At 70.1% G+C, this 88287-nt stretch carries 81 protein-coding genes and 2 tRNA genes (1 of these 83 cut by a window edge); 43 read left to right on the top strand and 40 right to left on the bottom strand.

The genetic code is table 11. The features are described 5' to 3' along the window. Positions 1-324: 324 nt before the first annotated feature. The 3 genes from GI374_RS05405 to clpB all read right to left on the bottom strand — a co-directional run bounded on the left by GI374_RS05405 (position 325) and on the right by clpB (position 4608). Positions 325-954 carry a ferric reductase-like transmembrane domain-containing protein gene (locus GI374_RS05405; protein WP_154335980.1) on the bottom strand — a complete coding sequence of 210 codons (630 nt, stop codon included), beginning with the start codon at positions 952-954 and terminating at the stop codon, positions 325-327. Beyond that, positions 954-1850 (bottom strand): protein-methionine-sulfoxide reductase catalytic subunit MsrP, encoded by an 897-nt coding sequence (gene msrP, locus GI374_RS05400; protein WP_154335979.1) that lies wholly within the window; start codon positions 1848-1850, stop codon positions 954-956. Before msrP ends, GI374_RS05405 begins: the two co-directional genes overlap by 1 nt. A gap of 127 nt (positions 1851-1977) precedes the next feature. Then, positions 1978-4608, bottom strand: a complete 2631-nt coding sequence (gene clpB / locus GI374_RS05395; RefSeq protein ID WP_154335978.1) for an ATP-dependent chaperone ClpB — start codon at positions 4606-4608, stop codon at positions 1978-1980. Between the two features lie 158 nt (positions 4609-4766). Here clpB and pyrF point away from each other — a divergent pair, with 158 nt between their 5' ends. Continuing rightward, a complete protein-coding gene (pyrF, locus tag GI374_RS05390; protein WP_154335977.1) occupies positions 4767-5468 on the top strand; it encodes an orotidine-5'-phosphate decarboxylase in 702 nt (233 codons plus the stop codon). Here pyrF and GI374_RS05385 read toward each other — a convergent pair. Then, positions 5465-5899, bottom strand: coding sequence for an NUDIX domain-containing protein (locus GI374_RS05385; protein WP_154335976.1), 435 nt, complete (start codon positions 5897-5899; stop codon positions 5465-5467). The two genes, pyrF and GI374_RS05385, sit on opposite strands and share 4 nt — an antisense overlap. A gap of 60 nt (positions 5900-5959) precedes the next feature. After that, complete coding sequence (locus GI374_RS05380) at positions 5960-6817, bottom strand: N-formylglutamate amidohydrolase (RefSeq protein ID WP_154335975.1); 858 nt, start codon at positions 6815-6817, stop codon at positions 5960-5962. 152 nt (positions 6818-6969) lie between these two features. On the opposite strand from GI374_RS05380, the gene GI374_RS05375 reads away from it, so the two are divergent. Together GI374_RS05375 and ykgO are read left to right on the top strand one after the other, a co-directional pair. Next, a tRNA-Val gene (locus tag GI374_RS05375) sits at positions 6970-7044 on the top strand. A gap of 77 nt (positions 7045-7121) precedes the next feature. Next, positions 7122-7247, top strand: a complete 126-nt coding sequence (gene ykgO / locus GI374_RS05370) for a type B 50S ribosomal protein L36 (RefSeq protein WP_154335974.1) — start codon at positions 7122-7124, stop codon at positions 7245-7247. Between the two features lie 73 nt (positions 7248-7320). On the opposite strand, the gene GI374_RS05365 is transcribed toward ykgO, so the two are convergent. From GI374_RS05365 to GI374_RS05330, 8 genes are all read right to left on the bottom strand, one after another. Next, positions 7321-8769, bottom strand: a complete 1449-nt coding sequence (locus GI374_RS05365; RefSeq protein WP_195759836.1) for a peptidoglycan-binding domain-containing protein — start codon at positions 8767-8769, stop codon at positions 7321-7323. A 29-nt stretch (positions 8770-8798) separates the two neighbouring features. Beyond that, entirely contained in the window at positions 8799-10019 is a 1221-nt protein-coding gene (locus GI374_RS05360) for a phenylacetate--CoA ligase family protein (RefSeq protein ID WP_154335972.1), read from the bottom strand. A 23-nt stretch (positions 10020-10042) separates the two neighbouring features. Next, positions 10043-10891 carry an ABC transporter ATP-binding protein gene (locus tag GI374_RS05355; RefSeq protein ID WP_154335971.1) on the bottom strand — a complete coding sequence of 283 codons (849 nt, stop codon included), beginning with the start codon at positions 10889-10891 and terminating at the stop codon, positions 10043-10045. Between the two features lie 54 nt (positions 10892-10945). After that, positions 10946-12232 (bottom strand): ABC transporter substrate-binding protein, encoded by a 1287-nt coding sequence (locus GI374_RS05350; protein WP_154335970.1) that lies wholly within the window; start codon positions 12230-12232, stop codon positions 10946-10948. Between the two features lie 49 nt (positions 12233-12281). Then, positions 12282-13358, bottom strand: a complete 1077-nt coding sequence (locus GI374_RS05345) for a branched-chain amino acid ABC transporter permease (RefSeq protein WP_370515159.1) — start codon at positions 13356-13358, stop codon at positions 12282-12284. Between the two features lie 97 nt (positions 13359-13455). Continuing rightward, entirely contained in the window at positions 13456-14439 is a 984-nt protein-coding gene (locus tag GI374_RS05340) for a branched-chain amino acid ABC transporter permease (RefSeq protein WP_154335968.1), read from the bottom strand. A gap of 90 nt (positions 14440-14529) precedes the next feature. Continuing rightward, positions 14530-15363: an ABC transporter ATP-binding protein gene (locus tag GI374_RS05335; RefSeq protein WP_154335967.1), complete on the bottom strand. Its 834-nt coding sequence runs from the start codon at positions 15361-15363 to the stop codon at positions 14530-14532. Continuing rightward, a complete protein-coding gene (locus tag GI374_RS05330; protein WP_154335966.1) occupies positions 15360-17345 on the bottom strand; it encodes an AMP-binding protein in 1986 nt (661 codons plus the stop codon). Before GI374_RS05330 ends, GI374_RS05335 begins: the two co-directional genes overlap by 4 nt. 117 nt (positions 17346-17462) lie before the next feature. On the opposite strand from GI374_RS05330, the gene GI374_RS05325 reads away from it, so the two are divergent. Both GI374_RS05325 and GI374_RS05320 read left to right on the top strand, forming a co-directional pair. Then, positions 17463-19373 (top strand): PAS-domain containing protein, encoded by a 1911-nt coding sequence (locus GI374_RS05325; protein WP_229582621.1) that lies wholly within the window; start codon positions 17463-17465, stop codon positions 19371-19373. Continuing rightward, positions 19366-20082 carry a response regulator transcription factor gene (locus tag GI374_RS05320; protein WP_154335965.1) on the top strand — a complete coding sequence of 239 codons (717 nt, stop codon included), beginning with the start codon at positions 19366-19368 and terminating at the stop codon, positions 20080-20082. Before GI374_RS05325 ends, GI374_RS05320 begins: the two co-directional genes overlap by 8 nt. Positions 20083-20156: 74 nt before the next feature. On the opposite strand, the gene GI374_RS05315 is transcribed toward GI374_RS05320, so the two are convergent. Beyond that, the gene (locus tag GI374_RS05315; RefSeq protein WP_154335964.1) at positions 20157-21632 is read right to left on the bottom strand and encodes an aldehyde dehydrogenase family protein; all 1476 of its coding nucleotides are present in this window, start codon (positions 21630-21632) and stop codon (positions 20157-20159) included. Positions 21633-21815: 183 nt separating this feature from the next. On the opposite strand from GI374_RS05315, the gene GI374_RS05310 reads away from it, so the two are divergent. Together GI374_RS05310 and GI374_RS05305 are read left to right on the top strand one after the other, a co-directional pair. Further along, positions 21816-22478 carry a peroxiredoxin gene (locus GI374_RS05310; RefSeq protein WP_154335963.1) on the top strand — a complete coding sequence of 221 codons (663 nt, stop codon included), beginning with the start codon at positions 21816-21818 and terminating at the stop codon, positions 22476-22478. 5 nt (positions 22479-22483) lie between these two features. After that, positions 22484-23353, top strand: a complete 870-nt coding sequence (locus GI374_RS05305) for a glycosyl transferase (RefSeq protein ID WP_154335962.1) — start codon at positions 22484-22486, stop codon at positions 23351-23353. On the opposite strand, the gene GI374_RS05300 is transcribed toward GI374_RS05305, so the two are convergent. The 6 genes from GI374_RS05300 to rph form a co-directional block, all read right to left on the bottom strand. Next, positions 23332-24171 carry a glycosyltransferase family 25 protein gene (locus GI374_RS05300; RefSeq protein ID WP_154335961.1) on the bottom strand — a complete coding sequence of 280 codons (840 nt, stop codon included), beginning with the start codon at positions 24169-24171 and terminating at the stop codon, positions 23332-23334. The two genes, GI374_RS05305 and GI374_RS05300, sit on opposite strands and share 22 nt — an antisense overlap. Before the next feature lie 79 nt (positions 24172-24250). Next, a complete protein-coding gene (locus tag GI374_RS05295) occupies positions 24251-24607 on the bottom strand; it encodes a YbaN family protein (protein ID WP_195759835.1) in 357 nt (118 codons plus the stop codon). Between the two features lie 60 nt (positions 24608-24667). Then, positions 24668-25858, bottom strand: a complete 1191-nt coding sequence (hemW, locus tag GI374_RS05290) for a radical SAM family heme chaperone HemW (protein WP_229582618.1) — start codon at positions 25856-25858, stop codon at positions 24668-24670. Further along, positions 25855-26229, bottom strand: a complete 375-nt coding sequence (locus GI374_RS05285; protein WP_154335959.1) for a RidA family protein — start codon at positions 26227-26229, stop codon at positions 25855-25857. Before GI374_RS05285 ends, hemW begins: the two co-directional genes overlap by 4 nt. Next, positions 26222-26827 (bottom strand): RdgB/HAM1 family non-canonical purine NTP pyrophosphatase, encoded by a 606-nt coding sequence (gene rdgB / locus GI374_RS05280; RefSeq protein ID WP_154335958.1) that lies wholly within the window; start codon positions 26825-26827, stop codon positions 26222-26224. Before rdgB ends, GI374_RS05285 begins: the two co-directional genes overlap by 8 nt. Continuing rightward, positions 26824-27537, bottom strand: coding sequence for a ribonuclease PH (gene rph, locus GI374_RS05275; RefSeq protein WP_154335957.1), 714 nt, complete (start codon positions 27535-27537; stop codon positions 26824-26826). The genes rdgB and rph overlap by 4 nt, the downstream gene beginning before the upstream one ends. Positions 27538-27620: 83 nt before the next feature. Here rph and hrcA point away from each other — a divergent pair, with 83 nt between their 5' ends. The 4 genes from hrcA to GI374_RS05255 all read left to right on the top strand — a co-directional run bounded on the left by hrcA (position 27621) and on the right by GI374_RS05255 (position 31656). Then, positions 27621-28679 carry a heat-inducible transcriptional repressor HrcA gene (gene hrcA, locus GI374_RS05270; RefSeq protein ID WP_154335956.1) on the top strand — a complete coding sequence of 353 codons (1059 nt, stop codon included), beginning with the start codon at positions 27621-27623 and terminating at the stop codon, positions 28677-28679. 4 nt (positions 28680-28683) lie between these two features. Then, positions 28684-29223 carry a nucleotide exchange factor GrpE gene (locus tag GI374_RS05265; RefSeq protein WP_154335955.1) on the top strand — a complete coding sequence of 180 codons (540 nt, stop codon included), beginning with the start codon at positions 28684-28686 and terminating at the stop codon, positions 29221-29223. A gap of 116 nt (positions 29224-29339) precedes the next feature. Next, on the top strand, positions 29340-30896 hold the full coding sequence (locus GI374_RS05260; RefSeq protein WP_154335954.1) for an aldehyde dehydrogenase family protein: 1557 nt from the start codon (positions 29340-29342) through the stop codon (positions 30894-30896). A gap of 106 nt (positions 30897-31002) precedes the next feature. Then, positions 31003-31656: an ATP-dependent Clp protease proteolytic subunit gene (locus GI374_RS05255; protein WP_154335953.1), complete on the top strand. Its 654-nt coding sequence runs from the start codon at positions 31003-31005 to the stop codon at positions 31654-31656. An 86-nt stretch (positions 31657-31742) separates the two neighbouring features. On the opposite strand, the gene argC is transcribed toward GI374_RS05255, so the two are convergent. Then, complete coding sequence (argC, locus tag GI374_RS05250) at positions 31743-32654, bottom strand: N-acetyl-gamma-glutamyl-phosphate reductase (protein ID WP_154335952.1); 912 nt, start codon at positions 32652-32654, stop codon at positions 31743-31745. Positions 32655-32727: 73 nt separating this feature from the next. Between argC and GI374_RS05245 the strand changes: the two genes are divergently transcribed. The 4 genes from GI374_RS05245 to pnp all read left to right on the top strand — a co-directional run bounded on the left by GI374_RS05245 (position 32728) and on the right by pnp (position 37557). Then, entirely contained in the window at positions 32728-33837 is a 1110-nt protein-coding gene (locus GI374_RS05245) for an FAD-binding oxidoreductase (protein ID WP_154335951.1), read from the top strand. 75 nt (positions 33838-33912) lie between these two features. After that, complete coding sequence (locus GI374_RS19050; RefSeq protein WP_154335950.1) at positions 33913-34890, top strand: calcium-binding protein; 978 nt, start codon at positions 33913-33915, stop codon at positions 34888-34890. Positions 34891-35030: 140 nt separating this feature from the next. Further along, a complete protein-coding gene (gene rpsO, locus GI374_RS05235) occupies positions 35031-35300 on the top strand; it encodes a 30S ribosomal protein S15 (RefSeq protein WP_154335949.1) in 270 nt (89 codons plus the stop codon). 109 nt (positions 35301-35409) lie between these two features. Further along, on the top strand, positions 35410-37557 hold the full coding sequence (pnp, locus tag GI374_RS05230; RefSeq protein WP_154335948.1) for a polyribonucleotide nucleotidyltransferase: 2148 nt from the start codon (positions 35410-35412) through the stop codon (positions 37555-37557). Positions 37558-37631: 74 nt separating this feature from the next. Here the strand turns inward: pnp and GI374_RS05225 are convergent, their stop codons facing one another. From GI374_RS05225 to GI374_RS05195, 7 genes are all read right to left on the bottom strand, one after another. Beyond that, a complete protein-coding gene (locus tag GI374_RS05225; RefSeq protein WP_154335947.1) occupies positions 37632-38507 on the bottom strand; it encodes a ParB/RepB/Spo0J family partition protein in 876 nt (291 codons plus the stop codon). A 2-nt stretch (positions 38508-38509) separates the two neighbouring features. Beyond that, positions 38510-39292: a ParA family protein gene (locus tag GI374_RS05220; protein WP_154335946.1), complete on the bottom strand. Its 783-nt coding sequence runs from the start codon at positions 39290-39292 to the stop codon at positions 38510-38512. Continuing rightward, positions 39282-39866 carry a 16S rRNA (guanine(527)-N(7))-methyltransferase RsmG gene (gene rsmG / locus GI374_RS05215; protein ID WP_370515158.1) on the bottom strand — a complete coding sequence of 195 codons (585 nt, stop codon included), beginning with the start codon at positions 39864-39866 and terminating at the stop codon, positions 39282-39284. Before rsmG ends, GI374_RS05220 begins: the two co-directional genes overlap by 11 nt. After that, a complete protein-coding gene (gene mnmG / locus GI374_RS05210) occupies positions 39863-41704 on the bottom strand; it encodes a tRNA uridine-5-carboxymethylaminomethyl(34) synthesis enzyme MnmG (protein WP_370515157.1) in 1842 nt (613 codons plus the stop codon). The genes rsmG and mnmG overlap by 4 nt, the downstream gene beginning before the upstream one ends. 8 nt (positions 41705-41712) lie before the next feature. Beyond that, positions 41713-42975, bottom strand: a complete 1263-nt coding sequence (gene mnmE, locus GI374_RS05205) for a tRNA uridine-5-carboxymethylaminomethyl(34) synthesis GTPase MnmE (protein ID WP_154335944.1) — start codon at positions 42973-42975, stop codon at positions 41713-41715. 6 nt (positions 42976-42981) lie between these two features. Then, on the bottom strand, positions 42982-44256 hold the full coding sequence (gene rho / locus GI374_RS05200; protein WP_154335943.1) for a transcription termination factor Rho: 1275 nt from the start codon (positions 44254-44256) through the stop codon (positions 42982-42984). Positions 44257-44376: 120 nt separating this feature from the next. Continuing rightward, positions 44377-44823 (bottom strand): CopD family protein, encoded by a 447-nt coding sequence (locus GI374_RS05195; protein ID WP_154335942.1) that lies wholly within the window; start codon positions 44821-44823, stop codon positions 44377-44379. 368 nt (positions 44824-45191) lie between these two features. Between GI374_RS05195 and GI374_RS05190 the strand changes: the two genes are divergently transcribed. From GI374_RS05190 to GI374_RS05135, 12 genes are all read left to right on the top strand, one after another. After that, positions 45192-46058, top strand: a complete 867-nt coding sequence (locus GI374_RS05190) for a shikimate dehydrogenase (RefSeq protein WP_154335941.1) — start codon at positions 45192-45194, stop codon at positions 46056-46058. After that, positions 46055-46654 carry a dephospho-CoA kinase gene (coaE, locus tag GI374_RS05185; RefSeq protein ID WP_370515156.1) on the top strand — a complete coding sequence of 200 codons (600 nt, stop codon included), beginning with the start codon at positions 46055-46057 and terminating at the stop codon, positions 46652-46654. Before GI374_RS05190 ends, coaE begins: the two co-directional genes overlap by 4 nt. Continuing rightward, positions 46647-47348, top strand: coding sequence for a DNA polymerase III subunit epsilon (gene dnaQ, locus GI374_RS05180; protein WP_154335940.1), 702 nt, complete (start codon positions 46647-46649; stop codon positions 47346-47348). Before coaE ends, dnaQ begins: the two co-directional genes overlap by 8 nt. A gap of 72 nt (positions 47349-47420) precedes the next feature. Continuing rightward, entirely contained in the window at positions 47421-48314 is an 894-nt protein-coding gene (locus GI374_RS05175) for a YihY/virulence factor BrkB family protein (RefSeq protein WP_154335939.1), read from the top strand. Continuing rightward, positions 48311-49078, top strand: a complete 768-nt coding sequence (fdhD, locus tag GI374_RS05170) for a formate dehydrogenase accessory sulfurtransferase FdhD (protein WP_154335938.1) — start codon at positions 48311-48313, stop codon at positions 49076-49078. The genes GI374_RS05175 and fdhD overlap by 4 nt, the downstream gene beginning before the upstream one ends. Before the next feature lie 101 nt (positions 49079-49179). After that, on the top strand, positions 49180-52266 hold the full coding sequence (fdnG, locus tag GI374_RS05165) for a formate dehydrogenase-N subunit alpha (protein WP_154335937.1): 3087 nt from the start codon (positions 49180-49182) through the stop codon (positions 52264-52266). After that, positions 52263-53264: a formate dehydrogenase subunit beta gene (fdxH, locus tag GI374_RS05160; protein ID WP_154335936.1), complete on the top strand. Its 1002-nt coding sequence runs from the start codon at positions 52263-52265 to the stop codon at positions 53262-53264. Before fdnG ends, fdxH begins: the two co-directional genes overlap by 4 nt. Further along, entirely contained in the window at positions 53261-53953 is a 693-nt protein-coding gene (locus GI374_RS05155) for a formate dehydrogenase subunit gamma (protein ID WP_154335935.1), read from the top strand. Before fdxH ends, GI374_RS05155 begins: the two co-directional genes overlap by 4 nt. A gap of 58 nt (positions 53954-54011) precedes the next feature. Further along, on the top strand, positions 54012-54911 hold the full coding sequence (gene fdhE / locus GI374_RS05150; protein ID WP_154335934.1) for a formate dehydrogenase accessory protein FdhE: 900 nt from the start codon (positions 54012-54014) through the stop codon (positions 54909-54911). After that, complete coding sequence (gene selA, locus GI374_RS05145) at positions 54911-56302, top strand: L-seryl-tRNA(Sec) selenium transferase (RefSeq protein WP_154335933.1); 1392 nt, start codon at positions 54911-54913, stop codon at positions 56300-56302. Before fdhE ends, selA begins: the two co-directional genes overlap by 1 nt. Beyond that, positions 56299-58227 carry a selenocysteine-specific translation elongation factor gene (selB, locus tag GI374_RS05140; protein WP_370515155.1) on the top strand — a complete coding sequence of 643 codons (1929 nt, stop codon included), beginning with the start codon at positions 56299-56301 and terminating at the stop codon, positions 58225-58227. The genes selA and selB overlap by 4 nt, the downstream gene beginning before the upstream one ends. A gap of 1 nt (position 58228) precedes the next feature. Beyond that, positions 58229-58324 (top strand) — tRNA-Sec (locus GI374_RS05135). 34 nt (positions 58325-58358) lie between these two features. Here the strand turns inward: GI374_RS05135 and GI374_RS19040 are convergent. From GI374_RS19040 to GI374_RS05120, 3 genes are all read right to left on the bottom strand, one after another. Next, positions 58359-58859: a hypothetical protein gene (locus tag GI374_RS19040; protein ID WP_229582611.1), complete on the bottom strand. Its 501-nt coding sequence runs from the start codon at positions 58857-58859 to the stop codon at positions 58359-58361. An 82-nt stretch (positions 58860-58941) separates the two neighbouring features. Next, positions 58942-59985: a selenide, water dikinase SelD gene (gene selD / locus GI374_RS05125; RefSeq protein ID WP_154335932.1), complete on the bottom strand. Its 1044-nt coding sequence runs from the start codon at positions 59983-59985 to the stop codon at positions 58942-58944. 24 nt (positions 59986-60009) lie between these two features. Beyond that, positions 60010-60810 carry a response regulator gene (locus GI374_RS05120; RefSeq protein WP_154335931.1) on the bottom strand — a complete coding sequence of 267 codons (801 nt, stop codon included), beginning with the start codon at positions 60808-60810 and terminating at the stop codon, positions 60010-60012. An 89-nt stretch (positions 60811-60899) separates the two neighbouring features. Here GI374_RS05120 and GI374_RS05115 point away from each other — a divergent pair, with 89 nt between their 5' ends. The 9 genes from GI374_RS05115 (at position 60900) to hslV (ending at position 72807) form a co-directional block, all read left to right on the top strand. After that, positions 60900-61046: a NepR family anti-sigma factor gene (locus GI374_RS05115; protein ID WP_154335930.1), complete on the top strand. Its 147-nt coding sequence runs from the start codon at positions 60900-60902 to the stop codon at positions 61044-61046. 2 nt (positions 61047-61048) lie between these two features. Next, positions 61049-61633 carry an RNA polymerase sigma factor gene (locus GI374_RS05110; RefSeq protein WP_154335929.1) on the top strand — a complete coding sequence of 195 codons (585 nt, stop codon included), beginning with the start codon at positions 61049-61051 and terminating at the stop codon, positions 61631-61633. An 8-nt stretch (positions 61634-61641) separates the two neighbouring features. Beyond that, positions 61642-63426: a sensor histidine kinase gene (locus GI374_RS05105; RefSeq protein WP_370515154.1), complete on the top strand. Its 1785-nt coding sequence runs from the start codon at positions 61642-61644 to the stop codon at positions 63424-63426. 64 nt (positions 63427-63490) lie between these two features. Further along, entirely contained in the window at positions 63491-64924 is a 1434-nt protein-coding gene (locus tag GI374_RS05100; protein WP_154335927.1) for a bifunctional tRNA (adenosine(37)-N6)-threonylcarbamoyltransferase complex ATPase subunit type 1 TsaE/phosphotransferase, read from the top strand. Next, positions 64909-65583, top strand: coding sequence for a nucleotidyltransferase family protein (locus tag GI374_RS05095; RefSeq protein WP_154335926.1), 675 nt, complete (start codon positions 64909-64911; stop codon positions 65581-65583). Before GI374_RS05100 ends, GI374_RS05095 begins: the two co-directional genes overlap by 16 nt. After that, entirely contained in the window at positions 65580-68513 is a 2934-nt protein-coding gene (gene addB, locus GI374_RS05090; protein ID WP_154335925.1) for a double-strand break repair protein AddB, read from the top strand. Before GI374_RS05095 ends, addB begins: the two co-directional genes overlap by 4 nt. Continuing rightward, entirely contained in the window at positions 68507-71899 is a 3393-nt protein-coding gene (gene addA / locus GI374_RS05085; protein WP_154335924.1) for a double-strand break repair helicase AddA, read from the top strand. Before addB ends, addA begins: the two co-directional genes overlap by 7 nt. A gap of 33 nt (positions 71900-71932) precedes the next feature. Then, positions 71933-72253, top strand: a complete 321-nt coding sequence (gene trxA, locus GI374_RS05080; RefSeq protein ID WP_154335923.1) for a thioredoxin — start codon at positions 71933-71935, stop codon at positions 72251-72253. Then, complete coding sequence (gene hslV / locus GI374_RS05075; protein WP_154335922.1) at positions 72253-72807, top strand: ATP-dependent protease subunit HslV; 555 nt, start codon at positions 72253-72255, stop codon at positions 72805-72807. The genes trxA and hslV overlap by 1 nt, the downstream gene beginning before the upstream one ends. Before the next feature lie 6 nt (positions 72808-72813). Here the strand turns inward: hslV and GI374_RS05070 are convergent, their stop codons facing one another. Beyond that, positions 72814-73113 (bottom strand): BrnA antitoxin family protein, encoded by a 300-nt coding sequence (locus GI374_RS05070; RefSeq protein ID WP_154335921.1) that lies wholly within the window; start codon positions 73111-73113, stop codon positions 72814-72816. After that, positions 73076-73354, bottom strand: coding sequence for a BrnT family toxin (locus GI374_RS05065; protein WP_154335920.1), 279 nt, complete (start codon positions 73352-73354; stop codon positions 73076-73078). The genes GI374_RS05070 and GI374_RS05065 overlap by 38 nt, the downstream gene beginning before the upstream one ends. Before the next feature lie 88 nt (positions 73355-73442). Here GI374_RS05065 and hslU point away from each other — a divergent pair, with 88 nt between their 5' ends. Continuing rightward, the gene (gene hslU, locus GI374_RS05060; RefSeq protein ID WP_154335919.1) at positions 73443-74750 is read left to right on the top strand and encodes an ATP-dependent protease ATPase subunit HslU; all 1308 of its coding nucleotides are present in this window, start codon (positions 73443-73445) and stop codon (positions 74748-74750) included. A gap of 57 nt (positions 74751-74807) precedes the next feature. After that, positions 74808-75008, top strand: coding sequence for a PLD nuclease N-terminal domain-containing protein (locus GI374_RS05055; RefSeq protein ID WP_154335918.1), 201 nt, complete (start codon positions 74808-74810; stop codon positions 75006-75008). A gap of 6 nt (positions 75009-75014) precedes the next feature. Here GI374_RS05055 and GI374_RS05050 read toward each other — a convergent pair whose 3' ends face one another. Next, entirely contained in the window at positions 75015-75605 is a 591-nt protein-coding gene (locus GI374_RS05050) for a Smr/MutS family protein (protein ID WP_370515153.1), read from the bottom strand. Positions 75606-75608: 3 nt separating this feature from the next. Further along, positions 75609-76268, bottom strand: coding sequence for a Tim44/TimA family putative adaptor protein (locus GI374_RS05045; protein WP_154335917.1), 660 nt, complete (start codon positions 76266-76268; stop codon positions 75609-75611). 96 nt (positions 76269-76364) lie between these two features. On the opposite strand from GI374_RS05045, the gene GI374_RS05040 reads away from it, so the two are divergent. The 3 genes from GI374_RS05040 (at position 76365) to GI374_RS05030 (ending at position 78086) form a co-directional block, all read left to right on the top strand. Then, positions 76365-76874: an FxsA family protein gene (locus GI374_RS05040; protein ID WP_154335916.1), complete on the top strand. Its 510-nt coding sequence runs from the start codon at positions 76365-76367 to the stop codon at positions 76872-76874. 63 nt (positions 76875-76937) lie between these two features. Further along, positions 76938-77474 (top strand): protein-export chaperone SecB, encoded by a 537-nt coding sequence (gene secB, locus GI374_RS05035; protein ID WP_154335915.1) that lies wholly within the window; start codon positions 76938-76940, stop codon positions 77472-77474. A 9-nt stretch (positions 77475-77483) separates the two neighbouring features. Next, positions 77484-78086 (top strand): HD domain-containing protein, encoded by a 603-nt coding sequence (locus GI374_RS05030; protein ID WP_154335914.1) that lies wholly within the window; start codon positions 77484-77486, stop codon positions 78084-78086. A gap of 26 nt (positions 78087-78112) precedes the next feature. On the opposite strand, the gene GI374_RS05025 is transcribed toward GI374_RS05030, so the two are convergent. The 3 genes from GI374_RS05025 to GI374_RS05015 form a co-directional block, all read right to left on the bottom strand. Next, complete coding sequence (locus GI374_RS05025; protein WP_154335913.1) at positions 78113-78457, bottom strand: H-NS family nucleoid-associated regulatory protein; 345 nt, start codon at positions 78455-78457, stop codon at positions 78113-78115. 107 nt (positions 78458-78564) lie between these two features. Then, entirely contained in the window at positions 78565-79116 is a 552-nt protein-coding gene (locus tag GI374_RS05020) for an ActR/PrrA/RegA family redox response regulator transcription factor (RefSeq protein ID WP_154335912.1), read from the bottom strand. Positions 79117-79197: 81 nt separating this feature from the next. Then, positions 79198-79827, bottom strand: coding sequence for an SCO family protein (locus GI374_RS05015; protein ID WP_370515152.1), 630 nt, complete (start codon positions 79825-79827; stop codon positions 79198-79200). 86 nt (positions 79828-79913) lie between these two features. Here GI374_RS05015 and GI374_RS05010 point away from each other — a divergent pair, with 86 nt between their 5' ends. Then, on the top strand, positions 79914-81236 hold the full coding sequence (locus GI374_RS05010; protein WP_370515151.1) for an ActS/PrrB/RegB family redox-sensitive histidine kinase: 1323 nt from the start codon (positions 79914-79916) through the stop codon (positions 81234-81236). A 67-nt stretch (positions 81237-81303) separates the two neighbouring features. Next, the gene (locus GI374_RS05005) at positions 81304-82842 is read left to right on the top strand and encodes a PAS-domain containing protein (RefSeq protein ID WP_154335911.1); all 1539 of its coding nucleotides are present in this window, start codon (positions 81304-81306) and stop codon (positions 82840-82842) included. Positions 82843-82845: 3 nt separating this feature from the next. Here GI374_RS05005 and GI374_RS05000 read toward each other — a convergent pair whose 3' ends face one another. Both GI374_RS05000 and GI374_RS04995 read right to left on the bottom strand, forming a co-directional pair. After that, the gene (locus GI374_RS05000) at positions 82846-83385 is read right to left on the bottom strand and encodes a DUF421 domain-containing protein (protein ID WP_229582609.1); all 540 of its coding nucleotides are present in this window, start codon (positions 83383-83385) and stop codon (positions 82846-82848) included. Between the two features lie 23 nt (positions 83386-83408). Then, a protein-coding gene (locus GI374_RS04995; protein ID WP_154335910.1) for a translocation/assembly module TamB domain-containing protein crosses the window boundary here: on the bottom strand, positions 83409-88287 show its 3' portion. The gene runs 527 nt beyond the window's last position; 4879 of the gene's 5406 nt are visible here — the last part of the coding sequence; its start codon lies beyond the right edge, outside the window — the gene reads right to left on this strand; it ends in the stop codon at positions 83409-83411.

The following is an 88287-nucleotide window of genomic DNA, read 5'->3' as shown; positions in this document are numbered from 1 at the left end:
TGAAGCTGACACCCTCATCATCGGCCGAAGCCTAGAGGGCCGATATGCAGAAGTCCCAGTATCGCATCGCGCAACACCCAGAACCGCCCGCATATCCCTTCCAAAAAGATAGCAATGTCAAAAAGCACCAGACAGAAACAACCGGCTCTGCCCGCCCCGATCTCTCGGCGCGTCCTGAGCCGTTCGCGTCTCTCTCTGCCGCTGCGAAGCTCGCTGCCCCGCCGCGGTGAACGGGTATCTAGGCCCCCCACCCCGGACCCGCAAGCGGTTTCTTGGCCGGGAAGATGAGAATCTTGCCCGCTTTGCACTATGCCTCTGGTATCCTTAGCTTCTTTTTGTGGAGCTTTGATGACGCCCGGTGCCGTTCTGGGTGGTGGGCAGCCACCTCACCGCGGCCAGACCGAGAATCACGGTGAGCCAGGAGGCCGGGCGGGGCTCCCAGAGCTTGCCGACCCAGGCCCAATGCAGCGCAGCCAGTGCCGCGGCGGGATAGGCGAGCTGGTGCAACCGGGGCCACCATTTGCCCAAGGCCCGCCGGGCATAGCCGTTGGAGGTCAGCGCCAAGGGCAGGAGCAGCAGGGCCGATGCGGTTCCCATGATCAGGTAGGGGCGGTTCAACAGGTCGCGGGCGATCTGCGGCCAGTAGAAGCCGAGGTCGAGCGCCATCCACGCCGCAACATGCAGCGCCGCATAGGCGAAGCCCAAGAGACCCAGCACGCGGCGCATCCGGCCGATCTCGACCCCGGCGAATCGGGCGACCGGGGAGGCGACCAGCGCCGCGACCAGGAAGTAGAGGCCGGTGCGCCCGGTTCGATGCTCGACCGCCGCCACCGGGTCGGGGCCGGCCGCGCCCATGGCGAGATCGAAGATCAGCCACAGCAGCGGGATCGCCCCCAGCATCCAGCCCAGCCATTCGGGCAACCGCTTCAGCCACGCATTCAGCGCGGCGCGCATCAGTAGTCCTGCCGCAGGTCCTGCCCGGCGTAGAGATGCGCGACCTGATCGGCGTAGCCGTTGAAGGGCAGCGTCGGGCGGCGGCCGCCGAACAGCCCCTCGCCGATCCGCCGCTCGGTCGCCTGGCTCCAGCGGGGGTGGTCCACCTCGGGGTTCACGTTGGCATAGAAGCCGTATTCCTGCGGCTGGAGCAGGTTCCACGTCGTCGCCGGTTCGGTGTCGGTCAGCGTGATCCGCACCACGGATTTGATCGACTTGAAGCCATATTTCCACGGCACCACGAGGCGGATCGGCGCGCCGTTCTGGTTCGGCAGCGGCTGGTCATGGATGCCGGTGGCGAGGATCGCCAGCGGGTTCATGGCCTCGTCGAGGCGCAGCCCCTCCTGATAGGGAAAGCCGTAGACCGAGGCCGCGCCGGGCATCTCCTCCGGCCGCCAGAGTGTCTCGAAGGCGACGTATTTCGCGGCCGAGGTTGGCCCAGCGCGCTCCAGCACGGGCCCGAGCGGCACGCCCAGCCACGGGATCACCATCGACCAGCCCTCGACGCAGCGCAGCCGGTAGATGCGCTCCTCCACTGCGGATTCGGGCGCAAGATCCTCCACGCCGTAGCTGCCCGGACGCTCCACCAGCCCGTCGATGGCGACCGACCACGGATCGGTCGTCATCCTCCCCGCCAGCCGCGAGGGGGCGTCCTTGCTGCTGCCGAACTCGACGAAGTTGTTGTAGCTGGTGATGTCCTCGAGCGGCGTCAGGGTTTCGTCGGTGGAGAAGGGTGAGGGCTGCCCCGTCAACGCGAAGGCCGGGCGCGCGAGCAGCGCCGCGGCCCCGGCGCCGAGGAACGCACGCCGCCGCAGGCGCAGGGCGGGCGGGGTGACTTCGGACCAGGGGATTCGCATGCCGACCTCCTTCGCAACCGCAACCATCCTACGCCGCTTCGGTTTCGGGAAGGTTACGGAATCGGCGATGACGCAACACGATCCCGCGACAGAAAAGGCCCCGGCCCTGCCGCCGGGGCCCTCCTCGTCATTGCAGCGGCACGCCCTCGGGCCGGTCGCCGGCGCTGCCCAGCGGCGCAGTGCGGCCGACGCGGTTGCCGACGATCAGCCCCTCGCGGCCGGCCGTCACCTTGACCGCCTCGCCATCCAGCACCTCGCCCGAGAGCAGCATCTCGGCCAGCGGGTCCTGAAGGCTGCGCTGCAGCACGCGCTTCAGGGGACGCGCGCCGAACACAGGGTCATAGCCCTCGTCGGCCAGCCACTTCCGCGCCGCCTCGTCCAGTTCCAGCGTGATCTTGCGATCCGCCAGCCGCTTCTGGAGCCCCATGAGCTGGATCGTCACGATCCCGTCCATGTTCTCGCGCGTCAGCCGGTGGAAGATGATGATCTCGTCCAGGCGGTTCAGGAACTCGGGCCGGAAATGCGCCCGCACCGCGGCCATCACCTGCTCGCGCGCGTCCGAACTGTCGGCGCCCTCGGGCAGGTTCGACAGCGCCTGCGCCCCCAGGTTCGAGGTCAGAATGATCAGCGTGTTCTTGAAGTCCACCCGCCGGCCCTGCCCGTCGGTCAGCTGACCGTCGTCCAGCACCTGCAGGAGCACGTTGAACACGTCGGGATGCGCCTTCTCGACCTCGTCGAACAGCACCACCTGATAGGGCCGCCGCCGCACGGCCTCGGTCAACACGCCGCCCTCGTCATAGCCAACATAGCCCGGCGGGGCGCCGATCAGGCGGCTGACCGAGTGCTTCTCCATGAACTCCGACATGTCAACGCGGACCATCGCGTCGTCGTCGTCGAACATGTATTCGGCCAGCGCCTTGGTGAGCTCCGTCTTGCCGACGCCGGTGGGGCCGAGGAACAAGAAGCTGCCGAGCGGCCGGTTCGGGTCGTTCAGACCCGCCCGCGCGCGGCGCACGGCGTTGGCGACAGCCCTCACCGCATCCTCCTGCCCAATCACCCGGCGGCCGAGCTGCTCTTCCATCTTCAGCAGCTTCTCGCGCTCGCCTTCCAGCATCTTGCTGGTGGGGATGCCGGTCCAGCGTTCGACCACCTCGGCGATCTGCTCGGGACGCACGGCCTCCTCGACCATCGGGCCTTCGGTGTCGCCCTCGGCCTCGGCCAACTGCTTCTCCAGCCCCGGGATGATGCCGTAGCTGAGTTCACCCGCCCGCCCGAGGTTGCCCTCGCGCTTGGCCTGGTCCAGCTCCGCCCGCGCCCGGTCGAGCCGCTCCTTCAGCTCGCGCGCGCCTTCCAGCTTGTCGCGCTCGGCCTGCCAGCGCGCCGTCATCTCGGCGCTGCGGTCCTGCAGGGCGGAAAGGTCCTTCTCCAGCCGCTGCAACCGGTCGCGCGAGGCGGCGTCGTCCTCCTTCTTCAGCGCCTCGGCCTCGATCTGCAACTGCAGGATCTGGCGATCCAGCGCGTCGAGCTCCTCGGGCTTGCTGTCCACCTCCATCCGCAGCCGCGAGGCGGCCTCGTCCATGAGGTCGATCGCCTTGTCGGGCAGGAAGCGGTCGGTGATGTAGCGGTTGGAAAGCTGCGCCGCCGCCACCAGGGCCGCGTCGCTGATCCGCACCCCGTGGTGCAGCTCATACTTCTCCTTGATGCCGCGCAGGATCGAGATCGTGTCCTCGACCGTCGGCTCCTCGATCATCACCGGCTGGAAGCGCCGGGCGAGTGCCGCGTCCTTCTCGATATACTTGCGGTATTCGTCGAGCGTCGTCGCGCCGATGCAGTGCAGCTCGCCCCGCGCCAACGCCGGCTTGATGAGGTTCGCCGCATCCATCGCGCCATCGGTCTTGCCGGCGCCGACCAGCATGTGCAGCTCGTCGATGAAGAGGATGACCTCGCCCGCGGCGGTCTCGACCTCCTTCAGGACGGCCTTCAGCCGCTCCTCGAACTCGCCGCGGTACTTCGCCCCGGCGACCAGCGCCCCCATGTCGAGCGCCATCAGCTTCTTGTTGCGCAGGCTCTCGGGCACGTCGCCGTTGACGATCCGCAGCGCGAGGCCCTCGGCGATCGCGGTCTTGCCGACGCCCGGCTCGCCGATCAGCACCGGGTTGTTCTTGGTCCGGCGTGACAGCACCTGCATCGCGCGGCGGATTTCCTCGTCGCGGCCGATGATCGGGTCGATCTTGCCCTGCTCGGCGGCCTCGGTGAGGTCGCGCGCGTATTTGCTCAGCGCCTCCATCGTGTCCTCGGAGGAGGCGCTGTCGGCCGTGCGGCCCTTGCGGATGTCGTTGATCGCGGCGTTCAGCTTCTGCGCCGTGACCCCGCCCGCGTCGAGCGCATCCTTGGCCCGCGTGTTGACCATCGCCAGCGCCATCAGCATCCGCTCGACCGGCACATAGCTGTCGCCGGCCTTCTTGGCGATGCCCTCGGCCTCGTCGAGCACGCGCACGAGGCTGGTGTCCACATAGACCTGCCCCTCGCCACCCTTGACCTTGGGCTGCTTCTCGACCGCCGCGTCCACCGCCTCGGCGACGGCGCGCGCGTTGCCGCCCGAGCGGGTAATGAGGTTCGCGGCAAGCCCCTGGTCGTCATCCATCAGCGCCTTCAGCAGATGCTCGGGCACCACCCGCTGGTTGTCCTCGCGCATCGCGATCGTCTGCGCGGCCTGGATGAAGCCCCGCGAGCGCTCGGTGAATTTTTCCATGTTCATGAGAAAACGTCTCCTTTCAGCCCCCGCAGGGCAGACCGCCCGTCACGGCGCGGCCTTTTTCGCGGGTCTTTGTCAACCAGATGGGAGGCGCCGCGCGGCCTTTCAAGCGCGCGCTTTTCATGCCAGAAGCCCCCGGTTTCGCCAGTGGAGGCAAGAGGATGGACGAACGGCTGATCGTGGCGCTCGACGTGTCGGACGCGCTCTCGGGGCTGGAACTGGCGCGCGCCATCGGCGACGCCTGCGGCTTCTACAAGGTCGGCCTGGGGATGCTGACCGGCGGCGGCCTCGCACTCGCGCGCGAGCTGAAGGACGAGCACGGCAAGCGCGTGTTCCTCGACCTCAAGCTCTACGACATCGGCGCCACGATCGAGGCCGCGGTGCGCGGCCTCGCGCGCTTCGACCTCGACTTCCTCACCGTCCACGGCGACCCGAACGTGGTCCGCGCCGCCCGCGAGGGCGCGGGCGGGTCGGACCTGAAGATCCTCGCCGTCACGGTCCTCACCTCGCTGGACCGCGCCGACCTCGACGCCGCCATGCTGCGCGAGGGCGACCTCCACGACCTGACCGTCGAGCGCGCCGCCCGTGCCTTCGAGGCCGGGGCGCATGGCGTCATCGCCAGCCCGCGCGAGGCCGCCGCCATCCGCGGCCTGCCCAACGCCGGCCTGATCGTCACCCCCGGCATTCGTCCCGCGGGCAGCGCCGCGGGCGACCAGAAGCGCATCGAGACCCCCGCCGCCGCCATCGCCGCCGGGGCCGACCACATCGTCGTCGGCCGCCCGGTCTGGCAAGCCGCCGACCCCCGCGCCGCGGCGCAGGCGATCGTGGCGGGGTTGCCCGCCCCTGAGGGGACCCGCGGCTAGTCCAGCATCTCCCGCAGGATCTCCTTGAAGCCCGCGATGGCTTGCGCGTCGGCAAGGAACTCGGCCACCGGCATCAGGCGCAGCTCGCTCCCCTCGTCGCCGAGGCGCACGGAGGCGGCCTCGGCGGGCGTGATCTCGGCCACGAAATACCAGCCGATGCCACCCCGGCGGCTGACCGAGGGGCGGGCCTCGCCGCGCACCAGCCGCTCGGGTGCGAGCCTCAAGCCGGTTTCCTCTTCCAGCTCCCGCAGCACGCAACGCGCCGGGCTCTCGTCCCCGTCCCGCTTGCCCCCGGGCAGATCCCACTGGCCCGGCCACTGGATCGTCGGAATGTCGTCGCGCCGCATCACGAGGATCGCGTCGCCGCAGATGAGGATCACCTTCGCGCCGCGGAAATCCGCGCCGTCCCAGCCCTTCGCGTCAAGGGTCATCGTTGCTGTCGCTCGATCAGCGCCCCGCCCTGTCTCGTGCAGTTCTCCACGACCACTCCCTCACTCCGCCGCCAGCGCCTCCGACGGCCCCTGCATGGCGGCAAAGACGCGCCCGAGCGAGGCCGAAAGCGCGTCGAATCCTTCATGCGGAACGATCCGCGCCTCGTCCATGTAGAGCGAGCGGTCCAGCTCAAGCTGCACCACATGCCGCCCCGCGCCCGGGTTGCCATAGGCCTGCGCGATATAGGCGCCGGCAAAGGGCGCGTTCAGCCGCACCGTCAGCCCCTCGCGCTCGAGCGCCTCGGCCAGCTTCAGCCGCAGCCAGCCCCCGGCCGAGCGGCCGTGGCGGTCGCCCAGCACAGCATGGGGCCGCGGCGTCAGATGCGTCAGCGCCTCGCGTGGCATGGAATGCACGTCGATCAGCACCGCCTGCCCGAAGCGCGCCACCGCCTCGGCCATCAGGCCCGAGAGCGCGTCATGATACGGCTGCCACCAGGCGTCGAGCCGCCGCTCGGCCTCGGCCCGCGGGATCGGGCGGTCGTAGATTGCCCGCCCGTGCGCCACCACGCGCGGGATCACCCCCAGCCCCGCCAGGGTCCGCGCGTTCGCCGCGCCGGACGGCTGCACCCCCTCGACCGCCAGGGGATCGAGGTCGTCGCGGCCGCGGTTCAGGTCCACCACCGCCCGCGGGATGCGCGCGCTGAGGATCACCGCGCCGGCCCCGGGGGCGGAGGCGATCAGCCGGTCCACGAAGGCGTCCTCGGAGCTGCGGAGCTGCGCTTCCGGCAGGCGCGCCGCGGCGACCACCCCGGCCGGATAGTCCCGCCCCGAATGGGGCGAGGACAGGATCAGCCCTCCGCACCAGTGCTGCGGGCGGATCAGATCGAAGCTGGGATGCATCCGCCGTTGGCCCTCCATCGTCGCGAGGCATCATGGGCGGGCTTTGGCCCCGGTGCCAGACGCATCACAACCCGGCGGCGAGGCGCCGGTTTCACTCTTGAAAGGCCGCCAGACGCCTCTTATAGACTGCCGAACGGCGATTCCGGCCTTGGCTGGCATGTCGTCGTTGCGGGCGGTTAGCTCAGCGGTAGAGCACTACGTTGACATCGTAGTGGCCACTGGTTCGATCCCAGTACCGCCCACCATTTTCGCCGGCCCCCGATTTTCGGGGGCTTTCGGTTTCACGGCGCGGCCTCGTGCAGCGCAGAAAGGGAGAGATGCGATGAAGGTTCGCAACTCGCTGCGCTCGCTGAAGGAGCGCCACAAGGACTGTCAGGTGGTGCGCCGCAAGGGCCGCATCTACATCGTCAACAAGACCAATCCGCGCTTCAAGGCCCGTCAGGGCTGAGGCCGGTCCTCAAGCGTGACATGCGAGCGCCCGCAGCCTCTCCGGCCGCGGGCGTTCTGCATTTACGGCGCCGTCAGCCGCCGAAGATGCTGTCGGCCAGCATCCGCACCATCATCGTCTCGTCGAGATAGCCGGTGACCGGCAGGTTGCCGTCGCGCTGATACTGCCGGATCGCCCGGCGCGTATCGGCGTCGAAGGTCCCGTCCACGCGCCCCGGATCGAGGCCCATCTGCGCGAGCCGCTGCTCGACCATCTGGCGCACCGCTGCCGGAAGACCCAGCGCCGCCTCGGCCGCCGCGTCCCGCTGCGCCGCTTCGAGCGCGGCGAGCCGGCGCCGCGCCTCTGCGGCGTTCGGACTGTTGCCGTGGCGGTCGAGATAGGCCCGCCACTCGGCGATTGTGTTGGCGTTGAGCGCCCGCTGATAGGCCGCGGTGTCGGTCTGCGTCGTCGCCGCCCCGATCGCGCGCCGCGCCTCGGCCGCGTGGATACCGTTCGGGTAACGCTCGAGATAGGCGCGCATCCCCGCGACGCCGCCGGGCTGGGCCACGTCCTCCCAATAGGCCTGGTCGCGGGCCCGCTCGGGCGAGCGCGCCTCCGCCTGCGCCGCCGCATCGCGCAGCATCTGCAGCGTCCGTGCGTCGAGGTGGCCGGTCTCCGGCAGGCGGCTGTCGCGCTGCCAGCGGGTGATCGCCGCGCGGGTGCCGGAGCCGAAGACGCCGTCCACCCCGCGCGTGTCGTAGCCGAGGACCGTCAGCGCTCGCTGCACCTGCCCCCGCTCGGTGCGCGAGAGGTTCAGCTGCGCCTCGCGCAGCTGTGGCGTGCTGGTCACCGGCGCCTCGGGCGAAGGCGTCACGACCGCCGGACCGGGACTCGCGACCGCCGGACGCGCGGGCGGCCCGGCAAGCTGGCGCATCGAGGAGTGCACTGCCAGCGCCTCCGCGACCGTCGCGTTCGGGCGCAGCAGCACCTCGGCCGCGCGGGCGACCGCGGCGGGCGTGCCGGTGAGCACCGTGACCCGCTGCCCCGTCATGCCCAGCGGTCCGATGCCGTTCGCCAGCCTCAGGCCCGGCCGCAGCTGGCCGGAGGCATCGCCCAGCAGCAGCACATTCATCGGCCCGCCGTCCTGCATCAGGTCGATCACCTGCGACAGCGCCACACCCTGCTCCGCGGCCCGCGCAAGGCCGGGCGCGTCGGTCGCCGGCTGCATCAGGTAGCTGTCCTGCTGGCCCTTCATGAAGCGGCCGGTCAGCACCACGATCCGCTTGCCGGGCGCGGCGTCCGGCTGTTGCAGCGTCGCAAGCGCCCGGACCATGTCTTCGCGCGAGAGGCTGATGCCCGAGGCGGTGCCGTAGCCGGCATCGCGGAACCGCGCGAACAGCGCGTTGGCGTCGGGCGCTGCCGTGCTGGCGATGCCCTGATACTCGGCCTGCACGATCCCGACGGCCCGGTTCTCGGCCGAAGCCGCCCCTCCCAGCATCACGAGGGCCGCAAGACCCGATCCCAGCACCGCACGCATCCGCATCCCGCATCCCTCCATCCGAGGGCCCGCGGTCAGTCGTAGCTGCGCCGGTCCTCGATCACCTTGCCGTCATTCGGCAGCGATCCCGGCGCCACCAGTTCGACCCGGCCCCTCAGCTTCAGCGCTTCGAGGACCGACCCCTCGTATAGCGCCGGGTTTTCCCCTTTGGTTTCAAGTTGCACCACCATCACGTCCATTTCATCCCGGCGATCGGCGATGACACGGGCGCGCGAGACCTCCGGATGGCGCGCGACGAGGGCCGCGACCTGCTCGGGGCGGACGAACATGCCCTTGATCTTCGCGGTCTGGTCGGCGCGTCCCATCCAGCCCTTGATCCGCATGTTGGTGCGGCCGCAGGGCGAGATGCCGGGCATGACGGCCGAGAGGTCGCCGGTGGCGAAACGGATCAGCGGATAGTCGGGGTTGAGCGTGGTCACGACCACCTCGCCCACCTCGCCCTCGGGGACCGGATCGCCGGTGCCAGGGCGGACGATCTCGACGATCACGCCCTCGTCCACGATCATCCCCTCGCGCGCCTCGGATTCATAGGCGATGCTGCCGAGATCGGCGGTGGCGTAGCATTGCAGGGTGTCGATGCCGCGCTCGGCATAGAGGGCGCGCAGCGACGGAAACAGCGCACCGCCACCCACGACGGCGCGGGTGAGGGCGAGCGTCTCGCCCATCTCGTCGGCCTTCTCTATGATCACCTTCAGGAAGTCCGGCGTCCCGGCGTAGCAGGTGGTGCCGATGTCCACGGCGGCGCGGACCTGCATCTCGGTCTGACCGGTGCCGGCGGGCAGCACCGCGGCGCCCACGGCGCGCGCCGCGCTTTCGAACATCATCCCCGCGGGCGTCAGGTGATAGCCGAAGCAGTTGTGCAGGATGTCGCTCGACCCCACGCCGGCAGCGTAGAGGAAGCGGCCGAGCCGCCACCAGTCGTCGCCCAGCCGTCCCGGCTCGTAGATCGGGCCCGGCGACTGGAACACATGGTCGAACTCGTGCGGGTAGCGCGTGGCGTAGCCGCCGAAAGGCGGCTTCTTCTTCTGCGCCTCGCTCAACTCCGACTTTCGCATCACCGGCAGCCGGGCGAGATCCTCGCGCGAGCGGATGTCCTCGGGCTCGACGTCGCGCAGCGCCCGCGCCAGCGCCGGGGCGCGCTTGGCGTTGGCAAACGCCTCGCCGAGGTCGCGGGCAAGGTCGTCGACCCGCTGCTCGGGCTCGCGGGTCTCGAGGTCGTCGTAATAGCCCGGCATGGGCGTTGCTCCTTCTGGCGGCGTCAGGCCAGCCAACGCTTGCGGCGGCGATAGGATCGCACGTCGCGGAAACTCTTGCGGCCCTGCTCGGACATGCCGAGATAGAACTCCTTCACGTCCGGGTTCTCGCGCAACGCCTGCGCCGGGCCGTCCATCACTACCCGGCCGCTCTCCAGGATGTAGCCGTAATGCGCGTAGCGCAGCGCCACGTTGGTGTTCTGCTCGGCCAGCAGAAAGGTCACGCCCTCGGACTCGTTCACGGTCTTCACGATCTCGAAGATCTGCTCGACCAGCTGCGGCGCGAGGCCCATCGACGGCTCGTCCAGCAGGATCGTCTCCGGCCGGCTCATCAGCGCGCGGCCCATCGCCGTCATCTGTTGCTCGCCACCGGAGGTGTAACCGGCCTGGCTCCGACGCCGCTCCTTCAGGCGCGGGAAATAGGTGTAGACCATCTCCAGATCGCGCTGGATCGCGGCGTTGCCGTCGCTGCGAGTATAGGCGCCGGTCAGCAGGTTCTCCTCGACGGTCAGGTGCTCGAAGCAGTGGCGGCCCTCCATCACCTGGATGACGCCCGCCTTGACCAGTGCCGCCGGGTTCAGCCGGGCGATGTCCTGGCCGCGATAGGTGATCGTGCCCTTGGTGACCTCGCCGCGCTCGGAATGCAGCAGGTTCGAGATCGCCTTCAAGGTCGTCGTCTTGCCGGCGCCGTTGCCGCCGAGCAGCGCGGTGATGCCGCCCTTGGGCACATGCAGGCTGACGCCTTTCAGCACCAGAATGACGTGGTTGTAGATCACCTCGATGTTGTTGACCTCGAGGAGGGTCTCGGCCGCCACGGGATCGGCGGCGCGGTGGGCGGGGGCGGCGTCCAGCATGGCGGAACCTCGGAGTGGAGTGCCCCGGCGGCGCGGACCGCCAGGGCAGGTGTCTCAGGAGCAGCGCGGCGTCACGCCCGCCTCGGCGGCATAGGCGGCGCTGTCTTCCTCGATCAGCGGCTGCAGCACCTCCTGATCCGGCTCGGTGAACTCGGTGATGAGGTTCCACTTGCCGGCGCTCGCGTCCCATTGCTGCACGCGGGCCATGCCGCTGCCGCCGTGGTTCTCGCAGCTCATGGTGATCGGCGGGCCGAAATCGGGCAGCCCCAGCTCGGCCAGCCGCTCGGGCGTGATGTCGAGTGCCTCGAAGCCGTCGCGCAGCTGCGCCGCACTGATGGCGGCGGTGCCGGAAAGCTCCTGCGCCTTGCGGATCGCCTCCGAGATCACCAGCGCCGCATACATCCCGCGCGAGTAGAGCACGGTGCCGACATGCTGCCCGCCCTGGCTCGCCTTGCCCGGCGCGATGACATGCTCCTGCAGCTCGTCATAGATCGGATAATCCTGGCCAACGCCGTGGAAGGCCAGCGCCTTGTAGCCGTTGGCCGCCGCGCCCGCCGGGAGCACGTCAGGCTCGGAGCCCGACCACCAGATGCCGATGAACTGCTCCATCGGATAGCGGACGTTCGCGGCCTCCTGGATGGCGGCCTGGTTCATCACGCCCCAGCCCCACATGATGACGTAATCCGGCTGCTCGCGCCGGATCTGGAGCCATTGCGACTTCTGCTCCTGCCCGGCGGCGGCATCGACCGGGATCTCGGTCAGGGTGTAGCCGTGCTTCTCGGCCAGTTCCTGCAGGGTGCGGATCGGCTCCTTGCCATAGGCGCTGTTGTGGTAGAGCAGCGCGATCTTCTTGCCCTCGAGGCTGCCGCCGTTCTGGTCCAGCAGATACTTGATCGCGACCGAGGCGCCGTCCCAGTAGTTCGCGGGCGCGTTGAACACCCACTCGAACACCTTGCCGTTCTTGGCCGAGGTGCGCCCGTAGCCGGGCGTGTAGAGGACGATTCCGTCAGCGCTGACCTTGGGGATCAGCTGGTAGGTGATCCCGGTCGAGAGCGGGTTGTAGACGATCGCGCCCGAGCCCTTCGTCGATTCGTAGCACTCGACCCCCTTCTCGGTGTTGTAGGCGGTCTCGCATTCCGGGACCTGGATGCGCTCGCCGCCGATGCCGCCGTCACGCTCGTTCAGGAGGGTGAAGTAGTCGTTGAAGCCGTCGGCATATTGCGTGCCGTTCGCGGCATAGGGGCCGGTGCGATAGCTGAGGTTCGGCACGACGAGGTCGGCCAGCGCCGGGGCGGCGGCCATCATGGCAGCGGCGGCGAGCGCGGTCAGGCGGAAGTTCATTCGGGGTCTCCTCCCTTGGGTGCTTCAGGCCGGTTGGCTCCGGCGGTTATCAGTGCGGGAACGGCCACAGCCGCAGCTTCTCCTTCGTCAGCCGCCAGAGCTGCGCCAGCCCGTGCGGCTCGAGGATCAGCACGATGATGATGAGCGCGCCGACGATCATCAGCTCGACATAGGCGGCGAGATCCGTGGGCCAGCCCATGCCGCCGACAAGGACGTTCTTCAGCAGCACCGGCAGCAGCACCATGAAGGCCGCGCCCGCGAAGCTGCCGAAGATCGAGCCGAGGCCGCCGATGATGATCATGAAGAGGATCAGGAAGCTCTTGTTCAGCCCGAAGGCCTCGCCGACCTCCGCCGCGCCGAGATAGACCGCGAAGAACAAGGCGCCTGCGATGCCGACGAAGAACGAGCTGACGCCGAAGGCCGTCAGCTTGGCGTTCAGCGGGTTCACCCCGATGATCTCGGCCGCGATGTCCATGTCCCGGATCGCCATCCACTTCCGCCCGATGGTGCCCCGCGTCAGGTTCCGCGCCACCCAGGCGACCGCCACCGCGAAGACGAGGCAGAGCAGGTATTTCGCCGCGGGCGTGGTGCCGGGGCCGGTGATGACCTGCCCCAGCAGCGAACGCTCGGGCATGTTGATCTGGCCCGAGGCCGAATAGTTGTAGAACCACGGCACCTTGTTGAAGAGCCAGACGAGGAAGAACTGCGCCGCGAGCGTCGCGACGGCGAGGTAGAAGCCCTTGATCCTGAGGCTCGGCAGCCCGAACAGCATCCCCACGAGGGCGGTGATGATCCCGGCCAGCAAAACGTGGATGACGATGTTGATGTCGGGGAATGACGTCGTCAGCTTGTAGACCGCATAGGCGCCCACGGCCATGAAGCCGCCGGTGCCGAGGCTCAGCTGCCCCGCATAGCCGACGAGGATGTTCAGCCCGATCGCCGCGATCGCATAGATCAGGAACGGCACCAGGATTGCGTTGGCCCAGTAGTTGTCGATGACGAAGGGGATGACCAGGAAGGCCACGGCCAGCAGCGCGTAGTAGCCCCAGCGGTCCAGCCGGATCGGGAAGGTCTGGCCGTCGTCACGGTAGCTGGTCTTGAAGTCGCCGGCTTCGCGATAGAACACGGGCGTCAGCTCCTGTGGCTGGCGGTGCAGCGGGGGCTTCGCGCCCCCGCACCCCCGCGGGATATTTTCAGACAGAAGAAGGGTGCAGGCATCAGGGTCACACCCGCTCGATGATGCGCTCGCCGAACAGGCCCTGCGGCCGGAAGACGAGGAAGACGAGGGCCAGCACATAGGCGAACCAGGTTTCGGTCGCGCCGCCGACCAGCTGGCCGACCCAGAACTCGAACAGCTTTTCGCCCACGCCGATGATGAGCCCGCCGACGATGGCGCCGGGGATCGAGGTGAAGCCGCCGAGCATCAGCACCGGCAGCGCCTTGAGCGCGATCAGGCTGAGCGAGAACTGGACGCCCGACTTGGCCCCCCACATGATGCCCGCGACGAGGGCCACGAAGCCGGCGATGGACCAGACCAGAACCCAGATGAAGCGCAGGCTGATGCCGACCGACAGCGCCGCCTGATGGTCATCGGCGACGGCGCGCATGGCCCGGCCCTGCCGGGTGTATTGCGAGAACATGACCAGCGCCGCGACCAGCAGGGTCGCCACCACGGCCGCGACGATGTCGAGGCGGTCGATGAAGAAGCCGTAGCCGAACACGGCATGCGTCCAGGCCTCGACCGACTCGCTGATGCCCTGCGGGATGCCGACGTCCAGCACCTTGACGTCGGCGCCCCACATCACGTCGCCGAGGCCCTCGAGGAAATAGGCCAGCCCGATGGTCGCCATGAACAGGATGATCGGCGCCTGATTCACCAGATGGCGCAGGATCAGCATGTTGATGAGCCAGGCGAGGCCGACCATGACCACCGCCGTCAGCAGGACCGCCAGCGCGGCGGGCACCGTGAAGCCGAAGGTCCCGATCCGGTTCCCGGTGATGGCCGAGAGGAGCGGGGCGAAGGGTACCTGGCCGTTCATGATGCCGACCAGCGTCAGCGCCGCGAAGAGGCACATCACCCCCTGGGCGTAGTTGAAGACGCCCGAGGCCTTGAAGATCAGCACGAAGCCGAGGGCGACAAGGGCATACATGACGCCCGTCATCAGCCCGTTCAGGACCACCTCGGCGGAATAGAGGAGCTGGTCCATCAGTGGCGCCCTCCCGGTGCGTGCGAAGCACACACCCTACGCGGCCCTGTAGGGTGCGTCCTCTGGACGCACCGCTCCACCGCGAACCCGTCACTCATGCGCCACCCCAAGATAGGCGTCGATCACCGCCTGGTTGCTCCGCACCTCGGCCGGCGTCCCGTCGCCGATCTTGCGACCGTAATCCATCACCACCACCCGGTCCGAGAGGTCCATGACCACGCCCATGTCATGCTCGATCAGCGCGATGGTGGTGCCGAACTCGTCGTTCACGTCGAGGATGAAGCGGCTCATGTCCTCCTTCTCCTCGACATTCATGCCCGCCATCGGCTCGTCCAGCAGCAGCAGCTTCGGCTCGGCCGCGAGCGCGCGGGCAAGTTCCACCCGCTTCTTCAGCCCGTAGGGCAGCCGCCCCACGGGCGTCTTGCGGATCGCCTGGATCTCGAGGAAGTCGATGATCTTCTCGACCTGCTCGCGATGCGCGACCTCCTCGCGCTCGGCCCGGCCCCACCACAGCGCCTGCTCCAGCATCGAGGCCTTCATCATCGTCAGGCGCCCGGTCATGATGTTGTCGAGGACCGACATGCCGTCGAACAGGGCGATGTTCTGGAAGGTCCGGGCGATGCCCAGCCGCGCGACCTCGTAGGGTTTCATCGGTCCGCGACGCTGCCCGCGGAACCAGACCTCGCCCTCCTGCGGGACGTAAAAGCCCGAGATAACGTTCAGCATCGAGGACTTGCCGGCGCCGTTCGGGCCGATGATGGCGCGGATCTCGCCCTCGCGGATGTCGAAGCTGATGTCCTTGATCGCGACGACGCCGCCGAAGCGCAGCGTGATGTTGCGCATCTCCATCAGCACGCCGCCGATCCTGCGGCCATCGGGGGTGACATGGCCCTCGGGCGCGGGCGCGGTTTCGGCCAGGTTCATGCCGCAGCCCTCGTCTCGGCCACCGCCCCGGCGCGGGGGAACACCGGCGCGTCCTCGATCCTCAGCGTCGCCTTCAGCCGCCCCTTGCGGCCGTCCTCATAAGTCACTTCAGTCTCGGTGTAGATGCTGTCGCGGCCGTCATAGAGAGCGGCGATCAGGTCGGCGTATTTCTCTCCGATCACGGCGCGCTTGACCTTGCGCGTCCGCGTCATCTCGCCGTCATCCGCGTCCAGCTCCTTGTGCAGCACGAGGAAGCGGTGGATCTGGCAGCCCGACAGCATCGGGTCCTGCGCCACGGAGGCGTTCACCTCGCTGATATGGGCCTTGATCGTGGCATAGACCTGCGGGTGCCCGGCCAGCTCCTGATAGCTCGCATAGGCGATGTTGTTGCGCTCGGCCCAGTTGCCCACGGCCTGGAGGTCGATGTTGATGAGCGCGGTGCAATAGTCTCGGCCGTTCCCGAGGACCACGGCCTCGAGGATGTTGGGATAGAACTTCAGCTTGTTCTCGACATACTTGGGCGCGAACATCGAGCCGTCGGCCATCCGGCCCACGTCCTTGGCGCGGTCGATGATCCGCAGATGCCCGGTCTCGGGGTCGAAGAAGCCCGCGTCGCCGGTCGCCACCCAGCCCTCGGGGTCCTTGGTCGAGGCGGTGCTTTCGGGGTTGCGGTAGTATTCCACGAAGGTGCCGGGCGAGCGGTAGAAGACCTCGCCGCTGTCCGCGATCCGCAGCTCCACCCCCGGCGAGGGGACGCCGACGGTATCGGGCCGCACCTCGCCGTCCGGCTGCTGGGTGATGAAAACGGTGGCCTCGGTCTGGCCGTAGAGCTGCTTCAGGTTGATCCCGAGCGAGCGGTAGAAGTCGAAGATCTCCGGCCCGATCGCCTCGCCGGCGGTATAGCCCACGCGGATGCGGCTGAGGCCGAGGGTGTTCTTCAGCGGGCCGTAGATGAAGACGTTGCCGAGCGCATAGGCGAGCCGGTCCCCGGCCGGGACCTGCCGCCCGTCGAGGATTGCCGGGCCGACCCGGCGGGCGGTCCGCATGAAGCGGTCGAAGAGCCAGCGCTTGAAGCGGCCCGCGTCCTCCATGCGGATCATCACGTTGGTCAGCTGGCCCTCGAACACGCGCGGCGGGGCGAAGAAATAGGTCGGGCCGATCTCGCGCATGTCGGTCATCATCGTCTCGGCGCTTTCGGGGCAGTTCACGCAGAACCCGGCCCAGAGGGCCTGCCCGGCCGAGAAGATGAAGTCGCCGACCCAGGCCATCGGCAGATAGGCCAGCACGTCCTCGGACGCGCGCAGGTGGTCGAACTCGGCCGTGGATTTCGCGGTCTCGATCACGTTGCGGTTCGACAGCACCACGCCCTTCGGCCGCCCGGTGGTGCCCGAGGTATAGAGCATCACCGCCGTGTCGTCGTAGCCCAGCGCGGCGATCCGCGCGTCAAGCTCGGCCCCCAGCCGCTGCTCGGCCGCGCGGCCCTCGGCCTTCACATGCTCCAGCCAGTTCATCCGGCCGTCGTCGTATTTCCGCATGCCGCGCTTGTCGGTGTAGACGATCTGCTCGACGGTAGGCGTCTCGCCCTCGGCCTCGATGATCTTGTCCACCTGCTCCTGATCGCCGCAGACGGCGAAGCGGGCGCGGCAATGGCCGAGGACATATTCGGTCTCGGACGCCACCGCGTCCTGGTAGAGCGGCACCGGCACGGCGCCGCACATCTGCGCGGCCAGCATCGACCAGTAATGCGCCGGACGATTGCGGCCGATGACGGCGACATGGTCGCCCCGCTCGAGCCCGAGGACGAGGAAGCCCAGTGCGATCTCCCGCACCTGCTGCGCGGCTTCGGCCCAGGTCCAGCTCTGCCAGATGCCGAACTCCTTCTCGCGCCAGGCGGGCCTGCCCGGAAAGCGCGCCGCGTTGCGCGCCAGCAGCGCCGGCATCGAGACCGGATGGGCCGCGGTGGCCGTGGTCGTGTCCTTCATCGTCCTCCCCCCGGCGCGCGAGCGCCTCGCCGGTGCCGTCTTCCGCGGCTTCCGGTGCCGGCCATCAGAACCGGCAAATCGTTGCGGCACTTTTTCCAGAACCTAACAAATTGTTACATGCTCCGGCCCGATGAATGCTATCGCTGCGACATGCTGTCCGACGCCACCCGAGCCGAGCTGACCCGTTCGGGCCTCAACCTGATCCCGCAGGCGATCTCGATCTTCGACGCCAGCCTGCGGCTTGCCGTCAGCAACCGCAGCTACCGCGAGATGTTCGACCTGCCCCCGCACCTGACCGAGCCGGGCGCGGCCTTTGAGGACACGATCCGCTTCCTCGTGACGCGGGGCGAATACGGCCCGGTGGACGACCCGGAAGAAGCCGTCCGCTTCCGCGTCGAGCAGGCGCGCGCCTTCCAGCCGCATTATTTCGAGCGCACCCGTCCCGACGGCCGCATGATCGCGGTGGAGGGGGCGCCCTTGGCGCAGGGGGGCTGGGTTGCCGTCTATACCGACATAACCGAAATCCGCCGGCAGGAGGGGCTGCTGCGCACCCGGTCCGAGGAGCTGTCGGGCCAGATCCTCGATCATGCCGAGCGCCTCGCTGCCGCCAACCGCGAGCTTGCCGCGATGAACGCCTCGCTGGAGGAAGCCAAGCGCGTGCTGACCGAGGCCGAGGCGCGGACCCGGCAGGTCACGGAGATGGTCCCCGCGCATATCGCGCATCTGGACGCGGGCGGGCGCTACAGCTTCTCCAACAACCAGCTTTCGGAGGTGTTTCCGGGCGCGCGGCGGTCGATCGTCGGGCTGAGCATCGCCGAGGCGGTGGATGCCGGGACCTGGGCGAAGATCAGGCCGTTCTGGCAGAAGGCTCTGACGGGCGCGCCGCAGGTGTTCGAACTCACCCACGACGCCTCCGGCCGGCGCATCCGCGTCGCGCTCAGGCCCGACCGGGCGGGGGGCGGCGTCTATGTCCTCTCGACGGATGTCACCGCCGAGGTTCAGGCCCGCGAGGCGCTGATGCACGCCGCCCGGCGGGCGCTGGCCGCCAGCCTGACCTCCGGCCTGGCGCATGACTTCGGCAACCTGCTGACGATCATCCTCGCGCTGCAGGACCGCCTCGCCCGCCTTGCGCTGCCGCAGGAGGCGGCGGCGGACGTGCAGGCGACCATCGCCGCCGCGCGGCGGGGAACGACGCTGCTCGACGGCATCGCCTCGATCACCGCGCCCCGGACGGTGGTCGCGCGGCCGGTGGACGTGGCGGCGCTGCTGGCGGAGGTGGCGGCACTGGCGCGGCCCTCGCTGGGCGAGGGGATCGCGCTTGAGGTCGTGGCGGACCTCAAGGCCGAGCCGCTGATGCTGGATTCCGGCCACCTGCAGGACAGCCTGCTGAACCTCGTCCTGAATGCCCGCGATGCGTTGGCGGGCACCGGCGGTGGGCATATCGAAATCACCGCGAAGGCCGCGGGACAGTGGCTTGACCTCACCGTCGAGGATGACGGCCCCGGCTTCTCCGACCCGGCCCTGTCACAGGCGACGCAGCCGTTCTTCACCACCCGGCCGGGGCAGGGCTCGGGCCTCGGGCTTTCGCAGGTCTACGACCAGACCAAGCTCGCGGGCGGCACCCTGCGCCTCGGCAACCGGCCCGGCGGCGGCGCGCGGGTGAGGCTGCGGCTGCCGCGACGCGCCGCGCGGCGCCTGATGGTGCTGGTGGTGGATGACGAGCCGGCGATCCGCGCCCATGTCCGCGACATGCTGACCGGCTTCGGCCATGCGGTGATCGAGGCCGGGTCGCTCGCCGAGGCGCGGGGCTTGCTGGACCTGCCCGGCCTCGGCCTGATCCTGTCGGACCTGCAGCTCGGGGATGGCCTCGGCTCCGACCTCGCCGCCGCCGCGCCGATGCCGGTCCTGCTGATGACCTCGCTGCCGCCCGGCGACCCGCTGCGCGAGGGCGCTGGCGTGCCGGTGCTCTCGAAACCCCTCGACCCCGCGGCGCTCGCCGTCCGGCTGATGGAGATTGCCGATGCCTGATACCGCGAGGCGGCCCCTCGTCGCCATCCTCGACGACGAGGCCGAAATCCGCCGCCTGCTCTGCTCCGCGCTCGAGGAGGCCGGCTTCCGGACCCAGGGCTTCGCCCGCGCGACCGAGTTCGAGGCCGCGCTGCGGCGCATGGCGCCCGACGCGATCCTGCTCGACCTCGGGCTGCCCGACCGCGACGGGCTGGCGCTGGTCCAGCGGCTCGCGGCCGAGTCGGGGGCGGCGATCCTCATCATCTCGGGGCGGGCGCAGCTGCAGGACCGGGTGACGGGGCTCGAGCTCGGCGCCGACGACTACATCGCCAAGCCGTTCGAGCTGGCCGAGGTCGTGGCCCGCGTCCGCGCCCGCCTGCGCCGCCCCGCCGCCGTGGCCGCGCGCCCCGGCCACCGCGCGCGCTTCTCCGGCTGGACCGCCGATTTCGACCGCTACGCGCTCATTTCGCCCGAAGGCCGCGAGGCGCCCTTCAGCCACGCGGAGGGTGAGGTGCTGCGGCTGTTTCTGGAAAGCCCGCGCCGGTTGATTTCGCGCGCGCAGATGCTCGAGAGCCTCGGCGGCGCGGGCGGCGAGAGCTTCGACCGGGCGATGGACGTGCGGATCTCGCGGCTGCGGGGGAAGCTGGGCGAGGATCCGAAGAACCCGCGGCTGATCAAGACGATCTACGGGGCGGGGTATATCTTCCTGGGCGAGGTGAGCTGGGAGTAGAAGCGCGGCGAAGCGGGGGTTTCACACCCCCGCACCCCCGTAGGATATTTGGATCAAGGCGAAGAGGAGCGGAGTTACTCCGCCGCCTGCGCCATCCCCGCCGCCTCCACGTCCCAGCCCGAGATCGCCTTGGTGTCCGAGAACTCCTCCAAGCCCGCGATCCCGCCCTCGCGCGCGCGACCCGAGGCCTTGACGCCGCCGAAGGCCGACCCTGCCCCGCGCGGCTTGCCGTTCATCTCGACCATGCCCGAGCGCAGCTGCCGCGCCACGCGGTTGCGGCGCGCGCCGTCCTGGCTCTGAACGTAGTTGGTCAGGCCGTAGATCGTGTCGTTGGCGATCTCGACCGCCTCCTCCTCGGTCTCGAAGGGGATGATCGACAGCACCGGGCCGAAGATCTCCTGCCGGGCGATGGTCATGTCGTTGGTCACGTCCGCGAACACCGTCGGGCGCACGAAATAGCCGCGGTTCACGCCTTCGGGCAGGCCGGTGCCGCCCGCGACCAGCCGCGCGCCCTCGTCGATGCCCTTCTGGATCAGGTCCTGGATCTTCTCCCACTGCTGCTTGCTGACCACCGGGCCGATATGCTTGCCCGGCTCGTGGCCGGACGCGACCCTGGTCTCCTCGGCCACGCGCTTCGCGGTCTCGATCGCCTTCTCATAGACGGAACGCTCGACCAGCATCCGCGTCGGCGCGTTGCAGCTTTGCCCGCTGTTGTAGAAGCAGTGCCGCGCGCCGCGCTCGACCGCCTTCTCGTCCGCATCGGCGAAGACGAGGTTCGCGCCCTTGCCGCCAAGCTCCAGCGTCACCTTCTTGAGGCTGTCCGCCGCCGCCTTGGTGATCGCGATCCCGGCGCGGGTAGAGCCGGTGAAAGAGATCATGTCCACGTCCTTGTGGACCGACAGCTGCGTGCCGACGCCCGCGCCGTCGCCGTTCACGAGGTTGAAGACGCCCTTCGGCAGCCCGGCCTCGTCCACGATCTCGGCAAACAGCATCGAGGACAGCGGCGCGATCTCGCTGGGCTTCAGGACCACGGTGTTGCCCATCAGGATCGCCGGGGCGACCTTCAGCGTGACCTGGTTCATCGGCCAGTTCCACGGCGTGATGAGGCCCACGACGCCGATCGCCTCATGCGAGATCATGCTCTCGGGCGCCTGCAGGCCCAGGGGCTTTACGAAGTCGAAGTCGCGGAAGGCGGTGATGAAGTTGGTGATGTGGTAGGTGCCGGCGTCCACCTGGTCGCCGAGGCTCATATCGGCCGGGGCGCCCATCTCATGGGTGATCGCCTCGGCCATGTCAGGGGCGCGGCGCTTGTAGATTTCCAGCAGCTTCTCGACATGGGCCAGCCGCTCCTCGGGCGGGGTCTGCGACCATGCCGGGAACGCGGCCTTTGCCGCGGCCACGGCGCGGTCGGTGTCGGCCTGCGCGCCGAGCGAGATCACCGCCACCGGCTCCTCGGTCGAGGGGTCGATCACCTCGAGGTCATGCGGCGCCGCGGGCGCTACCCATTCGCCATTGATGTAGAACTTGCGCTTGTCCTGCAGCCCGGCCATCGCCGCCTCCATCCCAGAAATCGGTCGGGCCAGAGGTTGGCAGTCCCGCACGCCGGCTGCAAGGCCGGCGGAACCGGCGATCTGGCGCGTCCTGCCGGCGATGTGACCGGAACAGCGCCTTCTGGCGCAGGAACGCCGCCGACCCTATGTTTCTCCCAGACATCCACCGGAGGGAATGCCGCCATGGGCCTGCGCATCAACGACACCGCACCGGACTTCACCGCCGACAGCACCGACGGCGAGATCCGCTTCCACGACTGGATCGGCGACGGCTACGCCATCATCCTCAGCCATCCGCGCGACTTCACCCCGGTCTGCACGACCGAGTTCGGGGCCGTGGCGCAGATGCTCCCCGAGTTCCGAAAGCGCAACACCAAGGTGATCGGCGTGTCGGTGGACAGCGTCAGCGACCATCACAAGTGGAAGGACGACATCTCGGGCCTCGCCGGCGCGCCCGCGGACTTCCCGATGATCGAGGACACCTCGCTCACGGTCTCGAAGCTCTACGACATGCTGCCCGCCGACGCCTACCTGCCGAAGGAGGGCCGGACCCCTGCCGACACCGCCACGGTGCGGACGGTCTATATCATCGGGCCGGATAAGAAGGTCCGCCTGACCATGACCTACCCGATGTCGGTTGGCCGCAATTATGCCGAGATCCTGCGCGCCCTCGACGCCGTGCAGGCGACGGACGGGGTGCCGATCGCCACGCCGGCCGACTGGAAGCCCGGCGAAGACGTGATCGCGGCGCTGTCGCTGAACGACCAGCAGGCCGAGGAGCGGTTCGGGAAGATGGACAAGAAGCTGCCCTATCTGCGCTTCGTGAAGCAGCCGCAGCGGGCCTGAGGCTCATGTCGGACCGCCCCCTCGGGCGGTCCCTCATCCGCCTCGGCGCGATGGCCCTGGGGCGGAGTCGGGCGCATCGGCAGGATGTCTGGCCGCATCTGGCAGTGGACCGCGTGGCGGGCGAGGTCCGCTGGCACGGGCGGTCGCTGGCGCGCCTGGTGCGCCTTGCCGAGATCGTGCCGCCGGGCGCGCCGCTCCTCGCGGTGGTCGGATCGGGGCCGTCGCTGGCGGCGCAGACGCCGGAGCGGCTGCCGCCGGGCAGCGCGATCCTGTGCAACGGCGCGGCGAGCCTCGCGGGGCGGGTCGCCCCGCTGGCCGTGGCGGTGGAGGACGAGCGCTTCGTTTATCGTCATGCCGCGATGCTGGCCGGGCTGGATCGCGGGCTGCCGCTGCTCCTCTCGGCCGCGGCGATGCGCGCCATGGCCGAGCATGATGCGAGCCTGCTGACGGGGCGGCCCCTGGCGCTGATCGACAATCTGGCGAAGCCCGTGAATGCGCCCCGGCGGCGGCTGGACGATCCGGCGCTCGACCCGATCCTGCGGCGCGCGGGGACGGCGGCGCTATCGCGCGATCCGGATGCGGGGGTGGTCATCACCGGCACGGTGGCCTTCAGCGCCATGCAGGTCGCGCTCGCAGCCGGTCCGGAGACGATCCTGCTGGCCGGGATCGACCTCGGCAACGCCGCCAGCCCGCGCTTCTACGAGAGCCCCGCGAACATGGCCGAGTCGGGGTTGCTCAAGGGCCTGCCGCGCATCATTGCTGGCTTTGCCCTGGCGCGGGACGAGGCCCGCGAGCGGGGGATCCGCCTTTCCTGCGCCTCGCCGGTCTCGACGCTGCTCGGCCTCGGCATCCCCTATGATTCGCGGCTCGCCTGAGCGGCCTGCCTGAACGCGCGCCGTTGACGCAGGGCGATCAGCTTCAGCGGGATCAGCCGGCGCTGCTTGATGAGGCCGTAGAAGAGGCTGCGCTCGGCGCCGGGGCCGCGGCGGGCTGGCGCGCCCCCCGGGGTGATCTCGCTCTCGACGCGGATGTCGCCGACCATTGCCGGCCAGACCGCGAGGCCGCGGCCGCTGCGCGTCAGCCAGTCGCGCAAGGCGTGGTCCACCGGGGCATGGATGCTGCGCCCGAGCTCGAGGAATCGCCGTGCGCCTTCGCGCGACCAGATCAGGCCAGTGGTGGTCATGGGGAAGTAGTGTGCCCGGACCAGCCCGAAGCGCCGGAAGCCACCATCGAACATGCCGAGGCGCGACGCATATTTCAGGCGGGTGGGGCCGATGTTCACGAGGTCCCAGCCCGGCTCGCGGCCGAGCCGCTCGATCAGCGCGGGCAGGCCCTCGTCCGCGCCGGGCATCAGCAGCAGGTCGTCCTCGAACACGACTCCGACCGGCGCGCCGGTTTGCAGGAACCGCTCGGCCGCGGCGAGGTGGCTGCGGAAGCAGCCGATCTCGCCGCCTTGCAGCGGTCGGCCCATGAAGCGCCATGCCCGGCGGGGGTCATAGGCGGGATCGGCCGAGGGATCGCGGCCGCGGCCGTCCACGGCCGGCACCCGCTCGAACGGGAGACCAGCCGCTTCGAGCTGGCGGGTGGCGGCCTCGAGGCGCGCATCGGAGCCGTCGAGGTTGATGACGAACACCGGCGCGGCAAGCGCCGCGCGTGGCGCCATGCCGGGCCGGGCCGAGGTAGTCAGGTCCATGGGTTCTCCATCCGATCGCCGCCACTAGCGCCGGCCTTCCGCCATGCGCAAGCCGGGCCGGCCATGAACCGCCGCCGCGTCAGCGCGGTTCCGGCCGGCTGGCGATGTAGACCGCCACCGCGAGGCAGACCGCCGCCTGCAGGCCCACGATCAGCCGCGGCACGCCGATCGTGAGCGCCAGCACCACGCCGAAGGTCATCGCGCTGATGGAGAACAGCTTCACCCCGCGCCGGATCTCGCCGCGCTCGAGATAGGCGCGCACCGGCGGGCCGTGGATCGGATGGCAGAGGATGCGCTCGCGCAGCGCGGGGGAGGAGCGGGCGAAGCAGAAGACCGCGAGGAGCAGGAACGGCACCGTCGGAACGACCGGCAACGCGAGGCCGATGGCGCCGAACCCTAGGGCCAGCCAGCCGCCGATCAGCCATAGCAAGCGCATTCGGGGCCTCCTTCCGCTCCGGTCGAGGGACATGGCCGCGCGCGGTCGGGGGCGCAACCCTCAGGCCGCAAGCTCGCGCAGGATCGCGTTCAGGACCGGGCGGCCGGCGGCGGTCGTTCGCAGCTGCCCGCCCATGCGCGCGACAAGGCCAAGCCCCTCGAGTTCCACGATCTTCGCCTCCGGCATATGCCAGCCGAGGGCATCGAGGCGGGCAAGCTCCACGCCTTCGGTCAGCCGCAGGCCCATCAGCAGATATTCGACCGCAGCCTCGTCCCGCGGCACCGCCTCGCGCAGCGATTCGCCGGAGCCGCTGGCCTCGACGGCGGCGAGCCATGCACCCGGTGCCCGGTGTGCCTCGGTGGCCATGCGCCCCTCGGGCAAGGTGATGCGGCCATGGGCGCCGGGGCCGACGGCGGCCCAGTCGCCCTGTCGCCAGTAGACGAGGTTATGGCGGCTCTCGGCCTCCGGTCGCGCGTGGTTCGAGACCTCGTAGGCCGGCATTCCCGCGGCCTCGCAGATTTCCTGCGTGTCGAACCAGAGATCCGAGGCGAGATCCTCGCCGGGCAGGCCCTTGAGGCCGCCCCTGGCGTGGCGGGCGCCGAAAGCGGTCTCCGGCTCGATGGTCAGCTGGTAGAGGGACAGGTGGTCGGCGGCCATGGCGAGGGCGTCGGAGAGTTCGGCGCGCCAGGCCGCGCGGGTCTGGTCCTGCCGGGCGTAGATCAGGTCGAAGCTCACCCGCCGGAAGGCAGCGCGGGCGATGTCGAGGGCAGCGCGCGCCTCGGCGCCCGAGTGCATCCGTCCCAGTCGGCGCAGGTCGGCGTCGCGCAGCGCCTGCACGCCCAGCGAGAGACGGTTGACCCCGGCATCGGCATAGCCGCGGAAGCGGCCCGCCTCGACGCTCGTGGGGTTGGCCTCCAGCGTCACCTCGACATCATTGGCCATCGGCCAGGCGGCGCGGGCGGCGTCCAGCACGGCGGCGACCGTCTCCGGCGCCATCAACGAGGGGGTGCCGCCGCCGAAGAACACCGAGCCGAGCACCCGGCCCGGGAGTTCGGCGCCGAGCCGGGCGACCTCTGCGGCGAGCGCCGCGGCCCAGCGGGGCTGGTCCACCGCCGCCGCGACGTGGCTGTTGAAGTCGCAATAGGGGCATTTGGCGACGCAGAAGGGCCAGTGGACATAGAGGCCGAAGCCGCCCGCCCGCCAGTCCTCGGCGACCGATGCCGACCGCATGTCATGCCCCGCGTCGCTCATTCCCTCAGCGCCGTGACCTCGATCTCGACCTTCATCTCGGGACGGATCAGCCCCGCGACAACCATCGTCGCGGCCGGGCGGACCTCGCCGAGGCGGCGGGCCAGCACCGGGGCGATCTCGTCCACGAGGGCGGCATCGGTCACGGTATACTGGACCCGCACGATATCGCCGCGCGTGAAGCCGGCCTCGTCCAGCGCTGCGAAGATCGTGGCGAAACAGTTCTCGGCCTGCTCCGCCGCGCTCTCTGGCATGGTCATCGCGGCGTAGTCGTAGCCGGTGGTGCCGGAGACGAAGCACCACGGCCCGCGGACCACGGCGCGGGAGTAGCCCAAGGCCGCCTCGAACGGCGATCCGCTTGAAATCCTATGCAAAGATCGTCTCCAGTTGGCGGAAGGCGGCGGCGCGGTGGCTGATGCGGTTCTTCTCCTCGGCGGTCATCTCGGCATAGGTCCGGTCGTCGCCATCCGGCACGAAGATCGGGTCGTAGCCATGCCCCTGCCGCCCGCGCATTGGCCAGACAAGGCGGCCGGGGGCTGTGCCCTCGAACACCTCCTCATGCCCGTCTGGCCAGACTAGCACGAAGGTCGCGCGGAACTGCGCGGTGCGCGGCTCCGGCACGGCGCGTTCGTCCAGCTCTCGCCACGTCCGCGTCATGGCCTGCACGAAGTCGCGGCCCTGCGGGGTCTCGGCCCAGTCGGCGGTGTGGACGCCCGGCGCGCCGTCGAGGCCGTCCACGGTGATGCCGCTGTCGTCCGCCAGCGCCGGCAGGCCGGTTGCCTCCATCGCCGCGCGAGCCTTGATGCGGGCGTTGCCAAGGAACGTATCCTCGGTCTCCGCCGGCTCGGCCAGCCCCATCTCACCGGCGCTGACCAGTTCCACCCCGTGAGGGGCGAAGAGCGCGCGCAGCTCCTCCATCTTTCCCGCGTTATGGGTGGCAACCAGCAGCTTGTTTCCCGTGAAACGTCTCATCCCAGCGCAGCCTTTTGCGCCGCCACCAACTCGGCCACGCCGCCCTCGGCCAAGGTCAGCAGTTCGTCCATCTGCGCGCGGGTGAAGGTCGCACCCTCGGCCGACATCTGCACCTCGACCAGCTTGCCCGCGCCTGTGATCACGAAGTTGCCGTCGGTGCCCGCCTCGCTGTCCTCGGCATAGTCGAGATCGACCACCGCCTGCCCGGCATAGATGCCACAGCTGATCGCGGCGACGTGATCGAGCAGCGGGTCGGTCGTGACCAGCTTCGCGGCCAGCAGCTTGTTCACCGCCAGCCTGAGCGCCACCCAGCCCCCGGTGATCGCCGCGCAGCGGGTGCCGCCATCGGCCTGGATCACGTCGCAATCCACGACGATCTGACGCTCTCCCAGGGCCTGCCGGTCCACCCCGGCCCGGAGCGCGCGCCCGATCAGGCGCTGGATCTCGACCGTGCGGCCGCCCTGCTTGCCTGCGGCGGCCTCGCGGCGGTTGCGGGTGTTCGTCGCGCGCGGCAGCATGCCGTATTCCGCCGTGACCCAGCCTTGGCCCGTGCCCTTCAGGAACGGCGGCGGCCTATCCTCGATCGAGGCGGCGCAGAGGACCTCGGTCCCGCCCATGCGGATCAGGCACGAACCCTCGGCATGGCGCTGCACCCCGGTCTCGATTGAAATCTGCCGCAATTCGCCTAGCTTTCGGCCGGAAGGGCGCATGACCTGATCCTTGCTGTCGGGATGTTCCGCGGCCCCATACAGGCCGCGGCGTCCGCCGCGCAACCCCGAGGCCACCCGTGACGATGTTCCCGCAGACCCTCCTCTCCGATCTGAACGACCGCTCGCGGGAGGTTTTCCGCCGCGTGGTCGAGGCCTATCTGGAAAGCGGCGAGCCGGTCGGCTCGCGTAGCCTCGCCGCGGCGATGACCGAGCGCGTGTCCTCGGCCACCATCCGCAACGTGATGTCCGACCTCGAGGCGCTGGGCCTTCTGGACCATCCGCATACCTCGGCCGGGCGGCGGCCGACGCAGATGGGCCTGCGGATGTTCGTGGACGGGCTGATGGAGGCGGGGCCGGTCGCCGACACCGACCGCGCCGCGCTGGAGGCGAGCGCGCGGATCGCCGGGACGGGCGACCCCTCGGCGCTGCTCGACCGCGTGGGCGCGGCGCTGTCTCGGCTGACGCAGGGCGCCTCGCTGGTGCTGACCTCCAAGCAGGAAGCGCCGGTGCGGCATATCGAATTCGTCTCGCTCGCGCCGGACCGCGCCCTCGTGGTGCTGGTCTTCGCCGATGGCCGGGTCGAGAACCGCGTGTTCACCCCGCCGCCGGGGCAGACGCCCTTCTCGATGCGCGAGGCCGGCAACTTCCTCAACGCCCATGCCGAAGGCCGGACGCTCTCGGAGTTGCGCGACCATATCGCCGCGCAGATCACCGCACGGCGGGCGGAACTGGACACGCTGGCGGCGGAGATGGTCTCCTCCGGCCTCGCCCTCTGGGACGAGGCCGCGCCCGAGCCGCGGTTGATCGTTCGCGGCCAGGCCAACCTGCTGGCCGAGGACGAGGCCGACCTCGACCGCATGCGCGAGCTTTTCGACGACCTCGAGCGCAAGCGCGACCTGGCCGAGTTCCTGTCGCTGGCCGAAGAGGGCGAGGGGGTGCGGATCTTCATCGGGGCCGAGAACAAGCTCTTCTCACTTTCGGGTTCCTCTCTGGTGGTTTCCCCCTATATGAATGCCGATCGCAGGATCGTGGGGGCGGTCGGCGTGATCGGCCCGACGCGGCTGAACTACGGCCGGATCGTCCCCTTGGTGGATTTGACCGCGCAGCTGGTCGGACAGGCGCTGTCCGGCCGAAAGGGATGACGAGATGACCGATTCGCAGCAGGACCGGAACGCCGAAGAGGCCGTGTTTGACGAGGTCGCCGAGGCGCAGGAGCACCCCGAGGTCGCCCGCCTCCAGGCCGAGGCCGACGAGTTGCGCGACCGCTGGATGCGCGCGCTGGCCGATGCCGAGAACGCCCGCAAGCGCGGCGAGCGCGACCGCCGCGAGGCCGAGCAGTATGGCGGCTCGAAACTCGCCCGCGACATGCTGCCAGTCCACGACAACCTGACCCGCGCGCTCGACGCCGCGAACGACAGCACGCGCGAGGCCGCGGCCGGTCTCGTCGAAGGCGTCGAGCTGACCCTGCGCGAACTGGAAAAGGTCTTTGCGAAACACGGCATCACGATCCTGAACCCCGCCGTGGGCGACCGCTTCGACCCCTCCGTCCACGAGGCGATGTTCGAGGCCCCGGTCCCCGGCACCCGCGCCGGCGACATCATCCAGGTGATGGCCGTGGGCTTCATGCTCCACGACCGGCTCTTGCGCGCCGCGCAGGTTGGCGTCAGCTCCACCCCTGCGTCCTGACGCCGCCTCCCTCAAAGAAAGGTTGAGTTCATGTCCGGCGGGGGCGACGATGCCGCCGGGGAGCCGGTCGCGCGGGGCATGGGGGTCCCGCCGCGCTCCCTTGAGGGGGAGGACACATGAACGAGATCTCCACGAACCATTCCGGCGGCGAGCGCTCCGCCGCGCTCGATCTCAGCCATCTCGGGATCGACTGGCCCTACAAGGCCCGCTACGGCAACTACATCGGCGGCGCGTTCGTCGCGCCGAAGGCGGGGCGCTATTTCGACAACGTGACGCCGATCACCAACGAGGTGCTGTGCGAGATCGCGCGCTCGGACGAATCGGATGTCGAGGCGGCTATCGACGCCGCGCACAAGGCCAGGGACGCCTGGGGCCGCACCTCGCTGGCCGAGCGCTCGAACATCCTGTGGCGCATCGCCGACCGGATCGAGGAAAACCTCAAGCTGCTTGCCGTGGCCGAGACGCTCGACAACGGCAAGCCCATTCGCGAGACCATGGCCGCCGACCTGCCCTTGGCCGTGGACCACTTCCGCTACTTCGCCGGCGTGATCCGGGCCGAGCAGGGTCACATCTCGGAAATCGACGCCACCACCTACGCCTACCACTTCAAGGAGCCGCTGGGCGTCGTCGGGCAGATCATCCCGTGGAACTTCCCGATCCTGATGGCGACGTGGAAGATCGCCCCGGCGCTCGCCGCGGGGAACTGCATCGTGCTGAAGCCGGCCGAGCAGACCCCGGCCTCGATTCTCGTGCTGATGGAGCTGATCGGCGACCTGCTGCCGCCCGGCGTGCTGAACATCGTCAACGGTTTCGGCGTCGAGGCCGGCAAGCCGCTGGCCTCGTCCAAGCGCATCGCCAAGGTGGCCTTCACCGGCGAGACCTCGACCGGCCGGCTCATCATGGAATACGCCAGCCAGAACATCATCCCGGTCACGCTGGAACTGGGCGGCAAGTCCCCGAACATCTTCTTCGAGGACGTGATGGACCGCGACGACGCCTTCTTCGACAAGTGCCTCGAAGGCTTCGCCATGTTCTCGCTCAACCAGGGCGAGGTCTGCACCGCACCCTCGCGCGCGCTGGTGCAGCAGTCTATCTACGACCGCTTCATGGAGCATGCGGTCCAGCGGGTGAAGAACACCAAGGCCGGCAATCCGCTCGACCCCTCGACCATGATCGGGGCGCAGGCCTCGACCGAGCAGATGGAGAAGATCACCTCCTACCTGCAGATCGGCCGCGACGAGGGCGCCACGCTCCTGACCGGCGGCGAGCGCGGCACGATCGAGGGGATCGAGAACGGCAACTACATCCAGCCGACGGTGTTCCAGGGCGACAACGCCATGCGGATCTTCCAGGAGGAGATCTTCGGGCCGGTCCTCGCCGTCGCGCCCTTCAAGGATGAGGCCGAGGCGCTGCAGATCGCCAACGACACCAGCTACGGCCTAGGCGCCGGGGTCTGGACCCGCGACGGCAGCCGCGCCTTCCGCATGGCGCGCGGCATCCAGGCGGGCCGGGTGTGGACCAACTGCTACCACGCCTACCCGGCGCATGCGGCCTTCGGCGGCTACAAGAAGTCGGGTATCGGGCGCGAGAACCACATGATGATGCTCGACCACTACCGGCAGACCAAGTGCATGCTGGTCAGCTACAGCGACGACGCGCTGGGCTTCTTCTGAGAATGCCGCGCAGCGGGCGGGTTGTCTGCAACCCCGCCCGCCACTAGCTTGCCACGCGAGGCGCGCGGGGACCCTTCGCGCGCCTTTGCGATGAAGGGACCCGCGCATGCTCAAGCACCGCCTCGACGATGACGACGACGATGATGACGACGACGACCAGCCCGAGCGGCGCGAAAAGCAGGACGAGGAGAAGGGCGAGGGCCTTGGCCTGCCGCAGACCGGCGCCATCGACAAGCTCTACTTCAAGTCGCGCACGGTCATCGTCACCGGCACCATCAACGACAAGCTGGCGCAGCGGACCGTCGCCCACCTGATCGCGCTGTCGGAGGAGAGCGACGATCCGATCAACATGCTGATCTCGTCCCCCGGCGGCCACGTCGAATCGGGCGACATGATCCATGACGTGATCGGCTTCATCCGGCCGGTGGTGCGGACCATCGGCTCGGGCTGGGTTGCCTCGGCGGGCGCGCTGATCTTCATTGGCGCCAAGCGCGAGAACCGCTTCTGCCTGCCCAACACCCGCTTCCTGTTGCACCAGCCCTCGGGCGGGATCGGCGGGACCAGCTCGGACATGATGATCCAGGCCGAGCAGATCCGGCAGATGCGCGACCGCCTGAACCGCATCTTCTCGGAGGCGACCGGCCAGCCGGTCGAGCGGATCGAGCAGGACACGCGGCGCGACTTTTGGCTGAACACCGAGCAGGCGAAGGAATACGGCCTGCTGAACAAGGTCATCCGCTCGATGGACGAGCTGAAGTGAGGCGAGGGGCGTTCCGCGCCCCGGTTTCGCCTTGATCCAAATATCCCACGGGGGTGCGGGGGTGTGAAACCCCCGCGTCGCAGCGCCTACAGCCCCGCGCCCTCATCCGCCCCGATCATCAGGTTGAGGTTCTGCACCGCCGCCCCGGACGCCCCCTTGCCGAGGTTGTCCAGCACCGCCACCAGCACCGCCGCCGCCGCCTCGTCGCTGCCATGCACCGAGAGGTCGAGCCGGTTCGTGTCGTTGAGCGCCGTCGGCACCACGCGGCCGCCATAGCTCTCGGCCGCCACGACCCGCACGAAACGCGAGCCGTCGTAATGCGCGGCGAGCGCGTCATGGAAATCAGAGATGCGCCGCCCGCCGAGATGCAGCGGCACCTGCACGACCATCCCCTGCGCGAAGCGGCCGACCGAAGGGGCGAAAACGGGTCGCGCGGTCAGCCCGGCATGGGTCATGATCTCGGGCAGATGCTTGTGCCCCTGGCCCAGCGCATAGACGAAGAAATCCGGAGCGCGGCCGTCCTCGAACTCGGCGATCAGCTCCTTGCCGCCGCCGGTGTAGCCGCTGACGGCGTTGATCGACAGCGCCTCGTCGGCTGCGACCAGCCCGGCCGCGACCAAGGGCGTGATCAGCGCGATGGCGCCGGTCGAGTAGCAGCCGGGATTCGAGACACGGTCGGCCCCGGCGATCCGCCGGCTCAGGCCGGGGGCGAGTTCGGGGAAGCCATAGACCCAGCCCGGCGCGACCCGGTGCGCGGTCGAGGCGTCGATGATGCGGACCGGCAGGCCCTCGGCCAGCTCCACCGCCTCGCGCGCGGGGGCGTCGGGCAGGCAGAGGATGGCGACATCGGCCTCGGCGAAGGCCGCGCGGCGCGCGGCGGGGTCCTTGCGCCGGGCGGGGTGCACGCGCACCAGCTCGATATCGGCGCGGGTTTCCAGCCGCTCGCGGATCTGCAGCCCGGTCGTGCCGGCCTCGCCGTCGATGAACACCTTGGCCATGCCGAGCCCCCGTCTTGCGCGCGCCGATGCATAGCGCCACGGTCCCCGCGGCACAACAACGGGGCGCGGAGCCATGAGTTTCGACAGCGACGTGATCGTCATCGGCGGCGGCATGGCCGGGATCAGCCTCGCGGCGCGGCTCTCGGCCACCGCACGGGTCGTCGTGCTGGAGGCCGAGGACCAGCCGGGACACCACTCCACCGGCCGCTCGGCGGCGATCTTCATCCTGAACTACGGCGGCCCGGTGCTGCGCCGCCTGAACGCCGCCGCGCAGCCCTTCCTCGCCGCGCCGGACGAGATCGGCGAGGCCTCGCTGCTCACCCGGCGGGGCGAGCTGCTGCTCTGCGCGCCGGGTGAGGCGGAGGCATTCGAGCATTATCTCGCGGACGCCACCGGCATGGAGCGGATCGACGCCGCCGAAGCCCTGCGCCTCGTGCCGATCCTGCAGCGCGAGCGGATCGCGGCCGCGGCCTGGGAGCCGGAGGCCCATGACATCGACGTGGACCGAATGCTGCAGGGCTTCCTGCGCCTCCTGCGTCGCCAGGGGGGCGAGTTGCGGACCGGGGCCGCGGTGCAGGACCTTGCGCGGGACGCGGCGGGATGGCGCGTCGCGACGGCCGCAGGCGCGTTCCGCGCCCCGGTGGTGGTGAACGCGGCGGGCGGCTGGGCTGACCAGATCGCAGTCCTTGCCGGCGTGCCATCGAAGGGCCTGATCCCGCTGCGCCGCTCGGCCGCGCTGATCCCGGCGCCGGAGGGGCACGAGATCGACCGCTGGCCGATGTTCGCGAACGCCGCCGAGACCTGGTATGCCAAGCCCGACGCCGGCAAGCTGATGGTCTCGCCCGCCGACGAGGACCCGGTCACCCCGCATGACGTCTGGCCCGAGGACATGGTGCTGGCCGAGGGCATCGCGCGCTTCGAGGAGGCGGTGACGATGGAGGTCACGCGGGTCGAGCATCGCTGGGCCGGGATGCGGACCTTCGCGCCGGACCGGGTGCCGGTCGTGGGCTTCGATGCCGCCGCGCCGGGTTTCTTCTGGCTTGCCGGCCAGGGCGGCTATGGCATCCAGACGGCCCCGGCGCTCTCGGCCCTCGCTGCGGACCTGATCCTCGGGCGCGACAGCGCGCTGATCCGCGATCTGGGGGCGGCGCTGTCGCCCGCGCGGCCCGGCCTCGGCGGTTAACCATCTGTTAAGATTTCGCAAGCCTTGCCACTGTCGCCGCGCTAGAACAGCGGGTGGTTGGATCAGGGGACCATCATGCTGATGCTCGCGGGGCTTATGGCGGCGATGCTGGCCGGGGCATTCGTTTCGATGCCGGGCGAGGCGGATGAGGCGGACGAAGCCGATCCTGCCGATCCGCAGCCGGGCGAAGGCGGGTTCGAGGAGCAGACCGATCTTTTCGACGAGGTGGGCAGCGAAGCCGACGAGCCCGGACCCGAGGTCACGATCATCGACGATGGCGCGATGGCTCCGTCGCCGCGCGGCCTCGACCTTGCGGGCGGCGAAGGGGCGGACACGCTGCAGGGCCGGTCGGAGAACGACCGGCTGAGCGGCGGCGGCGGCAATGACGCGATCTCGGGCGGTCTCGGGGCCGACTACATGGATGGCGGCGCAGGGGACGACTGGCTGACGGGGGACGATGCCGCGGAATACGGGCCGGGCGGCAACGACACGCTGATCGGCGGCGAGGGCCGCGACTGGCTGGCCGGTCAGGGCGGCGACGACCTGATCCTCGGAGGTGACGGCGACGACACGCTGATCGGCGGCGAGGGCGACGACCGACTGGACGGCGGCACAGGCGACGACTGGCTCGACGGCGGCGAGGGCGACGACACGCTGATCTCTGGCGGCGGGGCGGATGACCTCGACGGCGGCCGCGGCAACGACTGGCTGGAGGCGACGCCGGGGCCGGAGCGGGTCTGGCTGCGCGGCGGCGAGGGGAACGACACGCTGCTCGCCGGGGCCGGCGACTGGGCCGAGGGCGGTGAGGGTAGCGACGAGATCCGCATCACGGGCGGCGATGCCGGCACGGTCGTCGCGGGCTTCGATCCCGCGGCCGACAGCCTCTATCTGCTGGTCGATCTGCCGGAGGGTGCCGCGCTGCCGCTGGTGACGCTGGAAGAGGCGGACGGCGACACCATTGTCCGACTGGACGGGGCGCAGGTGACGCGCATCGTAGGGCTCGTCGGTCTCGATCCGGCGGCCGTGGTGCTGGAGCGTGCCCAGGCGGCGTGACGGCGCGGCACTTTCGGGCTTCCCTTCCAGGAACGAACCCTCTATACGCGCCCATCCGCCGGTTTCCGGCGGATACTCCATGGGCGCGTGCTGGACGACATCCCGGCCGCCGCCATAACCCCGGAATCGAGGAGACCCCGATGTCGATCACCGTCGAAGACAAGGCCCGTGTCATGGCCGAATATGCCACCAAGAGTGGCGACACCGGCTCGCCCGAGGTGCAGGTCGCGATCCTCAGCTCGCGTATCGCCACCCTGACGGAGCATTTCAAGACGCATCGCAAGGACAACCACTCGCGGCGCGGGCTGTTGATGATGGTCGCGCAGCGCCGCAAGCTGCTGGACTATCTCAAGGGCAAGGACGAGGCGCGTTACACCGCGCTGATCGGACGCCTCGGCCTGCGCCGCTGACGACAGGAAACGCCCCCAAGCCGGGGGCGTTTCGCTTCAGGGCGCCGGGCAATGGGGCTCGCGCCCGCTACATCCGGCGGCGGAGGGTCCGTCGCCTTGGGGATTGCAAATGTTTGATATCGTGAAGAAATCGATCCAGTGGGGCGAAGAGACGCTGACGCTGGAAACGGGCAAGGTCGCCCGTCAGGCCGACGGCTCGGTCGTCGCCACGCTGGGCGAGACCTCGGTCTTGGCCGCCGTCACCTACGCCCGCGAGGCGAAGCCGGGACAGGACTTCTTCCCCCTGACTGTGCACTACCAGGAGCGTTTCTACGCCGCGGGCAAGATCCCCGGCGGCTTCTTCAAGCGCGAGGGGCGTCCGTCCGAAAAGGAGACGCTGACCTCGCGCCTGATCGACCGTCCGATCCGGCCGCTGTTCGTCCCCGGCTTCAAGAATGAAGTGCTGGTGATCTGCACCGTGCTGAGCCACGACCTCGTCAACGATCCCGACATCGTGGCGATGATCGCCGCCTCGGCGGCGCTGACGATCTCGGGCGTGCCGTTCCGCGGCCCAATCGCCGCCGCGCGCGTCGGCTTCGCCAATGGCGAATACGTGCTGAACCCCGAAGTCCAGGACATGGACCAGCTGCGCGGCAACCCCGAGCAGCGGCTCGACCTCGTCGTTGCGGGCACCAAGGACGCCGTGATGATGGTCGAATCGGAGGCCTTTGAGCTCTCCGAGGACGAGATGCTCGGCGCCGTGGTGTTCGGCCACGAGCAGATGCAGCCGGTGATCGACCTGATCATCTCGCTGGCCGAGGAAGCGGCGAAGGAGCCCTTCGACTTCACCGCGCCGGACTACGCGGCGCTGAAGTCGCGCGTTCGCGAATTGGGCGAGGCTGGCATGCGTGAGGCCTATGCGCTCGTCGACAAGGCCGAGCGCCGCGACCGCATCGACCAGGTGCGCGAGCAGGTGAAGGCGCACCTGAGCGAGGAGGAACTCGCCGACCCGAATCTCGGCTCGGCCTTCAAGACGCTCGAATCGGACGTGCTGCGCGGCGACATCATCCGCGGCGGCAACCGTATCGATGGCCGCGACCGCAGCACCGTGAGGCCGATCGACGTCGAGGTCGGCATGCTGCCGCGCACCCATGGCTCGGCGCTGTTCACCCGCGGCGAGACGCAGGCGCTTGCGGTCGTGACGCTGGGCACCGGCGACGACGAGCAGATCATCGACGCCCTGCATTCCAATCACCGCTCGAACTTCCTGCTGCACTACAACTTCCCGCCCTATTCGGTGGGCGAGGTCGGCCGTTTCGGCCCGCCCGGCCGTCGCGAGATCGGCCACGGCAAGCTCGCCTGGCGGGCGCTGCAGGCGGTGCTGCCGGCCCCGACCGACTTCCCCTACACCATCCGCGTCGTCAGCGAGATCACCGAGTCGAACGGCTCGTCCTCGATGGCCTCGGTCTGCGGCGGATCGCTGGCGATGATGGACGCCGGTGTGCCGCTGAAGGCGCCGGTCGCGGGCGTCGCCATGGGTCTGATCCTTGAGGATTCGGGCGAATGGGCGGTGCTGACCGACATTCTCGGTGACGAGGACCACCTCGGCGACATGGACTTCAAGGTTGCCGGGACCGCCGACGGCATCACCTCGCTGCAGATGGACATCAAGGTCGCGGGGATCACGCCCGAGATCATGAAGCAGGCGCTCGCCCAGGCGAAGGACGGCCGGCTGCACATCCTCGCCGAGATGAGCAAATCCCTGACCGAGGGCCGGCGCGAGTTCAGCGCCCATGCGCCGCGGATCGAAACGATGACCATTCCGACCGACAAGATCCGCGAAGTGATCGGCTCGGGCGGAAAAGTGATCCGCGAGATCGTCGAGGTCTCGGGCGCCAAGGTCGACATCAACGACGACGGCGTCATCAAGATCGCCTCGGCAAATGCCGATTCGATCAAGAAGGCTTACGACATGATCCACTCGATCGTGGCCGAGCCGGAGGAGGGCAAGATCTACACCGGCAAGGTGGTCAAGCTGGTCGATTTCGGCGCCTTCGTGAACTTCTTCGGCAAGCGCGACGGTCTGGTGCATGTCAGCCAGATCAGCGGCAAGCGCCTGCAGCATCCAAACGAGGTGCTGAAGGAGGGCCAGGAGGTCAAGGTGAAGCTGCTGGGCTTCGACGATCGCGGCAAGGTCAAGCTGGGCATGAAGATGGTCGACCAGGAGACCGGCGAGGAGATCCCCCAGGGGACCAAGCGCGAGAACGAGGAGGCCTGAGGTTCAGGCAGGACGAAGAAGAAAGCCCCGGCAGTGCCGGGGCTTTTTTGTTGTCGGGCTGTCCGGGGCGCCGCTCAGGCGTTGCGGGCAAGAAGGTGGCAGAGCCGATCCAGATCCTCGAGCGAGCGGTAGGTGACGGACAGGCGGCCGCCCTCGGTTCCGACATGATCAATCGCCACGCGCATCTTCAGCTGTGCCGTCAGGTCGCCTTCGAGGGCGCGGGTGTCGGCGTCCTTCTCCATCTTGCGGTGCGGTTTGGCCTGCCGCTGTTCGCGCGCTTGCACGAGGGCCTCGGTCTCGCGCACCGACAGACCGCGGTCGATCACCCGACGCGCCAAGGCCACCGGATCGCCCGCGGTGATGAGCGCCCGCGCGTGGCCTGCGGTGAGGGTGCCCTCGCGAACCCAGTCCAGAACCTGCTCGGGCAAGGTCAGCAGACGCAGGTGGTTGGCAACATGGCTGCGGCTCTTGTGAAGCGCCTCGGCCAGCTGCTCCTGCGTGTGCCCGAACCGCTCCATCAGCTGGCGATAGGCCGCGGCCTCCTCGACGGCGTTGAGATCGGCACGCTGGATGTTCTCGATCAGCGCGACCTCGAGGACTTCGGTGTCGGTGAAGTCTCGGATGATCGCCGGAATCTCATGGAGCCGCGCCTGCTGCGCCGCGCGCCACCGACGTTCGCCGGCGACGATCTGGTAAAGGCCGCTGTCGGGCTGATGCCGGACGATCAGCGGCTGCAGGACGCCGCGGACGCGGATGGAATCGGCAAGCTCCGCCAGCTCCTCGGCACCATAGCGGCGGCGGGGCTGATCGGGGTTCGGCACGACCGATTCGATCGGCAGCATCCGCAGGCTCTCGCGCGGTGCGGATTCTGCGGCTTCATCCAGATTGATCTCGGCCATCAGCGCGGACAGGCCCCGGCCGAGCCCCCGGCGTTCGAGTTTCGCGGACATGCTCAGCCCTCCACGGAGATACGGTTCAGATATTCCTCGGCCAAATCGCGATAGGCGCGGGCGCCGCGCGACTGCGGATCGTAGAGCATCACGGGCAGGCCATGGGATGGCGCCTCGGAGAGCCGGACGTTACGCGGGATGACCGTCTGGAACACCACGTCGCCGAGGGTCGCGCGCGCGTCGGCCTCGACCTGCTGCGCCAGACGGTTGCGCTGGTCGGCCATGGTCAGGACCACGCCGTCAAGACGCAGCGCCGGATTGGCGCTGCGCCGCACCTCACGCAGGGTCAGGAGGAGCTGGGAGAGGCCTTCGAGGGCATAGAATTCGCTTTGCAGGGGAACCAGAAGCCCGTCTGCGGCGACAAGGGCGTTGAGGGTCAGCAGCCCCAAGGTTGGCGGGCAGTCGATGATGATCGTTTCACCGGAGGGCGCACTGCGGCGCAAGGCTGTTCGCAGATGCGTCAGCCGTCCCGATGCGGCCGCCAGATCGAGTTCCGCAGAGGAGAGATCCGAGGTGGCGGGGACGACGGTGAGGCCCGGCACTGCGGTTTCATGTTCGGCCTGAGCCGCGTTTGCCTCTCCGGTAAGCACGTCGAAGGTAGAAGTCGTGCGCGATTCAACCGGGATGCCAAGCCCGGTCGACGCATTCCCTTGAGGGTCAAGGTCTATGACGGTGACGCTGCGCCCTGCATCGGCAAGCGACGCCGCCAGGTTGATCGCCGTGGTGGTCTTTCCGACGCCGCCCTTCTGGTTGGCGATCGCAACAATCCTCGACTTACCGCGCATGCAGGTCCCTGACTTCGAGGATCACGCCGTTTCCAGTCCGGCTTGGATGTACTGCAAGGTCAAAGACCCAAGCAGCCCGCGCGTCCGCCAATTCATCGTTCCAGCTGGCCCCCTTGGGGAAGAATGCGACCCCGTCAGTCGCCAGATGCCTGCTGGCATATGACAGCAGCAGGGGCAGGGGCGCAAGCGCGCGGGCGGAGACTGTCGATGCCGCAAGCGGCTCCACGGCCTCCGCGCGCGCACAGATCACGCGGGCTGCAAGGCCAAGGTCGGCCACAGTTCGCTGCAGGAAGGTGGCCTTGCGGCGATCGGATTCGACCAGTGTGACCTTGGTGGCCTTGCCCTTCAGCGCGCATGCGGCAACCACCCCAGGGAGGCCGCCGCCGGAGCCGAGATCCGCCCAATCGGACCCCGGATCGGCGTTCAACTCGACGAGCTGAAGCGAATCCTCGATGTGGCGCTGTTGGAAGTGTTCGAGATCGGCGCGGGAAACCAGATTGATCGCGCGGTTCCAATGTCGGATCAGGGCAGTGTAGTGCTCCAGGCACCTGGCTGTTTCACGTGAAACACTCACGCCGCCGACTTCTGCCGGGCTTGAATAAGCAAAAGCGCCAGCGCCGCCGGGGTCATCCCCTCGATCCTCTCCGCGTCGACCAGAGTCGCCGGCCTTACGGCGAGAATCTTGTGCCGGAGTTCGATCGACAGGCCCGGTATCTCGATGAGAGATTCCGCGGGAGGGAGAGAGACCTGCCGACCCACCGCGAGCTTCTCTGCCTCCTTCTTCTGGCGCTCGGCGAAAGGCGCGTAGCATGCTTCGGCACAAAGCGCCTCCCAGGCGGCTTGGGAGATTTCCGGTCTGGCACCATGTTCCGCAACACGCGCGACACCGTCACCCTGACCGAGCGCCTCATAGGCGGTTGTCCATGGACGGGTCGGTGTCTCCCCATTCTCGGTCTCAGCCGCGGGAAGGCGGGTGGTCCGCAACGCCTCGCGGCCGCGCGCCATCTCATCGTGCTTCCGTTCGAAACTGAGGCGACGCGCCTCGGTCACGCAGCCAAGGTCGAGGCCCAGCGGCGTCAACCGCATGTCCGCGTTGTCCGCTCGCAACGACAGGCGGTACTCCGCACGCGAGGTAAACATGCGGTAAGGCTCGGTGGCGCCCCGGCTGACCAGATCGTCGATCATCACCCCGATATAGGCCTGATCGCGCCCAAACTCGAACAACGGCCTGCCTTGGGCCCGCAGTGCGGCGTTCAGCCCGGCCACCAGCCCCTGGGCCGCGGCCTCTTCGTAGCCGGTGGTGCCGTTGATCTGTCCCGCGAAGAACAGCCCGTCGAAACCGGCCACCTCCAGCGTGCGGCGCAGGGAGCGCGGATCGACAAAACTGTATTCGACCGCATAGCCCGGACGGACCATCTCGACCGATGAGAGGCCGGGCATGGAGCGGAGATAGGCGAGCTGAACCTCGTCAGGGAGCGAGGTCGACACGCCGTTCGGGTAGACCGTTGTATCGTCGAGACCTTCGGGCTCAAGGAACACCTGGTGTGAGGACTTGTCCGGGAACTTGACGATCTTGTCCTCGATGGACGGGCAGTAGCGCGGGCCGGCACCCTCTATATTGCCGGAATACAGCGCCGACCGCCCAAGGTTTTCGCGGATGATGTCGTGCGTGTGCTCCGTCGTCTGGGTGACGCCGCAGGCGATCTGCCGGTTGGCCGTGATTTCCGTGAGGAATGACAGGTAGACGGGCTTCGCATCGCCCTCTTGCCGGGGCAGCGCGGCCCAATCGATCGTTCGCCCGTCAAGCCGCGGCGGGGTCCCCGTCTTCAGGCGGCCTTTTGGCAGCCCCAGTTCCGCAAACTGGTGGCGAAGACGATCGGCCGCCGCGCCGCCCCAGCGTCCCGCCGGACGCTGATCGTTCCCGATATGGATAACGCCGCCCAGGAAGGTCCCGGTCGCAACAACCACCCCCCGGGCTTTCAGAACCGTGCCATCCGCCAGCCGAACACCCTGCACGCCGTTGCCCGATAGCACGAGTTCGGAAACCTCTCCCTCAACAAGCGTAAGACCGCTCATCGCGGAAACCGCACCGCTGACGGCTTGGCGGTACAGCGCGCGATCGGTCTGCGTTCGCGGGCCCTGCACCGCGGGACCCTTGCTTGCATTCAGCAGCCTGTACTGGATCGCCGCGGCGTCGCCGAGACGCCCCATCAAGCCGTCAAGAGCGTCGATCTCCCGAACCAGATGCCCCTTGCCGACGCCGCCGATGGCGGGGTTGCAGGACAAAGCGCCCAGGTCATCGCGGGACAGCGTCACGAGCGCCACCCGTCGCCCAAGACGCACAGCTGCTGCTGCCGCTTCCAGCCCGGCGTGGCCGGCACCGACCACGATGACGTCGAACTCGTGTTTCACGTGAAACATCACTTTCCGATGCAGAACCTCGAGAAGACGAGGTCCAAGTAATCCTCTATATCGACCCGGCCGACCAGCGCTTCAAGCTCATGGATCGCCTGCCACAGGGCTTCGGCCAGGAACTCGGCCCCGCTCCGCTCCGCCTCCCGCAGGTGCCGTGCCGCCCGAGCCAGTCTGTCGCGCTGCATCTCGTGCGCAACGACCCCGGCTCCGGCGATACGCTGAGCCAGCCGCTCGCCAATCTCGGACACCAACGCGTCCAGCCCCGCCCCCGTTTGCGCCGACACCCGCAACCCATCTCCAGGATGGAGGTCAGCCTTGGACGTCACCACCAGATCCCCCGGGCACAGCAGCCCGGCCTGAGCCTCACCGGTTTCCGAGAGGTGGATCCGCAGATCGGCAGCCTCCGCCGTCCGTCGCGCCCGCGCGATGCCCTCGCCTTCGACGACATCATCACTGTCCCGCAGACCGGCCGTATCGAAAAGGCTGACCGCCGCACCGTTGAGATCCAGTCGCACCTCGATGACGTCGCGCGTGGTCCCCGGTCGCTCCGAGACGATGGCCACGTCCCGCCCGGCTAGGCGGTTCAAGAGGGTGGATTTCCCGGCATTCGGCGGCCCGACGATCGCCACCTGAAAGCCCTTCCGCACGATCTCCGCTGCCGCCGACCCGGCGAGGGTCGCCTCGATACTCTCTCGAACCGCGACGATCCGCTCCAGAGCCGCGTCGATCAACCCGTTCTCGAGATCCTCGTCCGGGAAATCGATATCCGCCAGAAGCAGGGCGCCGGCCTCGCTCAGCGCCTCCCGCCACTCCGTCGCGCGCTTCCCTAGAAGCCCCGAGGCGTTCTGCACCGCCAGGCGCCGCTGCGCTTCCGTCTCGGCCGCTAGCAAATCCGACAGCCCCTGAACCTGCGTCAGATCCAGGCGACCCGCCAGAAAGGCGCGCTGTGTGAACTCACCCGCCGCCGCCTGCCGCGCACCATGCTTGCGCAGGGCGGCCGACAGCCGCGAAACCACCACCGGCGCCCCATGGAGATGAAACTCCACCGTCTCGTCTCCGGTGAAGCTCCGCCCGGCATCGAAGGCCAGCACCAGCGCCTCGTCGATCGCGTCATCGCCATCCCGCAACCGCCGGGTGCCGGCCTGATGCGATGCGGGCAGATCACCCGCCAGCCGCGCGGCAATCGCCCGCGCCTGCGGCCCTGACAGCCTGACGATGGAGACCCCGCCTTTGCCGGGCGGGGTGGCCTCGGCAAAGATGGTGTCCATCGTGCCTCAGCCCGCGTTCATCGAGTCGAAGAACTCGGCATTGGTCTTGGTCTGCTTCAGCTTCGAGATCAGGAACTCGACCGCATCCGTGGTGCCCATCGGGTTCAGGATGCGCCGCAGCAGATAGGTCTTCTGCAGGTCCTTCGGATCGACCAGCAGTTCCTCCTTCCGGGTTCCGGACTTGAGGATGTCCATCGCCGGGAACACGCGCTTGTCGGCGACCTTGCGGTCGAGCACGATCTCGCTGTTGCCGGTGCCCTTGAACTCCTCGAAGATCACCTCGTCCATGCGCGAGCCGGTGTCGATCAGCGCCGTCGCGATGATGGTCAGCGACCCGCCTTCCTCGATGTTCCGGGCCGCGCCGAAGAACCGCTTGGGCCGTTGCAGGGCGTTGGCGTCGACGCCGCCGGTCAGCACCTTGCCCGACGACGGCACCACGGTGTTGAAGGCCCGCCCCAGACGCGTGATCGAATCGAGCAGGATCACCACGTCGCGCTTGTGTTCGACCAGCCGTTTCGCCTTCTCGATCACCATCTCGCTCACCGCCACGTGGCGCGTGGCGGGCTCGTCGAAGGTCGAGCTGATAACCTCGCCCTTCACGTTGCGCTGCATGTCGGTGACTTCCTCGGGCCGCTCGTCGATCAGCAGCACGATCAGGTAGCATTCCGGGTGGTTGCGCTCGATCGAATGGGCGATGTTCTGCAGCAGCACGGTCTTGCCGGTCCGCGGCGGCGCCACGATCAGCGATCGCTGGCCCTTGCCGATGGGCGCCACCAGGTCGATGATCCGGGCCGAGCGGTCGCGGATCGTCGGATCCTCGATCTCCATCGTCAGCCGCTCGTCGGGGTAGAGAGGCGTGAGATTGTCGAAGGCGACCTTGTGGCGGGCCTTCTCCGGGCTCTCGAAATTGATCGATTCAACCGCGGTCAGGGCAAAATAGCGCTCGTTCTCGCCCGGCGCACGGATCACGCCGCTGACCGTGTCGCCGGTGCGCAGCGCGTGCTGACGGATCATGTCGGGCGTGAGATAGATGTCGTCCGGCCCCGGCAGGTAGTTCGCCTCGGGCGAGCGCAGGAAGCCGAAGCCGTCTTGAACGACCTCCAGCACGCCATCGCCGCCGATGACCACGCCGTCCTCGGCATGCTCCTTCAGCAGCGAGAACATCATCTCGCCCTTGCGCATGGTGGAGGCGTTCTCGACCTCCCACTCCTCGGCCAGCGCCAGAAGCTCAGCCGGGCTCTTGGCCTTGAGGTCGGACAGGTTGAGCCGCTCTTCGCTCATGGAAACCCCGCGGATGGACGGAACCTGGTCCCGTGCAGTCGGAAAATGGATGGGAAGCCCTGACGCCGGACGGCGCGGGCGGTTGACCGCATCTAGGCCGACCCGGCCGGATTGTCAAACTCAGAACTTCACGATCACCGCAAGCACGATGACGACCATCAGCAGCGTCGGCACCTCGTTGAGCATTCGGTACTGCCGCCCGCCGAGGCCCTCACCGCGCCCCAGCGCCAGCCGCTGCCGCCCCATCCAGAGGTGAAAGCCCGTCATGGCGATCACCCCCGCCGCCTTCAGCCATGGCCAGAGCATCGACCAGTCCACGATCCCCGGCGTCAGCACCAGCGCCAGGCCCGCGATCCAGCTCGCCCAGGCCGCAGGGACCATGATGAGCCGGAAGAGCTTGTCCTCCATGATCCCGAGGCTCGCGCCCGGCTCGCCGTCACCACGTCCGCGCTCGGCGTGATAGACGTAAAGCCGCGGCAGGTAGAAGAGTCCCGCCATCCAGGACAGCACCGCCATGACATGGACGGCCTTGGTCCAGGGATAGAGCGTGGCGAGGAGGTCGGTCATGGCGTCCCTCTTCTTACTTAAGAATGAAGATGAAAAAAGGTTGATGTGGCAGTAGGGCCTGGGGACATGGGGATAAGCCTGCGTCCCCTGGTCTATCCACAGGCGCGGGTCCGTTCCGCCGACCATTAAACCAGACGTTGTCAGTCAGTTGGCGGCTGGACCCCGGCTTCTGTCCCCGGCAGTGCAGAACTGCAGCCGAGTTCTCCCCTTGTGGTATCGGCTCGCCCGTTCCCCTTGCGTTCATGCCCGCTTTCCCCAGCCCTTTGCCGGAGCCCCGATCCCGCCCGCCGATCCACCCGCCACAGCCGGCCTTATCCCCAGGCGTCTGGGGACTTCCCTGTCTCCGGCCCCATGGCTATCACCATCCCATGTCCGACGCCGCGCCACTGCCCCCGTCTGCTGACGCCGTTGCCACCCTCCCTCTGGCCGGAGTTCTCGGCTGGCCGATCGCGCATTCCCGCTCTCCGGCCCTGCACGGTCATTGGCTCGCCCGCTACGGCATCGCCGGCCATTATGTGCCGCTCACGGTCGCGCCCGACCATCTGGCACAGGTGCTGCGGACGCTGCCGCTCGCGGGGTTCGTCGGCGTCAACGTCACCATTCCGCACAAGGAGGCGGTGCTGGCGCTCGCCGATGTCGTCACCGACCGCGCGGCGCTGATCGGGGCCGCCAACACGCTGATTTTCCGTCCTGACGGCCGCATCCATGCGGACAATACCGACGGCTACGGGTTCCTTGCCAACCTGCGTCAGCACGCCCCCGACTGGCACCCGGAGATTGAGCCGGCGGCCGTCATCGGGGCCGGCGGTGCGGCCCGGGCCGTGGTCGCCTCGCTGATCGAGGCGGGCGTGCCCGAGCTTCGCATCGCCAACCGCACCCGTATCCGGGCCGAGCAGATCAAGGCCGAGTTCGGGGCCAAGATCGTGGTCTACGACTGGGCGCAGCTTGGCAACATGCTCGACGGGGCGGGAACGGTGGTCAACGCGACCTCGGCGGGAATGGCGGGCAGGCCGGCGCTGCGCCTGCCAATGGAGGCACTGGCCCCCGGCACGCTGGTGACCGATCTCGTCTACAATCCCCTCGTCACGCCCTTCCTCGAGGAGGCCGCGGCGCGCGGCGCGGTCACGGTCGACGGCCTCGGCATGCTGCTGCACCAGGCCGCGCCGGGGTTCGAGCGGTGGTTCGGCCAGCGGCCGGAGGTGGACGAGGCCGCCCGCGCCGCGGTGCTGGCGTGACCTTCCGCCTCGGCCTCACCGGCTCCATCGGCATGGGCAAGTCCACCACAGCGGCCATGTTCGCGCGCCGCGGGCACCCGGTCTGGGACGCCGACGCCGCCGTCCACCGCCTCTACGCCCCCGGCGGCGCCGCCGTCGCGCCGGTCGCCGCGGCCTTCCCGACCGCGCTCCGCGAGGGGGGCATCGACCGCGGGGCGCTCAAGGCGGCGCTGGAGGCCGACCCCGCCGCCATCGCCCGGCTCGAGCAGATCGTCCACCCCCTAGTGGCCGCCGACCGCGGCGGCTTCCTCGCAGAGGCCGAGGCCAGCGGCGCCCCCATCGCGGTCCTGGACATACCACTGCTGTTCGAGACGGGCGGCGAGGCCAGCCTCGACGGCGTCGCCGTGGTCTCCGCCGGTGCCGCTGCGCAGCGGCACCGCGTCCTCGCCCGCCCCGGCATGACGCCCGAGATGTTCGACCTGATCCTTGCGCGCCAGCTTCCTGACGCCGAGAAACGCCGCCGCGCGACCTGGGTCATCCCGACCGACACGCCCGAGGGCGCGGAGGCCGCGGTGGACGCCATCTGCGCCCGGATCATGGAGGCCCGCAATGCGTGAGATCGTCCTCGACACCGAGACCACCGGCCTCGACCCGGCGACCGGCGACCGCATCGTCGAGATCGGCGCGGTGGAACTGGTGAACTACCTGCCCACCGGCCGCCACTTCCACCGCTACATCAACCCCGGCCGCCCGGTCCCGGCCGATGCCGTCGCGGTCCACGGCCTCGACGACGCCTTCCTTCGCGACAAGCCGCCCTTCACGGCCATCGTGGCGGAGTTTCTCGCCTTCATCGGCGATGACGCGCGCCTCGTGATCCACAACGCGCCGTTCGACATCCGCTTCCTCAACCACGAGCTCACCCTCACCGGACACCCGGCGCTGCCCTGGTCGCGCGCGCTCTGCACCCTTGCGCTTGCGCGCGAGAAGCTGCCCGGAGCGGCAAGCTCGCTCGACGCGCTCTGCCAGCGGTTCGGGGTCGACAACTCCGGCCGCGATCTGCACGGCGCGCTGCTCGACAGCCAGCTTCTGGCCGAGGTCTATCTGGAACTCGTCGGCGGCCGCCAGACGACCATCGCCTTCGAGGTCGTGGCTTCTGCCTCTCCCGACGCCGCAGCCCAGAGCGCCGCCCCGCGCCGCACGCGCCCGCAGCCCCTCGCGCCGCGGCTGACCGAGGCCGAGCGCGCCGCCCATGCCGCCTTCGTCGCGACGCTGGGCGAGGCCGCCGTCTGGCGCCGCTACGGCGCGTCCTGACGCGGGCGCCGCGGTTGCGCGCGGGCGCGATCCGCGCGAACCTCGGCCCCGTCCCTCCCGGCCCGGATCTCCATGCTCACCCAAGCCCGCGATCTCTGGAACTTCATCCAGTCCCTGTTCGAGCGGATGGACAAGATCCACATGGGCCTGATCGCCGCCGGGGTGGCCTTCTACGCCATGTTCGCGGTCTTCCCCGGCCTCGCCGCGATCATCGCGCTGTGGAGCCTCTGGTATGACCCCAACGTCATCCTGACCTATGTCACTATCGCCGAGGAGTTCATCCCCGAGCAGGCGGCCGAGATCCTGCACGCGCAGGTCTCGGCCCTGCTCTCGGGCGGGCGCACGCAGCTCGGCTGGGCGTCGATCGTCTCCTTCGCCATCGCCACGGTGGCAGCGCGGGCCGGGGTGGATGCGCTGATCCGCGGCCTGAACGCGGCCTATGGGGTGCGCTCGCACTCGACCATCATGGGTTTCGTGGTGGCCTACGTCCTGACGCTGGCCATCGTCGGCGTGGTGCTGATGGGGCTCGCGACGATCGTCATCGTGCCCCTGCTCATCAACCTGCTGACCTTCGGGCCGCTCCGCGCTTGGCTCATCACGGCGCTGCCTTGGGCCGCGATGTTTCTCATCGTCATCATCGGCATCGGCATCCTCTACCGCTACGGCCCCAACGTGAAGCGGCCGCGGACGCCGATCTTCACCTGGGGCGCGGTGATCGCGGCCCTCGCCTGGGCCTTTGCCTCGATCGCGTTCTCGTCCTATCTCTCCAGCTTCAACAGCTACAACCGGATCTACGGTTCCATCGGGGCTGTGGTGGCGCTGCTGATGTGGTTCTATCTCGCCGGGTTCTCGGTCCTGCTGGGCGCCCTCATCAATGTCGAGAACACGCGCCGCCGCCGTATCGCCGCCGCCCGCGCCGCGCGCGAGGCCGCGGTGACGGGCCAGTCTGCACAGGCGAAAGCATGACCCTGCCCCCCACCGCCCGTACCCATCCCGGCGCCCACAACCCGCTCGCCGCCGAGGTCGCCGTGGCGCTGACCTATAACGGCTCGACCGAGGCGGTGCTGATGGCTACCCCCGCCGATCTCGAGGACTTCGCCTACGGCTTCTCGCTGACCGAGGGCCTCGCCCGCCGCGAGGAGATCGAGCGGGTCGAGATCGTGCCGACCGAGCTTGGCATCGACGTGCAGCTCTGGGTGCACGAGGCCGTCGCGGCGCGCTTGGCCGCCCGCCGCCGCGCCCGCGTTGGCCCCGTGGGCTGCGGCCTCTGCGGGATCGAGACGCTGGCCGAGGCGATGCGCCAGCTTCCGGGGATCGCCCCGGGCGGCCCGTCTCTCAGCCGTGCGGATATCGAGGCGGCGATGGAGGCCCTCAGCGCCGCCCAGCCGATCCGCGAGGTGACGCGCGCCACCCATGCGGCGGGCTTCTGGAGCCCCGGCCGGGGGCTGGTCGCCGTGCGCGAGGACGTGGGCCGCCACAACGCTCTCGACAAGCTCGCAGGCGCCTTGCGCGGGGCCGAGCCGCGGGAGGGCGCGGTTCTGATGACGAGCCGCATTTCGCTCGATCTGGTGCAGAAATGCACGGTGCTCGGCGCGCCGATCCTGATCGGCGTCTCCGCCCCGACGGCGGCTGCGGCCGAGGCGGCGGAGGCGGCGGGGCTGACGCTGGTCGCGCCGGCGCGCACGAGCCGCCTCGAGGTGCTGACTGGCGCGGCACGGATCACCGGTTGACTGATTTACTCAGCAATTGCTGGCCTTGACAGGCTGCGCCGCGCCGGCCCAAGCTCAACTCTGAGCAACTGCGGTTCACAGTTTTAACAGGAGGGATTCCGATGAACGTCGATCTCTCGCGTCGGGGCTTTCTAAAGCTCGCCGGTGCGGGTGCGGTGGCGGCGACCTCGCTCGGGGCAATGGGCTTCGGCGAGGCAGAGGCAGCGGTGATGGCCTATGTGCGGCCGAACAAGCTGACCGCCACCACGGAAACCCGCAACACCTGCCCCTACTGCTCCGTCGCCTGCGGCGTGATCCTCTACTCCAAGGGCGACCGCACCCAGGGCGAGGTGGCCGAGCTGATCCATGTCGAAGGCGACGCGGACCACCCGACCAACCGCGGCACGCTCTGCCCCAAGGGCTCGGCGCTGAAGGATTTCGTCCGCTCCGAGACCCGCCTGACCGAGCCGAAGATCCGCCGCCCCGGCAGCGACCGCTTCGAGCCGATCACCTGGGAGGAGGCGCTCGACCGCATCGCCCGTGCGATGAAGGACGACCGCGACGCCAACCTCGTGACGGTCAACGACGCCGGAACCCCGGTGAATCGCTGGACCACCACAGGCTTCCTGGCCGCCTCGGCCACCACCAACGAGACCGCATGGGCCACCTTCAAGGTCGTCCGCGGTATCGGTATCGTAGGATTCGATAACCAGGCGCGCGTCTGACACGGCCCCACGGTGTCCAGTTTGGGCCCGACATTTGGCCGTGGAGCGATGACCAACTCCTGGACCGACATCAAGAATACCGACCTCGTGATCGTCATGGGCGGCAACGCCGCCGAAGCGCATCCCTGTGGCTTCAAATGGGTCACCGAGGCCAAGCACCATCGGGGTGCGAAGCTGATCGTCGTCGATCCGCGCTTCACGCGGACCGCGTCGGTGGCCGACATGTATGCGCCGATCCGCCCCGGCACCGACATTGCCTTCCTGATGGGCATGATCCGGTGGATGATCGAGAACGACAAGGTCGACTGGGACTACGTCAAGAACTTCACCAACGCCTCGTTCCTCGTGCGCGAGGACTTCGGCTGGCAGGACGGTCTGTTCACCGGCTATGACGAGGGCAAGCGCGACTACGACAAGGCAAGCTGGGACTATCAGTTCGGCGAGGACGGCTACGCGCTGACCGACCCGACGCTGCAGGACCCGCGCTGCGTCTGGAACATGCTCAAGGCGCATGTGGACGTCTACACGCCCGAATTCGTCGAGAACATCACCGGCACGCCGCGCGACAAGTTCCTGAAGATCGCCGAGATGATCGGCGAGACCTCGGCGGCCGACAAGACGATGACGTCGATGTATGCGCTCGGCTGGACGCAGCACTCCAAGGGGTCGCAGAACATCCGCGGCATGGCGATGCTGCAGCTGATCCTGGGCAATATCGGGGTGCGCGGCGGCGGCATGAACGCGCTGCGCGGGCACTCAAACATCCAGGGCCTGACCGATATCGGCCTGATGTCGAACCTGCTGCCCGGCTATCTGAACATGCCGACCGAGAAGGAGCCCGACTGGACCACCTACATGGAGTCGCGCCAGTTCCGGCCGCTCATGGAGGGTCAGACCAGCTACTGGCAGAACTACTCCAAGTTCATGGTTTCGTTCATGAAATCCATGTGGGGCGATGCGGCCACGCCGGAGACCGACTGGGCCTATCACTACCTGCCCAAGCTCGACGTGCCGGCCTACGACATGCTGCGCATGTTCGAGCTGATGCATCAGGGCCACGTCAACATCTACTTCTGTCAGGGCTTCAACCCGCTGCTGGCGCTGTCCAACCGCGGCAAGAACACCGAGGCCCTGGCGAAGCTGAAGCTGCTCGTGGTCATGGACCCGCTCGAGACCGAGACGTCGCGGTTCTGGGAAAACCACGGCATCTACAACGACGTGGACCCTGCGGCGATCCAGACCGAGGTGATCCAGCTGCCCTCGACCTGCTTTGCCGAGGATGAGGGCTCGCTGGTCAACTCGGGCCGCTGGCTGCAGTGGCACTGGCCGGGGGCGACCGCGCCCGGACAGGCGCAGACAGACGTCTGGATCATGGCCCAGATCTTCCTGCGGCTGCGGGAGCTCTACCGCACCGAGGGCGGCGTGGTGCCGGAGCCGATCCTGAACCTGACCTGGGACTACGCGGACCCGAACGAGCCGACGGCCGGCGAGCTCGCGCGCGAGATGAACGGGCGCGCGCTCACCACCCTCACCGATCCGAACGATCCCTCGAAGGTGCTGGTGGAGGCGGGGCAGCAGGTGCTGAACTTCAGCCAGCTCAAGGACGACGGCTCGACCATGTGCGGCAACTGGATCTATTCCGGGAGCTGGAACGAGAACGGCAACAACATGGCGCGCCGGGACAACAGCGATCCCGACAACACCGGCACCTACCAGAACTGGGCGTGGAGCTGGCCGATGAACCGGCGCATCCTCTACAACCGGGCTTCGGCCGATCTCGACGGCAACCCGCGCGATCCGTCACGGCCGCTGATCTGGTGGAACGGCGAGCGGTGGGAGGGCTACGACGTGCCCGACATCGCGGTGACGGCGCCGCCCGGACAGGTGATGCCGTTCATCATGAACCCGGAAGGGGTCTCGCGGCTCTTCTCGCGCGGCATGATGCGCGACGGGCCGTTCCCGACCCACATGGAGCCCTTCGAGAGCCCCATGCAGAACGTGTTCAACGACCGGATGCGGGGCAATCCCGTGGCCCGCGTGTTCGAATCGGACGTGGAGCAGTTCGCCACCAGCGAGGAGTTCCCGTTCGTCGGCACCAGCTACCGGCTGACCGAGCACTTCCACTACTGGACCAAGCACAACCGCGTGAACGCGGTCATGCAGCCGGAGTTCTTCGTCGAGATCAGCGAGGAACTGGCAGCCGAGCGTGGCATCGCCCGGGGCGGCATGGTCCGGGTGTGGTCGAAGCGCGGCTCGGTGCAGGCCAAGGCGGTCGTCACCAAGCGGATCAAGCCGCTCATCTGCGGCGGCAAGCCGGTCCATGTGGTCGGCATCCCGCTGCATTGGGGCTTTACCGGCGCGGCGCGGAAAGGCTTCGGCCCGAACACGCTGACGCCCTTCGTGGGTGACGCCAATATCGAGACGCCGGAGTTCAAGGCGTTCCTCGTCAACATCGAGCCTCTGGCAGGGGAGCCGATCGCATGAGCACCGAGACCGCCTCCCAGCCCGTCACCGCCGTCGCCAACCCTCCGACGGTTCCCCTGGCCGCGGGCTTCGATGCCCGCGACCTGGTCCGCATCTCGGCCACGACCCAACAGCCCACCCCCGAGCGTCAGCTGACGCCCGTGGCCAAGCTGATCGACGTGTCGAAATGCATCGGCTGCAAGGCCTGCCAGACCGCCTGCGTCGAGTGGAACGACACCATCCCCGAGATCGAGGAGAATGTCGGCGTCTACGAGAACCCGCACGACCTGACGCCTGACATGTTCACGCTCATGCGGTTCACGGAGTACGAGAACGAGGAGACCAACAACCTCGAATGGCTGATCCGCAAGGACGGCTGCATGCATTGCGAGGACCCGGGCTGCCTCAAGGCCTGCCCGGCCCCCGGCGCCATCGTGCAGTATTCCAACGGGATCGTGGATTTCATCCACGAGAACTGCATCGGCTGCGGCTACTGCATCTCGGGCTGTCCGTTCGACATCCCGCGGCTCAGCCAGCGCGACCACACGGTCTACAAATGCACCCTGTGCAGCGACCGCGTCGCCGTGGGGCAGGGTCCGGCTTGCGCCAAGGCCTGCCCGACGCAGGCCATCGTCTTCGGCACCAAGGACGACATGAAGGCCCATGCCGAGGAGCGCATCGCCGACCTGAAGTCGCGGGGCTACGACAATGCCGGCCTCTACGACCCGGCGGGCGTCGGCGGCACGCATGTGATGTATGTGCTGCATCACGCCGACAAGCCGTCCCTCTATGAGGGCCTGCCGGACGACCCGGTCATCGCCGGCACGGTGGAGGCGTGGAAGGGCCCGACCAAGACCATCGGCCTCGCCGCCATCGCGCTCGCCGCGGTGGGCAGCATCGTCCACAACGTCATGACCCGTCCGAACGCCGTCTCCGTCAACGACGAGCGGCAGGCCGGCGACATCGTGGACGCGGCCGCGCCGCCTGACTCGACTCCGCCGCGGAGGGACCAGGCATGAGCAAGGACCGCGTCTACTCCGAGCCGGGCGACCGCATCGTCGCCCGGCAGCCCGTGGTCGAGGTCCACCGCTACCGCGGCCTCACCCGGCTCAACCACTGGATCACGGCGATCCTGCTGATCCTGCTGCTGGTCTCCGGCCTGGCGCTGTTCCACCCGTCGCTCTATGGGCTGACCGCGCTTTTCGGGGGCGGGCAGACGACCCGCTGGCTCCACCCGTTCCTGGGGGTGGCGCTCGTCATCAGCTTCACCATCCTCGCGCTGCAGCTGTGGAAGCTGAACCTGATCCGGCGCGAGGACATCACCTGGGCGAAGAACCTCGACGCCGTGATGAAGGGCGAGGAGGAGCGGCTGCCGGAGGTCGGCAAGTACAACCTCGGGCAGAAGTTCATCTACTGGAGCATGGTCTTCCTGATCCTGCTGCTGATCGCGACCGGCATCCCGATCTGGTACCAGTATTTCCCCGACGTGGTGACGACCGAGACGCGGCGGGTGATGCTGCTGACGCATTCCATCGCGGCGGTGCTCATCATCCTGGTCTTCATCCTGCACGTCTACGCGGCCTTCTGGACCAAGGGCACGATCCGCGCCATGACCCGCGGCACCGTGACCGGCGGCTGGGCCTTCCGCCACCATCGCAAGTGGCTGAGGGAACTGGCTGGACGTCAGCGGGTCGATCCCGCAGAGTAACCGCTGGCGCGCCCCGACGATCGGTCGGGGCGCGGTAGCCGGTCGCATGCGAGGTGCCATGTCCCAGCAAGCAACAAACATTTCCGGCGGCGTCCCGACGCCGGTCTTCGCCTTCCTGCCGGTCCCGGCAGACGTCTTTTCCGCCCGCGCCGCGCGCTTCCGCAAGCTCGCCGCCGAGGGGCTGCTCGCGCCCTATCTGGCCTTCCTCGCCGATCTCTCGGCGCTTCAGGCCGGGATCGCCGCCGAGGCGGAGCCGCTGGCCGCGCCGGCCACGAAGCCCGCCTGCGGCATGCCGCATCTCGACCGCGCCCGCCTCGCGCAGTCGCCCGAGCTTCTCGCCGCGCTCGACGCCTTCCTCGTCCGCGCCCGGAGGCTGGACATGCCGGCCCAGGCGCGCCTCGCGCTTGATGCCCTTGCCGCGGCCGAGGAGGGCGAGCGTCGCGACGCCATCACGCGCGTCCTCTCCGACGAGATCCCCGGGGACTCAGTCGCCGCCCACCTCTTCGCCGCCGCGGCCATGCAGGTCGAACTGGCCCGCCGCGCGGCGGGCCTCGAGGCCGATGCCTTGACCCCGGTAGCCGCCGGAACCTGCCCTGCCTGCGGCGGCAAGCCGGTGGCGAGCGTGGTCGCCGCCGACCTCAGCACGGTGGAGGGCACCCGCTACGCCTGCTGCGCCAGCTGCGCCACCCGCTGGAACGAGGTTCGGATCAAGTGCCTCAACTGCGGCTCGCTGAAGGGCATCACCTACCGCGCCCTCGAGGCGGAGGGCGCGGCCGAGCCGGCGATAAAGGCCGAGGCCTGCCATGAATGCGGCAGCTGGCTGAAGATCATGCACCAGATCCGTGAGGCGGGCCTCGACCCGGTGGCGGATGACGTGGCCAGCCTCGGCCTCGACCTCCTGATGCGCGAGACCGACTTCATCCGCGCCGGATTCCACCCCTTCCTCGCGGGATACTGATGCAGGCGCTTCGGGCGCTGCCGTCGGTCGATGCGCTGCTGGGGACTGACGGGGGACGCGGGCTGACCGAGCGTCACGGCCGGGCGGCGGCAACCGACGCGCTGCGCGGCGCGCTTGCTTCCCTTCGCGCAGCCATCCGGCACGGAGAAATCCCGCCCGCTGATCCCGAAGCCGCCGTTCTGGCCGCCGCCGGGGCGCAGCTCGACGCCGCGGCGCTCAGCCCCCTGCGCCCGGTCCTGAACCTGACCGGCACGATCCTGCACACCAATCTCGGCCGCGCCCTGCTGGCCGAGGCCGCGATCGAGGCGGCCACCCTCGCCATGCGCGAGGCCGTGGCCCTCGAATACGACCTCGCCAGCGGCGCGAGGGGCGAGCGCGACGACCACCTGCTCCGGCTGCTGGTCGAGCTGACCGGGGCCGAGGACGCCACGGTCGTCAACAACAACGCGGCAGCCGTCCTGCTGGCGCTGAACACGCTCGGCGCGGGCCGGGAGGCGATCGTCTCGCGTGGCGAGCTGATCGAGATCGGCGGCGCTTTCCGCATGCCCGACATCATGGCGCGTGCCGGGGTCATCCTGCGCGAGGTCGGCACCACCAACCGCACGCATGAGCGCGACTACCGCGCGGCCTTCGGGCCGCAGACCGGCCTGATCCTCAAGGTCCACACCTCCAACTACCGCATCGAGGGCTTCACCGCCGAGGTTGCCGCCCCGCGTCTCGCCGCCCTCGCGCGCGAGGCCGGGGTGCCGTTGCTCAATGATCTTGGCTCCGGCTCGCTCGTAGACCTCGCCCGCTTTGGCCTCCGGCGCGAGCCGACCGTGGCCGAGGCCGTGGCCGAGGGCGCTGACGTCGTCACCTTCTCCGGCGACAAGCTGCTCGGCGGGCCGCAGGCCGGGTTCCTCGTAGGCCGCCGCGAGGCCATTGCCGCCATCAACCGCAACCCCATGAAGCGCGCGCTGCGTCTCGACAAGATCCGCATTGCCGCCCTCGAGGCGACGCTGCGCCTCTTCCGCGACCCCGACCGCCTGACCGAGCGGTTGCCGACCCTGCGAAGCCTTGCGCGCCTGCAGCCGGAAATCGCGGCACAGGCCGACCGCCTCGCGCCGCGCGCCGCGGCGGCCCTCGCACGGCTGGGCGTCACCGTCACCGTTTGCGCCTGCGAGTCGCAGGTCGGCTCCGGCGCCTTGCCGACCGACACGCTGCCCTCCGCCGGCCTGCGCCTCGACGCGCCCGGAGACGGCACCGCGCCGGAACGGCTCGCCACCCGCCTGCGCGGCGTCTCGCGTCCGATCATCGGCCGCATCGCCGAGGGCGCGCTGATCCTCGACCTCCGCGCGCTCACCGACGAGGACGCGCTGATCGCCAGCCTCGTGGAGGCGGGGCGCCCGTGATCGTCGGCACCGCGGGCCATATCGACCACGGCAAGACCGCCCTCGTGAAGGCGCTGACCGGCGCCGATGTCGACCGCCTGAAGGAGGAGAAGGCGCGCGGCATCACGATCGAGCTGGGCTTTGCCTATGCCGATCTGGGGACGGGCGTGGTGGGCTTCGTCGATGTGCCGGGGCACGAGAAGCTGGTGCACACGATGGTCGCGGGGGCGGGCGGGATCGATCTGGCGCTGATCGTGGTGGCGGCGGATGACGGGGTGATGCCGCAGACGCGCGAGCATGTGGCGATCCTCGACCTGCTCGGCGTGCCGCGGGCGATCGTGGCGCTGACCAAGGCCGACCTCGCGGACGAGGCGCGGCGCGGGGCTGTCGCGGCTGAGGTCGCTGCAGTGCTGGCAGGAACCGCGCTTGAGGGCGCGGAGGTCGTGGCGGTGTCGTCGCTGACCGGCGAGGGCATCGCGGGCCTGCGCGACCGGCTTGCGCGGGCGGCGGCGGAAACGCGGGCGCGGGCGGCGGAGGGCGGCTTCCGGCTGGCGGTGGACCGCAGCTTCAGCATGACCGGCGCGGGCACGGTGGTCACCGGCACGGTGCATTCCGGCCGGATCGCGACGGGCGACGAGGTGGTCGTCAGCCCCTCGGGCCTGACCGCCCGCGTGCGCGAGCTTCGGGCCGAGAGCCGCAGCGCCGCCTCGGCAGGGTCGGGCCATCGCGTGGCGTTGAACCTCGCCGGGCCGGGCATCGCCAAGGACGCCATCCACCGCGGGGACGAGATCGTCGCGCCTGCGCTGCATGCGCCGACCAGCCGCATCGACGCCGAATTGCGGCTCCTCGCGTCCGAGGCGCGGCCGCTCACCTCCGGCAGCCGGGCGCGGCTGCACAGCGGCACCGTGGAGGCGGGGGTGCGGATCGTGGCGCTCGGCGCTGATGCCGTGCCCGGCGGGGCGGCGGCCATGGTGCAGCTGGTCCTCGACCGGCCGATCGCCACCTCATGGGGGCGCCGCTTCATCCTGCGCGACGTGTCGGCCCAGCGGACGCTCGGCGGCGGGCGGTTCATCGACCTGCGCCCCCCGGCGCGGAAGCGGGCGACGCCCGAGCGGCTGGCGCAGCTTGAGGCCATGTCCGTGTCCGACCCGGCCGAGGCGCTTGCCGCGCAGCTTGCCGCCCCGCCGCGCATGGTCGCCTGGGACGCCTTCCTGCGCGACCGCAACCTCGACCCCGGCGCCCTCGACGGGCAGGCGGTCGTCCTCGGGGCCGCCCCCGATCGCGTCGCCCTTGCCCCTCCCACGGCGGAGACGCTGCGCGCCGACATGACCGCCACCCTGGCCGCGTTCCACGTGGAACATTCCGACCTCCAAGGCATGGCCCCGGAGCGCCTGCGCCTCGCCCTCAACCCGCGCCTGCCGAAGCCCGCCTTCGCAGCGCTCCTCGCCGCCGAGGCCGCGCGCGGCGAGTTCCGGCTGGACAGCGGCTTCGCGCGCCTGCCCTCGCACGAGGTGCGGATGACGCCCGAGGACCAGGGGATCTATCAGCGCTACATCGCCGGCCTCGGCGGTGAGGGCCGGTTCCGACCGCCCCGCGTGCGCGACTTTGCCACTGTCGAGGGCGAGGACGAGCGCGAGGTCCGCCGCGTCATGCGCCTCGCCGCGCGGATGGGCCGGGTCGATCAGATCAGCCGCGACCACTTCTTCCTGCGGCCCACGACCGAGGAAATGGCCGACATCGTGCGCCGCCTCTCGGCCGCTGCGCCGGATGGCTGGTTCAGCGCGCCCGCCCTGCGCGACGAGCTTCGGAACGGCCGAAAGGTGGCGATCGAGATCCTCGACTTCTTCGACCGCCACGGGCTAACCTTGCGCCGTGGCGACCTGCGCCGGGTCAACCCGCATCGCGCCGATCTGTTCGGCGGCGGGAACCGGGGCGAGGGGGCTTAGAGGAAGAGAATCGTCCCCGGTGGGGCGGCCGGACTTCAAATCCGGTTGCGGCAGCGAGCCTGTCGCGGGTGGGTTCGACTCCCATTCTCTTCCGCCAGCCCCGCGCACGGGGCTGGCGTGAGGGTCGCCAGTCAGCCGCCCGAAGCCGCAGGCACGGCATCCGGCGCCCCGCCGAGGTCCAGCCCGCGCGCGGTCGGCGGCTGCCAGCTCTTCGACACCGCCACGGCGCCCGAGGGGTTGGTGCCGATGAAGGCCCCGCCGGTGCCGCCGGTCCAGCCGGTCGAGCCGGCCGCGCCGGGGGCGGTGCCGTCGGCCGCGTTGACCGGCGCGGTCGCCGGTTCGGCCTGGGTGCTGTCGGGCGTCGCGGCAGCGGGATCCGCCGCCGCGAGGGCTTCATCCGAGGCTTGCGCTGAATCGAGCGTGTCAGCCGCCTGCGCCGCCGGGATTTCCCCGAAGCCCGGCAGCGGCGGGCGATCGACCGTCAGCACCGGGCCGGTCACCTCCGCCGGCGGCACCGGTGTCGAAACGTTGCCGCTGGCCGCGACTTCGGGGGGCACCGCGGGCGCGGGCGCCTGGGCATAAGCGCCCCCGGCCATAAGCCCGGCGATGAGCGTGATACGCAGCATGTGCATGATCGCCTCCCTGATGCGTTCGTGATCGCATCCATGCTGCACCAAGCCCGGCCGAGCTTGCAAGTTCCCTCGCGGGCGCGGGTCAGGCGGTGACGGTGACGCTCGAGCCGGCCTCGACGCGGCCGATGACGGCGGCGTCAGACAGCCCCTCGGCCCGGATCGCGTCCAGCAGCCGCCCGGCCGCCTCGGGCGCGCAGGAGATCAGCAGCCCGCCCGAGGTCTGCGGATCGGTCAGCAACGCCCGGCGCCAGTCAGGCAGGCCCTCCGGCAGCGTCACCTCGGCCCCGTAGGAGGCCCAGTTGCGCCCCGACGCGCCGGTGACGAAACCCCGCTGCGCGAGCGTCTCGGCCTGCGGCAGCCACGGCAGCGCATCCGCGTCGATCACCACCCGCGCGCCCGACCCCCGCGCCATCTCGAGCCCGTGGCCGAGGATGCCGAAGCCGGTGACGTCGGTCATCGCGTGGACATCAGCCTCTCCCGCAAGGGTGAGGCCGATGCGGTTCAGCGTCGTGGTGACGCGGATCATGTCGGCGAGGCCGTCCTCCGACAGCGCCTGCTTCTTGATGGCGGCCGAATAGACTCCGACGCCCAACGGCTTGGTCAGGATTAGCGCGTCACCGGGCTTGGCGCTGTGGTTGCGGCGCAGGTCCTCGGGGGCGCAGAGGCCGATCACGGCGAGGCCGTAGACCGGCTCCGGGCAGTCGATCGAATGGCCGCCGGCGACCGGGATGCCGGCCTCGGCGCAGATCGAGGCGCCGCCCTGCAGGATCTCGCGGATCATCTCGACCGGCATGGCGTTGATCGGCATGCCGACGATGGCCAGCGCCATGATCGGCCGCCCGCCCATGGCGTAGATGTCCGAGATCGCGTTGGTCGCGGCGATGCGGCCGAAGTCGCGCGGGTCATCCACCATGGGCATGAAGAAGTCGGTGGTGGCGATCACGCAGGTCTTGTCGTCCACCTGCCAGACGGCGGCGTCGTCGGCCTTGTCGTTGCCGACCAGAAGCTGCGGGAAGGCCGCGGCGAGCGGCTGGTTCGCCAGCAGTTCCTGCAGCACCGAGGGCGCCAGCTTGCAGCCGCAGCCGCCGCCATGCGCGAGGTCGGTCAGGCGAACCGTCGTGTCCATGTCGGTCTCCTCAGGCCGCGGCGCTCAGGCCGCCTCGATCCCCTGGCTGGAGGCGAAGAACATCGCCTGGCTGACCGCCGAGCGCACCTGCTCCTCGCTGTAGGGCTTGGAGATCAGGAAGGCGGGCTCCGGCCGGTCGCCGGTCAGCAGCCGCTCGGGGAACGCGGTGATGAAGATCACCGGCAGCTCGCCCATGCTGACCAGCAGCTCGTTGACCGCATCGACCCCCGAGGAGCCGTCGGCCAGCTGGATATCGGCGAGGATCAGGTCCGGGCGCCGCTCTCCCGCGAGCTCGATGGCCGCGGAATGGGTGCGGGCGACGCCGGTGACCTCGTGGCCCATGGCCTGCACGATGCCCTTGAGGTCCATCGCGATGATCGTCTCGTCCTCGATGATCATCACCTTGCCGCGGATCGCGCGGCCCATCTCGTTCAGCGCGATCTGCACCAGTTCCTCGGCCTCGTCCTGCGGCAGGCCCATGATCTCGGCGATCTGGTCGTAGCGCAGCTCCTCGATCGTGCGCAGCAGCAGCGCCTCGCGCGAGTTGGGCGTCAGCCCGGCCAGATGCGACTGCACCTGTCGCGCGCGGTTGTTGTCGTCGGCCTCGGCGATGGGCTGGCCGCTCGACTGCCAGATTGCGTGAAAGGTGCGGTAGAGGCCCACGCGCACGTCGTTGCCGTCGATCAGGTTGCGGTCGGCGAGAATGGCCTCCAGTGTGGCGGCGGCGTAGTTGTCGCCCGCCGTCTGGTTGCCGGTCAGCGCACGGGCATAGCGGCGCAGATAGGGGAGTTCGCGCCCGATGGACTTTGCGAGATCGGATGACATCGAATAAACCCCGTGACTTGAAGCAAATGCGGAACCTGCCGGGCTGCTTAGCCGTTGCGGCAGGTGCACACAAGGTTCCGGACCCGAGAATGAACATCAAGAAAGAGGAGCGCAGGCGGGCTGCGATCGAGAAGCAGATCGACGAGAACTTGCGCCGAGTATACGAGCAGGACGCCACCAAGGACGTCCCCGACCGCTTCCTCAGCCTGCTGGCGCAGCTGCGCGAGCAGGAGTGACCATGACACGCGAGAAGCAGCCCGGACCGAAAAGCGGTGCCAATCCGCGCGAGGAGCTGGTGGATCACCTGCCAGCCCTTCGGGCATTTGCGCTGTCGCTGACGCGCGAGGGCGCCTCGGCCGATGATCTGGTGCAGGACACCATCATCAAGGCCTGGACCAATATCGACAAGTTCCAGGCGGGCACAAATCTTCGCGCCTGGCTGTTCACGATCCTGCGAAACACCTTCTATTCCGCCCGCCGCAAGACCCGGCGCGAGGTGTCGGACACCGACGGCATCCACGCCGCCCGGCAGGCGACCCGGCCCGAGCATGACGGGCGGCTGGCGATGAACGACTTCCGCGTCGCCTTCGCCCAGTTGCCCGACGAGCAGCGCGAGGCGCTGATCCTCGTCGGCGCCTCGGGCTTCTCCTACGAGGAGGCGGCGCGGATGACCGGGGTGGCGGTCGGCACCGTCAAGTCGCGCGCCAACCGCGGCCGCCGGCGGCTGGCGGAGCTTCTGCATCTGGCCGAGGGCGAGGAGCTCGAGATGACCGACCGCGCGACGCTGGCCGTGATGGCATCCAACGGCATCGTGAACCGCTGAGCCGCCCGGTGTTCGGGCGTCTCGGCGATCGCATTGATTTCTTCAACGGCCTCGGCTTCCGCCTGGGCTTCCTGCTGTCGCTGGCGATCCTGCCGATCGGGCTGATCTCGCTCGTGCAGACCCTGAACCTCTCGCGCGAGGCGGCGCGATCGGGCGAGCTGGCGCTGCTCGGGCGCACCGCCGCGGCGGCGGCGGGCGAGCGGGCGCTGATCCAGGGCGCCCTCGGCACCGCCGACGCGCTCGGCCCCGCGGTGCTCGAGACCATCGCCGATCCGGCTGCCTGCTCGTCGATGATGCGCAACTTCGTCTCCCGCAACGCCAGCTACGTCTATGCCGGCTTCACCGGCCTCGACGGCCTGTCGCGCTGCAACAGCTCGGGCGAGATGGCCGACCTGCGGGACAGCAAGGGCTATCCGAAGTTCATGGCGGATCCCTCCACCTTCATCGTCGCGAACCAGAACGGGAGCGTGACCGGCCGCTCGGTGGTCGTGGTCGGCCAGCCGCTTTACCGCGAGAGCGAGCTTCTGGGCTATGTCGCGGTGTCGATCACCCATGACCTGCTGCGCTCGACCCATGCCAGCGACTTCAGCGTCAGCAATTCCAACATCCTGACCTTCGGCAGTCGCGGCGAGGTGATCTCGGCCTATGCCCCGAGCGGCGTCGACATCGAGGACCTGCTGCCCCGCGACGTGCCGCTGACCGCGCTCGCCGCCGGGCAGGAGTTCACCTTCCACGACGCGGCGGCCGACGGCGCCGACCGCATCTTCGCCGTGGTGCCCATCGTGCCCGGCCTCGCCTTCGCGCTCGGCAGCTTCACCCGCGCGGATACCGGCGCCGCCGGGCTGACGGCGGCGCGGGTGGGCGCGGTGGCGATGCCGCTGCTGCTGTGGCTGGTGTCCATCGGTGTCGCCTATCTGGCGGTCTTCCGCCTCGTGCTGCGCCATGTGCGCGAGTTGCGGGGCCAGATGCGGCGCTTCGCCGTGGGCGACCGTTCGAACCTGCCGCGGGTGATCCACGAGGCCCCGGCCGAGCTGCGCGACGTGTCGCAGACCTTCCACAACATGGCCCGCATCCTCGTGCGCGACGAGGCGCAGCTCGAGGATGCGGTGGCCGAGAAGACGGTGCTGCTGAAGGAGGTCCACCACCGGGTGAAGAACAACCTCCAGCTCATCGCCTCGATCATCAACATGCAGAGTCGGCTGCTCGACGATCCCGAGGCGCGGCGGGTGCTGCGCAGCGTGCAGGACCGCGTGTCGAGCCTCGCCAGCATCTATCGCAACCTCTACCAGGCCGAGCATCTGGACGCCGTCGAGGCCGACCGGCTGATTTCAGACATCGTGGCGCAGATGACGGCGGCGACGCGCGGGCTTCACGGGCGGATGCGGATCGAGACCGACATCCGCCCGCTGACGCTGCTGCCCGACCAGGCCGTGCCGCTGTCCCTGCTGGCGACCGAGGCGCTGACCAACGCGCTGAAATACGCGGGCCCCGCCCCGGGCGAGGAGCGTCCCTGGGTTCGCATCGTGCTGCGCCCCGACCCGCCCGGCCATGCGGTGCTGGAGATCTCGAACTCCATCGACGCCTCGGAGGGCAACCCTGCGGGAACCGGCCTCGGCAGCCAGCTGATCGACGCCTTCTCGATGCAGCTCGACAGCGCGGCCGAGACCGAGGCGTGCGAGGACGCCTACCACCTGCGCCTGCGCTTCGCCGTCGAGCAGCACGCCGCCCGCGAACCGGACGCCGAGCGCGCCGTGGTCCTGACCTCCGCCGCCCGCGCGGGCGCGACCCATTGAGGCTGCGCTGCTGCGGCATCCGCTGCGCCTTGGCGGCCCGGCGCGGCCCCGCTAGAACGGGACGATGCCGGAACTCGCCCGCCTCACCGACGCCGACGCCGCGCTGACGGCCGCCCTCGGCCGCAGTCTCGGCCTCGCCGCGCGGCCGGGGCAAAGCTACCTGCTCGACGGCCCGCTCGGCTCCGGCAAGACCCATCTCGCCCGCGCCTTCATCCGCGCCCGCCTCGGCAACCCGGCGGAGGACGTGCCCAGCCCCAGCTTCACGCTGGTCCAGACCTATGATGACCCCGCGGGCGGCCCGTCGATCTGGCACGCCGACCTCTACCGCCTCGCGGACGCCTCCGAGACGGCGGAACTGGGCCTCGACGAGGCCGACCCACGCGACATCCGCCTGATCGAATGGCCCGACCGTCTGGCGCAGGTGCCGCCGGATGCGTTGTGGGTCACCTTCCGGCCGGGCAGCGGGCCGGAGCTGCGCGAGATCACGCTGAGCGCGGCTGGCGGCTGGTCCGCTGCGAAGCGGGCGGCGGATCAGGCCCGGTTCCTCGGCGAAGCGTGCTGGGCGGATGCCGACCTTGTCCCCCTCGCCGGGGATGCGTCGAGCCGCCGCTATCTGCGCGCCACGCGGGCCGCCGAAACCGCGGTCCTCATGGACGCCCCGCCCGGCAGCCAAGGCGCCTATACCTCGATGACCCGGTGGCTCCGCACCCGCGGTTTCCACGCGCCCGAGATCCTCGCCGCGGACCCGGAGGCGGGCTTCCTGCTGCTCGAAGACCTCGGCGACGACCTGATCGCCCGCGTCCTGGAGGCCGGCCCCTCGCTCGCCCCCGAGGCCTATGCCCGGATCACCGACTTGCTGGCCGCGCTGCACCGCCACCCGCCCGCGCCGGGCATTCCGGCGCTCGACGGCCCCGAACTGGCCCGGCAGGCGGGCCTTTTCGCGGAATGGTATGGCCCCGCCGCAGGCGCCCCGCCCGGCTGCGACCGCGCCATCGCGACTGCCATCGAGACGCTCCACGCCCGCCTCTGCGAGGACGCGCCCCCCGTCACCGGCCTGCGCGATTTCCACGCCGAGAACATCGTCTGGCGCGGCGACGCGCCCTTAGGCCTCCTCGACTTCCAGGACGCCGTCGCGGTCCACCCCGCCTACGACCTCGTCTCCGCGCTGCAGGACGTGCGCCGCGATGTCGCCCCCGAGATCGAGCGCGCCGCCCTCGACCGCTACCTCGCCGCGACCGGCGCCGACCGCGATAGCTTCACCGCCGCCTACGCCCTCCTCGGCGCGCAACGGAACCTCCGCATCCTCGGCATCTTCGCCCGCCTCTGCCTTCAAGACGGCAAGCCGCGCTACCTGGCCTTCATGCCCCGCGCCTGGGCGCATCTGCAGCGCGATCTCGCCCATCCCGCGCTCGCGCCGCTCGCCGAGGCGCTTGCCGGCGTCCCGGCACCGACGCGTGACCTGATCGACCGATTGCGAGCCCGATGCCCGACGCCCTGATGCTCTTCGCCGCCGGGCGCGGCACGCGCATGGCGCCGCTGACCGACCGCGTGCCGAAGCCGCTGATCGAGGTCGGCGGCCTCACGCTGCTCGACCGCGCCCTCGACCTCGCCCGGGAGGCGGGGATCGGGCGCGTGGTCGTGAACATCCACCACCTCGGCGGGCAGATCGAGGCGCATCTCGAAGGCCGCCCCGGCATCACGATTTCAGACGAGCGCGACGAACTGCTGGAAACCGGCGGCGGGCTGAGGAAGGCCCTGCCGCTGCTCGGGCCCGAGCCGGTCCTGACGCTGAACCCCGACGCGGTCTGGACCGGCCCGAATCCACTGCCGGCGCTGCTCGCCGCCTGGGAGCCAGAGCGGATGGACGGGCTGCTGATGCTGGTCCCCGCCGCGCGCGCCACCTGCCGCGTCGGCCCGGGCGACTTCTCGATTGACGCCGAGGCTCGCCTCACCCGCGGCGGGCCCCTGGTCTACGGCGGCGCGCAGATCATCCGCACCGAGCGGCTGGCCGCGATCCCCGACGCCGCCTTTTCGCTCAACCGCCTCTGGGACCTGATGCTCGCCGAGGGCCGCGCCTTCGGCCTGATCCATCCCGGCGGCTGGTGCGATGTCGGCCGCCCCGAATGCATCCCCGAAGCCGAGGCACTGCTGGCATGAGCTTTTCCGGCCTCTACGCCCTGCCGCCCGGCGTCGATTTCGCCGCCGAGACCGTCGCCGGCCTCATCGACCGCATGGCCGGCCAGCCCCCCGAAGCGATGGCGCGGGTGTCGCTCTGGGCCAACTCGGGGCGGACACTCACGGCGCTGCGCCGCGCCTTCGAGGCGCGCGGGCCGATGCTGCTGCCGCGGATGCGGCCGATCGCGGACCTCGGCGGCGGCCCGCTCGAGGCGCCGCTCGCGCGTGAGCTGGACCTGGCGAGGCTGATCTCCGGCCTCGTCGCGCGCCGCCCCGCGCTCGCCGGCGGGCAGTCGGCGCCGCGGCTGGCGCGCTCGCTCGCGGCGCTGATGGCCGAGATGCAGAGTGAGGGCTGCGGCCCCGACGCGCTCGACCGCGTCGACGTGGGCGACCATGCCGAGCACTGGCGCGAGGCGCAGGCGTTCCTCAGGATCGCCGCCGACTGGGCGCTGTCCGGCCCGCCCCGCGACCGCGAGGCGCGGCAGCGCGCGGCGGCGGAAGCGGCGGCGGCGGACTGGGCCGCCGGGCGGAACTTCCCCGAGGGGCCGGTGATCGTCGCGGGCTCGACCGGGTCGCATGGGGCCACGCGGCTCTTCATGGAGGCGGTGGCGGCGCTGCCGCAGGGGGCGGTGATCCTGCCGGGCTTCGACTTCGACCAGCCGGAGGCGGTCTGGGCACGGCTCGACCGCCGGGCCGAGGACCACCCGCAGGCGCGATTCGCGCCTCTGCTCGAGACGTTCGGCCCGCCGCAACCATGGCGGGCGACGCCCGCCGCGGCACCGGCGCGCAACCGCCTCGTCTCGCTGGCGCTGCGGCCCGCCCCCGTCACCGACCAATGGGTCGCCGAAGGCCCCGCCCTGGGCGATCTGCGTCCCGCGGCCGAGGGGCTGACGCTGGTCGAGGCCCCCGACCTCGCCGCCGAGGCGCGCGCGATCGCCGTGGCGATCCGCGGCGCGATGGCGGACGAGCGCCGCGTCACCCTGATCGCCGCCGACCGGGCGCTTACCCGGCGCGTGGCGGCCGAGCTCGACCGCTGGGACATCGTGGCCGACGACAGCGCCGGGCGGCCGCTGCCGCTGACCCCGCCGGGGCTGTTCCTGCGGCAAGTGGCGTCCCTGAACGGGCAGGCGCTGACCATCGACGCGCTGCTGGCGCTGCTGAAGCATCCGGTGACGTCCAGCGGCACGGCCGGTCCCAAGGGCGACCACCTGCGCTTCACCCGCGACCTCGAATTGCACCTGCGCCGCCACGGCCCCGCCTTCCCCGACGCCGCCTTCCTGCGCGGCTGGCCCGCGCGGCACCGCGAGGGGACGGTGGCCGCCTGGGCCGACTGGCTCGCCGCGCTGCTGGACCGGATCGCGCCGCTGGCCGGGGACAAGGCCGCCCGGCCGCTGCCCGACCGGCTGGCCGAGCATCGCGCCCTTGCCGAGGCGCTTGCCGCCGGACCGGAGGGGGATGCCGCGGCGTCGCGCCTCTGGGACCGGCGCGACGGGGCGCTCACGCGGGGGGTGATGGACCAGCTGGCTGCCCATGCCGGCGACAGCCACATGCTCGACCCGCAGGGGTTCTCGGACCTCCTCGCCGCGCAACTCCAGACGCAGGCCGAGCGGCTCGACCTCGAGGCGCATCCGCTGGTCCGCATCCGCGGCCCGCGCGAGGCCCGGTCCGAGGCCTGCGCGGGCGGGCTGGTGATCCTCGCCGGGCTGAACGAGGGCAGCTGGCCGCAGCCGCTCGCGCCCGACGCCTGGCTCAGCCGCCCGATGCGGCTCGATGCCGGGCTGACGCTGCCCGAGCGGGTCGTGGGTCTCGCCGCGCATGACTTCCAGCAGGGGATCGCGGCGGGAGAGGTGATTCTCACCCGCGCGGCGCGCGATGCGGAGGCTGAGACGGTGCCCTCGCGCTGGCTCAACCGGCTGATGAACCTGATGGCCGGGCTTCCGGCGCAGCACGGGCCCGAGGCGCTGAAGGCGATGCGCGGACGCGGCGAGGCGCTGCTGACGCTGGCGCGCGCGCTCGCCACGCCGCGCAGCACCGAAGCGCCCGCGCCGCGCCCGGCGCCGGTTCCGCCCGCCCCGGCCTTCGCGCGGCTCTCCGTCACCGAGGTCGCGACCCTGATCCGCGACCCCTATGCGATCTACGCCCGCCACGTCCTGAAGCTGCGCCCGCTCGACCCGCTGCACCCCGAGCCTGACGCGGCGCTGCGCGGCGAGGCGCTGCACCGGGTCGCGCAGCGGTTCCTCAGCCCCGCGCCCGCCGCGGGAACGCCGAGGGCGGCGCTCGTCGCCCGCTTCCTCGCCATCGCCGACGAGGTGCTGGCCGAGGACGTGCCCTGGCCCGCCGCCCGCGCCTTCTGGATGGCCCGGCTGCGCCGGATCGCGCCGCGGCTGATGGCCGACGAGGCGCTGCGGCTGCAGGCGGGGGCGCCGATGGTGCTGGAATCGCGCGCGGAATACGCCGTCCCCGGCCTCGGCGTCAGCCTCATCGCGCGGCCGGACCGCATCGACCTGCGCCATGACGGCAGCGCGCATGTCTATGACTACAAGTCCGGCAAGCCGCCGACCGTTGACCAGATCAGGTCCTTCGACAAGCAGCTGCCGGTGACGGCGGCGCTCGTGCAACGCGGCGCCTTTCCTGGTCTGGGGCGACCCGAAGTCACGGGCCTGGCCTATATCTCCCTCTCCGAGAAGGGCGAGCCGGGCGACCGCAGCAAGGCGCTGCCGGAGGTCCCCGCGACCTGGGACCGGCTGGTTGTCCTCATGCGGCGCTATCTGGCAGGCGAGATCGGCTTCACCGCGCGCAGGGCGATGGAGCAGAACCGCTTCGGCTCGGACTATGACCGCCTCTCGCGCTTTGGCGAGTGGAGCGCGGCGACGCCGCCCACGGTGATCCGCCTCGGGGACCAGTCATGCTGAACCGCGCCATCCATGACGCAACGCGCCGCCAGATCGAGGCCGCCGCACCCGACCGTTCGACCTGGCTCACGGCCAATGCCGGCTCGGGCAAGACCAAGGTGCTGACCGACCGGGTGGCGCGGCTCCTGCTGCGCGGCACGGCGCCCGAGCGCATCCTGTGCCTGACCTACACCAAGGCCGCGGCGGCCGAGATGCAGAACCGGCTTCTGCAGCGTCTGGGGGGCTGGGCGATGCTGCCCGATGCGGAGCTGCGCGAGGCCCTGGCCGAGATCGGAGCCGAGGGCGATGGCGATCTCGCGGCGGCGCGGCGGCTGTTCGCCCGCGCCATCGAGACGCCAGGCGGGCTGAAGGTGCAGACCATCCACGCCTTCTGCGCCGGCGTCCTGCGCCGCTTCCCGCTGGAGGCCGGGGTGCCGGTCGGCTTCACCGAGCTCGACGACCGCACCGCCGCCCAGCTTCGGGCCGAAATCGTGGAGGAACTGGCGGTGGAGGGTGGCGAAGACATCGCCGACCTGACGACGCTGCTGCACGCGCCCGAGGGTCTCGACGGCTTCCTCGCCGCGGTGACGCGGGCTGAGACGCGCTTCGACCAGCCACCCGATCCGCCCGCGCTTTGGGACTTCCTCGGCCTGCCGCATCCCTATGAGGCCGACCGGCTGCTGGCCGAGGTGCTGGACCCCGAGGATGCTGAGATGATCGAGGCGCTCATTCCGTTGCTGCGCGCGGGGGGGGCGAATGACGGAAAACTGGCTCAGAAGCTGGAAGCGCACGACTGGCACGCGCCGGGGCTGGCGCAGCTGGGTTTGCTGGAGTCGGTCCTGCTGTTTGGCGGCACGGCGAAGACGCCTTTCGCCGCCAAGGTCGGCGGCATCCCCACCAAGGCGCTGCGCCTTGGCAGTTGCGCCCAATACGCCGACCCGCTCGACCGCCTCATGTGCCGCGTCGAGGAGGCCCGCACCCGGCGCATGGCCCTCGACTTCGCGCAGCGCAGCCTGCGCCTGCACCGCTTCGCCCACAACTTCACCCGCCGCTATGCCGAGGCCAAGCGGGCGCGCGGCTGGCTCGACTTCGACGACCTGATCGCGCGGACGGCGCGGCTGCTGTCCTCGGCCGGGATGGCGCAATGGGTGCTGTTCCGGCTCGACGGCGGCATCGACCACATCCTCGTGGACGAGGCGCAGGACACCAGTCCGGGCCAGTGGGAGGTGATCGAGCGGCTGGCGGCGGAGTTCACCGCAGGGACCGGCACGCGCGCGGCTGGCGAGCGGACGCTGTTCGTCGTCGGCGACCCGAAGCAGTCGATCTACTCCTTCCAGGGCGCCGACATCGCGGTCTTCGACGCCCGCCGCCACCGCTTCGAGGCTGACTTCCACCGCATCGGCTCGCCCATGCAGGACACGGCGCTGCTGCATTCCTTCCGCAGTTCGCCGCTGATTCTCGACCTCGTGGACCGGGTGTTTCAGGGCCCCGCGGCCGAGGGCCTCGGCACCCCGCCCGAGCATCGGGCCTTCCACGAGGGGCGGCCGGGGCGCGTGGACCTCTGGCCCGTGGTGCCGAAGCCTGACACCCCGCCCGAGCGGGAGTGGGACGACCCGCTGGACCAGCCCGAGGCCGACAGCCACATCGCCCGGCTGGCCACGGGGGTGGCGGCGGGCATCCGGCGGATGCTGGACGAGGGCACCCGGATCGTGACGCGCAAGGGCGAGCGCGCGCTCGAGCCCGGCGACGTGCTGATCCTCGTGCAGCGCCGCAGCGAGCTTTTCGACGCCATCATCCGCGCCTGCAAGTCCGAGCACCTGCCGATCGCCGGGGCCGACCGGCTGCTGCTGGACGACGAGATCGCCGTCGGCGACATCCGCGCGCTGCTCAATTTCATCGCCACGCCCGAGGACGACCTGTCGCTGGCCGAAGCGCTGCGCTCGCCGCTGTTCGGGCTGGACGAGGCGGCGCTGTGGCAGCTGGCGGCGGGGCGGCAGCGCTCCCTCTGGGCCGAACTGCGCGAGCGCGGGCCGGAGGAGGTGCGCGAGGCGGTGTCGGACCTGCTGCGCGTCTCGGGCCACCTGCGCCCCTTCGAGCTGATCTCGCGCATCCTCACGCGCCACAATGGCCGCGAGCGGCTGCTGGCGCGGCTCGGGCCGGAGGCCGAGGACGGCATCGACGAGTTGCTGACGCAGGCGCTGGCCTATGAGCGGACGGCGGTGCCGTCGCTGACGGGGTTTCTGGTGTGGCTCGACTCGGGCGAGACCGAGGTGCGGCGGCAGGCGGGCGGCGGTGGCATGGTGCGGGTGATGACCGTCCACGGCGCGAAGGGGCTGGAGAGCCCGGTCGTGATCCTGCCCGACTGCGCCAAGCTGAAGCTGCCGCATGAAGGCAGCGTCCTGACCCTCTCCGATCGGGCCGCGGTGCTGCGGGGGACCAAGGGGGAGCGGCCGGAGCCGGTGGAGACGGCGGTGGCCGCCCGCGGCGCGCGGCAGGAGGAGGAGCGGCGGCGTCTCCTCTATGTCGCGCTGACGCGGGCCGAGAGCTGGCTGATCGTGGCGGCAGCGGGGGAGGCTGGCGCCGGAACCGAGAGCTGGCACGCGATGGTGACCGAGGGGTTCGAGCGCGCCGTGGAGGACGCGGCCGGTGAGGAGACCGCGCTGCCTGAGCCGGTGCCCGGGGCGGGCGAGGGGCGGCGGCTGAGTTTCGGGGACTGGCCGTCGGCCGCTGCGCCGGTCCCGCGAGAGCCGGCGGTGCCGCAGGCCGAGCCGGCGTGGCTGCGGCTGCCGCCGGAGCCGGTCGCCCGCCCAGTGCGCCCATTGGCCGCGACGGCCCTTGGCGGCCCGAAGGCGCTGCCCGGCGGCGAGGGCGGCGATGCCGAGGCGGCGATGCTGCGCGGCACGCGGCTGCACCTCCTGCTGGAGCATCTGCCGGAGACGGCCGCGCAGGCAGCCGACCTGCTCGCCACGGCGGAAGGCGGCCTGCCCGCGCCCGACGAACTGGCCGGGCTTCTGGCGGAGGTCGAGGCGCTGACGACCGCGCCGCATCTCTCCGAGGTGTTCACCCCGCGCGCTGGCGAGGACATCCTGCGCGAAGTCCCGCTCACTGCGCCGCTGCCGGGGCTTGGCATCCTGTCCGGCACCGTGGACCGCCTGGTCGTCGGCCCTGACCGCATCCTCGCCATCGACTACAAGTCGAACGCCGAGGTGCCCGCGCGGCCGGAGGACACGCCCGAGGGCATCCTGCGCCAGATGGCCGCCTACCGCGCCGCGCTCGCCGCGATCTGGCCGGGGCGGCGGGTCGAGACGGCGATCCTCTGGACCCGCACGCGGGTCCTGATGCCGCTCCCCGATGCGGCGCTCGACGCCGCCGCCGGGCGGGTTGACCCGGCCCTCGGCCGTGCATAGCTCTGCCTCAACACCAGACAAAGGAGCCAGCCGATGGCCACCATTCCCGTGACCGATGCCGAGTTCGACGCCGAAGTGCGCCAGTCCGCCACCCCCGTGGTCGTCGATTTCTGGGCCCCCTGGTGCGGCCCCTGCCGCCAGATCGGCCCCGATCTCGAGGCGCTTTCCGAGGAATACGGCGACCGCGTGAAGATCGTGAAGGTCAACGTTGACGAGAACCCCGACGCGCCCTCGCAGCTCGGCGTGCGCGGCATCCCGGCGCTGTTCCTGTTCAAGGATGGCGAGGTCGTGAGCAACAAGATCGGCGCCGCGCCCAAGGCCGCGCTGAAGAGCTGGATCGACCAGTCGATCTGATGGCCGAGGGGAGCCCCGGCTGGCACGGCACGACGATCCTCGCGGTCCGCCGCGGGGATCGCGTTGTCGTGGCCGGCGATGGGCAGGTCAGCGTCGGCCAGACGGTGATGAAGGGGACGGCGCGCAAGGTGCGCCGCCTCTCGCCCGGCGGGCATGAGGTCGTGGTGGGCTTCGCCGGCTCCACCGCCGATGCCTTCACCCTGCTGGACCGGCTGGAGAAGAAGCTGGAGTCCGCCCCCGGCCAGCTGCAACGCGCCTGCGTCGAGCTGGCGAAGGACTGGCGGACCGACAAATACCTGCGGAACCTCGAGGCGATGCTGCTGGTGACGGACGGGGCGCAGCTTTACGTCGTGACCGGCGCGGGCGACGTGCTGGAGCCGGAGCATGACGTGGCCGCGATCGGCTCGGGCGGCAACTTCGCCCTGGCGGCGGCGCGGGGGCTGATGGAGACCGACCTGGACGCCGAGGAGGTGGCCCGCCGCGCGATGGCAATAGCGGCCGACATCTGCGTCTATACGAACGGCAACCTGACGGTCGAGACGATCGGTGGCTGACGCGCCTCAGCCTGCCTTCTTCGCCTCCATATAGGCGCGCAGCACCGCGTTCATCCGGGTCTGGTAGCCCTTACCCTGAGACTTGAAGAAGTCGATGACGTCCCGGTCGATCCGCAGCGAGACCGCCTGCTTCGGTTCGGGGATGACGAGCACGGCCTCGCCCCATTCGATACCGGCGATTTCCTCGTCTTCCTCTCCCTCGTACGGACCCTCTGCCTCTTCCCGCCGCAGACGTTCCCAGTCGGTCTTGTCCTCCATCTGGAGAATCTCATCCATCGTGTAGGGGCCGCTGATCTTGCCGCTCATTTCGTCTTGCCCTCCGGGCTGTGATGATGCGGATGGCGTCGCCTCTGCGGGTGAACACCACCGTGATGATGACGCCGTCCAGTTGACCGATCGCCATCCAGCGTTCTTCCGGTCCATCAAGTGCCGGCAAAACGCGGTGCGGTTGCCGGAACACCCTCGCCGCGCGAAGGAAGTCAATCCCGTGCTTCGCAAGCGCCGACTGCCGCTTCGCGTCATCCCATTCGAATCTTTGCTCAGTCATTGTATATACACTTCGCCCCCACACCCGTCAACCTTCCAACTCCCGCCGTCCGCCCCTATCTCTCCCCCGAGACACGAAGGACCCCATCATGACCGACCTGACCCCCCGCGAGATCGTCTCGGAACTCGACCGCTTCATCATCGGCCAGGCCGAGGCCAAGCGGGCGGTGGCGGTGGCGCTCAGGAACCGCTGGAGGCGGCGGCAGCTGGCGGATGATCTGCGCGACGAGGTCTATCCCAAGAACATCCTGATGATCGGCCCCACCGGGGTCGGCAAGACCGAGATCAGCCGGCGGCTGGCGAAGCTCGCGCGCGCGCCCTTCATCAAGGTCGAGGCGACCAAGTTCACCGAGGTCGGCTATGTCGGCCGCGACGTCGAGCAGATCGTCCGCGACCTCGCCGACGCGGCGATCGTCGAGACCCGCGAGCGGATGCGCGAGGAGGTCAAGGCCCGTGCCCACAAGGCCGCGGAGGAGCGGGTGCTGGCAGCACTGACCGGCGAGAATGCCCGCGAGGGCACGCGCGACATGTTCCGCGCCAAGCTGAAGCGGGGCGAACTGGACGAAACGGTGATCGAGCTGGAACTGCAGGATACCTCGAACCCGCTGCAGATGCTGGACATGCCGGGGATGCCGGGCGGGCAGATGGGCGGCATGATGGACCTCTCGGGGCTGATGAAGGCCTTTGGCGGCCGCCGGGTCCGCAAGAAGGTCACGGTCCGGGACAGCTATGAGCTGCTGCTGGCGGAGGAGGCCGACAAGCTGCTGGACGACGAGCAGGTGAAGGCCGCGGCGCTCGAGGCGGTGCAGGAATCGGGGATCGTCTTCATCGACGAGATCGACAAGGTCGCCGCCCGTTCGGACGCGCGCGGGGGCGAGATCAGCCGCGAAGGGGTGCAGCGCGACCTGCTGCCGCTGATCGAGGGCACCACGGTGGGCACGAAATACGGGCCGGTCAGGACCGACCACATCCTCTTCATCGCCTCGGGGGCATTCCACATCGCCAAGCCCAGCGATCTGCTGCCTGAGCTTCAGGGACGCCTGCCGATCCGGGTCGAGCTGCGGGCCCTGACCGAGGCCGATTTCGTCCGCATCCTGACCGAGACCGACAACGCGCTGACCCGCCAATACGCGGCGCTGATGGCGACCGAGGGGGTGAGGGTGGAGTTCACCGAGGACGGCATCGCGGCGCTGGCCCGGATTGCGGCCGAGGTGAACGGCAGCGTCGAGAACATCGGCGCCCGCCGCCTCTACACCGTGATCGAGCGCGTGTTCGAGGAGCTGAGCTTCACCGCGCCCGACCGCTCGGGCGACAGCGTCACAATAGATGGGGCCTTTGTCGAGAAGCACCTGGGCGATCTCGCACGGTCGGCGGATCTCTCGCGCTACGTCCTCTGACGGAACCGGGCGGCGGGGTCGCGGCTTGGTCCGCGACACGCCCCTCGGAGATACGCGATGTTCAACAACATGTTCGGTGGCCTCTTCGGCCTCATCATCTTCATCCTCGACGTCTGGGCGATTGCCTCGATCATCCGCTCGCCTGCCTCGGGCGGAGCGAAGGTGATCTGGGTGCTCGTGGTGGCGATCCTGCCGGTGCTGGGCCTCATCATCTGGTATTTCGCCGGGCCCAAGGCGAATGACGTCAGGCGCTACTGAGGCGCGCTACTTCCGAAGATAGACGTAATAGGCGCCCTCGCCGCCGTGGCGGTGATGGGCGGGCGTCACCTGCAGGACCAGCCGCGAAAGCGGCGGGCGGTGCAGCCACATCGGCACATTGTGCCGCAGCGCGCCGGGCCGCACCGGCAGCGGCGCGTCGGGGCCACCGGCCTTGCCCTTGCCGGTGATGACCAGCACGAGCCGCAGGCCCGAGGCATGGGTGCGCAGGATGAACCTTTCCAGCACCGGCTGGGCGGCGTTCAGCGTCAGGCCATGCAGGTCGATCCGCGCCTCGGGCGCGAGCTTGCCGCGGCTCATGCGGCGGTGGAGCTTGGCGTCCATGCCCGGCGGGGTGGCCGCAAGACGCTGCGCCGGGCTGGGCGCCGGATCGAAGCGCGGCGTCATGGCCGTGGCGCTCTGGCCGACGCGGAAGCGCGGCGGCCTGAAGCGGTCGGGCGGCGTCGGTTCCGGCGGCGGCGCGGCGGGCGGCTTGTCCTCGGCCCTCCTCGGCGGGGGCTTGTGGGCGGCGCGCGTGCTCGCCGCCACGCGCTGCCAGATCTCGAGGTCTTCGGGCGTCAGGCCCCGTCTGCGGGGCACACCTCAACCCGTGGCGACAAGCTGCCAGTTCGGGTCGTCCGACCCCATGCAGCGCGCGAAGGTCCAGGTGTCGCGCTGCTTGCGCGCGGCCTTCGGGTCGCCGTCGATCACCTCGCCGCGCTCGTCGCGAACCGCGACGATCATCTCGGCCACGAAGCGCACCGAAATCTCGGCGTCGCCGGTCGCCCGGTCGAAGGACGCCCCGGCAAGCGCGGTCTCGCGGGTGCCGAGATACTGCGCCTCGACCGTTTCGCCACGATCGGCGCGGCCGTCGATCACGCTCTGGAAGGCCTCGGCCACGTCGCGCGAGAGGAACGGCAGCACCGGGTCGATGTCGCCGCGCTCAAAGGCCATGAGGATCATCTCGTAGGCATGTTTCGAGCCGCCGAGGAATTCGCCCACGGTGAAGGACGGCTCCACCTGCCGCATCGCGTTCAGCGCCTCGGCGGCCGGGGTGCCCGGCTCGGTGTGGTCGGCCACGTCGCTCTCGACCGCGGCGGCGGTGCCCTCGATCACCTCGAAGCGGGGCTGCGGCGCGGGCTGATCAGGCAGCGTGGGGGGTGTCTCGAAACCGTCGCGGGTGCCCAGCACGCCGCGCAGGCGCAGGATGAGGAATATCGCGATGCCGGCGAGGACGAGCAGCTGGATCAGCGGGCTGGACATTGATCGGGCCTTCCTGGGCTGGCATCGCGGGAACACCGGATTATGTAGGAGGCGGGCCGGGACAAGTCCAGTTTTCCCCGGCCGGGAGGCTCTGGAATGCCGTTGCTCGTCCTGTTCGTGATGCTGCCGCTGCTCGAGATCGCACTGTTCATCCTCGTCGGGGGCGCAATCGGTCTCTGGCCGACGCTGCTGATCGTCATTCTCACCGCCGTCCTCGGCGTCTGGCTGATGCGCCGCCAAGGCGCCCGCGCCGCGAGGGACGTCCAGAGCGCCTTCACGGAGTTGCGCGACCCCTCGGGGTCGCTCGCCCATGGCGCACTGATCGTGATGGCCGGGGGGCTGCTGGTCCTGCCGGGGTTCTTCACCGACTCGCTCGGCGCGCTGTTGCTGCTGCCGCCGGTGCGGAGCTGGCTGATCCGGCGCATGGGACGCCGGGTGCGGGTCGTCGGCGGCCGCCATACCGAGGCGCACCGCTATGGCGGCGGCGCGGTGATCGACGGCGATTACCTTGACGAGACGGTGATCGACCAGGCCGCCGAGCCGCCGATCCCTGACCGCCCCTTGGGTCCGCGTCGGCCGTCGGGTTGGACCGCCGACCCGCATTGATGCCGCGGCAACGGCGGTGCTAGACACGCCCCCGTGCCTTTTTTACCCCGAGGAGTCCCCGCCATGAGCGACGAGAGCCAGCCGACGAACAACGGTGGCGCCGCCGCCGCCGCGCAGCCGCAGCAGCCCGGACAGCAGCAGGTGCGCATGCAGGTGCTGGCCCAGTTCATCCGCGACCTCAGCTTCGAGAACGCGGTCGCGCAGCGCGGCATGTCCGGCGGCGAGGTGAACCCCGAGATCACCGTCCAGGTCAGCCTCGACGCCCGCAAGCGCAGCGTCGAGCACCAGTACGAGGTCATCACCAAGTTCAAGATCAACTCGGCCAACAGCGCCGACAAGGCGACGCTGTTTCTCTGCGAGATCGAATACGGCGGCGTCTTCCACATCGAGGGCGTGCCCGAGGAGCAGCTGCATCCCTTCCTGATGATCGAATGCCCGCGGCTGCTGTTCCCCTTCGTGCGCCGGATCGTGTCGGACGTGACCCGCGACGGGGGTTTCCCGCCCTTAAACATGGACCTCGTGGATTTCGTGGCCCTCTACCGCCAGGAGCTCGCGCGCCGCGCGCAGGCCGAGCGCCCGGCCGACCAGCCGCTCTCCTGACGGCTCGCCATGGCCCGCGCCGCAGCGCCGCCGCGGGCCTGGCAGCGGATGCTGTCGGGGCGGCGGCTTGACCTCCTCGACCCCTCGCCGTTCGACATCGAGATCGAGGACATCGCCCACGGGCTGGCCTTCGTGGCCCGCTGGAACGGACAGACGCGGGGCGACTGGGCCTATACGGTGGCCGAGCATTCGCTGCTGGTGGAGGAGTTGCTCAGCGGTGCCGCAGCGGGCGAGCCGCGTTGGCGGCTGGCGGCGCTGCTGCATGACGCGCCGGAATATGTGATCGGCGACATGATCTCGCCGGTGAAGGCGGCGTTGGGTTCGGGCTATGGCGAACTCGACGCGCGGCTGACGGCGGCGATCCATCTGCGGTTCGGACTGCCGGCGGTGCTGCCCGCGAGGGTCAAGGCGGCGATCAAGCAGGCGGATCGCGTCTCGGCATGGCTGGAGGCGGTGCAGATCGCGGGCTTCATGCCGGCCGAGGCTGACCGTCTGTTCGGCCGGCCGAAGCTGGCTGCGGGGCGGATGATCGATCCTCGCCCGCCGGCCGAGGTGCGCTCGGCATTCCTCGACCGTTTTGCGGCGCTGATGGCCGCCTGCGACGCCGGCTGACCGGCGCCGCAGGTCTCATCGCGGTCTCAGACCGCGAGATCCTCAAGCGACTTGCCGGATTCCAGGCTCTCGTTGACCCAGCGGGGGCGACGGCCGCGGCCGCTCCAGGTCAGGCTCGGGTCGTCGGGATGGGCGTAGCGCGGCTCGCCGCCCGCCGGAGCGGCGCGGGTGGTGGCGGCCTTGCCCTTGGCGCCACGGCGGGCGCGGGTCACGTCGGCGAGGCTCGAAAAGCCGTGCGCGCGCACCGCTTCCTCGGCCGCGGCGATCGCCTCTTTGCGTTTGCGGTCCTTGAACCCGGAAATCGCCCGGTCAACCTCGTGGCGAAGTTCGCGGAGTTCTTCCAGCGACTTGTTTTCCAGATCGATGTCCATTGCCGTATCCAACCCTGTTCTTCACCGCGTATCCACGCGGCAGGTAACGCGCGGTTTATGCCCGCAGGTTACCGAAATGCAACTGCCTAAATCGGCTGGGTAGATATTTATTTCGGACTGCGCTTGGCCAGGATCCGCTGCAACGTCCGGCGGTGCATGTGCAGCCGCCTTGCGGTTTCGCTGACATTGCGGTCGCATTGCTCGAACACCCGCTGGATATGCTCCCACCGGACGCGGTCGGCGGACATCGGGTTTTCCGGCGGCGGCGGCAGGGCTTCGCCCGAGGCGAGCAGCGCCGCGGTCACGTCATTGGCATCTGCCGGTTTCGAGAGATAATCGGTTGCGCCCATCTTCACCGCAGCGACCGCAGTCGCAATCGCGCCATATCCGGTCAGCACCACGATCCGCGCGTCCGGCCGCGCCTCGCGCAGATCCTCGACCACATCGAGGCCCGAGCCGTCCTCGAGCCGCAGGTCGATCACCGCGTAGGCCGGCGGCGCCTCGGCCACCGCGCGCCGCGCCTCGGCGACCGAGGCCGCGGTCCGCGCTGAAAAGCCACGCTTTTCCATGGCCCGTGCCAGGCGCTCGACGAAGGCGGTGTCGTCGTCCACCAGCAGGAGGGAGCGATCCTCGCCGATCTTCTGTTCGCGCTCGGCCATCGTCCGTCCCCTTCGCCATCCGCCGCGCCATGTCGCGCCGCGGCGAACCTATTGCGGCGCCGGGCCGAGTTCAAACAATGATCAGGCCCTGTCGAGGAAGCAGGCCGTGCTTTCGGCCATCGCCTCCGGGGTGACGTCGCGGCCGAAGTACTCGACCGTGCCTTGTTCGGGCAGGATGAGGTAGGTGTTGGTCATATGGTCGACCAGGTAATAGGGATCGCTGCCATCGTCATGCGAGCGGTAATAGTTCCGCCAGAGCTGGTTCACGGCCGCGATCTCCTCCTCCGAGCCGGTCAGGCCCAGCATCTCGGGATGCATCGCATCGGTGAAATCGCGCATCACCTCGGGCGTGTCGCGCTTCGGGTCCACGGTAATCATCACCGGCCGCACGTCATGCCCGCCGTCGGCCAGCACATCAACCGCGACCCCGTTGCGCGCCGCGTCCATCGGGCAGACATCGGGGCAGAAGGTGTAGCCGAAATAGAGGAGCGAGGGCTTGTCGAAGACCTGCGCCTCGGTCACGCGCTCGCCGGTTTCGGACGTCAGGGTGAATGGCCCGCCGAACTGCTCGAACCCGCCGGCGACCGCCCCCTGCCGGCAGGAGGCGAACTGATCGCCCGCATTCCGCTGCGCCATCCAGAGTCCGCCGATCGCCAGCAGCAGCAGCGCCGAAATCCCGGCGGCGATGATCAGCATTCGGTCACGAGTCACGGGGATGCTCCCTTTCCTGGCGGCGCATTGATCGCCGATCGGGCCGCGGCTAACAAGGCACGCCCCTGTGACAGAAGGAGGAGGCGGTGAACCTGACCCCTGGCGAAGCGCGGCCCCCGGGCTCGCTGATCGGACCGATCCGGCTCAGGACACTGGTGCTGCTGCGCTGGGTCGCGCTCGGCGGGCAGCTCTGCGCGATCGTCGCGGCGCTGTGGCTGGGGCTGCGGTTCCAGCTCGGCCTGGTTCTGGCGGTGACGGCCGCGGGGGCGGTCTTCAACCTCGCGCTGATGCGGCGCGGCGCGCAGCCCGACAGCGCGCAGGCCGCGCTGCAACTGGCCTTCGACGTAGTGCAGGTGTCGCTGCTGCTGGCGCTGACCGGGGGGCTGTCGAACCCCTTCGCGCTGCTGATCCTCGCGCCGGTGACGATCGCGGCGACGGCGCTCGACCGGCAGAAGGTGGTGATCCTCGGGCTGGCGACGGTGGCGATGGTCACGCTGGCGAGCTTCGCGGCCCAGCCGCTGCGCGATTCGGCCGGACTGGTCATCGAATCGCCGCCGCTGCTGGTGGTGGGCCACTGGGTCGCCGTGGTGATCGCGGTGGTGTTCTTCGCCGGCTACGCGCACCGGGTCTCGACGGAACTCCGCGCCCGGTCGAGCGCGCTCGCGGCGACCGAAATGGCGCTCGCGCGCGAGCAGCGGCTCCAGAACCTCGGCGGCGTGGTGGCGGCGGCGGCGCATGAGATGGGCACGCCGCTGGCGACCATCAAGCTGGTGGCGAGCGAGCTGGCCGACGAGCTTGAGGACCGTGAGGACCTCGCCTCCGACCTGGCGCTGCTGCGCGATTCCGCCGACCGCTGCCGGGACATCCTGCGGAGCATGGGTCGGGCCGGAAAGGACGACATGATGCTGCGCGCGACGCCGCTGCATGTCCTGATCGCCGAGGCCGCCGAGCCGCACGCCACCCGCGGCGACATCCGCGTCACTCTGGACGGCGCCGAGGACTCGCCCGAGCCGGTCATGCAGCGTGATCCCGGCACCATCCACGGGCTGCGCAACCTGATCCAGAACGCCGTCGATTTCGCGGCCGAGACGGTCCGCATCGAGGCCCGCTGGTCGGCCGACCGCGTCATCGTGACGGTGGCCGATGACGGCGCGGGCTTCCCCCCGGCGCTGCTGGCGCGCATCGGCGAGCCGTTCCTGACCACCCGCCGCCCGGCCGCGGACCGGCCCGGCTACGAGGGCATGGGCCTCGGGCTCTTCATCGCCAAGAGCCTGCTGGAGCGGTCGGGCGCCACGCTGCGCTTCGGCAACGGCGCCGGAGGCGGGGCCGAGGTCGAAGTCAGCTGGCCGCGCGGGCGGATCGAGGCCAAGGCCCGCGGGCCGCTCGGCGAGAACCCGGCGATTGCCTGAAGCCACCCGGTTAACCTCGCGTTAACGGTCCCCTGCTACCGCAGGTTGTCCGGGGAGGCGACAGTTCATGCACCATCTCGTTACGGCCGCCGTCGCCTTCCTCGCTGCGTTCGCGGCGCTCCTCGCCGTCCTCGCCGTCTGCCGCTACCTCGAGCCGGTGGATCGCGGCCGCCGCCGCCGGCTGGAGCAGCGCCTCGCGCCCATTGTGTTTCTCTTCGACCATGCCCGCCTCGCCGACGCGACCGAGCCGGGGCGGCGCCTGCTGGCCCGGCTCCCCGGAACGGACCTCGAATCGTTGCTGGGCTGGCTCGGCCCGCGGCTGCCGAACGCGGCCGCAACGCTCGCGGCGCTGCCCGACCGCGGGACGGTGGAGGCGGAGGGCGACCGGCTGCATCTGCGGGCCGAGGATCTGGGCGAGGGCATGATGCGTCTCACGCTCAGCGATTCGCTGGCGGAGGGCACCGGCGTCGTCGTGGACGCGCTGTCGCAGAACGCGCTCGAGGAGGAGGTCGAGCTTCTGCGGCAGGCGGTGGACGGCGCACCGCTTCTCTGCTGGCGGGAGGATGGGGCGGGCGGGATCGCCTGGGCCAATGCCGCCTATCTGGCCGAGGCCGAGACCCGGTTGCCCGGTCATCCGGCCTGGCCGGTGCCGCGCCTGTTCGACCTGCCGCCGGACCTCGCGGCTCTGGAAGGCGGGCAGCGGCAGTCGCTCGGCGACGGCGCCGCCCAGCGGTGGTTCATGTGCCATGCGCGCGCGGATGCCGAAGGCGGGGGCCGCCTCGTCTTCGCCCTGCCCGCCGACGAGGCCGTCCATGCCGAGCGCTCCTTGCGCGAGTTCGTGCAGACGCTGGCCAAGACCTTCGCCGACCTTCCCATCGGCCTCGCCGTGTTCGACCGCGGCCGGAACCTGCAGCTCTTCAACCCGGCGCTGATCGACCTCACGGGCCTGCCGACCACCTTCCTCGCCGCCCGCCCCAGCCTCTATGCGTTGCTCGACCGGCTGCGCGAGGCGCGGATGGTGCCGGAGCCGAAGGACTACCGCAGCTGGCAGCGGCAGATGAGCACGCTCGAGGCCGCGGCGGCCTCGGGCCACCATGTCGAGACCTGGTCGCTGCCCGGCGGGCGCACCTACCGCGTGACCGGCCGCCCGCACCCGGACGGCGCGCTCGCCTTCCTGTTCGAGGACATCACCTCCGAGATGTCGATGACCCGCCGCTTCCGGGCGCAGCTCTCGGTCGGAACGCAGGTCGTGGACACGCTGGACGAGGCGCTCGCGGTCTTCGGCTCGGACGGGCAGATGCTGCTCGGCAACGAGGCCTGGCGGCGGGTCTGGGACGACGACGTGCTGCCGCTGCCCGAGCGGTTGCGCGCGATTGGCGGCGCCGGTGGCGGCGGGCCCGGCGCGCAGCGGCTGGCGGAGCTTCTGGCACCCGGCGCCGCCCGCGAGGGCGCGAACGGCGCGATGGCCGCGACGGACGGCACGCTGCTGGCCTGGCGCATCCTGCCGCTGCCCGGGGGGCAGTGGATGCTCGGATTCACGCCGAACCCGGCGCGGGTCCAGCCGGCCGCGATGGCGGGCGAGGCGCTGCGCCGCTCGACCGGCTGAGCCTCAGCGGTCGGCTTCGTCGAAGGGCAGGACAGTCTCGCGCGCCGGGCCGTCCGGCGCATCCTCCTTCCTCAGCAGGCTGATCTCGCCATCCGCCTCCAGGATCGCCGACTCGACCTCGGCGAGGCTGCCGATGCCCTGGCTCCGCAGGACCGCCATGATCTCGTCCTCCGTGACCATCTCGCGGCGCATGTTGCGGCGCAGAAGCCTGCCGTCCGCAACCAGCCGGCTGGTCTTGTGCTTCATCACCCGCCGGACGGCCGGAAACCGAAGCTCGAGCAGGTCGATCACGTAGCCCCAGAGAAGCACCACCGACACCATCACCAGCAGGTCGCCGAGCGAGGCAGAGCCGCCCATGATCGCATCGCCGCCGATGGCGCCGATCACGACCAGCACCAGCATGTCGTTGGGCGAGATGTTGCCCGCGTTGCGCTGCGGCACCACGCGGACGAGGATGATGAGGCCGAGGAACGCGATGCTCGCCCGCACCGCCGTGAGCCAGAGCGGATGCTCGAAGCGGAACATCTCCACGACTTCGGTCATCCCCGTCCCGCGCCCCGTCGCCTTCAGTAGTCGCGCTCGAAGAACAGGCCCAGGCTGCTCTCGCCCTCGTTGTCCACCGATCCCCGCGCGGTCAGCGAATCGGTCAGGTCGAGGTTGATGTTGAGCTGCGTCTTGCCGTCGCCGCCGACCGCCAGGTCGGTATAGACCCGGTCGCTGATGTAGCGCCCGGCGCGGACGGTGATGTCGCCGTCCTCGTCGGTCTGAAGGTCGAGGTCGTCGAGGCCGAAGCCCTCGCGCAGCTGCGCCACGATCCCCTCGCCGCCGCGCCCGGCCAGCGTGGCCACCGCATTGGCCAGCTGCGCCGCCTGCAGCGCGCTGATGTTGTCGATGCCGCGCCCGAAGAGGAGCTGCGAGAGCACCTCCTCCTGCGGCATGTCGGGGATTGAGGTGAAGGTGATCGTCGGGTCGTTGGCCTCGCCGGTGATCTCGATGCGGGTGACGATGCCGTTGTTCTGAGTCTCCGCCACCAGGCGGATATAGGGCACGAGGCTGCCCTGCATCTCGAGCGAGCCCTCGCTCAGCACGAAACGGCGGCCGAGCAGGTCCACCCGGCCGCGGATCAGGCTGAGCGAGCCGACCGGGACCACGTTGCGGGCGCTGCCGGTCAGGCGGATCGTGCCGCCCAGTTCCGCATCGACGCCGCGGCCGCGGATGAAGACCTGGTTCGGCGCCTCCAGCGTCAGGTCGAGCCGCGCGGCGATGGTGGGCGGCGAGGCCGGCGGCCCGGCGAGGCCCGCGGCGGTGGCCTCGGCGCCGGGATAGGGCAGCAGCCCCGCCTTGGCGCGGGTCGCGCGCACCGGCGGCCGGTCTCCCAGATGGGTGATGTCGGGGATCGGCGCGGCGCCGCCGAGCCCGGTCGAGGGGATGCGGATCTCGGTCCGGCCGATGGCGAGGCTGCCCGCGATCAGCGGCCCCTCGGCCAGCGTCCCTGTGGCCGTCACGGTGCCGGTGAGGCTGGTCTCGTAGAGGTTCGGGTCGCGCAGCGTCGCCTCGTCGAGCCGCACGGTCATGTCGATCGGCCGCGGGTTGGCGATTCCGATCGTGCCTTGCACCGCAACGGTGCCGCCATCGGCCAGGCCGCCGCCGCCGCGGACCGCGACCGATCCGCCGCTGAGATCGGCGGTCATGTCCAGCCCGTCTATGCGCACCCCGAAGCGCGGGTCCGAAACCTGCGCCCCGGAAAGCGTGACGCGGCCGCTCAGCGATTCGAGCGCGAGCGGGCCGTTCAGCCGCAGGTCGTAGCTGACCGGCCCCGTGACCGAGCGCACCCTCAGGGTCGGGTTGGCGATGGCCGCGTCGGTGGTGCCGGTGATCGCCAGATCGGCGGTTCCGCCGTCCTGCGCCACGGTTCCGGCCACCCGCGTCTGGGTGCCGCCCGGCCCGCTGATCGCGAGGTCGAGGCCATAGCCCGCCGCCGCCTGCCGCACAGTGCCGGTGGCCTGCACCGGACCGGGGAAGGCCGGCGTGAAGAGGCCGAGGTTCGCGAGCCGCGCATCGACCGTGATGCCGCCGGCGAGCGTGCCGCTGGCGGTGAGGCTCGCCTGCGGGTTGCTGGCGGTCAGGCGGTTGATGGTCAGCGCCTCGCCCTGCCGGCTCGCCGCCAGGTCGAAACTCGTGGTGCCGCCCAGCAGCAAGTCCAGCTGCGGGTTGCCGATGCCGAGGTTTCTCGCCGTGCCCGAGGCCGTGACCGTGAGCGCGTCGCCCTGCTGGCGGATCTGCCCCGAGGCCGTCAGCCCGCCCCGGAGGCCGCCGCCGATGAAGGCGAGGCTCTCGGCGTCCACCTGCGCCTGCAGGTCGGTCACGCCACCGCCGATGCGGCCGGTGGCACTCGCGGTCAGGCGCGGGTTGGCGATCTCGGCGCGCTCCAGCGTGACGGTGCCGCCCTCTTCGGTCCCGGCGATGTCGAAGCGGGTCACGCCCGCGAGCGCCGCGTCGACCTGCGTCTGGCCGAGCGAGAGGTCGGTGCCGGTGCCGGTCAGGGTGAAGCGGCGCATACCGCTGCCGTCCTCGACCAGCGTGCCGTCCGCCGCGAGCGCCCCGGCCCAGCCCGGCCCGAGTGCGGCGAGCGAGGGCATCTCGATCCGCGCCGCCATATCGGTCACGCCGCCGCCGACCGTGCCGGTGGCGGTGATGCTGGCCTGCGGGTTCTCGATCCGGGCCTCCTCGACGGCGAAGGCGCCGTCGCGCTCCGTCGCGCGGACCGCGACGGTGCTGGTCCCGCGCAGGAGGCCGTCCACCTGCGGCTGGCCGATCGCCACGTCCTGCGCCGTGCCCGCGACCTCCAGCCGCCGCGTTCCGTCGCCCGCATCGCGGAAGCTGCCGGTCAGGTCGACCGACCCGCCCCAGCCGAGGCCGAGGCTGGCGAGGCTTTCGGCCCGCGCGTAGCCGGTCAGGTCGGTGCCCTCCGGGCCGACCGTCCCTTGCGCGGTCACGTCGATCTGGTCGTTGACGAGGCTGCCCTCCTCAATGACGAAGCCATCCGGCCCCTGAACCGCGCGCAGGCTCAGCCGCGTCGTCCCGGTCAGCGCCCCGTCCACCTGTTCCTGCCCCAGGGCGAGATCCTCGCCGGTGCCGGTCACGTCGATCCGCCGCTGTCCGTCCGCGTCCTGCGCGTAGCTGCCCTGGAGTGCCACCGACCCGCGCGCGCCGAGCCCGAGCGCCTCGAGCCGCGCGATGCTGACCGCGCCCTGAAGCTGCGTCTCCGCACCGACCTGCCCGGTGGCACTGGCGGTCAGCTGCTGGTTCCCGATCTCCGCCGTCTCGATGGTGAAGCTGCCGTCCCGCTCGACACCTGCAAGGGTGAAGGTCGTGGCACCGGTCAGCGCCTCGTCGACGCCCTGCTGCCCGAGGGCGAGATCCTGACCGGTTCCCGTCACCTCCAGCCGCCGGCCGCCGTCGCCGGTATCGGCGAACCGCCCCTGCGCCTGCAGCGATCCCCGCCAGCCGCGCCCGAAGGCGGCCAGCGAGGCGATGTCAACGCGGCCGCTGAGGTCGGTGCGGTCCTGGCCTATGGGTCCGCTGGCCGAGGCGGTCAGCTGGGGGTTCTCGATGTCGAGTTGCTCGACCTCGATCTGGCCGTTCTCCGGGTCCTGCGTCGCGGCAAGGGTGAAGCTCGTCGTGCCCGTCAGCGCGCCGTCCACGTCCTGCTGGCCGAAACGCAGATCCTCGCCGGTGCCGGTCAGCGTCAGCCGCCGAAGCCCGCCGCTCTCCGCGATGCGACCGGTGGCGGCGAGGCTGCCGCCCCAACCGGGTTGCAGATCCGCGAGGTCGCCCATGGTCAACTGAAGGCTCGCGTCCATCTGCCCCGGCGTCAGGTCGCCCTCACCCTCCAGTGTCAGCTGCGGGTTCGTCAGTTCCAGCCGTTGCAGGGTGTATTGCCCGCCCGCCTCGGTCGCCGCGATCACGAGGTCGGTGGTGCCGCGCAGGGCGCCGTCGAGTTGCGCGATGCCGGTCTCGAGGTCCACCGCCTGCCCGTTCACCGCCAGCCGCCGCTGGCCCTCGGCCCCGGTCAGCGTGGCCTCGGCCGCGAGGCTGCCGCCCAGCGCCGGGTCGATCTCGGCCAGCGAGGCGAGGGTCAGCGTCGCGCGCAGGTTGCTGGCGCCCGAGGAGACGGTGCCCGCGGCATCCACCGTCAACCGCTCGCCGTCCACGGTCAGCTCGCGCAGCTCGATCCCCTGCTCGTCGCGCCGGGCGCTTGCGACGATGGTGGTATTCCCCCGCAGCAGCCGGTCGAGTTGCTCCTGCCCGATGCGGATGTCGGTCGCCGCGAAGCTGGCCTCGGCATCGAAACCGCCGGTCAGCAGCGTGTAGAAGCCCGCGATCTCGCCATCGACGCGGCCCTGCAGCGGCCGGCCGGCGAGGCCGGAGAGGCGTTCCAGCTCGTCGTAGCGCGCGTCGAGGCGGCCGGAGACGGTGATGCCGCTGCCGAGGCCGTCGAGCAGCAGCTGGCCTTCGAAGGCCGAGAAGTCACCGGCGACGGTGAAGTCGGGGAACTCGACCGCGTTGCCGGGGGTCCAGTCGAATGTGGTGCTGCCGTTCAGCGACGGCCCGAGCGCGGCGGCGAGGTCGGGATTCGCGGGCGCGATGCCCGCGGTCTCGAAGCCGATCTGCCCCACGACCTCGGCCAGCGACTCGCCCTCGAGGCGGATCGTGCCGCTGCCGTCGAGGGTGACGCTCTCGATTGCCAGCCGCTCCTGCGCGTAGCCGCCGAGAAAACCGCGCAGGGTCCAGCCCGAGCCCTCGGCCGCGTCGTAGCTGAGTTGCAGCCGCGCGGTTTGGACCGTGGTGGGCGTGCCGCCGAGCGGCAGGCGCACGGGCAGGTCGGTCGCGCCCGCGTCCTCGCCCAGCGTCAGCAGCAGGACCGCGCTTGTCGGCGCGCGCTCGGCGTTGAGCGAGAGCGAGCCGGAAAGGTTCAGCCCCTCGGTGTCCACCAGCAGGACCGGGATATCCAGCCGCCCGTCCTCACCCAGCCAGCCCTGCGCCAGCAGCTGCGAGTCGTCGCCGAAGAAGCCGCGCTGGGCCTCGGGGATCAGCGCGCCCACGTCGCCGCCGAGATGGATGCGGAAGCCGCGACCGGGGGTGCCGTCGGCGCCCGCCTCGCTGGCCAGCGCGACGGTGCCGGTCACGCGCGGCTGGCCGTCGGTGCCGAGCGAGATCTCGGCCGAGAAATCGTCGAGCGGCCCCTCGCCCTGGATCGTCGCCTGCACCGCAGGGCGGCCCTCGAGGTCGATGAGGTTGGCGAGGATGCCGTCCGGGGCCTCGTCCAGTGTGATGTCGATGCCCAGAACGGTCGTAGCGTTGGAATAGGACGCGTCGATGGCGAAGACGCCGCGCGGGCCGTCGATGCGCTCGATCGCCAGCTGCGCCTCGCCCTCGCCCCGG

It is taken from the genome of Paracoccus sp. S-4012 (genome assembly GCF_009674885.1).
Classification (GTDB): Bacteria; Pseudomonadota; Alphaproteobacteria; order Rhodobacterales; family Rhodobacteraceae; genus Paracoccus.
The sequence above is the reverse complement of the archived record's forward strand: the minus strand, read 5'-3'. Positions and strand labels throughout refer to the sequence as shown.

Coding starts and splice junctions, on each gene's coding strand:
- GI374_RS05405 (WP_154335980.1), bottom strand. CDS start 954: ATGCGCGCCGCGCTGAATGCGTGGCTGAAGCGGTTGCCCGAATGGCTG.
- msrP (WP_154335979.1), bottom strand. CDS start 1,850: ATGCGAATCCCCTGGTCCGAAGTCACCCCGCCCGCCCTGCGCCTGCGG.
- clpB (WP_154335978.1), bottom strand. CDS start 4,608: ATGAACATGGAAAAATTCACCGAGCGCTCGCGGGGCTTCATCCAGGCC.
- pyrF (WP_154335977.1), top strand. CDS start 4,767: ATGGACGAACGGCTGATCGTGGCGCTCGACGTGTCGGACGCGCTCTCG.
- GI374_RS05385 (WP_154335976.1), bottom strand. CDS start 5,899: ATGACCCTTGACGCGAAGGGCTGGGACGGCGCGGATTTCCGCGGCGCG.
- GI374_RS05380 (WP_154335975.1), bottom strand. CDS start 6,817: ATGGAGGGCCAACGGCGGATGCATCCCAGCTTCGATCTGATCCGCCCG.
- ykgO (WP_154335974.1), top strand. CDS start 7,122: ATGAAGGTTCGCAACTCGCTGCGCTCGCTGAAGGAGCGCCACAAGGAC.
- GI374_RS05365 (WP_195759836.1), bottom strand. CDS start 8,769: ATGCGGATGCGTGCGGTGCTGGGATCGGGTCTTGCGGCCCTCGTGATG.
- GI374_RS05360 (WP_154335972.1), bottom strand. CDS start 10,019: ATGCCGGGCTATTACGACGACCTCGAGACCCGCGAGCCCGAGCAGCGG.
- GI374_RS05355 (WP_154335971.1), bottom strand. CDS start 10,891: ATGCTGGACGCCGCCCCCGCCCACCGCGCCGCCGATCCCGTGGCGGCC.
- GI374_RS05350 (WP_154335970.1), bottom strand. CDS start 12,232: ATGAACTTCCGCCTGACCGCGCTCGCCGCCGCTGCCATGATGGCCGCC.
- GI374_RS05340 (WP_154335968.1), bottom strand. CDS start 14,439: ATGGACCAGCTCCTCTATTCCGCCGAGGTGGTCCTGAACGGGCTGATG.
- GI374_RS05335 (WP_154335967.1), bottom strand. CDS start 15,363: ATGAACCTGGCCGAAACCGCGCCCGCGCCCGAGGGCCATGTCACCCCC.
- GI374_RS05330 (WP_154335966.1), bottom strand. CDS start 17,345: ATGAAGGACACGACCACGGCCACCGCGGCCCATCCGGTCTCGATGCCG.
- GI374_RS05325 (WP_229582621.1), top strand. CDS start 17,463: ATGCTCCGGCCCGATGAATGCTATCGCTGCGACATGCTGTCCGACGCC.
- GI374_RS05320 (WP_154335965.1), top strand. CDS start 19,366: ATGCCTGATACCGCGAGGCGGCCCCTCGTCGCCATCCTCGACGACGAG.
- GI374_RS05315 (WP_154335964.1), bottom strand. CDS start 21,632: ATGGCCGGGCTGCAGGACAAGCGCAAGTTCTACATCAATGGCGAATGG.
- GI374_RS05310 (WP_154335963.1), top strand. CDS start 21,816: ATGGGCCTGCGCATCAACGACACCGCACCGGACTTCACCGCCGACAGC.
- GI374_RS05305 (WP_154335962.1), top strand. CDS start 22,484: ATGTCGGACCGCCCCCTCGGGCGGTCCCTCATCCGCCTCGGCGCGATG.
- GI374_RS05300 (WP_154335961.1), bottom strand. CDS start 24,171: ATGGACCTGACTACCTCGGCCCGGCCCGGCATGGCGCCACGCGCGGCG.
- GI374_RS05295 (WP_195759835.1), bottom strand. CDS start 24,607: ATGCGCTTGCTATGGCTGATCGGCGGCTGGCTGGCCCTAGGGTTCGGC.
- hemW (WP_229582618.1), bottom strand. CDS start 25,858: ATGAGCGACGCGGGGCATGACATGCGGTCGGCATCGGTCGCCGAGGAC.
- rdgB (WP_154335958.1), bottom strand. CDS start 26,827: ATGAGACGTTTCACGGGAAACAAGCTGCTGGTTGCCACCCATAACGCG.
- rph (WP_154335957.1), bottom strand. CDS start 27,537: ATGCGCCCTTCCGGCCGAAAGCTAGGCGAATTGCGGCAGATTTCAATC.
- hrcA (WP_154335956.1), top strand. CDS start 27,621: ATGTTCCCGCAGACCCTCCTCTCCGATCTGAACGACCGCTCGCGGGAG.
- GI374_RS05265 (WP_154335955.1), top strand. CDS start 28,684: ATGACCGATTCGCAGCAGGACCGGAACGCCGAAGAGGCCGTGTTTGAC.
- GI374_RS05260 (WP_154335954.1), top strand. CDS start 29,340: ATGAACGAGATCTCCACGAACCATTCCGGCGGCGAGCGCTCCGCCGCG.
- GI374_RS05255 (WP_154335953.1), top strand. CDS start 31,003: ATGCTCAAGCACCGCCTCGACGATGACGACGACGATGATGACGACGAC.
- argC (WP_154335952.1), bottom strand. CDS start 32,654: ATGGCCAAGGTGTTCATCGACGGCGAGGCCGGCACGACCGGGCTGCAG.
- GI374_RS05245 (WP_154335951.1), top strand. CDS start 32,728: ATGAGTTTCGACAGCGACGTGATCGTCATCGGCGGCGGCATGGCCGGG.
- GI374_RS19050 (WP_154335950.1), top strand. CDS start 33,913: ATGCTGATGCTCGCGGGGCTTATGGCGGCGATGCTGGCCGGGGCATTC.
- rpsO (WP_154335949.1), top strand. CDS start 35,031: ATGTCGATCACCGTCGAAGACAAGGCCCGTGTCATGGCCGAATATGCC.
- pnp (WP_154335948.1), top strand. CDS start 35,410: ATGTTTGATATCGTGAAGAAATCGATCCAGTGGGGCGAAGAGACGCTG.
- GI374_RS05225 (WP_154335947.1), bottom strand. CDS start 38,507: ATGTCCGCGAAACTCGAACGCCGGGGGCTCGGCCGGGGCCTGTCCGCG.
- GI374_RS05220 (WP_154335946.1), bottom strand. CDS start 39,292: ATGCGCGGTAAGTCGAGGATTGTTGCGATCGCCAACCAGAAGGGCGGC.
- mnmE (WP_154335944.1), bottom strand. CDS start 42,975: ATGGACACCATCTTTGCCGAGGCCACCCCGCCCGGCAAAGGCGGGGTC.
- rho (WP_154335943.1), bottom strand. CDS start 44,256: ATGAGCGAAGAGCGGCTCAACCTGTCCGACCTCAAGGCCAAGAGCCCG.
- GI374_RS05195 (WP_154335942.1), bottom strand. CDS start 44,823: ATGACCGACCTCCTCGCCACGCTCTATCCCTGGACCAAGGCCGTCCAT.
- GI374_RS05190 (WP_154335941.1), top strand. CDS start 45,192: ATGTCCGACGCCGCGCCACTGCCCCCGTCTGCTGACGCCGTTGCCACC.
- dnaQ (WP_154335940.1), top strand. CDS start 46,647: ATGCGTGAGATCGTCCTCGACACCGAGACCACCGGCCTCGACCCGGCG.
- GI374_RS05175 (WP_154335939.1), top strand. CDS start 47,421: ATGCTCACCCAAGCCCGCGATCTCTGGAACTTCATCCAGTCCCTGTTC.
- fdhD (WP_154335938.1), top strand. CDS start 48,311: ATGACCCTGCCCCCCACCGCCCGTACCCATCCCGGCGCCCACAACCCG.
- fdxH (WP_154335936.1), top strand. CDS start 52,263: ATGAGCACCGAGACCGCCTCCCAGCCCGTCACCGCCGTCGCCAACCCT.
- GI374_RS05155 (WP_154335935.1), top strand. CDS start 53,261: ATGAGCAAGGACCGCGTCTACTCCGAGCCGGGCGACCGCATCGTCGCC.
- fdhE (WP_154335934.1), top strand. CDS start 54,012: ATGTCCCAGCAAGCAACAAACATTTCCGGCGGCGTCCCGACGCCGGTC.
- selA (WP_154335933.1), top strand. CDS start 54,911: ATGCAGGCGCTTCGGGCGCTGCCGTCGGTCGATGCGCTGCTGGGGACT.
- GI374_RS19040 (WP_229582611.1), bottom strand. CDS start 58,859: ATGCACATGCTGCGTATCACGCTCATCGCCGGGCTTATGGCCGGGGGC.
- selD (WP_154335932.1), bottom strand. CDS start 59,985: ATGGACACGACGGTTCGCCTGACCGACCTCGCGCATGGCGGCGGCTGC.
- GI374_RS05120 (WP_154335931.1), bottom strand. CDS start 60,810: ATGTCATCCGATCTCGCAAAGTCCATCGGGCGCGAACTCCCCTATCTG.
- GI374_RS05115 (WP_154335930.1), top strand. CDS start 60,900: ATGAACATCAAGAAAGAGGAGCGCAGGCGGGCTGCGATCGAGAAGCAG.
- GI374_RS05110 (WP_154335929.1), top strand. CDS start 61,049: ATGACACGCGAGAAGCAGCCCGGACCGAAAAGCGGTGCCAATCCGCGC.
- GI374_RS05100 (WP_154335927.1), top strand. CDS start 63,491: ATGCCGGAACTCGCCCGCCTCACCGACGCCGACGCCGCGCTGACGGCC.
- GI374_RS05095 (WP_154335926.1), top strand. CDS start 64,909: ATGCCCGACGCCCTGATGCTCTTCGCCGCCGGGCGCGGCACGCGCATG.
- addB (WP_154335925.1), top strand. CDS start 65,580: ATGAGCTTTTCCGGCCTCTACGCCCTGCCGCCCGGCGTCGATTTCGCC.
- addA (WP_154335924.1), top strand. CDS start 68,507: ATGCTGAACCGCGCCATCCATGACGCAACGCGCCGCCAGATCGAGGCC.
- trxA (WP_154335923.1), top strand. CDS start 71,933: ATGGCCACCATTCCCGTGACCGATGCCGAGTTCGACGCCGAAGTGCGC.
- hslV (WP_154335922.1), top strand. CDS start 72,253: ATGGCCGAGGGGAGCCCCGGCTGGCACGGCACGACGATCCTCGCGGTC.
- GI374_RS05070 (WP_154335921.1), bottom strand. CDS start 73,113: ATGAGCGGCAAGATCAGCGGCCCCTACACGATGGATGAGATTCTCCAG.
- GI374_RS05065 (WP_154335920.1), bottom strand. CDS start 73,354: ATGACTGAGCAAAGATTCGAATGGGATGACGCGAAGCGGCAGTCGGCG.
- hslU (WP_154335919.1), top strand. CDS start 73,443: ATGACCGACCTGACCCCCCGCGAGATCGTCTCGGAACTCGACCGCTTC.
- GI374_RS05055 (WP_154335918.1), top strand. CDS start 74,808: ATGTTCAACAACATGTTCGGTGGCCTCTTCGGCCTCATCATCTTCATC.
- GI374_RS05045 (WP_154335917.1), bottom strand. CDS start 76,268: ATGTCCAGCCCGCTGATCCAGCTGCTCGTCCTCGCCGGCATCGCGATA.
- GI374_RS05040 (WP_154335916.1), top strand. CDS start 76,365: ATGCCGTTGCTCGTCCTGTTCGTGATGCTGCCGCTGCTCGAGATCGCA.
- secB (WP_154335915.1), top strand. CDS start 76,938: ATGAGCGACGAGAGCCAGCCGACGAACAACGGTGGCGCCGCCGCCGCC.
- GI374_RS05030 (WP_154335914.1), top strand. CDS start 77,484: ATGGCCCGCGCCGCAGCGCCGCCGCGGGCCTGGCAGCGGATGCTGTCG.
- GI374_RS05025 (WP_154335913.1), bottom strand. CDS start 78,457: ATGGACATCGATCTGGAAAACAAGTCGCTGGAAGAACTCCGCGAACTT.
- GI374_RS05020 (WP_154335912.1), bottom strand. CDS start 79,116: ATGGCCGAGCGCGAACAGAAGATCGGCGAGGATCGCTCCCTCCTGCTG.
- GI374_RS05005 (WP_154335911.1), top strand. CDS start 81,304: ATGCACCATCTCGTTACGGCCGCCGTCGCCTTCCTCGCTGCGTTCGCG.
- GI374_RS05000 (WP_229582609.1), bottom strand. CDS start 83,385: ATGACCGAAGTCGTGGAGATGTTCCGCTTCGAGCATCCGCTCTGGCTC.